Source organism: Chitinophaga pollutisoli, from assembly GCF_038396755.1.
Classification (GTDB): Bacteria; Bacteroidota; Bacteroidia; order Chitinophagales; family Chitinophagaceae; genus Chitinophaga; species Chitinophaga pollutisoli.
In genome coordinates this window covers 4,060,001-4,175,343 of sequence record NZ_CP149822.1, presented here as the reverse complement: position 1 = coordinate 4,175,343, position 115,343 = coordinate 4,060,001, and the positions used below count along the sequence as shown (strand labels likewise).

General features: G+C 54.7%; 100 protein-coding genes, 2 rRNA genes and 3 pseudogenes (2 of these 105 running past the window's edge). 38 read left to right on the top strand and 67 right to left on the bottom strand.

Going from position 1 to position 115,343, the window contains the following annotated elements; translation table 11 throughout:
• The 16 genes from WJU16_RS17535 to WJU16_RS17460 form a co-directional block, all read right to left on the bottom strand.
• Positions 1-1,688 carry the 5' portion of a baseplate J/gp47 family protein gene (locus WJU16_RS17535; protein ID WP_341834751.1) on the bottom strand. 1,582 nt of this gene lie to the left of the window's left edge, so 1,688 of the gene's 3,270 nt are visible here — the first part of the coding sequence; it begins with the start codon at positions 1,686-1,688; the stop codon falls past the left edge of the window.
• Between the two features lies 1 nt (position 1,689).
• Positions 1,690-2,013, bottom strand: coding sequence for a GPW/gp25 family protein (locus WJU16_RS17530; RefSeq protein ID WP_341838672.1), 324 nt, complete (start codon positions 2,011-2,013; stop codon positions 1,690-1,692).
• Positions 2,014-2,108: 95 nt separating this feature from the next.
• Complete coding sequence (locus WJU16_RS17525) at positions 2,109-2,399, bottom strand: PAAR domain-containing protein (protein WP_298715247.1); 291 nt, start codon at positions 2,397-2,399, stop codon at positions 2,109-2,111.
• A gap of 5 nt (positions 2,400-2,404) precedes the next feature.
• Positions 2,405-4,141 (bottom strand): type VI secretion system tip protein VgrG, encoded by a 1,737-nt coding sequence (gene vgrG / locus WJU16_RS17520; RefSeq protein ID WP_341834750.1) that lies wholly within the window; start codon positions 4,139-4,141, stop codon positions 2,405-2,407.
• Complete coding sequence (locus WJU16_RS17515; RefSeq protein ID WP_341834749.1) at positions 4,138-4,914, bottom strand: hypothetical protein; 777 nt, start codon at positions 4,912-4,914, stop codon at positions 4,138-4,140. Before WJU16_RS17515 ends, vgrG begins: the two co-directional genes overlap by 4 nt.
• Position 4,915: 1 nt before the next feature.
• Positions 4,916-5,101 carry a DUF5908 family protein gene (locus WJU16_RS17510; RefSeq protein ID WP_341834748.1) on the bottom strand — a complete coding sequence of 62 codons (186 nt, stop codon included), beginning with the start codon at positions 5,099-5,101 and terminating at the stop codon, positions 4,916-4,918.
• 14 nt (positions 5,102-5,115) lie between these two features.
• A complete protein-coding gene (locus WJU16_RS17505) occupies positions 5,116-5,628 on the bottom strand; it encodes a phage tail protein (RefSeq protein WP_341834747.1) in 513 nt (170 codons plus the stop codon).
• Positions 5,629-5,631: 3 nt separating this feature from the next.
• Positions 5,632-6,063 carry a phage tail protein gene (locus WJU16_RS17500; protein WP_126247623.1) on the bottom strand — a complete coding sequence of 144 codons (432 nt, stop codon included), beginning with the start codon at positions 6,061-6,063 and terminating at the stop codon, positions 5,632-5,634.
• A gap of 31 nt (positions 6,064-6,094) precedes the next feature.
• Positions 6,095-8,116, bottom strand: a complete 2,022-nt coding sequence (locus WJU16_RS17495; RefSeq protein WP_341834746.1) for a phage tail sheath C-terminal domain-containing protein — start codon at positions 8,114-8,116, stop codon at positions 6,095-6,097.
• A gap of 28 nt (positions 8,117-8,144) precedes the next feature.
• Complete coding sequence (locus WJU16_RS17490; RefSeq protein WP_341834745.1) at positions 8,145-9,593, bottom strand: phage tail sheath C-terminal domain-containing protein; 1,449 nt, start codon at positions 9,591-9,593, stop codon at positions 8,145-8,147.
• A 15-nt stretch (positions 9,594-9,608) separates the two neighbouring features.
• Entirely contained in the window at positions 9,609-10,385 is a 777-nt protein-coding gene (locus tag WJU16_RS17485) for a hypothetical protein (protein WP_341834744.1), read from the bottom strand.
• 24 nt (positions 10,386-10,409) lie between these two features.
• Positions 10,410-11,000 (bottom strand): DUF4255 domain-containing protein, encoded by a 591-nt coding sequence (locus WJU16_RS17480; RefSeq protein ID WP_298712206.1) that lies wholly within the window; start codon positions 10,998-11,000, stop codon positions 10,410-10,412.
• Positions 11,001-11,198: 198 nt separating this feature from the next.
• Positions 11,199-11,873 carry a 16S rRNA (cytidine(1402)-2'-O)-methyltransferase gene (gene rsmI, locus WJU16_RS17475; protein ID WP_341834743.1) on the bottom strand — a complete coding sequence of 225 codons (675 nt, stop codon included), beginning with the start codon at positions 11,871-11,873 and terminating at the stop codon, positions 11,199-11,201.
• A 3-nt stretch (positions 11,874-11,876) separates the two neighbouring features.
• Complete coding sequence (gene purS / locus WJU16_RS17470) at positions 11,877-12,122, bottom strand: phosphoribosylformylglycinamidine synthase subunit PurS (RefSeq protein WP_298712211.1); 246 nt, start codon at positions 12,120-12,122, stop codon at positions 11,877-11,879.
• Positions 12,123-12,188: 66 nt separating this feature from the next.
• A complete protein-coding gene (locus WJU16_RS17465; protein ID WP_341834742.1) occupies positions 12,189-13,004 on the bottom strand; it encodes a CDP-alcohol phosphatidyltransferase family protein in 816 nt (271 codons plus the stop codon).
• Positions 13,005-13,335: 331 nt separating this feature from the next.
• Complete coding sequence (locus WJU16_RS17460) at positions 13,336-14,628, bottom strand: aminopeptidase P N-terminal domain-containing protein (protein WP_341834741.1); 1,293 nt, start codon at positions 14,626-14,628, stop codon at positions 13,336-13,338.
• Between the two features lie 300 nt (positions 14,629-14,928).
• On the opposite strand from WJU16_RS17460, the gene pckA reads away from it, so the two are divergent.
• The 5 genes from pckA to WJU16_RS17435 all read left to right on the top strand — a co-directional run bounded on the left by pckA (position 14,929) and on the right by WJU16_RS17435 (position 21,203).
• Positions 14,929-16,530: a phosphoenolpyruvate carboxykinase (ATP) gene (gene pckA / locus WJU16_RS17455; protein ID WP_341834740.1), complete on the top strand. Its 1,602-nt coding sequence runs from the start codon at positions 14,929-14,931 to the stop codon at positions 16,528-16,530.
• A 115-nt stretch (positions 16,531-16,645) separates the two neighbouring features.
• Entirely contained in the window at positions 16,646-17,533 is an 888-nt protein-coding gene (locus tag WJU16_RS17450) for a tetrahydrofolate dehydrogenase/cyclohydrolase catalytic domain-containing protein (RefSeq protein ID WP_341834739.1), read from the top strand.
• A gap of 173 nt (positions 17,534-17,706) precedes the next feature.
• Complete coding sequence (locus WJU16_RS17445; protein ID WP_341834738.1) at positions 17,707-18,330, top strand: 7-carboxy-7-deazaguanine synthase QueE; 624 nt, start codon at positions 17,707-17,709, stop codon at positions 18,328-18,330.
• Positions 18,331-18,860: 530 nt separating this feature from the next.
• Complete coding sequence (locus tag WJU16_RS17440; protein ID WP_341834737.1) at positions 18,861-20,735, top strand: OmpA family protein; 1,875 nt, start codon at positions 18,861-18,863, stop codon at positions 20,733-20,735.
• 6 nt (positions 20,736-20,741) lie between these two features.
• A complete protein-coding gene (locus tag WJU16_RS17435; protein WP_341834736.1) occupies positions 20,742-21,203 on the top strand; it encodes a DUF1569 domain-containing protein in 462 nt (153 codons plus the stop codon).
• Positions 21,204-21,315: 112 nt separating this feature from the next.
• Here the strand turns inward: WJU16_RS17435 and WJU16_RS17430 are convergent, their stop codons facing one another.
• Positions 21,316-22,104: a 5'-nucleotidase, lipoprotein e(P4) family gene (locus WJU16_RS17430; RefSeq protein ID WP_341834735.1), complete on the bottom strand. Its 789-nt coding sequence runs from the start codon at positions 22,102-22,104 to the stop codon at positions 21,316-21,318.
• On the opposite strand from WJU16_RS17430, the pseudogene WJU16_RS17425 reads away from it, so the two are divergent.
• The 7 genes and pseudogenes from WJU16_RS17425 to WJU16_RS17390 all read left to right on the top strand — a co-directional run.
• Positions 22,000-22,389, top strand: a pseudogene (locus WJU16_RS17425) (hypothetical protein); the annotation flags it as partial. The gene WJU16_RS17430 and the pseudogene WJU16_RS17425 overlap by 105 nt on opposite strands.
• Entirely contained in the window at positions 22,287-23,375 is a 1,089-nt protein-coding gene (dprA, locus tag WJU16_RS17420) for a DNA-processing protein DprA (RefSeq protein WP_341834734.1), read from the top strand. The pseudogene WJU16_RS17425 and the gene dprA, both read left to right, overlap by 103 nt.
• Positions 23,376-23,537: 162 nt before the next feature.
• Complete coding sequence (gene guaB, locus WJU16_RS17415) at positions 23,538-25,016, top strand: IMP dehydrogenase (RefSeq protein WP_341834733.1); 1,479 nt, start codon at positions 23,538-23,540, stop codon at positions 25,014-25,016.
• Positions 25,017-25,098: 82 nt separating this feature from the next.
• The gene (gene lnt / locus WJU16_RS17410; protein WP_341834732.1) at positions 25,099-26,703 is read left to right on the top strand and encodes an apolipoprotein N-acyltransferase; all 1,605 of its coding nucleotides are present in this window, start codon (positions 25,099-25,101) and stop codon (positions 26,701-26,703) included.
• Positions 26,684-27,486 (top strand): annotated as a pseudogene (locus WJU16_RS17400) (alpha/beta fold hydrolase). Before lnt ends, WJU16_RS17400 begins: the two are co-directional and overlap by 20 nt.
• Positions 27,487-27,716: 230 nt before the next feature.
• Entirely contained in the window at positions 27,717-29,651 is a 1,935-nt protein-coding gene (locus WJU16_RS17395; RefSeq protein WP_341834730.1) for a gliding motility-associated C-terminal domain-containing protein, read from the top strand.
• An 11-nt stretch (positions 29,652-29,662) separates the two neighbouring features.
• Complete coding sequence (locus WJU16_RS17390) at positions 29,663-30,424, top strand: SDR family NAD(P)-dependent oxidoreductase (protein WP_341834729.1); 762 nt, start codon at positions 29,663-29,665, stop codon at positions 30,422-30,424.
• A 678-nt stretch (positions 30,425-31,102) separates the two neighbouring features.
• On the opposite strand, the gene WJU16_RS17385 is transcribed toward WJU16_RS17390, so the two are convergent.
• The 5 genes from WJU16_RS17385 to ruvA form a co-directional block, all read right to left on the bottom strand.
• A complete protein-coding gene (locus WJU16_RS17385) occupies positions 31,103-32,323 on the bottom strand; it encodes a sialidase family protein (protein WP_341834728.1) in 1,221 nt (406 codons plus the stop codon).
• A gap of 2 nt (positions 32,324-32,325) precedes the next feature.
• Positions 32,326-34,608, bottom strand: a complete 2,283-nt coding sequence (locus tag WJU16_RS17380) for a TonB-dependent receptor (protein WP_341834727.1) — start codon at positions 34,606-34,608, stop codon at positions 32,326-32,328.
• A 175-nt stretch (positions 34,609-34,783) separates the two neighbouring features.
• On the bottom strand, positions 34,784-35,143 hold the full coding sequence (locus WJU16_RS17375; protein WP_341834726.1) for a hypothetical protein: 360 nt from the start codon (positions 35,141-35,143) through the stop codon (positions 34,784-34,786).
• Positions 35,144-35,268: 125 nt separating this feature from the next.
• Positions 35,269-42,348: a cell surface protein SprA gene (gene sprA / locus WJU16_RS17370; protein ID WP_341834725.1), complete on the bottom strand. Its 7,080-nt coding sequence runs from the start codon at positions 42,346-42,348 to the stop codon at positions 35,269-35,271.
• A 199-nt stretch (positions 42,349-42,547) separates the two neighbouring features.
• Positions 42,548-43,135 (bottom strand): Holliday junction branch migration protein RuvA, encoded by a 588-nt coding sequence (ruvA, locus tag WJU16_RS17365; protein ID WP_341834724.1) that lies wholly within the window; start codon positions 43,133-43,135, stop codon positions 42,548-42,550.
• Between the two features lie 92 nt (positions 43,136-43,227).
• Between ruvA and WJU16_RS17360 the strand changes: the two genes are divergently transcribed.
• A complete protein-coding gene (locus tag WJU16_RS17360) occupies positions 43,228-44,232 on the top strand; it encodes a beta-ketoacyl-ACP synthase III (RefSeq protein ID WP_341834723.1) in 1,005 nt (334 codons plus the stop codon).
• Positions 44,233-44,729: 497 nt separating this feature from the next.
• On the opposite strand, the gene WJU16_RS17355 is transcribed toward WJU16_RS17360, so the two are convergent.
• Together WJU16_RS17355 and WJU16_RS17350 are read right to left on the bottom strand one after the other, a co-directional pair.
• Positions 44,730-45,425: an NrtR DNA-binding winged helix domain-containing protein gene (locus WJU16_RS17355; protein ID WP_341834722.1), complete on the bottom strand. Its 696-nt coding sequence runs from the start codon at positions 45,423-45,425 to the stop codon at positions 44,730-44,732.
• A 31-nt stretch (positions 45,426-45,456) separates the two neighbouring features.
• Entirely contained in the window at positions 45,457-45,951 is a 495-nt protein-coding gene (locus tag WJU16_RS17350; protein ID WP_341834721.1) for a DinB family protein, read from the bottom strand.
• Positions 45,952-46,028: 77 nt separating this feature from the next.
• Here WJU16_RS17350 and WJU16_RS17345 point away from each other — a divergent pair, with 77 nt between their 5' ends.
• Both WJU16_RS17345 and WJU16_RS17340 read left to right on the top strand, forming a co-directional pair.
• Positions 46,029-47,249 (top strand): aminotransferase class I/II-fold pyridoxal phosphate-dependent enzyme, encoded by a 1,221-nt coding sequence (locus tag WJU16_RS17345; protein WP_341834720.1) that lies wholly within the window; start codon positions 46,029-46,031, stop codon positions 47,247-47,249.
• Positions 47,250-47,263: 14 nt separating this feature from the next.
• A complete protein-coding gene (locus WJU16_RS17340; RefSeq protein WP_341834719.1) occupies positions 47,264-47,713 on the top strand; it encodes a GNAT family N-acetyltransferase in 450 nt (149 codons plus the stop codon).
• A 70-nt stretch (positions 47,714-47,783) separates the two neighbouring features.
• Here WJU16_RS17340 and WJU16_RS17335 read toward each other — a convergent pair whose 3' ends face one another.
• From WJU16_RS17335 to WJU16_RS17320, 4 genes are all read right to left on the bottom strand, one after another.
• Complete coding sequence (locus WJU16_RS17335) at positions 47,784-48,152, bottom strand: hypothetical protein (protein WP_341834718.1); 369 nt, start codon at positions 48,150-48,152, stop codon at positions 47,784-47,786.
• 77 nt (positions 48,153-48,229) lie between these two features.
• Positions 48,230-49,135: an ACP S-malonyltransferase gene (gene fabD, locus WJU16_RS17330; protein WP_341834717.1), complete on the bottom strand. Its 906-nt coding sequence runs from the start codon at positions 49,133-49,135 to the stop codon at positions 48,230-48,232.
• Positions 49,136-49,248: 113 nt separating this feature from the next.
• Positions 49,249-49,854 (bottom strand): GTP cyclohydrolase I FolE, encoded by a 606-nt coding sequence (gene folE / locus WJU16_RS17325; RefSeq protein ID WP_341834716.1) that lies wholly within the window; start codon positions 49,852-49,854, stop codon positions 49,249-49,251.
• Between the two features lie 20 nt (positions 49,855-49,874).
• Positions 49,875-50,288 carry a 6-carboxytetrahydropterin synthase gene (locus WJU16_RS17320; protein WP_341834715.1) on the bottom strand — a complete coding sequence of 138 codons (414 nt, stop codon included), beginning with the start codon at positions 50,286-50,288 and terminating at the stop codon, positions 49,875-49,877.
• Positions 50,289-50,347: 59 nt separating this feature from the next.
• On the opposite strand from WJU16_RS17320, the gene mqnB reads away from it, so the two are divergent.
• Complete coding sequence (gene mqnB, locus WJU16_RS17315) at positions 50,348-51,004, top strand: futalosine hydrolase (protein WP_341834714.1); 657 nt, start codon at positions 50,348-50,350, stop codon at positions 51,002-51,004.
• 13 nt (positions 51,005-51,017) lie between these two features.
• On the top strand, positions 51,018-51,806 hold the full coding sequence (locus WJU16_RS17310) for a 1,4-dihydroxy-6-naphthoate synthase (protein ID WP_341834713.1): 789 nt from the start codon (positions 51,018-51,020) through the stop codon (positions 51,804-51,806).
• Positions 51,807-51,940: 134 nt separating this feature from the next.
• On the opposite strand, the gene WJU16_RS17305 is transcribed toward WJU16_RS17310, so the two are convergent.
• The 11 genes from WJU16_RS17305 to WJU16_RS17255 form a co-directional block, all read right to left on the bottom strand.
• Positions 51,941-52,687, bottom strand: coding sequence for a deoxyribodipyrimidine photo-lyase (locus WJU16_RS17305; protein ID WP_341834712.1), 747 nt, complete (start codon positions 52,685-52,687; stop codon positions 51,941-51,943).
• The gene (locus tag WJU16_RS17300; RefSeq protein ID WP_341834711.1) at positions 52,612-53,238 is read right to left on the bottom strand and encodes a deoxyribodipyrimidine photo-lyase; all 627 of its coding nucleotides are present in this window, start codon (positions 53,236-53,238) and stop codon (positions 52,612-52,614) included. Before WJU16_RS17300 ends, WJU16_RS17305 begins: the two co-directional genes overlap by 76 nt.
• A 96-nt stretch (positions 53,239-53,334) precedes the next feature.
• On the bottom strand, positions 53,335-54,312 hold the full coding sequence (locus WJU16_RS17295; RefSeq protein ID WP_341834710.1) for a glycosyltransferase family 10 domain-containing protein: 978 nt from the start codon (positions 54,310-54,312) through the stop codon (positions 53,335-53,337).
• A 98-nt stretch (positions 54,313-54,410) separates the two neighbouring features.
• Positions 54,411-55,241: an aminotransferase class IV gene (locus WJU16_RS17290; protein WP_341834709.1), complete on the bottom strand. Its 831-nt coding sequence runs from the start codon at positions 55,239-55,241 to the stop codon at positions 54,411-54,413.
• A gap of 14 nt (positions 55,242-55,255) precedes the next feature.
• Positions 55,256-55,912, bottom strand: a complete 657-nt coding sequence (locus tag WJU16_RS17285) for a 3-oxoacid CoA-transferase subunit B (protein WP_341834708.1) — start codon at positions 55,910-55,912, stop codon at positions 55,256-55,258.
• 7 nt (positions 55,913-55,919) lie between these two features.
• On the bottom strand, positions 55,920-56,612 hold the full coding sequence (locus WJU16_RS17280) for a CoA transferase subunit A (protein ID WP_341834707.1): 693 nt from the start codon (positions 56,610-56,612) through the stop codon (positions 55,920-55,922).
• Positions 56,613-56,637: 25 nt separating this feature from the next.
• The gene (locus tag WJU16_RS17275) at positions 56,638-57,114 is read right to left on the bottom strand and encodes a DUF4296 domain-containing protein (RefSeq protein WP_341834706.1); all 477 of its coding nucleotides are present in this window, start codon (positions 57,112-57,114) and stop codon (positions 56,638-56,640) included.
• Between the two features lie 8 nt (positions 57,115-57,122).
• Positions 57,123-58,040, bottom strand: coding sequence for a DUF4835 family protein (locus tag WJU16_RS17270; RefSeq protein WP_341834704.1), 918 nt, complete (start codon positions 58,038-58,040; stop codon positions 57,123-57,125).
• Positions 58,033-59,238 (bottom strand): bifunctional phosphopantothenoylcysteine decarboxylase/phosphopantothenate--cysteine ligase CoaBC, encoded by a 1,206-nt coding sequence (gene coaBC / locus WJU16_RS17265; protein ID WP_341834703.1) that lies wholly within the window; start codon positions 59,236-59,238, stop codon positions 58,033-58,035. The genes WJU16_RS17270 and coaBC overlap by 8 nt, the downstream gene beginning before the upstream one ends.
• A 75-nt stretch (positions 59,239-59,313) precedes the next feature.
• A complete protein-coding gene (locus WJU16_RS17260) occupies positions 59,314-59,655 on the bottom strand; it encodes a DNA-directed RNA polymerase subunit omega (RefSeq protein WP_126247713.1) in 342 nt (113 codons plus the stop codon).
• Complete coding sequence (locus tag WJU16_RS17255) at positions 59,624-60,457, bottom strand: outer membrane protein assembly factor BamD (protein ID WP_341834702.1); 834 nt, start codon at positions 60,455-60,457, stop codon at positions 59,624-59,626. The genes WJU16_RS17260 and WJU16_RS17255 overlap by 32 nt, the downstream gene beginning before the upstream one ends.
• Positions 60,458-60,765: 308 nt before the next feature.
• On the opposite strand from WJU16_RS17255, the gene mraZ reads away from it, so the two are divergent.
• The 14 genes from mraZ to WJU16_RS17185 all read left to right on the top strand — a co-directional run bounded on the left by mraZ (position 60,766) and on the right by WJU16_RS17185 (position 76,812).
• Positions 60,766-61,236, top strand: coding sequence for a division/cell wall cluster transcriptional repressor MraZ (gene mraZ, locus WJU16_RS17250; RefSeq protein WP_341834701.1), 471 nt, complete (start codon positions 60,766-60,768; stop codon positions 61,234-61,236).
• An 11-nt stretch (positions 61,237-61,247) separates the two neighbouring features.
• Positions 61,248-62,156 carry a 16S rRNA (cytosine(1402)-N(4))-methyltransferase RsmH gene (rsmH, locus tag WJU16_RS17245; protein WP_341834700.1) on the top strand — a complete coding sequence of 303 codons (909 nt, stop codon included), beginning with the start codon at positions 61,248-61,250 and terminating at the stop codon, positions 62,154-62,156.
• Positions 62,157-62,229: 73 nt separating this feature from the next.
• Entirely contained in the window at positions 62,230-62,604 is a 375-nt protein-coding gene (locus WJU16_RS17240) for an FtsL-like putative cell division protein (RefSeq protein ID WP_341834699.1), read from the top strand.
• 33 nt (positions 62,605-62,637) lie between these two features.
• A complete protein-coding gene (locus tag WJU16_RS17235) occupies positions 62,638-64,743 on the top strand; it encodes a penicillin-binding protein (protein WP_341834698.1) in 2,106 nt (701 codons plus the stop codon).
• A 7-nt stretch (positions 64,744-64,750) separates the two neighbouring features.
• Complete coding sequence (locus WJU16_RS17230; protein ID WP_341834697.1) at positions 64,751-66,217, top strand: UDP-N-acetylmuramoyl-L-alanyl-D-glutamate--2,6-diaminopimelate ligase; 1,467 nt, start codon at positions 64,751-64,753, stop codon at positions 66,215-66,217.
• 18 nt (positions 66,218-66,235) lie between these two features.
• The gene (gene mraY / locus WJU16_RS17225) at positions 66,236-67,483 is read left to right on the top strand and encodes a phospho-N-acetylmuramoyl-pentapeptide-transferase (RefSeq protein WP_341834696.1); all 1,248 of its coding nucleotides are present in this window, start codon (positions 66,236-66,238) and stop codon (positions 67,481-67,483) included.
• Between the two features lie 9 nt (positions 67,484-67,492).
• The gene (gene murD / locus WJU16_RS17220; RefSeq protein ID WP_341834695.1) at positions 67,493-68,836 is read left to right on the top strand and encodes a UDP-N-acetylmuramoyl-L-alanine--D-glutamate ligase; all 1,344 of its coding nucleotides are present in this window, start codon (positions 67,493-67,495) and stop codon (positions 68,834-68,836) included.
• 19 nt (positions 68,837-68,855) lie between these two features.
• Positions 68,856-70,022 (top strand): FtsW/RodA/SpoVE family cell cycle protein, encoded by a 1,167-nt coding sequence (locus tag WJU16_RS17215; protein WP_341834694.1) that lies wholly within the window; start codon positions 68,856-68,858, stop codon positions 70,020-70,022.
• A 20-nt stretch (positions 70,023-70,042) separates the two neighbouring features.
• Positions 70,043-71,137 (top strand): undecaprenyldiphospho-muramoylpentapeptide beta-N-acetylglucosaminyltransferase, encoded by a 1,095-nt coding sequence (murG, locus tag WJU16_RS17210; protein ID WP_341834693.1) that lies wholly within the window; start codon positions 70,043-70,045, stop codon positions 71,135-71,137.
• A 4-nt stretch (positions 71,138-71,141) separates the two neighbouring features.
• Positions 71,142-72,500 (top strand): UDP-N-acetylmuramate--L-alanine ligase, encoded by a 1,359-nt coding sequence (murC, locus tag WJU16_RS17205; protein WP_341834692.1) that lies wholly within the window; start codon positions 71,142-71,144, stop codon positions 72,498-72,500.
• A gap of 16 nt (positions 72,501-72,516) precedes the next feature.
• Positions 72,517-73,554 (top strand): hypothetical protein, encoded by a 1,038-nt coding sequence (locus WJU16_RS17200; protein ID WP_341834691.1) that lies wholly within the window; start codon positions 72,517-72,519, stop codon positions 73,552-73,554.
• A gap of 15 nt (positions 73,555-73,569) precedes the next feature.
• Entirely contained in the window at positions 73,570-74,979 is a 1,410-nt protein-coding gene (gene ftsA, locus WJU16_RS17195) for a cell division protein FtsA (protein ID WP_298710267.1), read from the top strand.
• A 109-nt stretch (positions 74,980-75,088) separates the two neighbouring features.
• A complete protein-coding gene (ftsZ, locus tag WJU16_RS17190) occupies positions 75,089-76,327 on the top strand; it encodes a cell division protein FtsZ (protein ID WP_341834690.1) in 1,239 nt (412 codons plus the stop codon).
• 125 nt (positions 76,328-76,452) lie between these two features.
• Positions 76,453-76,812, top strand: a complete 360-nt coding sequence (locus tag WJU16_RS17185) for a hypothetical protein (RefSeq protein WP_341834689.1) — start codon at positions 76,453-76,455, stop codon at positions 76,810-76,812.
• Between the two features lie 98 nt (positions 76,813-76,910).
• On the opposite strand, the gene WJU16_RS17180 is transcribed toward WJU16_RS17185, so the two are convergent.
• From WJU16_RS17180 to WJU16_RS17170, 3 genes are all read right to left on the bottom strand, one after another.
• The gene (locus WJU16_RS17180; protein WP_341834688.1) at positions 76,911-78,650 is read right to left on the bottom strand and encodes a glycoside hydrolase domain-containing protein; all 1,740 of its coding nucleotides are present in this window, start codon (positions 78,648-78,650) and stop codon (positions 76,911-76,913) included.
• 67 nt (positions 78,651-78,717) lie between these two features.
• Complete coding sequence (locus WJU16_RS17175) at positions 78,718-80,685, bottom strand: KUP/HAK/KT family potassium transporter (RefSeq protein WP_341834687.1); 1,968 nt, start codon at positions 80,683-80,685, stop codon at positions 78,718-78,720.
• A gap of 202 nt (positions 80,686-80,887) precedes the next feature.
• Positions 80,888-82,255, bottom strand: a complete 1,368-nt coding sequence (locus WJU16_RS17170; RefSeq protein WP_341834686.1) for an OmpA family protein — start codon at positions 82,253-82,255, stop codon at positions 80,888-80,890.
• A 419-nt stretch (positions 82,256-82,674) separates the two neighbouring features.
• Between WJU16_RS17170 and WJU16_RS17165 the strand changes: the two genes are divergently transcribed.
• Both WJU16_RS17165 and recJ read left to right on the top strand, forming a co-directional pair.
• Positions 82,675-83,640 (top strand): polyprenyl synthetase family protein, encoded by a 966-nt coding sequence (locus WJU16_RS17165; protein ID WP_341834685.1) that lies wholly within the window; start codon positions 82,675-82,677, stop codon positions 83,638-83,640.
• A gap of 117 nt (positions 83,641-83,757) precedes the next feature.
• The gene (gene recJ / locus WJU16_RS17160; RefSeq protein ID WP_341834684.1) at positions 83,758-85,467 is read left to right on the top strand and encodes a single-stranded-DNA-specific exonuclease RecJ; all 1,710 of its coding nucleotides are present in this window, start codon (positions 83,758-83,760) and stop codon (positions 85,465-85,467) included.
• Positions 85,468-85,528: 61 nt separating this feature from the next.
• Here recJ and WJU16_RS17155 read toward each other — a convergent pair whose 3' ends face one another.
• From WJU16_RS17155 to htpG, 4 genes are all read right to left on the bottom strand, one after another.
• Positions 85,529-86,320, bottom strand: coding sequence for an alpha/beta hydrolase-fold protein (locus tag WJU16_RS17155; protein ID WP_341834683.1), 792 nt, complete (start codon positions 86,318-86,320; stop codon positions 85,529-85,531).
• Positions 86,321-86,597: 277 nt separating this feature from the next.
• The gene (locus tag WJU16_RS17150) at positions 86,598-86,996 is read right to left on the bottom strand and encodes a prolyl oligopeptidase family serine peptidase (RefSeq protein WP_341834682.1); all 399 of its coding nucleotides are present in this window, start codon (positions 86,994-86,996) and stop codon (positions 86,598-86,600) included.
• The gene (locus WJU16_RS17145; protein ID WP_341834681.1) at positions 86,954-87,397 is read right to left on the bottom strand and encodes a hypothetical protein; all 444 of its coding nucleotides are present in this window, start codon (positions 87,395-87,397) and stop codon (positions 86,954-86,956) included. The genes WJU16_RS17150 and WJU16_RS17145 overlap by 43 nt, the downstream gene beginning before the upstream one ends.
• Before the next feature lie 249 nt (positions 87,398-87,646).
• Positions 87,647-89,467, bottom strand: a complete 1,821-nt coding sequence (gene htpG, locus WJU16_RS17140) for a molecular chaperone HtpG (RefSeq protein WP_341834680.1) — start codon at positions 89,465-89,467, stop codon at positions 87,647-87,649.
• Between the two features lie 256 nt (positions 89,468-89,723).
• Here htpG and rpsF point away from each other — a divergent pair, with 256 nt between their 5' ends.
• The 3 genes from rpsF to rplI are packed head-to-tail and all read left to right on the top strand — an operon-like array spanning position 89,724 to position 90,801.
• Positions 89,724-90,077, top strand: a complete 354-nt coding sequence (rpsF, locus tag WJU16_RS17135) for a 30S ribosomal protein S6 (protein WP_109699931.1) — start codon at positions 89,724-89,726, stop codon at positions 90,075-90,077.
• 4 nt (positions 90,078-90,081) lie between these two features.
• Positions 90,082-90,348, top strand: a complete 267-nt coding sequence (gene rpsR / locus WJU16_RS17130) for a 30S ribosomal protein S18 (RefSeq protein WP_074240327.1) — start codon at positions 90,082-90,084, stop codon at positions 90,346-90,348.
• A gap of 6 nt (positions 90,349-90,354) precedes the next feature.
• A complete protein-coding gene (rplI, locus tag WJU16_RS17125; RefSeq protein WP_341834679.1) occupies positions 90,355-90,801 on the top strand; it encodes a 50S ribosomal protein L9 in 447 nt (148 codons plus the stop codon).
• Positions 90,802-90,878: 77 nt separating this feature from the next.
• Here the strand turns inward: rplI and WJU16_RS17120 are convergent, their stop codons facing one another.
• The 18 genes from WJU16_RS17120 to WJU16_RS17035 form a co-directional block, all read right to left on the bottom strand.
• Positions 90,879-92,159: an ABC transporter permease gene (locus tag WJU16_RS17120; protein ID WP_341834678.1), complete on the bottom strand. Its 1,281-nt coding sequence runs from the start codon at positions 92,157-92,159 to the stop codon at positions 90,879-90,881.
• A 121-nt stretch (positions 92,160-92,280) separates the two neighbouring features.
• On the bottom strand, positions 92,281-93,645 hold the full coding sequence (locus WJU16_RS17115; RefSeq protein ID WP_341834677.1) for an NADH-quinone oxidoreductase subunit N: 1,365 nt from the start codon (positions 93,643-93,645) through the stop codon (positions 92,281-92,283).
• Between the two features lie 29 nt (positions 93,646-93,674).
• Positions 93,675-95,120 carry an NADH-quinone oxidoreductase subunit M gene (locus tag WJU16_RS17110; RefSeq protein ID WP_341834676.1) on the bottom strand — a complete coding sequence of 482 codons (1,446 nt, stop codon included), beginning with the start codon at positions 95,118-95,120 and terminating at the stop codon, positions 93,675-93,677.
• Positions 95,121-95,145: 25 nt separating this feature from the next.
• Entirely contained in the window at positions 95,146-97,044 is a 1,899-nt protein-coding gene (gene nuoL / locus WJU16_RS17105) for an NADH-quinone oxidoreductase subunit L (RefSeq protein WP_341834675.1), read from the bottom strand.
• Between the two features lie 22 nt (positions 97,045-97,066).
• Positions 97,067-97,384, bottom strand: a complete 318-nt coding sequence (nuoK, locus tag WJU16_RS17100) for an NADH-quinone oxidoreductase subunit NuoK (RefSeq protein ID WP_126249360.1) — start codon at positions 97,382-97,384, stop codon at positions 97,067-97,069.
• Between the two features lie 11 nt (positions 97,385-97,395).
• The gene (locus tag WJU16_RS17095) at positions 97,396-97,878 is read right to left on the bottom strand and encodes an NADH-quinone oxidoreductase subunit J (RefSeq protein WP_341834674.1); all 483 of its coding nucleotides are present in this window, start codon (positions 97,876-97,878) and stop codon (positions 97,396-97,398) included.
• 16 nt (positions 97,879-97,894) lie between these two features.
• Entirely contained in the window at positions 97,895-98,413 is a 519-nt protein-coding gene (gene nuoI, locus WJU16_RS17090; protein WP_341834673.1) for an NADH-quinone oxidoreductase subunit NuoI, read from the bottom strand.
• Positions 98,414-98,431: 18 nt separating this feature from the next.
• On the bottom strand, positions 98,432-99,484 hold the full coding sequence (nuoH, locus tag WJU16_RS17085; RefSeq protein WP_341834672.1) for an NADH-quinone oxidoreductase subunit NuoH: 1,053 nt from the start codon (positions 99,482-99,484) through the stop codon (positions 98,432-98,434).
• A gap of 6 nt (positions 99,485-99,490) precedes the next feature.
• Positions 99,491-100,597 carry a 2Fe-2S iron-sulfur cluster-binding protein gene (locus WJU16_RS17080; RefSeq protein ID WP_341834671.1) on the bottom strand — a complete coding sequence of 369 codons (1,107 nt, stop codon included), beginning with the start codon at positions 100,595-100,597 and terminating at the stop codon, positions 99,491-99,493.
• Positions 100,598-100,636: 39 nt separating this feature from the next.
• The gene (gene nuoF, locus WJU16_RS17075; RefSeq protein WP_341834670.1) at positions 100,637-101,995 is read right to left on the bottom strand and encodes an NADH-quinone oxidoreductase subunit NuoF; all 1,359 of its coding nucleotides are present in this window, start codon (positions 101,993-101,995) and stop codon (positions 100,637-100,639) included.
• A gap of 120 nt (positions 101,996-102,115) precedes the next feature.
• Positions 102,116-102,613: an NAD(P)H-dependent oxidoreductase subunit E gene (locus tag WJU16_RS17070; RefSeq protein ID WP_341834669.1), complete on the bottom strand. Its 498-nt coding sequence runs from the start codon at positions 102,611-102,613 to the stop codon at positions 102,116-102,118.
• Positions 102,614-102,721: 108 nt separating this feature from the next.
• On the bottom strand, positions 102,722-103,936 hold the full coding sequence (locus WJU16_RS17065) for an NADH-quinone oxidoreductase subunit D (RefSeq protein WP_341834668.1): 1,215 nt from the start codon (positions 103,934-103,936) through the stop codon (positions 102,722-102,724).
• A 24-nt stretch (positions 103,937-103,960) separates the two neighbouring features.
• Positions 103,961-104,482: an NADH-quinone oxidoreductase subunit C gene (locus WJU16_RS17060; RefSeq protein WP_341834667.1), complete on the bottom strand. Its 522-nt coding sequence runs from the start codon at positions 104,480-104,482 to the stop codon at positions 103,961-103,963.
• Positions 104,483-104,501: 19 nt separating this feature from the next.
• The gene (locus WJU16_RS17055; RefSeq protein WP_341834666.1) at positions 104,502-105,065 is read right to left on the bottom strand and encodes an NADH-quinone oxidoreductase subunit B; all 564 of its coding nucleotides are present in this window, start codon (positions 105,063-105,065) and stop codon (positions 104,502-104,504) included.
• A gap of 63 nt (positions 105,066-105,128) precedes the next feature.
• On the bottom strand, positions 105,129-105,422 hold the full coding sequence (locus WJU16_RS17050; RefSeq protein ID WP_341834665.1) for an NADH-quinone oxidoreductase subunit A: 294 nt from the start codon (positions 105,420-105,422) through the stop codon (positions 105,129-105,131).
• A 348-nt stretch (positions 105,423-105,770) separates the two neighbouring features.
• Positions 105,771-107,483 (bottom strand): tetratricopeptide repeat protein, encoded by a 1,713-nt coding sequence (locus WJU16_RS17045; protein ID WP_341834664.1) that lies wholly within the window; start codon positions 107,481-107,483, stop codon positions 105,771-105,773.
• 240 nt (positions 107,484-107,723) lie between these two features.
• Complete coding sequence (locus WJU16_RS17040; RefSeq protein WP_341834663.1) at positions 107,724-109,442, bottom strand: tetratricopeptide repeat protein; 1,719 nt, start codon at positions 109,440-109,442, stop codon at positions 107,724-107,726.
• Positions 109,443-109,500: 58 nt separating this feature from the next.
• Entirely contained in the window at positions 109,501-110,397 is an 897-nt protein-coding gene (locus WJU16_RS17035) for a substrate-binding domain-containing protein (RefSeq protein WP_341834662.1), read from the bottom strand.
• A gap of 574 nt (positions 110,398-110,971) precedes the next feature.
• Here WJU16_RS17035 and WJU16_RS17025 point away from each other — a divergent pair.
• Together WJU16_RS17025 and hisS are read left to right on the top strand one after the other, a co-directional pair.
• Positions 110,972-111,405, top strand: a pseudogene (locus tag WJU16_RS17025) (low molecular weight protein-tyrosine-phosphatase).
• 30 nt (positions 111,406-111,435) lie between these two features.
• Positions 111,436-112,779 (top strand): histidine--tRNA ligase, encoded by a 1,344-nt coding sequence (hisS, locus tag WJU16_RS17020; RefSeq protein ID WP_341834660.1) that lies wholly within the window; start codon positions 111,436-111,438, stop codon positions 112,777-112,779.
• A gap of 295 nt (positions 112,780-113,074) precedes the next feature.
• On the opposite strand, the gene WJU16_RS17015 is transcribed toward hisS, so the two are convergent.
• The 3 genes from WJU16_RS17015 to WJU16_RS17005 form a co-directional block, all read right to left on the bottom strand.
• Complete coding sequence (locus tag WJU16_RS17015; RefSeq protein ID WP_404980349.1) at positions 113,075-113,920, bottom strand: hypothetical protein; 846 nt, start codon at positions 113,918-113,920, stop codon at positions 113,075-113,077.
• A gap of 802 nt (positions 113,921-114,722) precedes the next feature.
• A 5S ribosomal RNA gene (gene rrf, locus WJU16_RS17010) occupies positions 114,723-114,834 on the bottom strand.
• Positions 114,835-114,962: 128 nt separating this feature from the next.
• A 23S ribosomal RNA gene (locus WJU16_RS17005) occupies positions 114,963-115,343 on the bottom strand (it continues 2,500 nt past the right edge of the window).

The window sequence follows — 115,343 nt, the reverse complement described above, 5'->3', positions numbered from 1 at the left end:
TAGGCTACGGGGTAAGTTTTGTGCCCGAATGCTTCGAAAGGCTCTTCCACGGGCATAAATCCCAGCTCCGCCGCTGTAGGCGTGCTGAGCGATAACTTCACAAAGCCCTGGTTCACGTCGTGCGTGAAACCGTCGCCCAATACCAGCGAGGGATTGCGGCGGTAAGGCTGCGCGGCGGTCTGATTATTGAAATTGCTTTCGATGACATTGACGGGCGCGGGCGCCTGGGTGTTATTACCCACGAACAACAGCGCATTCGGCAGCAGTTTGGTATTCCAGTTGCGGTTGTTCAGCATAAAAAGATCCGCCCTGAACACGCCGTTTTGTATGTTGGGATTACCGTAGCCGTCGTAATATTCATTGAAATCCACCGGCGGATCCTGCCATTCCAGCATGAACTTCATCGACTTCAGCGTTTTGCTGAACGCTTCCTGATGGCCGATGTAAAAAGACGAACCGATCCGGGGCTGACTGGTAAACGGCGAAACGGGCTTGTCTGCCGCCTGCAGCGCCTGGTCGTTCTGCAACACGAGTTTCTTCATGCCCTGCGCTCCTACTTCCAGCGTAATATCTATCACCTCAAAAGCGCTCAGCTGCTCGATGAGATAACTTTGCGGCTCCAGGCTGACTTTCATCACCGGCCACTGCGTCAGGAAAGCGCCTTTATGCGCTTTTTCGTTGTACGCGGTGATGGCAGGCAGCACTTCCGGAATGGCGACATTCACTTCCAGCGTCACTTCATTGCTTGCATCGGGCAGTTGCGGCAATTTAGGATTAAGGGCCGCGTTGAAGGTAAACTCCGTTTCCTGCCAACCCTTTTCCGTGGTCAGCGCCACTTTGAGGTGCGGCGTGATCGTCAGCGCAGTCGTGATGACGGGCGCCTTCATGCGGATAAACAGTCTAACGGAACGCAAACCTTCCGACAGGAACAGGTTAGGAGAAGCCACGGCCCAGCCGAGCGTAGCGGTTTCCATAAGTCCGCTGTCTTCCGGGATGGGCAATTGCTTGGTGCCCAGCGGGCGCCAGGCGGTACGGGTGCCGATGCGCACCTGGGCCGCATCCATCGCACGGAACAGTATACTTTTTCCACCGGTGTTGACATCCCGGAAACTGCTGCGGAGACCGCCGATCTTCGCCTGCGTCACCACCAGCTCGCTGTCGAGCGCATAGTGCAAAACTTTCCCGTTGGCTGCCTTGCCCGCGTCCAGTTCCGTGCCGGCTTTCAGGACCAGGGGTTTCGCGAATTTAGACGGTTCGAACAGCACATGCACTTTATCGGGCTGCGCGGTGGTCCGGCGGAGGCGCAACACTTCTTCGTAATAATAATCCAGCCGTTTCTTGGTGAGTTGGTTCACATCGTTACGCACGATGGTGAAGGCTTTGAAGTATGCCATCAGCAAAGCGAGGTGGGGAGAAAGATTCCCCGGCCCGGCAAGCATCGCCTGCAATTGCGCTTCGCCCGCCCCCGCGATCTGATCGAAGAAAGCCTGCCAGTCGCCGGCCGGGTTGCGCTGCTCGTCGTAATACCGCACCTGCGCCGCCAGCTTGTGGATGAAGGAAGCGAGGTCTGACAGGGTGCGCCCGTCGAGCGGGAGCGCCGCCGGGTCCAGCGCGGGCTGGGAACGGCTGCCCTGGTTCAGCCCGTCGGCCGACAGCAGGTATTGCAAAATATGTGCAGAAGCGCTCATGTTACTTTTCGGTTAGATAGAAGGGGTAAACAAGGTTGTGGCGCGCATTGGTACTGCGGATCACATAATCCACCAGTATCGTCACCTTTCCCGCTTCCGCGGGGTCTTGCCGCAGCTTTACGCTGTTCAGTTTGATGCGGGGCTCGTAAACGACCAGGGCGGTTTCTATTTCCGACTGGATGGCCGTGGCGGTGGTAGTGCCGAGGGATTCGAAGATCCAGCGGTCCCGTTTCCAGCCGAAAGATGGCTGCATCACGCGTTCTCCCAGTTCCGTGGAAAGAATAATGGCGATGCAACTTTCGATGTCGGCTTCCGCGTCGAACATCTTCACCTCCTTTTCGAGTTTCGAAAAGCTGGGCGGAAGCTCCAGCCTCTTCCGAGAAATGCGTTTTCCTGGGGCATAACAAATCTTTTTAAACGTTAACCGCCGATCATGACGGTGGGGCATCCGATAATGATGGAACCGCCGTGCGCCGTACTGTCTCCCATCCTTGCCGCGGGCATCCCGCCGATCATCACCGTCGCGGAGCCCTTCACCACGGCATCCGGCGGACCAGTACACGTGCACATATCGCCCACCCGCAGCGCGGGCATCCCGCCGATCATGACGGTAGCCCCTCCGGGCGGCAGGGCCGGACCGCCGACATGCGGCACCGTTCCGGTTACCATCGGGCAAACATGCATGTCGCCCACTCTTGCGGCCATTGACATAATTATCAGTTTATCTGTACAATCGCTCCCTTGATTACGGTATTGGCGCTGGAACTGATCTCCATCCCCGCCGAGCCTTCCGCCTTGAACTGCGTTCCGGCTTTGGCTTCCAGCCCCGTGGAGCTTTCCATCTTGATACTTCCGGAAGCCTTCATCACCAGGTCTTTCGCGCTTTCGATCGTGATACCGTCGGAGGACATAACGATTTTGTTATTGTTCTGATCCTGTATCGTGATTTCGCCCGCATCTTCGTCGAGCGACACTTTATTGCCGCCGGGCGTATCGATGACGAGGGTCTTTTTATCGTCGTTGAAAAGGACGCGCATACCGCTGCGGGTAAAGAATCCTTTTTCGTGGTTGTCGTCTTTGAGTTCGAGGGGTGCGGCCTTTGCGCTGCTATGCAGCCCGCCGAGCACCACGGGGTAACGGGGGTCGTCGTCCAGGAAACCCACCAGCACTTCGTCTTCCACTTCGGGGAGGAAGAAGCTGCCGCGGCCGTCGCCCGCATCGAGTGTGCAAACACGTGCCCAAACGCCGTCGTCGCCTGTGTCGATGGAAGGTATTTGCAGCAGGACGCGCCCCTCGCTGTCGGGGTCGCCTTCCAGGGCTTTGACGATGCCGGTGTGCAGACCGTTGATCCCAGGCACCAGGGCGCCCGCGGGCTTCGCCGAAACGGGAAACTTATCTGCGTGTTGTTTTGCCGACAAACCCAGTTGCAGATCCACCGTCCAGTTGCCGGCGCTGATCTCGTGCCGCACGCCGCTCACCCACGACATTCCATTCATCCGCGCGCCCATCCCTTCGATGGCGACGGTGATGCCCGGCACTGCCTGGTGAAACCCCTGTACCTGCGCCCTTCCGCAGAGGAAAGACATCCGGCTGCGCAGCACCGTCGCATCCGCCCATTGCTGCACTTCTTCTTCTTTCAGTCCTGCTGGCTGGCGTAACGTCACCAACGGCAATCCCATTTCGGATGCGGTAAGGTCGCCGGGTGTGGTCCATTCCGGTTCGGCGGATTCGGCTTCCAGGAGCGCCTGCGAAGCAGGGTCCCAGCTTTGCGCTTTAACACTGCCGTATTGCAGGCTACCGTCGATCTCGCCGTCGAATTCCAGGAGATTGGTTCCGAAACGAAGCGTGGCCGCTCCTTCGGATTCCACGACGGGTTTGATGATATCGATCTTGTCTGCGTTCGTCACGGCCACGAAACCGATCGCATCGAGCCGGGTGATGAGGAAATCCCAGTCGGAGGCGTTGTACTGCACCATCTCGGCATGCGTAACCGGCGTGTCTTCGACCTGCCCTGTCAGTTCTTCCGCATCGAGGATGGTGGCGGCGATCTCGCTGTCTTTCTGATCCTTGAATAATGCGCTCTTCCGGCCGATGGCCAGGAGCGAACTTTTATGCCGGCATTCCACCTGCAGCTCCGAAGTATGCTGGCGCAATTTCAGTGCGTGCGAAGTAACGATACCAGTAAAAATCGATTCTTCCATACTATGATACCCCACCAAAATCTCGATCTCATTGCCGGGCAGGAAAAGCTCCCCGGCGCTCACGGGCCAGTCTGCCATTGCCGCATCCCCGTCAGACACGATCAGGTGCGCGCCCGCGATGCGGTTCGCTTCGTTCCAGACCGTGACGGAAAGGACGGGCGTTTCGCCGGTAACGGGCTCACCGTTCACTTTCACCGTGAACGTCACCAGGCTCGTTTCCTGTTCTATCGGCAGTAATTCCTCGTCGCTCATTTGGGTTGGGGTTTGACAGGCGGGAAGAAAACTTCGGAGCCTTCTTTCAACCTGCGGAAATTGTACATTTTATTCGCCCGCGCCACTTCAATGTAATGATCCGGCGCGCCGTAAATGTCGTTGCACATCAGCTGGATATTGTCTCCCGCGATCACCTGGCGAACGTGTGTGAGGTCCGGCGAACTTTTATCTTCCACCTTCTCCCGCAACATATCTTCGATTGATCCTTCGAACCCTGCCCGCGCTTCGGCGCGCAGTGGCGTACCGTCGGGCTTGAAGAGTTTGTAGGTGATCGACAGCGTACTTAACACGCCCGTGAACACCAGTTTACCCCAGTTGAGCTGTACGCGCCGGGGCCGGTGTTCCTTTCCTTCGAAGAGGTACACCACTTTGGCGAATTTCTGCAGTTCGGTCATCACGTCGTATTCGTCGCCGCCGCTGATGAGGTCGGCGATGGCGCCCGCGATGGGTACATTGTCGAGCGGACCGGCGGGTTTCGGCACCACGCCCGTGCCGTCGAAGAGGAACGTGAATTCCAGTCCCGGCGGTGAAGAGTGGGTGTAACGCGCCACAGACCCGGAGTTGCCCGGTGCGGGCCGGCGATTGTAATTGACGCGGTAATTGATCGCGTAATTATCCGGGTTCACCTGCACCATGTATTTATCCCCTTCCGCGTCGCTGAGCACGGGCTTTTCCTTCTTTTTGGAAACGGGTTTGAAGGCGCGGATGATCATCTTTTCGAGCTTTCCGCCGCCAAATACGGATTCGAGCATGTTAACGATCGTTTTGTTTCTTCAATAATTTCATGACCTCTTCGGTGCAGATGGCTACGATCTGCTGGATGTCTTGCTGAGGCGGGGCGTTCCCTGCACCGGCGGCGGATCCGGCGGGGCCGGACTGCTGTGCCGCGGGTTCTTCCACCCTGGCGCGGATCACGAGTTCCCTGATTTCTATGGGCATATGCGGAAGTTTTATTAAATCCCGATGTTGATGTCCAGCGAAGCGGTGAGACCAGCTGCGGCATCCAGCCCTACGCTGATGGGATCGTAATACTTGAAGTACTGGTAAGAGAGCACCAGCGTTTCCACCACGATCTCGTTGTTGCCGGCGTTGAAGCTGCTCACTTCGAGTTTCTTGGGAATGGCGTTGATGAGGTACCAGTTGTACAAGGGTACATGATCAGCGTTCATCAGTGAAATGAGGACGTTGCTGGGCTTGAACCGGAATTCGTCGAGCGCCTGCCGCGCCCAGTGGAGCACGCCGGAACCGAGCATCTTGCCGCGCTTCAGCGTGACGTCGCCATATTTCGAGCGAACGGGCAGGTTATGTACGAAGCGGTGCTCGCCGCCTTCGGCTACGGTTTCCATTTCCAGGTCCACCGTGAGCCCCGACACTTCCTGGAAACGGACGTCTTGCGGGAACTGCGGGAGAATCTCGAAGAGAACGAGAAAATGAAAACCGACCTGCGGGGTGTCAAAGGCAGACATATGCTATTCGTTTTGGATCACCAGACCTTCATGCGCCAGTTCGATCGACTCGATGGCGACTTCGTTGCCGTCCGATTTGAGGTCGGAGCTTTGCACCTTGATGGGCCAGGCATTTTTGACCTTCCACACCACCACGGGCTCATGGTTTTCGTTCAGCAGGCTGATGGTCACGTTACGGCGCTCGATCGTATTGAGCGCTACGGTGTTCCACCAGTCGTAGAACTGGTTGTCGCCCTTGAATGTGCCGCGTTTCATGGTGATGTTGCTGTATTTGACCATGCCCGGCATTTTGGTCTTCACATATTCCGGGCTTGCACCATCGCGGTATTCGATCGGGTCGATCTGTACATCAAGGCCGGACACTTCGGTGAACCCGATGTTTGCACCACCCCATTCAACCTGGAAGTGGAATTTGGGAAGCGGATAATTCGCCATAACTCATTTTTTTATTGAATGGATGATTGAATCAGGATTCCTGCATTTTGTGGCTGAATCTCAGCACGATGAATTCAGCAGGACGAACGGCGGCCATACCGATCTCCACGATCAGGCGGCCTTCCAGTATGTCTTGCGCGGTCATCGTTTCGCCAAGGCCCACTTTCACGTAAAACGCCTGTTTGGTAGTTGCTCCTGCCAGCGCGCCCTGCCGCCATTGCAGCGTCAGGAAGTTTTCGAGCATGGCGCGGACGCGCACCCAGGTATTGGCGTCGTTATTTTCGAACACGAACGGTTCGGAGGCTTTTTTCGTCGACTCTTCCACGAAAGTGAAGAAACGGCGAACGTTCACATAACGCCATTCGTTGTCGTTGCCCGACAACGTGCGCGCGCCCCAGACGAGGATGCCTTTGCCGGTAAACGCCCTGATGGCATTGATGCTCTTTCCGTTTTCGTCGACGTTGAGGCCGCTTTGCTCCTGGTCGTTCAGTTTAACGGCGGGCGCCACCACGCTGCGGAGGCTCATATTAGCGGGTGCTTTCCACACGCCGCGGGTACGGTCGGTGGTGGCGTAAACGCCGGCCACGGCGCCCGATGGCGGGAGGAGGCTCATTTCAAATTTCACCCGGTCCACCACGCCTTTAAAGAAAGGATGTTTAGCGAACAGCAGCGTTTCCGCATTGTCGGTGCGGTTGATCGCATCCTGCAAAATGGTCATAAACGCATCGGCCACTTTCCCGAACGCTTTGTGCAGCGTTACGGCATTGGCCACGTTTTGCACGGTAGCGAGCGGTGTAGGGCCCGTGTAAGGATTCATTTCCGGCTGGATGGTGGTGACGTTCGCACCGGCGATCCAATCGGTAGTGTTGATATCGGCATAATCCGCATGCACCATCGCTTCGGTACGTGGAGGAGCCGGGAAAGCCCCGAGCACTGCGGCATTCTTTTCGAAGGCTACCAGGCTGATGAGTTGCTGGCGCAGATCGATGTTGGCCTTGAGTTTATTCAGCGCCTGGATCATGTCGGGTGTATTGCCGGCATCCATTTCCACCCGGCGGGCGGCCAGGGCTACGCTGCGCACGAAATTGATCAGGGGAACAAAAGCCGTGCGGGCGTTGGCCACGTTGGCAGCTGTGTTCACTGCCAGCCGGAGCGTTTCCAGGTGTGCGCTGATGGGGTTGTAATTGCTGCGATTGAGCACCGGCGCAGGTACCTTCGAGAACACCCGGGCTTCTTCCGCCAGCCGGTCGCGCAGGCTGGTGACCATGGCGCTCAGATCGGGAATGATGTTATTGATGGTAGCCGGCGGAATGGCGGCGTTGGCATTGTCGATGAAAGCCAGCTGCGAAAAATGCAGTGTTTTCGGATACGACGATTGCAACCAGGGATAATACGCAGCGGCATACTTCAGCTCCTGGTTACCCACGCCGTTGCGAAAATTCAGGATGGGATTCTCCGCGTGGTTCAACGCGAGATGCCCACCGGGGACGTCGAGTACCGCGAAGCGGTCCTGCAGTTTGGCGCATTGCTGGATGGCGGCCTGGTTGAAATTGCCGGCGTTGACGAAATCGGGCGTTCCGTCGCCTTCCTTCAGCGCCCCGGTATCAGGAGCGCAGATGATAGTGGGCTCATCTTCCCGGGAAACAGCCGCCAGTCCGCCCAGGAGCCCTGTGGTGGCGTTGCCGAGCGTCACATCGGTGGTGAAGTTACCCACGGAAACGATGTAGCAGGGGCCGCCGCCGTTATCGAAGAAATGTTGCAAAGCATCGAACAGGAAAAACTTCCGGCCGTTCACCGGCGTCACTTCCGTGATGTTGTTCTGCGCGTCGAGCTTCACGGTAACGGTTGCCGGCGTGTAGGCGCCGCCGTACAGAGACGTGAACTCCAGCATGGACGTGATGCGGACAGGCCGGTTGATGAGTGTTTTCCCTTCGGGGTCCGCAACGCGGGCGGTATGTCCGATAAACGCCGGGATGGCGGTGGCTACCGGCGCTACGGAAGGCGGTATCAGTGAAAGCTCTTCGACGAATACGCCTGGGGTTTTATAATCCATATCCGTTCAAGATTAACAGATGAAAAGTTTATGATTCCTGCATTTTGTGGCTATAGCGGAGCACGATGAATTCGGCGGGCCTTACCACTGCCATCCCGATTTCCACGATCATGCGGCCTTCGAGGATGTCTTGCGCGGTCATCGTTTGCCCCAGTCCTACTTTCACATAAAAAGCATGTTCGGGCTTGGCGCCTGCCAGCGCGCCGGCTCTCCACTGTAGGATGAGGAAGTTTTCGATCATGGCGCGCACCTTCACCCAGGTGTTGGCGTCGTTTGGTTCGAACACGAAAGGCTCGGAAGCTTTCTTGGTCGATTCTTCCACCATGTTGAAAAACCTGCGCACGCTCACATAGCGCCATTCGTTGTCGTTGCCGGCCAGCGTTCTGGCGCCCCATACGAGGATGCCTTTGCCGCTGAAGGAACGGATGGCGTTGACGCTCTTGCCGGAAGTGTGGACGTTGAGATTTTCCTGTGAATCGTCGCTTACGGCTACGAGCGGCCTGCGGACGAAGCGGAGGCTTGTATTGGCGGGGGCTTTCCATACGCCGCGCGTGGCGTCTACCGTACAATACACACCGGCGATGGTGCTGCTGGGCGGCATCACGATGGGCATGGCGGCAATGGAAGCTTTGATCTGGTGATACAGTTTATTTGCCACGTGATAGAGGGAATTGGCTTCCTGCGCCGGTGTGGGATTCTGCAGCCGGAGCACCATCGCGGCGGGCACCGGGTTGCCGTTGAGCGTTCCGGTGATGGAAAGCGTCTCTTCGTTGTAATTCAGTGTGAGCGACGTTTCCAGGTGCGGATAATAAGCGGCGCCGTATTGGAGGTTGGCGTTGCCGATGAGAAACCGGAAGCCGTTGGCGCCATCGTCGATCACGTTGGTATTGGCGGGATTGGTGTAATCGAGATGACCGTTAAACACGTCCATGATCACGAAGCGGTCTTTCAGATCGGCGGCCTGGGCGAGGGCGAGGCCGTAGAGGTTGTAGCAATCGCCCTGCGGCAGGATCTGGGCATCGGGGAACACGAGCAGGGTGGGCTCATCTTCTTTGGCGATGGCGGCGAGGCCCGCGGTGTAATTGGCGATGGTGGCCGCGGGTGGCGTGGCGCTGTCGGGCCCGATGGACACGATGTAGCAGGGGCCGCCGCCGTTGGAGAAGTACATCTGCATGGCATAGTACATCCGGAAAAGTGCGGCGGGCGCGGTGGGGCCCGCGCTCACCGTGTGCACGCCGTTGACGGTAGCCACGGCCGCGGTAAAGGTTTCGAGCCTGGCGCCGAAGATCGCTTCATATTCCACGAGCGAAGTGATGCGCACCGGTTTGTTCAGCAGCGAGTTGCCGTTGAGCGTCGTAAGCCGGGTGTAGCCGATGAAGGCCGGGATGGCCGTTTCCACCTGCGCCACAGACGGCGGGAACTTGGGTACCTCGTCGATGTAAACGCCGGGTGTTTTAAGATTTGCTAAGTTTAACATGATCGGTCAGTTTAATCAGGTTCTTTGAAAATTAATGCTGTATTCCCGTGGCTGTGGGGCCAGGTGCCAGGCTTCTTTGAATATGTCGATCACGCCGCAAACGTCGGCCGTGGCGGCGGATTGGTCGAATACGACTTTTTCCTGCAGGGGTGTTCCGCCTTCGAGCCGCACGACGTACGCGCCCCTGGGGTGCGGGCGGAGATCCAGGCCGGTGCGGTCTTGCAGGGGCGTGACGGTTTCGCTGAGGGAGAAGCTGACGGGCGCTCCCGCCGCTATTTTCCCCGCGCGGATCTGGTTGTAGGCGCCGGGAGTTACGGCATGCGACAGGAGATATCCGCTGAGGGCGCCGTTTTCGGTGTTTCCGGCGTTTGCAGCGGCGGTAAGTGCCACCACATTGCCTGCGAGGTTAGCATCGATGATGCCGGCGGGCGTGAGATTGGCAGCATAAAAGATGCGGCGCCCCAGCTGTTGGGTGCCTTGTTCGAAAAAGTCGGGCAAGGCGGCGCGGGCTTTATCGATCATCAACCAGAAAGAAAACTGCACCGGCTGCGTTAGGGCAGTGGCAGGCGCCCAGGCTATACCGTTGAAATGCTGCTTGCAAAAAGCGGTGAGGCCTCCCGGAGAAGAACGGACGAGCAGCCCGAAACTGGCCGCCGTAGCGGAGCTGAGCGGAGACAGTACAAGGCGGACGCCCTCGCCGGGGTCGGCATTGTTGATACGGATACGTATCCTGAATTCCGGGATATAACGCCAAACCAGTTTTTCCATGGTGGTATCGATGGGGTTGTTCAATAACAGGGTTTATGTTGGGCGTAATTACTGCTGCGTGCCCAGGACCTGCGTCTGCAGGTTGATTTCAGTAATGATGCCGGAACCTGATTGCGGTGCATCCTGGATCACGGCCATGCGCATTTTATAAATGACGGACGGGATGTACTTCCCTCCCATCACGCTCCACAACTGGTTCAGTTCTTCGAAGCGCGTCGAATACAAATCGAAAATAACACGGTTGAGTTGGAGCGTACCGAGCACCGGCGTATCTGCCGGCGTAAAAACGAACTGCCGCTGAAAGAATGCGATCACCTGCGAAATACGTTGCAGGGCAGTGCTGTAGGTGTTCTTATTCGCGCTGATAAGCAGGAACACATTGAGATGGATCTCCGGCTGGCGCTCCACCACTTCCGGGATACCGTTGGTATACACGGTACGCCGGTACGGCAGGTTGCGCAACGTTTCCTCCTGCTGAATATTCACGACAGAGATCACTACTTTGTCGCCAAGATTCTGCATGACTGTTTCCTGATTAGTATCGGCGAATGAAATATTGCCAAGAATAACTTCAGGATCCAGGGAGCCAATGTATGTGTTCAACTTACTTACGATCGCGCTCAAAACCTGATCGATCATCGATGAAGGATTTGGGGTTTGCGCTATACAATTACTGGAAACCGGGGTTTAACTTCTCTTCACTAAGTGCTGCAATGAATTTGGGGATTGAGCTACTATTCCAAGGTTTTTCTACTGATGTAATATTAGGTAATAATCCTCCATTCGGCAAAAAAATAAGATAACCGGCGGGAATAGGATGATATCTGGCGGGATGTGTTATTCCGCCGCGCCCTCCACGATAATCACGATCTCACCTTTCACGCCTTTGGCCTGGAAGTGGTCGCGGACCTCCACGAGGGAGCCGCGTTTGTTCTCTTCGAACATTTTCGTAAGCTCGCGGGAAACGCAACATTGGCGGGTTTCACCAAAGTACTGCATAAAATCTTCCAGCGTTTTGACGAGGCGGTGGGGAGATTCATAAAAAACCATCGTGCGCGGCTCGGTGGAAAGCTGCGTCAGCAGGGTGTGACGGCCTTTTTTAGGAGGGAGGAAGCCTTCGAAAGCGAAGCGGTTCATAGGAATGCCGCTGTTGACGAGGGCGGGAACGAACGCCGTGGCGCCGGGGAGGCATTCCACTTCAATTCCTTCGCGGACGCATTCGCGCACCAGCAAGAACCCCGGATCACTGACGCCGGGCGTGCCGGCATCGGTTAGCAGCGCCATGGAACGGCCTTCGCGCAGCTGTTGTACCAGGTGCTGTAACACCTTATGCTCATTGTGTTGATGATAAGGTGTTACAGGCTTGCTGATACCATAATGTTTGAGAAGCACCCCGGAAGTCCGGGTATCTTCCGCCAGCACCAGTTCTACCGTTTCCAGCACCTTAACGGCCCGGTACGTAATGTCGCCCAGGTTGCCGATCGGTGAAGGAATGAGGTAGAGTCTGGACAATGCTTATTGGATGTTTACTTCGTAAAATTCCATTACCTGGTTGGCCAGCAGTTTCTGGCAGGCGTTTTCGGCAATCTGTTGCGCCTCTTCTTTGGAAGCCGCTTCGATTTGGAGCGTAATGTGCTTACCTACCCGTACGTCGTGTACATTTCCCAGGCCCAGGTTCTTCAATCCGCCCAGCACAGCCTTGCCTTGGGGGTCCAGCAGTTCTTTCAACGGCATCACGTTGATATGCGCAGTAAATGTCATTTGTTCGAAAAATTTAGACGCAAAACTAGCAATTAGTTATGAATTTCCCCCGAAGGAATTCTACAATCAGCCATGCTGGCTTTTCGGCGGTACGAGCAGCGATAATACCACGTATACCGCAAACACAAACGGGACCGCCGCGTAACCCAATACGGGAATGCTCACCAGCGTCAGCACCACCAGCAGAAAACGGGGCCAGTTGTCTTTCACCGTCAGGTTTTTAAATTTCAGGCTGATCATCGGGTGCGAGCTCACCATCAGGTAACACAGCGCCGCGATGATACCGTACAATACCCAGATATTTTCCAGCCAGGCCGCCAACCCGAACGGGTTATACAGCATGATCATCGGGAACGACGCCACGAGGAACCCAACCGCCGGCGTAGGCACGCCGATAAAATGTTCGCTCTGCCGCGTGTCGAGGTTGAACACCGCCAGGCGGTACGCCGCGAAACAGGGCACCAGCAAGGCGGGCGCCAGGTTGAACACGGCAACGTCGTATACATCGGGCATTTGCATGTAAGCGCTTTGCAGCAGGCGGAACAGCATCATCCCCGGCACCACGCCAAAAGATACGACGTCGGCCAGCGAATCCAGCTCCTTCCCCAGCGGGCCTGATACCTTGAGCAACCGCGCGGCAAACCCGTCGAAGAAATCGATGATGCCCGCCAGCACTACCAGTCCGCTCGCCCAATACACCGGTGCGGGGTTGATGATGGTGTACTCCGCGCCGTTGAACTCGGCGATGTATTCCGGCGCATGGAGGATAAAAATGAGCGCCAGCGCGCCGCAGAACAGGTTAGATAGCGTCAGGATGTTGGGAATGTGTTTCATGATACCGTTGTGGGCGCAGGCGCCGTGATCGGGAAGGTTTTCGGACAAGTGCCCGGTTTCCCGGCGGAAAAATATTAAAAATCGAAGAATATAACGGAAATGAGTGGTTTCCATTTTGCACAGTCCCCTTTATACGACTGCTCCACCTGACCATGGCATGACATTGTCAACAAAAATACTTACATGCATCCCATTGATTATCAGTGTACTTACGCTCATCCTTCGCTCATCCTTCGAAGGTCTTCGCTCGTGGTACGGGTTTGAAGGTGTTTGGACGAAGGATCGACGAAGGATGAACGAAGGATGGACGGAGAATGCGGACTGGAATACATAAAAAAGCCCGGTCCTGGCGGACCGGGCTCCCAGGCGTCGGGCGCCGCTATTTTTTCATCAGGGCCTCGATTTCGTCGGCCGTGATGGGGATATTTTTCATGAGGTCCACGTTACCGGAGGACTTCACCCAGATGTTATTCTCGATGCGGATACCCATTTTCTCTTCCTCGATGTAGATGCCGGGTTCCACGGTCAGCACCGACCCGTCGGGGATCGGCTGGTGGAACGAAGGACCGAGGTCGTGCACGTCTACCCCCAGGTGGTGTGAGATGCCGTGGTAGAGATATTTGCGGTATGCGGGGGATTCCGGGTCTTCGTTTTTGATATCGGCCTCGGTGAGCAGGCCCAGTTTCACGAACTGTTTGCCGGCTTCCACGCCTACCTGCGCATGGTAGTCGGCGATGGTGATGCCCGGCTTCAGCAGGCCTTTCGCGAAATTATGCAGGTGGAGGCATGCGTCGTACACTTCCCGCTGGCGCGGGGTGAACTTGCCGTTCACGGGCACGGTGCGGGTGAGGTCGGCGTTGTATCCGCCGTAGGCAGCGCCGAAGTCCATGAGGATCAGCTCACCATCTTTACATTCCTGGTTGTTGGCTACGTAGTGGAGGGTGCGGGCCCGGTCGCCGGAGGCGATGATGGAGCCGTAACCTTCTCCGGTGGCGCGGTTGCGGAGGAACTCGTGCCAGATTTCCGCGTGGATTTCGTATTCGAACACGCCGGGCCGGATGAAGCCCAGCAGGCGGCGGAATGTTTTTTCGGTGATATCCATCGCTACCTGCATCACGGCGATTTCCTCTTCGGTCTTTACGGAACGGAGTTCTTTCAGGATCGGCGCGGAGCGCAGGAACTGATGCAGGGGGTAGCGGGCGCGGAGCTCTTGCGCGTAGCGGTAGTCGCGCACGGGCACGTAATTGCTCTTACGGTTGTTTTCGTTGGTATTGAGGTAGATATTGGTGGCATCGTGGATCCAGGGCTGCAGGAGACCTTCCAGGGAATCGAGCCAGACGATGGTTTTAATGCCGGAGATGGCGGTGGCTTCTTCGCGGCGGAGGCGATGGCCGTCCCATTTTTCTTTCAGTTCGTTCGGGCGGACGAGCACCAGTACTTCGCGGTATTTGGGATCCGGGTTGTCGGGAAAGAGCACGAGCATGGTGTCTTCCTGGTCGATGCCGGTGAGCCAGTACAGGTCGGCGTTCTGCTTGAACGGATGAAGGGCGTCCCCGTTGGTGGGAAGCTCGTCATTCGAGTTGAAAATGGCAATGGAGCCGGGCTGCATTTTTGCCGTAAATCGGTTGCGGTTCTTGATGAAGATCTGTTGATCCAGTGGCAAATATTTCATTTGATGTCTTTTACTGCTTTCTTGCTTTGGATGTCAAACTTACCGGAAAAACGGAAACCCGCCAAAATCGCGCCTTCCGACCGGTTGGATATTCCCCCGGACTGGTAGATTATTCGCCATAAATATATTATGCGGGTTCATTGCTTTTCGGACAAATTGAAATCGGTGGAATTGAATATTTTCTAATCAAAACCCCTCAAAAGTAGATTTCCAAACAATTTTAAGCGTCATAACACCCATCAAATTAAACGTTATCAAAAAATCCCTAGTTTTGCCATTACACCAAAACAATCTTTCTTTATGCAAATCAGCAGTGTAAGGGATACACTCAAGGAATTGCGGGAATTGGGCATAGAGAACGTCGCCGATGTACATTACCAACTTTCCCCGGAGGAGCTGATCACACAGACGTTGCAGCGCAACGAAGGCTGTCTGAACAGCACCGGGGCGTTAGTCGTTAGCACGGGCGAGTTCACAGGCCGTTCCCCGAAGGACAAGTTCATCGTGAAAGACGAGCTGACCGCCGACACCGTCAACTGGAACGACTTTAACCAGCCATTTTCTGCTGACAACTTTGAGAAACTGTACCGCAAGATCACCCGCTATTTCGCTGGCAAGCCCGTATGGGTGCGCGATTGCATGGCCTGCGCCGACCCGGCGTACCGTCTGAATATCCGCGTCATCACGGAATCGCCGTGGAGCAATCTTTTTGCATATAACATGTTCCTGCGCCCTTCGGAAGAAGAGCTGGAGCAGCTGGAACCCGACTGGACGGTGATCCAGGCGCCGGGCCTCCACGCCGATCCGGCTACCGACGGAACGCGGCAGCATAACTTCTCGGTGGTTAGCTTCAGCCGTAAAATGATCCTCATCGGCGGCTCCGCCTATACCGGGGAGATCAAAAAAGGCGTGTTCACCATCCTGAACTATCTATTGCCCCATGCCCGCAAGGTGTTGAGCATGCACTGCTCAGCCAACCAGGGCACGTCGGGGGATACGGCTGTTTTCTTCGGACTGAGCGGCACGGGTAAAACCACGCTCAGCGCTGATCCGGAGCGCAAGCTCATCGGCGACGACGAGCATGGCTGGACGGAAGACGGCGTTTTCAACTTCGAAGGCGGCTGTTATGCCAAAACCATCGACCTGAGCGCGGAAAAGGAACCCGCTATTTTCAACGCCATCCGCGAAGGCGCCCTGCTGGAGAACGTTTCGTTCTTCCCCGGCACCAGCGAGGTGAATTATGCAGACGGACATATCACGGAAAACACCCGCGTGAGCTATCCGCTGACTTACATTGCAAACGCCAAGGAACCCGCTATGGGCGGAATTCCCAGGAATATTTTCTTCCTTACCTGCGACGCTTACGGCGTATTGCCTCCCATTTCGAGGCTGACGCCCGGTCAGGCCATGTACCAGTTCATTTCCGGTTACACGGCGAAAGTGGCAGGCACGGAAACCGGCATTACGGAACCGAAATCCACTTTCAGCGCATGTTTCGGCGCGCCCTTCCTCCCCTTGCACCCTGCCCGTTACGCGCAGATGCTGGGTGAAAAAATGCGCAAGCACGACGTGAATGTATGGATGATCAACACCGGCTGGACCGGCGGGCCTTTCGGCACCGGCAACCGGATCAAACTGTCCTACACCCGCGCCATGATCTCCGCCGCCCTGAACGGGGTGCTGGATAAGGCGGCCTACAAATCCTACGGGCAGTTCAGGCTCGCCATTCCCGAATCCGTTCCCGGCGTGCCCGACGAGATCCTGGAGCCGCGCAACACCTGGGCCGACAAGGATGCGTATGACGCCAAATCCGCCGATCTCGCCGCTCAATTTGTGAAAAACTTTGAAAAATACGCAGCAAAGGCGGATCCTGAGATCCTCGACGCCGCGCCCTCCCTCTGACCCACCGTTTTGCCTTTATAATTATAGATTCCTACGTTCATTTATCAATTTGGTTACGGGGCTGCCTTACCAGGCGGCCCCTTTCGTTTATCCACCATTTTCAGTACCTTTGCGCATGCAAATTTTAGACGGCAAACTTACTTCACAGGCCATCAAGGACCAGCTGGCCGAGCAAACGACCGCTTTGAAAGCCCTGGGCAAAAAAGCGCCCCACCTGGCTGCCATCCTCGTCGGGAACGACGGCGCCAGCGAAACGTATGTGGCTTCCAAGGTGAAATCCTGCGCGGAGATCGGGTTTAACTCCACTCTGCTGCGCTTCGAAGACACCATCTCCGAGAAACATCTCCTCGATCATATCATTATGCTGAACGAGAACCCCGATATCGACGGTATCCTGGTTCAGCTGCCCCTGCCCAAACATATCAACGAGGAATTGGTGATCAACACCATCGACCCCAGCAAGGATGTGGACGGCTTTCATCCCATGAACGTGGGTAAAATGGTGAGCGGTCTTCCTGCTTTCCTTCCAGCTACGCCATACGGCATCATGCTCATGCTGGAGCATTACAAGATCGACACCAAAGGCAAGCATGCCGTGGTGATAGGCCGCAGCCATATCGTAGGTACGCCGGTGAGCATCCTGCTCAGCCGCAACAGCAATCCCGGCAACTGCACCGTTACGTTGTGCCATTCCCATACCCGGAACCTCCGTGAGATCTGCCTGCTGGCCGATATCGTGGTGGCGGCTGTTGGCCGTCCGCATTTCGTAACAGGCGACATGGTGAAGGAAGGCGCCGTAGTGGTGGACGTAGGTATCCACCGCATCCCGGACGAAACCAAGAAAAGCGGTTTCCGCCTGGTGGGCGACGTGAATTATGCGGAAGTGGCGCCCAAGGCGAGCTTCATAACCCCGGTTCCCGGCGGTGTAGGGCCCATGACCATCGCGGCCCTGCTGAAAAATACCTATCAGGCCGCCATCGGGCAGAAGGGGAACCAGAATTAATCCGTTCCCCGGCAATCCGGATCATACAGCCGTACTTGTAATTGATAATCATATTTATAACTCCGGCCGCATATGCTTGCGGCCGGAGTTATAAATAATAGACGGTAAGCCTTTTAAACCGGGCTTTACCACCGCGACTGCCGCGACAATGCAGATTGACGTACCTTTGCAACATGACAACAGCGACGCTCCATAGCACCACCGTATTACCCGTTATGGAATCTTTCTATACGATTCAGGGAGAAGGATTTCACCAGGGAAAGGCGGCGTATTTCATCCGTTTGGGCGGGTGCGATGTGGGATGCGTGTGGTGCGACGTGAAGGAGAGCTGGGATGCGGATAAGCATCCCCAGCGGCCGGTGAGTGCGTTGGTCGCGGAAGCCGCGATGCATCCGGGAAGGATAGCCGTCATCACTGGTGGCGAGCCCCTGATGCATGATCTCCGGGCGTTGACGGAAGCGCTGCGGGCCGAGGGGTTCCGTACACATATGGAGACTTCCGGTTCCTCGCCCCTGAGCGGCAAATGGGACTGGATCACGTTATCTCCCAAGAAATTCAAAGCACCCCTGCCCGAAAGCTGCGCGGCGGCCCATGAACTGAAAATCGTCATTTACAATAAATCCGACTTCGCCTGGGCTGAGCAATATGCGGCGAAAGTGGAGCCTTCCTGCAAGCTGTACCTCCAACCGGAATGGAGCCGCGCCAATGAAATGACGCCGCTCATTATCGAGTATGTGAAAGCGAATCCGAAGTGGCAGATCTCCCTGCAAATCCACAAGTACCTGAATGTGCCTTGATGGGGCAACAAATCATTACCGCGTTAATCGAGCAGTTTTTATAAATTGCCCCCTTCTACCCGGATTTTCCCGGATGAAAACACGCATCTCCACTAACGCCATCCATCCACTGCATGATACAGCCAGACCTGATGCACTTCGCACCCCGGATAACGCAGGGTTAAGTATGCATCATTGGCTAAAGTTAGGTTCCTGAATTGCAACAGCAGACTTCCGTGTAACCGGATTTTCCCGGATGAAATCACGCATCTCCACAAACGCCATCCAACCACTGCACGATACAGCCAGACCTGATGCATTTCGTACCCCGGATAACGCAGGGTTAAGTATGTGTCATTGACTAAAATCAGGTACCTGTATAGCAACAGCAGGACTTCCCTCTACCTGGATTTTCCCGGATGAAACTGCAATACCTTCACCGCAACCGGATTTCTCCGGATGACTCCCGCCTCCCCAACGCGCCCGATATATCATATATAAATTTTCAATCCATCATAAACATTCGATTTTTTCGTTATTTAGTGGCGACTATGAAGAAAATCCTGTTATGCTGCTGCCTCATCAGCACGCAAGCCATCGCCCAGCAATCGGATAAGGCCACGCGCAAAGCCATGGAATTACTCGAATCTTCCATGACGGCCATGCGGTCTTACCAATACCCGGAAGCCATCCGCTACCTGCAGGAAGCCGTGCGCGTGAAACCCGGATTCCCCGATGCTTACGGACAAATGGGCCTCACCTACCTCGCCATGAAGCAATACACTGACGCGGAACAAGCCTTCCGGAAACTGGGAGAACTTGATTCCACCGGCTTGAAATCTGTTTCACCTTCCTATGCACGCGCCATGGCCGGTAACGGGAAATTCACCGAAGCCCTGCGCCTCCTCAACCAATATGTACGCACCGCCAAAAACATTTCCCCCCGCACCAGCCAGCTGAAAAAGGACATGGAATTCGCAGTCACCACCAAACCCGTCCCTTTTCAACCGAAAAACCTCGGCGAATCCATCAACACCCCCGATCCGGAATACTTCCCCTCTCCTACGATCGACGGCAAAACCCTCGTTTTCACCCGGCGCGTAGGCGGCAGGAACGAAGATTTCTTCATCGCAGGCCGCGACAGCCTCCAATGGACCGCCGCACAAGACATGGGCGAACCCGTGAACACCGCCTTCAACGAAGGCGCACAAAACATCTCGCAGGACGGCGAAATGCTCGTGTACACCGGTTGCGACTTCCCTACCGGCCGCGGCTCCTGCGATATCTATTTCTCTACCCGATCAGCCGGCGGCGGATGGACGCAACCAAAAAACATCGGTCCCGCCATTAATACCGAAGCCTGGGAATCCCAACCCTGCCTTTCTCCCGATAAACAAACGCTCTACTTCGTCCGCGCCACACCCGATGCCGGTTCCGATATCTTCTACAGCACCCGCAACGCGCAGGGCCAATGGACCCTGGCCGAACGCCTCGGCACCCATATCAACACCAAAGGCAGGGAAACCACACCCTACCTCCACGCCGACGGCCAAACGCTCTTTTTCGCCTCCGACGGGCATCCGGGATTCGGCGGGCTCGACCTTTTCTATTGCCGCAAACAGGCAGACGGATCCTGGGGCGCACCTATCAACCTGGGGTATCCCATCAATACAATCGAAGAAGATGGCAGCCTTACCGTTGCCGCCAACGGCATTACCGCCTATTTTGCCTCCGACCGGACCGACTCCCGCGGCGCGCTAGATATCTACAGCTTCGAACTGTACCCGGAAGCACGCCCGTTGCCGACGCTCTATATCCGCGGTTACGTTTTCGATGCCAAAACCCAGGAACGATTGCCTGCGGCGCTTGACCTGATCGATCTTTCCAACCGGCAAACCGTGGCTACCATTCGCAGCAACAGTAACGGCGACTACCTCGTGCCCCTGCCCACCGGCAAAGATTACGCGTTCAACGTAAACCGGAAAGGTTACCTGTTTTATTCAGACAATTTCTCGCTTACTTCCAGCCAGGACGGCCAGCCGTTCGAGAAAAACATCCCCCTGACGCCGATCGAAGCCAATGCTACGCTCGTGCTCCGGAATATTTTCTTCCCTTCCAACCAGTTCGTGCTGGAGCCTGCTTCCGCCACGGAGCTGGATAAACTCGTCGACTTCCTTAAGGAAAACGCGTCCCTGCAAGTTGAAATCAGTGGGCACACCGACAATGTGGGCAGTGATGCGGCAAACCTGCAGCTTTCCCAGAACCGCGCGGCATCCGTCGTGAGCTATCTCACGCAACACGGTATTGCCGCCAACAGGGTGAAAGCAAAAGGGTATGGAGAAACCAGGCCGCTGGACAGCAACGACACCGAATCCGGCCGCGCGCAAAACAGGAGAACGGAATTAAAAATCATCAGCTTACAGTAACCAAATATGGAAACACTCTTCCCGCTGGCACAGGCCGATATACTTGTTCCCATGCTGAAACGCCTGGCCCCCGACGCCCAACCGCGCTGGGGCGCCATGACCGCGCAGCAAATGATCGAACACCTCGATACCATCCTGCAGTACTCCATCAGCGACAAACCAATCCCCATCCTCACACCAGAGGAACAGCTGCCGCAAATCGTACAATGGCTGCGGACCAGCAAACCGCTTCCCCGCGGATTCAACAACCCGCTGATCCCCGTAGGGCCGCCGCTGCATCCAGACCTCCAAACGGCAAATCAACACCTCATGGCGTCGCTGGAAAGATTCTTCCAACATTACAACGAATTCCCCTCACACACGGCGATCCATATCGTCTTCGGATCACTGGGATATGAAGACTGGCAACGGTTTCACCAGAAACACTTCCAGCATCATTTCACCCAATTCGGATTATTGGAGGAATAACTTTCAGTAACGGCAACCAACCTGGATTACCGTTTTTCTTACAGCATATATGCTATTGGGCTAACGAAGATCAACAAACCAATTATTTCACAGGGAGCATCCGAACCAAACATCACTGTACCCGTATGGCGCGGCGCAATACGCTGTCGGGCCGGGCGCCTTTAGGGACCAGCGCGCTCAGCCAGTCGCCGTACATCGCATTGGGGATCAGGATATATCGCCGCCCGAGTTCCTGCTGCACTTCGTCTACTTTCGCATTCCGCACATCGGCGGGTTGTTTGTAAAAAATATCGGAGAAATCATTGAGGTTATCCCCTACCAGCATGGCGATTTCGTATTTCTTCGCCACCTCCTGCCGGCGGGGCGCTTTGTCGGAATTACCGGAAGACAGGAGCAGGTGCTCGTTATCCGCTCCGGGGAAGCCCGCACGCTGCAGATTCTGTAACGTAGCCGCTCGCTCGCTTTCCAGCCGGTTAGTGATGTAATAAATCGTAAACCCGCTCTGTGCGGCGAACCGGAAGAATTCCAAAGCCCCCGGCACAGGGTCCGCCACAGCCTTCTTGGTCCAAGCCTCCCACGACGCCTGCGACCAGCCCTTGCCCGCCAGCGCCACGGACGCGGAATACGGGCTGTTATCCAGGATCGTTTCGTCAATGTCCGTCACAATTGCCCTCGGGCGCAACGTCTGCTGATGGCGCATCTCTTCCACCCTTTCGCCAGCTGCGCGATACGCCTGCAGGCACAAGGCCCTGTACTCGCCCGCACGTTGCTGCCAGAGCGCTGCCCAGGCAGGACCATAAGTCCAGGGATCAGCGGCGGCAGGCGAAACACCCGAAGCCACGGGACCGGCCGACTTGCAGCCAAGCATCATTACCAATACAATGAAACAAACGTAACGCATATACGGTATTTTTTTAGGTGTGTTCAGGAGACAACAAAACAAAAATCGGGAAAATTCCAATCGGAGCCTGAAAAAAACGGTGAGAATATCTCCGTTTTCCGGAGATATTCTCAGGTTTCTTTTTGCGCAAATTCCCCTAGCTTCGAATCCCTCAAATTTTCATCCATGCCAACCGAAACCCAATGCCGTATTGCGCTTACGCTCATCCCACAAATCGGGGACGTAGTAGCGCGCCACCTCGCCGAACATTTCGGCGACGCCGTTTCCATCTTCTCCGCCCCCCGCCGCGAGCTGGAGCGCATCCCTACCGTGGGGCCATTCCGCGCGGACGCCATCCGGCAGTTCCGCGACTTCCATCGTACCGACGAAGAAATCCGGTTCCTGGAGCGCCATCATATCACCCCCTCTTCTGGACGGCCGCCGATTACCCCTCCCGCCTCCGCCATTGCTGGGATGCGCCCGTTCTCCTGTACGCCCGCGGCAACATGGACCTCCGCGCTCCCCGCATGCTGGCCGTTGTGGGCACCCGGCGGCCCAGCGCATACGGAACGGATTGCTGCCGGGCCCTCGTGGCCGGCCTCACACCGCTCAACGTCACCATCGTGAGCGGGATGGCCTATGGAATCGATATCGCCGCCCACCAGGCCGCCCTGGACGCCGGCCTGCCCACCATCGGCGTGCTCGCCCACGGGCACGACAAACTCTATCCCGCCGCCCACGCCCGCGTCGCCAGGCAGATGCTGGAACAGGGCGGGTTGCTGACCGACTTCCCCAGCGGTACGCCCCTGAACCGCATGCACTTCCCCCGGCGCAACCGCATCGTGTCCGGCATTTGCGATGGTATCCTGGTAATCGAAAGCGGCATTACCGGCGGCTCGCTCATCACCGCCGACCTGGCCCACGGGTATAACCGGGACGTGCTGGCCGTTCCCGGCCGGATCGGCGACGACCGGTCGGCCGGTTGCCTCACGCTCATCCGGCAGCACAAGGCCGCCCTGGTGACCTCCGCCACGGACATCGCCGAGGCGATGAACTGGGATGGGCAGTCCACCCAGCCGCCATCCCCCGTACAAACGGCGTTGTTCAACGAGCTCAGTCCCGACCAGCGGCAGATCCTCGACACCCTGGGCACCGGGCGCTTCAGCATGGATGAGATCCAATACCGCAGCGGCATTCCGCGGAGCCAGGTGGCGGAAGTGATGTTGGGGCTGGAAATGATGGGGATCGTAAAGGCCATGCCGGGTCATACGTTCCAGCGCCTGGGGAATTAAAAATGAATGGATTGCCCGGAGCGGGCTTTACCATTTCCGGCTGGCGCCGGCCTGCACACACATGATATTAATACCGTACATGAAAATCGGTTTGCGTTGAATCCATAAATAGTCGTACATTTGCGTGCAATTATTTAGCAACCTTACCAAAATAATTGCAATATGCCTGCGGGAAAATCCAAAGAGAAATTTGTAGCTGACGGTCTCACCTTTGATGATGTTTTACTGGTGCCTGCCTACTCCGAAGTACTGCCCAGAGAAGTCAATATCTCCACACAACTTACCAAGAACCTGCGTATCAACATCCCCATGGTGTCTGCCGCCATGGATACCGTTACGGAAGCCACCCTCGCCATTGCTTTGGCGCGTGAAGGCGGCCTGGGTATCCTGCACAAGAACATGAGCATCGAGAAGCAGGCGGAACTGGTAAGGAAGGTGAAACGCAGCGAGAGCGGCCTGATCCTCGACCCGGTTACCCTCAGCGCAGACTCCACCATCGGCCAGGCATTGCGCCTCATGCGCGATAACGGCATCAGCGGCATACCCATCGTCGACGGCGACAAAAAGCTCATCGGCATCCTCACCAACCGCGACCTCCGCTTCGAAAAACATAATACCAAACGCCTTATCAGTGAAGTGATGACGAAGGAAAACCTCGTGACCGCTCCCGAAGGCACGGACATGAAAAAGGCGGAAAAGATCCTTCAGCAGCACCGCATCGAAAAACTGCCCGTAGTCAACAAACAGGGTAAACTGGTAGGGCTCATCACATACCGCGACATTCTCCAGCTGCAAAGCTCCCCCATCGCCGCCAAAGACCAATTCGGCCGCCTGCTCGTAGGCGCAGCGCTTGGTATCACGGCTGATCTGCAGGATCGCGCCGCCGCATTGCTGAACGTAGGCGTGGACGTGGTTACGCTCGACAGCGCCCACGGCCATTCCATCTATGTGCTTGAAGCCCTGAAGAAACTGAAAAAGAGTTTCCCGAAACTGCAGGTGATCGGTGGCAACGTGGCAACTGCCGAAGGCGCCCTCGCCCTGGCAGCCGCCGGTGCAGACGCTGTGAAAGTAGGTGTAGGACCCGGTTCCATCTGCACCACCCGCGTGGTGACCGGCGCCGGTTTCCCGCAGCTGTCGGCCGTGATGAACGCCGCGCAGGCCCTGAAAAAAGCAGGCGTCCCCGTTATCGCGGACGGCGGTATCCGTTACACCGGCGACATGGTGAAAGCCCTCGCAGCAGGCGCTTCCACCATCATGGCCGGCTCCATCTTCGCCGGCGTGGAAGAATCGCCCGGAGAAACCATCATCTATGAAGGCCGTAAGTTCAAATCCTACCGCGGCATGGGCTCCATCGAGGCTATGGCGGAAGGTTCGAAAGACCGTTACTTCCAGGATGTGGAAGCCGACATCAAGAAACTCGTTCCGGAAGGTATCGTAGGCCGTGTTCCCTACAAAGGCACCCTCGCCGAAGTAGTGCAGCAGTTCGTTGGCGGCCTCCGCGCAGGTATGGGTTATGTAGGCGCCAAAGACATCAAGGCCCTGCAAGACGCGCAGTTCGTGAAGATCACTTCCGCTACCGTGAAGGAAAACCACCCGCACGACGTAGTGATCACCAAAGAAGCGCCGAACTACAGCCGCTAATCTGATAACATTTTCCCGTGATATTTCGGAGGGCCTGCCACAGCGGGCCCTTTTTCTTGCGTTTCCCTGTTATATTTGAAAAATGAAAGCCATCCTGCGCAAGCGCAGCGCCCTGCTGCTCAGTCTTCTGTCCGGCCTCCTGCTATGGGCGGCCTGGCCAACTTCTTCCCTTACCTTCCTGATCTTTTTCGGCTTCGTTCCCCTCCTCGCCATGAGCGATAAAATGACCGAACGACCCGGCGCCTATTTCGGGCTCCTCTTTCTTGCCTTCTGGATATGGAATACCGCCACCACCTGGTGGGTCGGCAACACCACCGTTCCCGCCAGCGGCATCTTCGCCAACGCCTTCAACGCCCTGCTCATGACCATCCCCTGGATGGCTTACCGCACCACGCGACTGCGCGCGGGAAGGGCCACCGGGTATTTCGCCCTCGCCGTTTACTGGATGACTTTCGAATACATTCACCAGCACTGGGAGCTTAGCTGGCCCTGGCTCACCCTTGGCAACGCGTTTGCCATGCGGCCCGAATGGGTGCAGTGGTATGAATATTTCGGTACGGAAGGCGGATCGTGGTGGGTGCTGATCGTCAACATCCTCATTTACCGCGCCATTCTCCAATACCGGGAAACGCCCCATTTCAGGGCGGCACTGGCGCCCGCGCTCGCCATTCTCCTGCCCACCATCGGTTCCTTCCTCGCTTCCGGCTATACGCAAAATGCCGGCAGGGAGAAGATCGTAGTGGTACAACCGAACATCGACCCCTACGACGAGAAATTCGCGCGGGGCGCCGCGGAGCTGCAACTCCGCAAACTGCTGGACCTCTCCGCGCAAAAAACCGACACATCTACCCGCTTCATCATCTGGCCCGAAACCGCGCTATTCCCCACCGGCTCCTGGGAACACGAACTGAACGCACAGCCCGAAGTGCTGGCCATCCGGGAATTCCTCCGCCAATACCCCAAAGCACGGCTCATTTCCGGCGCCGCCACGTATAAACAATACACCGTGATGGACGATATCCCCGCCACCGCGCGCCACGCTTCAGAAGGCAATTACTGGTACGACGCGTTCAATGCTTCCGTCCAGATCGATACCTCCGACAACGTGCAGGTTTATCATAAATCCCGGCTCGTGCCTGGCGTGGAACTGACACCCTACATGCGTTATCTCCCTTTCATGAAAAAACTCGCCCTGGATATGGGCGGCATTTCCGGCAGTTATGGATTGACGCCCGGGGTATCTTTCTTCACCAACAATACCTGCAACATCTACACCGCCATCTGCTATGAATCGGTGTATGGCAGCTTCGTGGCCGAAAAAGTCCGGGAAGGCGCCCAATTGCTGGTGGTTTGCACCAACGACGGATGGTGGGGCAATACCGAGGGGCACCGCCAGCACCTGCAATACGCCCGCCTCCGCGCCATCGAAACGCGCAGATGGGTGGCAAGGAGCGCCAACACCGGCATTTCCGCGCTGATCTCGCCACTGGGCCACATCGAAGCATCGTTGCCATACTGGGAACCGGGTGTGCTGTCGGGGGAAGTGCAATGCGATTCCTACCAGACGTTTTACGTCAAATATTGCAGCTACATCGCCATCGCACCGGTGATCTTTTGTATCTTGCTGCTGGCATACACCATTGTTTTACGTGTAATACGCAGGAAACATGTGGAAAACATTCGATAACGCAGGACAAGAGGGCGCTTACTGGGCCGAAGGCCAGGGCGACGCAGTGCTTTTGCTGCATGGTTTCGCGGAAGACCATTCCGTTTGGGAGCACCAGACCGCTTATCTCCGCGCACATTACCGGGTAATTGTCCCGGATCTCCCCGGCACCGGCCGTTCCGGCCTCACTTCCCCCTCAGCATGGAATCCATGGCAGCTTTTGCCTGGAAGGCCCTACAGGCCGAAGGTATCGCCAGCGCCGTTGTGATCGGCCACTCGATGGGCGGATACGTAGCCCTCGCTTTTGCTGAAGCCTATCCCGATGCCGTGGAAGGCCTCGGGCTCTTCAGCTCCACCGCCCGGCCGGATACCGAAGAGAAACGGGAAAACCGCCGCAAATCCATCCGCATCATGCAGCAATACGGCGTGGAATCTTTCGTGACCCAATTGCTCCCCAATATGTTCGCGGCGGAATTCAGGGGCAAACAGGTAGCCCGGATCGATAACTACATGCAACAGGCCATCAAAATACCCATGGCCAGCATGATCGCTTATTACGAAGCGATGATCGCCCGGCCCGACAGGACCACCGTCTTATCCGGCATTTCCAAACCGGTATTTTTCTTTGTCGGGAAAGAAGACCAGGCCGTTCCGCTGGAAAACAGCATGAGCCAGGTGGTGCTGCCATCCATCGCCAGCATCCATATCTTCGACCGCGTCGGGCATATGGGAATGCTCGAGGTTTTTGAAGAAAGCAGCCTGCTCCTGCATCAGTTCATCACTTTCTGCCAGCACCGGCAATAATCGATATTTCAGTTCCCCCTGCCGCGCGACCGTGCCGCAGGGGGGCTTGTTTCCTGTTTCTCCCCGCCGCCGGGTAAACTTCGCGGTTAAACGAAAAGTCTCCCTTTTCCATACGGCTATCCGACAACCCCTTACACTTTATCGCTAAAATTATTTAGCCCGCCCGGCACTTAAATTTCAGCAAGCGCCCGTTTTTCCGTAAATTATGGTTACACAAAACGCCTAACCCCATGGGCAAATTTGTAACGCTCCTGATCTTACTGGTCTGTTTCCTGATCGGCGATGTGAACGCGTACCATATAATCGGTGGGGAAATATTTTATCGCCATCTTGGCATCAACCCCGCTAGCGGTTTACACCGGTACCGGATCATCATGAAGTTATACCGGGACGGCAATTTTGTGTGCGGCACCCGCCAGGGATGCCTGGATTATTTCGAAAACCCCGTTCCTTTCCACATTTTCACCGCTTCCGGCAGCCGTGTAGGCGCACCGAGGCTCATGACCATCGCCCACACCGCTTCCATCCGCGATACCCTCAAAAACCCCTGTCTTGCCCCGCAAACCGTTTACCTCGAAGTGGCGTTTTATGAAAGCGACGTCATCGAACTGGCGGCTATCCCCGGCGGGTATTATGTTTCCTACCAAAGATGCTGCCGCGGCGAAGCCCTTACCAACATCTACAACTCCGAGCGCGAAGGTTCCAACTTCGTGACCTGGATCCCCGGCACCGAGCTGCGCCCGCATAATAACAGCGCCGTTTTCGACATCGAAGAAGCCCCTGTGATCTGCGCCGGCCTCCCGCTACGCTACAATTACCGGGCGACAGACCCCGACGGCGACAGCCTCACCTACGCCCTCTGCAGTGCCCTTACCGGCGGCAACAGCCGCAACAACGAAAACGTCGCCAATCCCCCGCCATATAATAACACCGTCAGCTACATCCCGCCATACAGCGGTGCCAACCCCATGGGCGGCAGCCCGCCACTCAGCATCGATAACAACGGCCTCATCACCGGTACGCCCGACAGGGCCGGGCAATTCGTGGTATCGGTTTGCGTGACGGAATGGGACAGAGCCACCCGGCGGATGCTCGGCACGCACCACAAAGACATCCTCATCACCGTATACAATTGCGCCACCCGCATCACCGCTTCCACTCCCTCAACGCTGTACCATTGCAACGACTCGCTCGGCATGCGCGTCCCTATCACCAACAACAGCGTAGCCGGGTTTACATCGCAGTTCCTCTGGACTTTCAGCGACGGAACAGATACCATTACCGATTCGCGCAATGTCTTTTACAAAACTTTCGCGGATACCGGCGTTTTCAACCTGAAGCTGGTAGTGAACCCCGGGCTGCCCTGTACCGACAGCACCACCGGCCGGATATTCAATTATCCCGGTCTGCGGTCGGGATTCACGGTGCAGGGACTCTGCCGGGAAAACCCTGTCTATTTTACCGACACGTCCACTTACCGAAACGGGGTTATCACTTACAGGCAATGGGATTTTGGCGACCCGGCGACAGATGCGGACACATCGAACATCACATCCCCGCTATACCGGTATGCCAACGGTGACATCTATACAATCAAACTAACACTCAAAACCAACCGTGGCTGCGACGCCACTGTGACGCAGAACTTCCGGCTGTACGACGTCAGGCCGTTTGCGGGGAACGACACCATTCTGGCAAGGGGGCAGACGTTGCGGCTCAATGGCCAGGGAGGGGAAATGTACCAGTGGTCGCCCGCGCATATGCTTAGCGACGGCAATGCGCGCGATCCGTTGCTGACCTGGAACGAGGAGATTACGCTGCGCCTGCGGGTCAGTAACCAGCAGGGATGCGTGGGGTACGACGATATCAATGTCAAATATTACACCGGTCCCGAATTCTATATCCCCAATGCCTTCTCGCCGAATGGCGACGGCGTGAACGACTACTTCCGGTTCATCCCCGTAGGCATCAGGGAGTACCAGTACTTCCGGATATTCAACCGCTGGGGGGAATTGGTATACAACTCGCTCGATTTCCGGAAGGGCTGGGATGGGTATTACAAAGGCCGCCCGGCCGCGGTGGATACGTATCTCTGGATTTTGGAAGGGATCGACCTGCACGGCGTCAAGATATCCAAAAAAGGGACCGTAACTTTGCTTCGCTAAACGGTAATAACATGAAGACTGGAAAAATCGCCCTCATCACCGGCGCCACTGCCGGATTCGGGGAAGCCTGCGCCGAACGTTTCGCGCGGGAAGGATATCGCCTGATCGTCACCGGCAGGAGAACGGAGCGACTGACGGCTTTGCAGGAAAAGCTCAGAACGGCGTATGGAACGGAAACACTGGCGCTGACGTTCGACGTGCGTTCGAAAGCGGAAGTCGTTGCCGCGCTGGAGCAGATGCCGGATGCCTGGAAACAGATCGACGTGCTGGTGAACAACGCCGGCCTCGCGCTGGACCTGTCTACGATCGACGAAGGGGATACCGATGATTGGGATACGATGATCGACACCAATGTAAAAGGCCTCCTGTACGTAAGCCGCACGGTGATTCCGTGGATGAAGGCGAGGAATAGCGGGCATATCGTGAATATCGGCTCTACCGCCGCCAAAACGGTGTATGCGAAGGGGAACGTGTATTGCGCCACCAAATCCGCCGTAGACGCGATCTCCCAGGGCATGCGGATCGATTTGCTGCCATATGGGATCAAGGTGACGGCGGTGCACCCCGGGGCCGCGGAAACGGAATTTTCGCTTGTGCGCTTCAAAGGGGATGAGGACAGGGCCAAAGACGTGTACACCGGCTTCCAGCCCCTGAAGGCAGAAGATGTGGCGGATGTGGTGTGGTATTGCGCTTCCCTGCCCCCGCATGTCTGCATCAACGACCTGGTGGTGACGGCAACGGCGCAGGCGAATGCTTATTATACCTTCAAATGAAAAATTACACATTAGTGTTATTTGACACTTTATGATATAATATTATATTTGAAATCCCTATCAGACTGGGTGTGCCGTAAGGGGAAATGCGGCCCCGGATCACGGGTTGCCTTATAAAGACCACTTACAGACGAGCACGATCTTAAAGTACCATTACGTCAAAAGGGCGTGATGCCTCAGATGAGCCTATTGTAAATCCTATAACCATATCCCTATGCTAACATTTGTTACTATGTACATCATCAGACTGTACTATCCGAGATGTAAGGAGTTTCTGGGCGCTTATTTCGACAGTTCCCGCAGAAACAATTACGGTCGCTGGGCCATGCGTCAAAGCTGGAAAGCTGAGAAAACATGGTCATGGGGCTACAACTGACGCTCATTCCAAATGCATTAAAAAGAGGACGCCGCAAAGCGCCCTCTTTTTTTATCTATTCATTCCCGTAAATAGACGAAGGTTAAATAGCATCATAATTATAGATAGATGCCTGCTTTATACTTACTGAGTAGATCAAGGAGAGTATATGAAGTGTATATAAATCCTTTCTACCTCCTTACTGTATTGACTATATATACCTTTAGTACACTGTTGATATACTGTAACCCCTGCTTTAATCAGCCTTTACCCTGGAATAAGTATAGCTTTACGTTCAATCGGGTTATAGTATTTTAACCGTTTCAATCCCAATCCACCCTTCTCACACAAATCACTTCTTTCCCGCCGGCCCTTTTCCGGTAAGCTACCGCCACTGTTTTTTCAGCCACCGGCCGCATTACCGGGAACACGGATTGTTCGCCTTCGCCGGTCAGGAAGCCGGAAGCGAGGGTTACGCCTTCGGGGGATTTACGGAGAAAACCGATCCTGTGCGTGACGGTATCTGCCGGTTCGTCCCAGGCGAGGAGTAAATCCCCACCCACCGTCGCCGCGATCTGCGGATGTTTGGCCGTGGGTTTAGCGCTGATGCTCTCCCGGCCGGAAAAGCTGATGCCGTTGTTGATGGATTTACCATAGAAAACGCCTTGTCCGCCGCCCATCGTAAACCACGCGAAGTGCAGTCCACCCCGGTTGCTGGTCATCGTTGGCCCGGTGTGCGGACAACCATTCACGGCCCAGTTATCCGCGCTGATCCGGATGGGCTGGGTGAAGGTTTCGCCGCCGTCTTTGGAATAGATATGCACCATGTCGCGGATCGTATCGTGGATGATATCGCGGAACGCCACATGGAGGCCGCCCTGCGGATCGGTATAGAGCGAAGTCCGGCAGCACTGGCAGACCGTTTGCACGAGCGGGCGCTGCCGTTCGAAACCTCCGGCCCCGGAAGTCGAGATATACAGCGTGGAGCCCTCCAGCGCATGATCTTTCCGGTTATCCAGCCACACGGCCGCCACATCGCCCGAAGGCAGGGGCGACAAATCGAAATACCGTTGGTCGTAACCGGCCGTGTCGGTCACCAGCGGAACCGCCTGCTGCCAGGTTTGCCCGCCGTCGGCAGAGCGGGTGTACCACACCTTTCCGGCGTATTTGTTACGGGGATCGGGGTTGCGGGTACCATACATGGCGATCGCTTCCCCGTTTGCTTTGAAGATAATTTTGGGCATGTTTTCCGGTTGGGGCGAGATGCCTGTAGCGGAGGTAACGGCCACCGCTTTCCCGAAGGTAGCGCCGCCATCTACCGATACCGCGTACCAGAGCGCGCCCTCATCGGAACCGGGTTCCTGCTCCACCCAGCTCACGATGAGCCGGCCGGCCGCATCGTGCGCAATATGCGTACACGACGCGATCTTGCCGGTATCGGAAAGCATCAGTTCCTCTCCCGCCCGGAAGCCCTGCTTCCGGGTGCAGGCCGCTAATATAACGGTAAGGATAAGTATGCTGGCAAAACGTTGCGTCTTTTGCATGGTTACTGTTTGGCGGTGAAAGTGTAGGCTACGCCGAAATTGAATGTGCGCACCGGTCCGGGGCGGTAGCTCGCGCCGAAAGCGCTTTTCTCCGCGGTGGTGGCATACGTTACATCAAACAAGTTGCGGCAGTTGACCCAGCACTCGAACGATCCCAACCGGTAACCCGCGCGGGCGTTGAACAGGTCGTACCCGCCGTAACGCGCGGTATTGCCGGGGTCCATGAAATAGCTGCCCACATGCTGCCACTCCATCCCCAGGCGTAGACCGTTGACGAACGCCGGTTTCCAGTTTACCTCCGAATTCGTGATCCATTCCGGCGCGGTGTTCATACGGTTACCGTTGTAAGAAGTACCCTTGTCCTCAAACTCCACGAAATCATGCCGCGCATACGTGCCACCGGTGCGGATTTGAAGTGACGGCAAAATGTCGTACCGCACGCTCCACTCCACACCGCTGTGTTTCGTTTCGCCGGCGTTGCGGTTTTCGGTGGAATTATCGGCCAGGCGAACACTGATGATTTCATTCTTTCCGTCCATCCGGTACAGGCTTGCTTCCGCATGCCCTTTCCGGCCTGCAAAAGTCATCCAGCCGCCGATTTCATAGTTGCGGTAAGTTGCCGGCTTGAGGGTCGGCACCTTCACGCCGCGGTACAGCTCGGAAATATTCGGCGGCGCAAAGCCCACGCTGTAATTAGCGTAAAGCCCGCGGCCATGGCCGAAGTCGTAGGTAAGCCCCAGCTTGGGCGTCCATGCCTGGTAGTGGTTTCGCTCGTCGGGCGCGCCGGTGAAGGCGGATGGCGGCAGGTAGTTGTCGAAACGATAATCCATCCGGTCGTACCGCAGCGCGGCGATCAGTTTCATGTTTTTGAAAGGATTCATTTCGCCTTGTACATACAGCGCTGAATTCACCAGGTCCACTTTGTAATCGGTGAGCACAGAGTCCGTACGCGTGTATCCAACGAAGTTACCCTTTGCATCACGGTCTACATCAATGTAATCCGCGTGATAGGTAGCGGGACTGTAATCCGCGCTGAGGCCCGCCGTAACGGAAGCGCCCTTCCACCCGAAACGTTTCCGGTGCTGCATGAGCAGCCCCCCGCTCTGAAACGCATCGCTGTTGATTTCGCCTCTCGCTTTCAGGGGATTGCTGGTGGTTTTGATGGCGTAAAAGGGGTTCTGCCCGATTTCATTATGCCGGTAAAAAACGGAAAAACTCGTCTGGTCGCGGTCGCTCCATTGTTGCTCCAGCGTGCTCCTGAACCGGAAAGCTTTCACTAACCGGTACGAAAAGGTGTGCATGCTTTTGTAGTTGCGGGCGTAGAAATTGCTGCTGTCAACGCCGCCCGTCTGATCTGTTTTGTAATCCACGAAAGTGGCGGTGTTGGTCCAGGTGGCGCGCTCATTGAATTTGTATTGCGTTTTCAGCGTGAGCGCCAGTTTATGGAAATCGCTGTGGTCGATCTTACCATTGCGCTGATCGGCGTAATAACCGCCAAACCACACGCCAAGCTTGCCTTTGGTGCCCGACAGGTTGAAGTCGGTGCGTTTGTAGCCGCCATCGCTCATTTCCGCCTGTATTTTCCCGGTGGTAACGGGTGTTGGCTGCGCGGTGAGGAAATTGACGGCGCCGCCCACGGCTTCGCTGCCATATAAAGATGACGCCGGTCCCCGGATCACCTCGATCCTTTGCAGGGCCGCCATATTGATTTCGATGAGGGCGTTATGGTTGAAATCGCCGACCGTGCGGATGGGGAGCCCGTCTTCCAGGTACAGGAACAGGCTTTTATACCCGATCGGCTGGCGGATGGCCAAGGTGTGCTGCTCATTACCCAGATCCACCATATACACGCCGCTTACTTTATTCAGTACTTGTTCGAGGGAAGTGGCTTTGGTTTCCTTCAGCGTCTGCGCGTTGAGGGTGCTGATGGCGATGGGCGCGTCGGTACGGTACTGGCGCTGCCGCCCGGCGGATACGATGATCTCGCCCAGCTTGCCGGCGAGTGGCTCCATTATAAAGGTATATTCATCATCCCCCGAAACCCTTACGCAACAGGCGGCATAGCCGATGCAGCTGGCTTTGAGGGAATCGGTGCCGGGAGGACAATGCACCGCAAACCTTCCGGAAGCGTCGGTCAGCGAACCGGTGCCGCCGGCCTGGATGGTAACGTTGGGAAGGGCCTGCCGGGTAAGGGCGTCGATCACCCTGCCTTTGACCCGCTCCTGAGAATGGGCCGCCAGGCTGCAATAAAGGAGGCAAAGAGATATGTATAGAATGCGTTGCATGCTCGTGTGTTAGATGTATACGTACAGTCGCGCAAACGTGTTGCCGCAGGCATGCGCGCAAATGCGCGGGCAGGCCGGAACGACTGTCGCAAACGGATGGAAATAACCGGTTACATGGGCTTTTAGCCCTGCACCAGGAGATGTTGAAAGGAAAAATCAGTAAGGAAGAAAGGGGTTACGCACGTGGAGGGTGGAACACGGCATGGAGGGGTCTGGAGGGCACATCCGACAAATATGCCGGGCGGATGCGCACCGCCTTTTCGGGACGCAGCAGGAGCTGCGAGGCGGTTTGTGCAATGAGGATTTCGAACTTCTCGGTCACCGAATTGCCGCTATGGTCTTTTTTCTGCTGCTGCTCCATTTTCTTCATGAGCACGCAGTGACCATCGCAATGCATTTTCGGCCTGGACTTGTTGATGCAAAGCACCCGTGAGATATACTCCTTGTTCAGCGAAAATTCCGCCAGCACGAGACCTTTGCTGAACGTCTGCAGCAAGAGCCCACCGAGAATGACTATGACGAAAATCTGTTTCATGAACATGGCAAAAATACGTTTCCATTCGCATACGCACATATGATTTACATCAATGTTCCAACAAAAACGGGGGAACCTTCATCATGGTTCCCCCGTTTGGGTATTGTTTTTTAGTTGTCTGTCCGTTACTGCGCGAGCATAAACCGCAGTGTCACGCCGCCGCGTGTATTTGTAATCGGGTAGGCGGTTGAAATGACGGGAATGGTTTGCCTGCGGTCATAGAAGAACTTGATGTTCAACCGGTTATTGACCACATAATCGATCGACGGTGCGATGCTGATCACTTTCTGCCCGCTGGTGGGGATCACGATATCTGCGTCCAGCCTGTTGTTGACGGTTTTATCGTCGCGCCAGCTGAGGTCCATCCTAAAGTTAAGGTCGTTCTCCAGGCGTTTGCCGCCGTCTTTCCCGATACGGATGGGCAATGGCAGGCCTCTGACGCGGTATCCCCCGCCGATGGTGATCTCGCTCGACCGCATTTCGCTCAGCTGGTAATCGATGAGGCTGAGGCTGAGGGTACGGCTTCTCCGGAAACCTACGCGGAGGTTCAGGGAGTTGGTGAAGGTCATATCAGCTTCGAGCAACGGCACGAACTGCTCGGTGATGGTGAGGTTCGGCACGAGGAAGTACGGCACGTAGTTGCCCGACACCGTATCGCGGAACGCGGGGTAACCCAGGATCAGCGGATCGTAATACATGAGCGCCGTGTTGTAGGAGTTCATGCTCAGCAGGCCGGTGTAAGCGTGGGTGAGGGTGAAGTTCGTGAGGAAATCGGCGAACGGTTTCACGCGGCTCAGGCCGTTGTACGTGATACGCCAGTTGGGCCGCGGCAGGATGTTCTTGAACGGATTGGAGCGCACGTTGGCATTGGTATGCTTCAACAGCGGCGCGTTTTCCGGTGTGGTACCGGTGTAGGCGGCCAGGAAGGCCGGCACCAGTACGTCCTGCGCATAACGGCCGTAGCCGTAGCGGTATTGCGGATCTTTCGGGTCGTATTTCGGAACGGAACCGTTATTATTATACGGGTTCAGCTGGCCGAGGCGTTCCGAAATCGCCGAACGGTAATTTTCGAAATCCCGGAAAGTGGACGATACGCCGTCTTCCGTATTGATCTTGCCGAACATCGTTTTAATGGCGATGAAGGTGATTTCGAAGCCGCCGGCGTCGTAGGGGTTCAGGTGGTTGAACACGCCGTTGCCGATGGTATCTTTAAAGAGTTCGGTGTGCGTTTTGGAGAAGGAACGGGTCAGGTTCAGATCGATGCGCAGGTCGCGCACCGGCTCCAGTTGCGCCTGGATATCGAGGCGCTGGGTGAATTGCTGCTGGAACTGGATGTTGAAGAGGGTATCCGGGCTGAGGAGGCCTTTCTTTGCGAAGTTGTCCATCCAGGCCTTGTCGGGCTGCTTGCCCAGCACAAAACCGATACCCGGGGCCATCGACTGCCAGTTCATCCCGAGCAGCTTGGTGCTGTCGAGATAACCCGGCATACGGGTGCCCGAATTCTCGCTATAGTTTACATTGATGCGTTTCAGCATCATCGCGATCCGCATGAGCGCTTTGGCGGCACCGGAAGGCTGTCCTTCGTCGGCCTTCTTATCGTCTTTTCCTCCCGCCTGCGGCGCATTGCCCATCAGCGGCGGAACATATTCGGAGCCGCCGGAGCTGCTGATGTTCATCTTCCGCAGCCATTTGCTCTTATTGTACAGTTCATTGAACTTGAACTCCGCCGCCACCGTTTTCTGGTTCGAATTCTCGATGGCGTTGCCCAGGTACATCGCCAGCCGCGACGCGCCGATCCAACGGTACTCGGTTCCATAGCTGATGGCCACGCTCGTCCAGCTGAGCGCCGGGAACTTGGCCGTCGGCAGCGTGTAGGTAATATTGGCGTTGTGGAAATAATTGGTGCTGCGGCCGCCCTTGAAGAAGTTTCCGCGAACGGAATCCTTCTTGGCGCCGGTATTGATCCGCCCATCCGGCTCATCGATGCGCGCATTGTTCACGGCATTGAAGTCGAGGGAAAGATTGCGGGAGAAGTCCCACTTCAATGAATAATACCGGTCGAAGCGGAAGAACTTGTCATAAGTTTCCTGCAACTGGAACGGACCGCCGCCGATATTGCGCATACGGGTGGCGCCGAACTGGCGGGATACGTCGGCCCGGAAGCTCATGAGCGTAGGCACGTAGTTGATGTTGAACTCGCGGATCAAAGCCAGCCAGGGCGTTTTGTTCTTGATGAACTTGAACGGCTCGATGAATTTCTGCGTTCCGTTGAAGGTATACCCCAAACCACCGCGGTGGCGGGTCAGCACATCTTCCTGGATCACCGGGTTATGACGGCTGATCTGGCTGTAGGAATAGCTGATGTCGAAGTTTTCGATATCCCACAGCCTGTTTTTGGTGCGGCCAATGGCAAGCTTACGCACGTTGGTCAGGTTCAGGCTCTTGATGGAGGTGAAGTCCTGCGCGTTGCGGCGGATGGAGTCGCGGTGCTCCTTGTTCCGGGCCATCGACAATTTATCTTTCAACTTGATATCCAGGTCGTAGGGGTCATATTCCGGGTTGCTGGTAGTTTGGGAATAACCGGCGTAGATGGGGATCGTCAGCCCGAGGTTTTTCGGCAACAGCTTTCCGGGATCGAAGTTGCCGGCAATATCGTATTGCAGGAAGTTATCCCGGAAACGGTCGTTCACCCGCTGGTCGATACCACCGAAGCCCGCCGTGTGCATGTTTCCGCTCACGGTGATGGAACCCAGGTCCGCCAGGTCGATATCCATCCTGGCCAGCGCGGCGTACCCGCCTTTTTCGTCGAGGCCGGTCAGGCGCATCTCGTTAAACCATACTTCGGTACATTTCGGCAATCCATCGTCTTTCGGGTTGGTCACCCCGATCATCACGTTCCGCACATCACCCAAACTCGGGTTACCGACTACGGCTACCACGGCGTTGCCATCCTGTTCTTCATACGGCACCAATGGCGATGCGCCACTATTATTACGTGCCATCTTCAGTTTGGCGAACCGGTCGAGATCGAGGTCGAGGTTGTTTTCCTCCGGCCATATCTCCGTATCGCGCGCCGCGCCCCAGGGCGTCACCTTCATGGGAATGCGGTATTCATAATAGTTCTCGGTAAAGTCGCTACCCACCCGCACGATGGCCTGCAGCTGCCCGTCCTTCAAAGAACTGGGGTCGCTCACCGCTTCGGAGTGGATGAACATCTGCAGGCGGTTATACTGCCGCAGGTCGAGCTGGATATTTTTATACATCGCCCGCGTTTCACCATCCTGCAGGTTGCAGATCTGCGCGGAGATGGCCTGCTCGTTCAGGAGGATATTGGTATTGTTGGTGCTCAGCGTGTTCTGGCGCAGGATGCCGGGAGGCAGTACATACGGAACGGGACGGCGCTTGGCGTTCTCCTCAATGTTCACGGCCGACACGTTGAAGGTCGTTTGCTGGTCCACCGGGATCGGGTCGCCGGGCTTCAGTTCATATAAATAACGGCGCCATTGGTTGCGCACCAGGTCGAGCTTGGCGAAACGCAATACCACGGAATCCTCGAAACCGGTCAGGAACATCCGCATGAAACGGATCGATTTGAAGTCGGGGATGTTGCCCACCTTCCGGTCGTACTGGTTCACCGGCACCTTGAACTGGTACCAGATCTGGTCGGCCATCTGCCCGTTGGGCAACTGCACGCGCGTCTCGAAACGGTCTACCACGTAGTTGGAGCCCACCTGCATGTTGGGCGTCAGGTCTACCCGGTACTGGAAATATTCCTCCGTTTCGTTCATGGTATTGTCGCGGTTGAGGTCTTCCGACTCGGGATAGTTGGTGGCCGCGTTGGAGAACTGCGAATTGTCGTTGGACACGGGGGAGTTGCCATCCGGACCGTTAATCTTTTTATACCTGCCGAGGATATCGGTGCGGGCCGCGTCGTAAGCGGCGTCGCGGTACCATTTATAATCGTCGTTCGAAGGGTCGTTGGCCACGTTCTGATATGCGCCGGAACCGGTGCCGAAGTTAGTGGCCAGGTCGAGGAGGTAAGGCGCGTGGAAGTTTCGCTCGTCGCCGTTTTCCAAACCGTCGAAACCTACGTCCTGGTAGCGGCGGATATTGGGATCGTTGTCGAATGCCTGTGTGATCTGCTGCTGGAACTTGGGAATGCGGCCCCATTTGGTGGAGTCGAGTTTATTGCGGTCGGCGTTGGGATCCGGCAGGCCGTTTTCGAAAAACTTGCGGGAATCCTTCAGCACGTCTTCCGATACGTTGCCGAGGTTGAAGTACAGCGAACCACCGCTGGAGTTGGGATTATTGAAGAAGGGATCCGGCACCCAGAACTCAATGAATTCGATATTCGCCGTCTCGAAGTCGGAGTTGTCGATGGCGCGCATGATACCGCCCCAGCGTTGCTTCGGGTTGCGGAGGCGGCCGCTGGCTTCGAGCTGGAGGGGTGAGCTCTCCATATTATATGGACCTTTCTCTTCGGGATAGTATGCCAGGTCGAGGGTGCTCAGCTGGCTCTGGCCGAAGTCGGTAGAGCGGTTGGGGAACACGTCTTTCTGGTAAATGAGGCGGGTGCGCGGGTCGGACTGCGACGCTTCCGTAACACCGGGCGGGAGGTTGCTGGACCGGGGGATCTGCAAGGTTGGCTCGATGATGTACCAGGCCAGCAGCGCCCTGTTCTTGCCATAGGCCAGCGTATCGTTCAATTCCGCTTCGGGGAAGAGGATGGAACCGGCGGCATTGGTGGCGTCGCGGGGCGTGGAGGCGAGGCTCCAGGCGGTAGACGGGAACTTCAGGTCGTAGCCGCTGCGGGTACCCTCGAAATCGTCGATCATTACCTGCCCCTGTTTGGAACCCGGTGCGTTCACCAGTTTGGAGTGCCCGGGGAACAACCTGGCCACCTCACCCGTAAAGTTGATCGCCGCCGGGCGCGATGTCTGGAAGTTGGGCAGGCGGTCGAGCAGGCGGGTAAGGCCGCGCCACTCGGAAATATAGTTACCGTCGAGCCCCACCACGGTATTCTTGATGGGATCGTCGCCGTAATTCACTTTTTGGTAATAAGGCCGCTCGCTCATCCGCACCACGGTACCACCGAGGTTCAGCTTGTCGTTCACGAAGTAATCGAGACGGGTCCCCATGTAGTTGCGGACCTGCTGCCCGAACAGCCCGTTGTTTTCGAACTGCACATTGATGGGCACACCGGCGCTGAGGACCCCGCCGTTGATGATTTTGATGCGCCCCATGTTGTAATCGATAAGGTAATCGATGTCTTCGCGGAGCATTTGTCCGCCGGCGGTTACGGTTACGGAGCCACGGGGGATGTTATAGGCGTTGAGGGAGATTTCGGAAGCGTTGGCGGACTTGTACGATCCCCGCATGATGTACCTGTTGAGGTTGGGGAACTGCTGCGCGATGACCTTGATGGAGTCGTACAGCATGGTGTACATGTATTGTTTTTCCAGGGCGGCGTCTCCACCGAAGGCTTTGCGGACGCCTTCGCCGAAAGGTTCCAGCACGGGGAACATGATTTTCCCGTTCTGCGGGAATATGGTGAAACCTTCCACGTAGTCGAATACGCCGTCGGGCTGGGGGTCGTTCTGGTTATTGAGGCGGTCGAGGTTGAGGATGGTGATGATGGGAGCGCCCTGGTATTGGCCCGCGGCGTCCGGCAGGTAGCGTTTTTCGCTGGGGGCGCGGGTTTCGGTGCCGGGGTCTTTATAGAGGACGTCGAGTTTGAAGTCGGCGCGGTTTACCTGGTAAGCTCCGGTGGAGTAGATGTTTTTCATCATGAGGTCCCAGATGGGGAGGGCGGGCCTGGCGGAGGTGGCTTTCAGCATCTTGAGGAAGAGGATCTGCTGGTTGGCCGAGTTTTTCGGGTCCGGGGGCACGTCCTGCGAGAACTCACCCACCTGGTATACGCGGCCGTTGTAGGTGTATTGGTAGGCCACGGCCAGCACTTCGTCGGGCTGCAGCTGTTGCTGCAGGGAGATGAAACCGATCTGGCGGTTGAGGGTATATTCGGTGGAGTCGAGCTTCCGGGCGAAGGTTTTCTCAAAATCCTGCACGGGCTCCAGGTTCAGGGCCAGCAGGCGGCTCACCACCGTTCCGGTGAACCGGGCCGCCGGGTCGCTGATAAGATTGCGGTACAGGTCGTTCGTGTTCCGGTCGGGCAGGCGGTTGGACGTCAGCGCCTGGATCGCGGGGTTGTGGGGGCGCTGCTCGGCCAGGTCCATCAGGGCCACGATGTCCCGTGTTTCGGTGGTGGCGCCCGATTTGTTGGTTACCCACACTTCCGCGCGGTTGATATACACCTGCGAGCGGATCACCGGCAGGTTGCTCATCGCGTAATTAAACGTATCCCGGAAAAACTGGGCCATGAGGAAGTGCCGGTTGTCTTCATACTCATCTGCCCGGCTGATGAAGTCGTTCACGCTGTTACCTCCGCGAAGCACCATGTTCTGCTTCATGGACTTCTGGTTGGAGAGCACACTGGTAACGGTGAGGCGCCCGAACTGAAGTTGCGTTTTAACCCCGAAGAGGCTTTGCACCCCGGGGATGAGGGAGCTGCTGAGCGGGAAGCTGACGTTACCGGCTTCAATTTTCTTGATGATCTCGTCCTGGTAGCCGGTATATTCGAGTTTGACCTGGTTTTCGAAGTCGAAGTTGCTTTGGGTGTTGTAGTTGGTGATGAGTTTCAGCTTCTCCCCGATCTTGCCGGTCACGTTCATGTTGATGTCGATATCGAAGTCGAAGCCCCCGTTTTTGCGGGCTCTTTCCACGAGCACGGGGTTTTTCACGTTCTGGCCCTGGTAACCGAAAGTAAGCCCCAGGCTTCCCTGCGGCTTGATGTCGACCTTCGTGCCGCCGAATACGCGGTCGAAGAGCTTATCGCCATAATAAAGCTGTGGAGCGGTGCCGCGCTGGTTAAGGTTGCCGATGGTGCCGGCCCTCTTCTGCCAATACTCGCGTTCGCTCTGCGCCGCCTGCATACGATAGAATTCGTTGAAGGACATGACGGTAGGCTGCCGGTAATTCCGGCTCCCGATTTTTTCAGTAACGATGTATTCCTTGGATGCGGGGTCGTATTCTACAGTCTTTTCAATGTTGGCGGGGTCTTTCAGATCTATTGCGTTACGGACGGGGTCTGTGACGGCTGTTCCCCTCCTGTCTCGGATGGGATATTTCAGCGTATCGGGCTTTCCCACCGTGTCAGGACGTGTCAGAGCTGATTCCCAAATCCCCGCGTACGTTTTATTTTTCTTGTAAGTATATCCCGAACTTTTCGTGTTTCTGGCGGCTGATTCAACAATGACTAAAGATACAACACCGATTACTGCAAGTATTCCAAGGTAATTCTTTCTTGCCAAGCGATCTTAGGTTTTATAGAGGTCAAGGACTACTAAGTTATAAATTTTTGAGGGATTTCTTGATAAGTACCTCCAACTCATGCAATTGTGGCTCCGCTTTCAGCACCTTCCGTACCGCCTGTTCGGCCATGTTTCTGGCAATACCCAAGGTTACCAGAGCATTTAACGCATCTTCCTCAATACTATTGTGGGTTTGGGGAGATAAATATACGGTTTCCTCGCGGTGTTTTTTCACTTTATCCTTCAGTTCCAGGATAATACGCTTGGCCGTTTTGTTCCCGATCCCTTTCACGCCTTCCAGCATCTTCTCGTTTTCCATGACGATGGCCCGCTGTACGTCTTCCGGCGTGAGCGAGCTCAGCATCATCCGGGCCGTACCGGCCCCTACCCCGGAAACACTGATCAGTTGGAGGAACATGCTCCTTTCCGCGTCGGAAAAAAAGCCGTACATCGTGTGGGCATCCTCCTTGATATGTACGTAAGTCAGGAGCTTGCAGGTTTCAAGACCGCCGATCTGCGTCCAGGTATGGAGGCTGATCTGGACTTCGTAACCTACGCCGTTTACGTCCAGATGTACCATGGCGGGGGATTTGAAGGCAAGTTTGCCATTCAGGTATGCTATCATATAGGATTTTATCTCCGGCGAAATTAAATCATAAATAGAATTATTCGTTTAAGTCGTATTTTTACGCCCATTTTATAACTTATCCTAACAATATGAGTAAAATAACAGCCGCCATAACGGCGGTGGGTGGGTATGTTCCCGACTATGTACTGACTAACCAGGAGTTGGAAAAACTCGTTGAAACGACAGACGAATGGATCATGACCCGGACCGGCATCAAGGAACGGAGGATACTGAAGGGAGAAGGAAAAGGTACTTCCGAGCTGTGTGTACCGGTAGCGCTCGAGATCTGCAAAAAAAGAGGCATCTCCCCGTTAGAGATCGACCTGCTCATCGTGGCTACGGTGACGCCAGACATGGTGTTCCCCGCCACCGCGAACGTTGTTACGGATAAGATCGGCGCCAAAAACGCCTTCGGTTTCGACATCGGCGCCGCCTGCTCGGGCTTCCTCTACGCCCTGGACACCGGCTCCAAATTCATCGAAAGCGGCAAATACAAGAAAGTAATGGTGATCGGAGCCGATAAAATGAGCTCCATCATCGATTATACCGACCGCACCACCTGCATCATCTTCGGCGACGGCGCCGGTGGCGTGCTCCTCGAACCCAACACCGAAGGGTTCGGCCTCATCGACTCCGTCCTGAAATCCGATGGCCATGGCCGTGAATTCCTCAATATGAAGGCCGGCGGCTCCAACTACCCCGCTTCCGCCGAAACCGTTGCCAACCGCCAGCACTACGTATTCCAGGAAGGAAAAACCGTATTCAAATACGCTGTTGCCAATATGGCCGATGCAGCCCGCACCATCATGGACCGCAACCAGCTCACGGCCGATGACGTGGCCTGGCTCGTGCCCCACCAGGCCAACCTCCGCATCATCTCCGCCACGGCCGACCATATGGGCGTTCCCAAGGAAAAAACGATGATCAACATCCACCGCTACGGCAACACCACCGCCGGCACCATCCCCCTCTGCCTTTGGGAGTGGGAATCCCAACTGAACAAAGGCGATAACCTCATTCTCGCAGCCTTCGGCGGCGGGTTCACCTGGGGCGCCAGCTACATCAAATGGGCATACGACGGCAAAAAAGCATAATTATCAATAGCTTATAAAGGAAAAGGCATCCACCCGGATGCCTTTTCCCGTTAAAAGATATCCGGTTCTTCATTCACAAACTGATCGGAGCGATAAAACGCATGTAAATCCGTTCCGCAAAAAGGGCAATACCGGATATTCAACCGTTTCACGTCCTGCCCGATCCGGTAACCGGGCGTAACATAAAACTGATAGCTGTGCCGGCCATCCGGTTGATCCTCCAGATGCCGTTTTACCACGCGCAGGTTCATTCCATCCTCGCGCGATACCTCATGTCTGATGCCGAATCTGGCACAACAATAATGCTGATACATAGGGCGCAGTTTTCATAGTCAGGTGTAAAAATGGTCAGATGGAGCGTAGAATCAGGGGTTACGGGGCATGTAGCATCTCGTCATGTCCACGATAACAGGGCGCCTGGGCGCACATGCATTTTCGGATAAACAAACACATTTGCTTGGGTTTTGGAATAAGGATGATGTAATCGCTTCGTCTTGCTAAATCTCAAAAACAAATCCATGCTGGGTCAACGCATCGTACTTTTTCCTGTCGAACCGGTAGAGATGGGCGCCTTTCTTGGAGGTGCTTTTGTCTTTCTCATCCAGTTTCTCCAGGATGTCCATCGCGAGGATTTTCTTCCTAAAGTTACGTTTATCTAACGGCCGTTGATAAATTTCTTCGTATAAATTTCTCAATTGGGGCAGGGAGAACTTTTCGGGGAGCAGCTCGAAGCCGATGGGGTGGAATTTGGCTTTGTCGCGCAGGCGTTCCAGCGCTTCGTTTAGCATGGTGTTGTGGTCGAATATCAGCCCGGGGATCTGGTGGAGGTTGAGCCAGTGGGCGCCATGTTCCTGCGCCAGCATGCGGTCGTGCTCGCTGATCCGGATGAGGGCGTAATAAGCCAGGGATATCACGCGGGCGCCGGTATCCCGGTTGGCATCGCCATACGTGCGCAGCTGCTCCATGTAAATATCCCGGATACCGGTAGTTTGCCGCAACACGCGGATCGCGGCATGGTCGGTGCTCTCATCTTCCTGCACAAATCCGCCCACGAGCGACCATGCACCTTCCAGCGGGTCTACTTTCCGCTGGATGATCAATAGTTTCAGCTTCCCGTCTTCGAACCCGAAAATAATGCAGTCCACTGCCACCAGGTGCCGCGGTGCATTGGCGTAAAACGATCCATGGCTCATAATTCCGATTGTGGTTGTAAAATACGGGGAATTATTTTTTCTTGCTGGTATATTCGATGAAATCCGTGGAAGGTATTTTAGTGGCGCCCTGCTGCCGCAGCATCGTCACCAGCTGCCCGCGGTGGTAGGCGGAATGGGTGAACGACTGCAGGAGTATCTGTTCCACCGGCGTTTTGCAAACGCCCAGCGCCACGCTGTTATACTCCACTGTATGCGCCAGCCGCGCGGGGGACGCCGTAGCTACGAACGCCGCCAGGTCATCGCTCTGCTTTACGAACAACCGCGCCAGCTCTTCCGTTTCGCCCCGGAAGACCGTTGCCGCCGGTACCACCGGGCTTGCCAGGTGCAACCGCTGATACCAGATACTTTCCGCATTCCAGATATGCAATACCGTTGCCCGCAGGGAGGGGTGGCTGCTTCCCATGTCGCGGTCCAGCCGCTCGCCGGGCAGGCCCGCCAGCGCTTTCATCAAACGCTGGTTCGCCCAGGCGTTGTGCCGCGCCAATTGCAACAGAAGTTCCTTCATTAAAATCTTAATTTTACAGCTTACTGAATTACTTTACCAAGATAATCATAACCAAAAAATAATTCAAACTACCGCATATGCAACCTTCACCGCTCACAGGTTTCAGTTCGGTTTGCGTGCATGCAGGCCATGAGCAGGACCCGAGATACGCGCACCTCACCCCCATTTACGCCTCTTCCACCTACGTATATGATTCCGCCGAACAAGGCATGCGCCGGTTCAGCGGGCAGGAAGACGGGTTTATTTACTCCCGCTGGGACTCGCCCAACTTCCGGGAAGCGGAAGCCAAAATTGCCGCCCTGGAAGCTTTCGGGCTTACCGGCCCCGACGGCTCGCCGCTTCAACTAAAAGCGAAGCTGCATGCCTCCGGGATGGGCGCGCTTTCCACGCTCTTCCTCGCCCACCTCAAAGCGGGCGACAAGGTGCTGTCGCATTACTCCCTTTACGGCGGCACCGAAGAGCTTTTCATGAAGATCCTCCCGCCGCTGGGGATCGAGGCCATCATCACCGACATGCGCGACCTGAACAAAACGGAAGACATCCTCCGCAACGATCCCTCCATCCGCATGATGTACCTCGAAACACCCGCCAATCCCACCCTGCGGTGCGTGGACCTCGAGGCCCTCATCGCCATGGCGCAGCAGCATAACCTCATCTCCGCGGTCGACAATACCTTTGCCACGCCCTACCTCCAGCAGCCGTTTGCTTTCGGGGCGGATTACGTCTTCCATTCCACCACCAAATTCCTCAACGGCCATGGCACCGCGATCGGCGGCGTGCTTATCGGGCGCGACGTGGAGCGGATGAGCGGACCGGTGGAAAAAGTGCACCGCCTCCTCGGCGCCAACTCCAACCCTTTCGACGCATTCATGCTCACGCAAGGCATCAAAACCCTGGAAGTGCGCATGGAAAGGCATTGCCATAACGCCATGGAAGTTGCCGGATTCCTCGACGGGCACCCGGCCATCGCTAGCGTCAATTACCTCGGCCTGGCAGACCACCCGGATTTCATGATCGCCTCCCGGCAGATGAAACATCCTGGCGCCATGCTGAGCTTTGAACTGAAAGGCGGGCTGGAAGCCGGCAAAAAGTTCATCGACAAACTGCAGATGTGCCTCCGGGCCGTGAGCCTCGGCACCACCGACACACTCATCTGCCACCCCGCTTCGATGACCCATTACAGCGTTCCGAAAGAACTGCGCGAAAAATACGACATCACCGACGGCCTCATCCGCATGAGCACCGGCCTCGAATCGGTGACCGACATCCTGAACGATCTTGACCAGGCCCTGGCATAAACCGCTAAAATTCAATGATGATTACGATCCGAAAAGCAGAAAGAAAAGATTGCGCCCGCATGATGGACCTGGTGCGCGAACTGGCTTTATACGAAAAAGCACCCGAACAAGTCACCGTTGACCTCAGCCATTTTGAAGAATCGGGGTTCGGGCCTAATCCGGTATGGTGGGCGTTTGTAGCAGAAGAAGACGGCGTTATCGCCGGCATGGCGCTCTATTACATCCGCTACTCCACCTGGAAAGGCCAGCGCATGTACCTGGAAGATATTGTGGTGACCGACAGCCACCGCGGTAAAGGCATCGGCAAGTTGCTGTTCGACCAGCTGCTGGTGGAAGCGCGCGAGAAGAAATTCTCGGGGATGATGTGGCAAGTGCTGGACTGGAACGAGCCCGCCATTAACTTTTACAAGAAATACGACGCCAAATTCGATCCGGAATGGCTGAACGTCAGCATCGACCTCTGAGTGGGTGAAGGCATAAAAAAACGTCCCGGTACGATGGTGCCGGGACGTTTTTTTTGTCAGCTGAGCATGTTCACTGTTTCTCGAACACTAATTTCTCTGGCAGCCGGGTTCCGTTGGCAGGGAAAAATCTTCCGATGGTGAAGGATTTTCCGTCTGCCGCCATTTTAAAATAGAATTTCTGGTCGTTGTTGCGGAAAAGGATGCTGTCGCCCTCTATCCGGTAGAAATACAAACCAGATAATACGGGGTAGCCTGCATCTGAGGGCATTTGCCGGAATTGGAAATAGAAGCTGTTATCGGCAGGGAGATCGGCGCCGCCGGGAGGATGATCTTTGAAGATGATAGTCTCTTTTTTCTCCGTGTTTTCCAACCAGCGCGGCCCTTCGTCCGAATTGCTTTTTTGCACGCCGCGATAACCGCAAGGGCTACGATGCTGCATAATACGACGTATTTCCGCATAGGGAGTGTTTTATACCCGTAAAACGACCGCAATATGTTTTTAGTTACAGTTTCCGCTTATTTAACCGCCAGTTCCAGGGTGTCAGACACGCCGTCGGTGGCTGCCGTTTTATCGATTTTAGCGATAAGGCCCTGGAGCACTTTACCGGGGCCAACTTCCGTGAACCGGGTTGCGCCGTCGGCCACCATGGCTTGCACGCACTGGGTCCATTTCACGGCGCCGGTGAGCTGGGTGATGAGGTTTTGTTTGATTTCCGCGGGATCGGTCACGGCTTTGGCCACCACGTTCTGGTAAACGGGGCAGTTGGGCGTGTTGAAGGCGATGGATTCGATGGCCGCCTGCAGTTCGGATTGGGCGGGAGCCATGAGGGGCGAGTGGAAGGCGCCGCCTACGGCGAGTTCCATCACGCGTTTGGCGCCTGCGGCTTTGAGCAGCTCCATGGCACGGGCGATGCCGGTTTTGGTACCGGAAATCACCAGCTGGCCGGGACAGTTATAGTTGGCGGGCACCACGGTATCGTCGGTAATGGTGGCGCAGATTTCTTCCACTTTGGCATCGTCGAGCCCGAGCACTACGGCCATGGTAGACGGCGTGATTTCACAGGCTTTCTGCATAGCGTTGGCGCGGATGGAAACGAGCTTCAGCGCATCGGTGAATCCGAGGGCCCCGTTGGCCACCAGGGCGGAGAATTCGCCGAGGGAGTGGCCGGCCGTCATATCAGGACGGGCGTTTTCCAGGCAGAGGAACCCGATGACGCTGTGCAGGAACACGGCGGGCTGGGTTACTTTGGTTTGTTTGAGGTCGGCTTCGGAGCCTTCAAACATCACGTCGGAGATCCGGAATCCAAGCAGTTCATTGGCTTGCCCGAAGAGATCGCGGGCTTTGGGGCTTTGTTCATAAAAAGCCTTGCCCATACCGGTAAATTGTGCTCCCTGACCGGGAAAAACGAATGCGTGCTTCATTGATATGATTAATTATCAGATGGCAAATATATATAAAAAATTATGGTTTAACCCAGCTTGCATATAGCCGGGTTAAACCATAGGGAAATTGAAATCAATATGGTAGCGGTCTTTTAGCGGCGCCCCATCAGGTCGGACCCGATGAGTTTCATGAATTCGGCACGGGTGGTACCGTCTTCGAACTGGCCGCTGAAAGCGGAAGTGGTGGTCACGGAATTTTGCTTCTGCACGCCCCGCATCATCATGCAAAGGTGTTGCGCCTCAATGACAACGGCCACGCCCTGCGGCTGCAGCGTGTCCTGGATGGCGTCCAGGATCTGGTGGGTGAGGCGCTCCTGTACCTGGAGGCGGCGGCTGAAGATGTCCACCACCCGGGCGATTTTGCTCAGGCCGGTGATGAAGCCGTTGGGAATATACGCTACATGCGCTTTCCCGAAGAAAGGCAACATATGGTGCTCGCACATGGAATACAGTTCGATATCTTTCACGATCACCATTTCGCTGTATGCTTCGGTGAATTTCGCGCCGTTCAAGACTTCTTTCGCATCGAGCTGGTAGCCCTGCGTGAGGAACTGCATGGCTTTGGCCACGCGCTCCGGCGTTTTCAGCAGTCCTTCCCGGTCCGGATCTTCGCCCAGCAGGGAAATGCTTTCGCGGTAATGCTCCACCAATCCTTCCGTCACCTTTTCGTCGTACAGTTCTTCCTTCTTGTAAGCCATGGCTTGCAGTATTTTATTGGTTATTTCCCGCCGTAATATTCCACGTAGATCTTGGAAGTTTCGTGCAGCTTGATGCAGTGCAGCTGAACGGTTCCGGGGAGATGTTTTTCGAGTTGTTCCCAGATGGCGATGGCCACGTTCTCGGCGGAGGTGAATTTATCTTTCATGAAATCCACATCCATGTTGAGGTTTTTGTGGTCCATCTTCTCCACCACCACATCGTTGATCAGGACGCCTAACGTTTTGGCGTTGAATACAAAACCGGTTTCCGGATCAGGTTCGCCCTTCACGGTTACATGCAGTTCATAATTGTGCCCATGCCAGTTGTTGTTGGCGCATTTGCCGAAAACTTCCTGGTTCTGCTCCTTGCTCCACTGCGGATTGTACAACTTGTGCGCCGCATTAAAATGCTCGACGCGCGTCAGATAAATCATTTGTGCTTGGTAAATTTCTGCAAAGTTAAAGCAATTCGACGAAAACGTACCTTTATGGGATGAAACTGATCGTAGCCGCCGCCACGGAGGCGGAAATCCAGCCCACAACAGCCTGGCTGCAGGAATCGGGAAGAAAGGACGTGGAAATACTTATTACCGGCATCGGCGGCTTCAGCACCGCTTACGCCCTGGGAAAGCGGCTTTCGGCCAACAAACCCGCCCTGGTGGTACAAGCCGGCATCGCGGGCGCCTTCAGCCGGGACTTGCCCCTGGGCCAGGCCGCCCTGGTGGAAAAAGAATACTTCGCCGACCTCGGCGCGGAAGACAACGGCCAGTTCCGCGACCTCTTCCACATTGGCCTCTGGAAACATGATCAGCACCCGTTTACGCATGACTATTTATTGAATCCGTTTGAAAGGGTTCCTGACAGTCTCGCGCACCTCCCCCGCCTCACGGCCGTTTCCGTCAACACCGTCAGCGGTGAGGCCGCCACCATCGAAAGACTGGAACGGCAATACCAGCCGGGGCTCGAAAGCATGGAAGGCGCCGCCCTGCATTACGCCTGTCTCCTGGAAAACGTCCCTTTCTTGCAGCTGCGCACCGTTTCCAATTATGTGGAACAGCGCGACAAAAGCAAGTGGGACATACCTTTAGCCGTGCGCAACCTCAACGGCCTGCTGCGGCAAACGATCCTGGAATGGAATAATGAACGATAAAAAAGAAAGATATATGCAACTGAGCTTAGGATTTTCGCCCTGCCCGAACGATACGTTTATCTTCGACGCGCTGGTGAATGGAAAGATCGACACGGAGGGATGGCAGTTCGACACCCGGCTGGAAGACGTGGAAACCCTCAACCAATGGGCCCTCCAGGGCAAACTGGATATCACCAAACTGAGTTTCGCCGCCGGCCTCCGCGTGGCCGACAAATACCGCCTGCTCAACAGCGGCAGCGCGCTCGGCCGGGGCTGCGGCCCACTCCTCATCGCCCGGGAGCCCCTTTCGCCCGAACAAATCAATTCGCTGAAAATCGCCATCCCCGGCGAAAATACCACCGCCAACCTCCTCTTTTCCATCGCTTATCCCGATGCAAAAAACAAGGAAATCATGGTGTTCTCAGATATCGAACAGGCGGTAATCTCCGGCAAGGCCGACGCCGGCGTCATCATCCACGAAAACCGGTTCACCTACCAGCAGAAAGGCCTTGTGAAAATCACCGACCTCGGCGCGTTCTGGGAAGAAAAAACCGGCCATCCCATCCCCCTCGGCGGCATCTTTATCCGCAAAGACATCCCCGAAGCCACGGCCCAAAAAATCGACGCGCTGATCGCCAACAGCCTGCAATTCGCGTTCGGCAACTACCCCGCCCTGGCGCCATATGTCAAGGAACATGCCCAGGAAATGGACGAACAAGTGATGCGGCAGCATATCGAACTGTATGTCAACGACTTCAGCATGGATTTAGGCGAACAAGGCCACAAAGCGATTGAAGTGCTGAAGCAAATGGCTTCCCTGTAAAAGCGGGACATGACTAGTACGGTTACAGTACGGTATCCCTACTAAGTCTCTACTGCACCCATGCGGATGCCCTGCCGGCAACAAAAAAGGCGCATGCTTCAACAGTATGCGCCTTTTTTGTGGCTGCCGGAAGCTCAGGGCTTCAGTGCTTTCCCATAAACCTCCAGCGCCCGCCTGCGGGCCATCTCATGATTTACAATGGGTTGCACGTATTGGAGCCCATCGATTTCGGGCACCCAACGCCGGATGTATTTTCCTTCCTTGTCGAATTTCTGCGCCTGTAGCGTAGGATTGAACACCCGGAAGTAAGGCGCTGCATCGCAACCCGAGCCAGCCGCCCATTGCCAGCCGCCGTTGTTGGCGGCCAGATCGTAATCCAGGAGCTGCTTCGCGAAATACGCCTCGCCCCAGCGCCAGTCGATCAGCAGGTGCTTTGTGAGAAAGCTCGCCACCACCATCCGCACGCGGTTGTGCATGAATCCGGTTGCATTCAGCTCGCGCATGCCGGCGTCCACGATGGGGTAACCTGTTAGCCCCTCGCACCAGGCATGGAATTCACTTTCGTTGTTCCGCCACTGTATTTTGTCGTATTCTTTCTTGAAAGATGCATGCACCACTTCCGGAAAATGCCAGAGGATCATCTGGTAAAACTCCCGCCAGATCAGCTCATTGAGGAACGTCTCATTTAATCGCATGGCTTTGCGCGCCAGCTCCCGGATACTCACCGTGCCGAACCGCAGGTGCACGCTCAACCGGCTGGTGCCCTGCATGGCAGGATAGTCGCGGGTTTTATCGTAATGCTGTATCAATGCGTCTTCCGGATCGGGAGGCGGGAAATCGTGACGGGTAGTTTCGAAGCCGATATCAGGAAGCGTGGGCACAGGGCGCTCCTCCTGCAGGTGGAAATATTCAAAATACTTTTCCGCAGGATAGGATTTGAGAAAAAAGGCTCCAGCGCCGCCTTCCACTTGCGGCTGTACGGCGTGAACACCGTATAGGGTGCACCGTTATCTTTCAACACTTCCCCTTTTTCAAAAATCACCTGGTCTTTGTACGTCTTAAAACCGATCCCCTGACCGCCCAATTGCGCCGCCATGGCCTCGTCGCGCTGCCGGGCGTAGGGCTCGTAGTCGTGATTGGCATACACGCCCGCTACCTCGTACACTTCCGTAAAATGGCGGAACGCCGCGGCGGGCGTGCCATGATACACATGCAGCGTGCTTCCCATCTTCAGCAACCGCGACTGCATCACCGACAGCGCATCGTGAATGAACTGCAGCCTGCGGTCAGCACGGCTATCCAGGTCGTCGAGGATATCGGTGTCGAAAATGAATGCGGGCACAACGGGGAACCCGCTGCGGAGCGCGTGGTATAATGCCGCATTGTCGTGCAGGCGAAGGTCCCGGCGGAACCAGCAGATAACTACTTTCATATACTCGGTTTAAATCCCGGCTGCGGGAACCCCGGCGGTAAGTATCAATACCAGATGGAAACACGAATATACGGCGATAATCACCATGCAGATTTGTTACGGAACGATGACGCCGCCTTTCTTCGTCAGCACTTTCTTCATTTTCCGGTGCAGGCTGTCGAAAAGATGAATGATGTATTCATCGGCATGCGGCTGGAATTTCGGCTGGGCGAGGAATTCGCTGAATAACTTCGGGTTGCGGTGCAGCTCTTCGATCTGTTTGAGCAAGCCGGGCATGCTATCAGGACCGTTGTAGAAAAGGATGGCGTCTTTATTCAGCACCTCCGGCTCGGGATTGTTCAGCCCGCCCCAGTACACGGGAATGGTATTGCTGCGGATGGCCTGGAACACCTTTTCGGTGACATACCCTTCCCGGTCGGTATTCTCCGGACAGATATTGAATTTATACTGCCCGATGAAGCGCGCCTTGTCGTCTTGGAATTCATCCTGCAGGGCGTTGGTGTTGTTGAGGTACCTGCCCCCGCTGTCGACCCGGTCGATCGTGCTCATGGCGTGGAAGAGGATGGTCCGAAGTTTTCCTTTATCGTGGCTGCACACGAGCGAGGCGAATTTCCTTTCGTTGTCGGGGCAGTAATTGGTGACGAATTCCGCCAGTTCTTTCCGGATGGAAGCTGGTGTGGAATCGGGTTCGAAGAAATATTCCAGCCAGATGGGGAAACGCTGGTACTGATCGGTGTCGGCATAATCGAAAGCGATGGCGATATCCGCGAACTTTTTGCATTGATCGAGGAAATCGGGGAAACGCTTCACGTTTTCGCCGGTATAGAACATTTTGATATGGCTCTTGCTGAGCTTGAGTTTGCGCTTTGGCCCGAACACAGATCCGATCAGCAGGGTGTTGTCCGGCGTTACCAGGTCGCGGAAATGGTGCATAACATAGCGGTAATGCCACAGTTCCTGCAGGTTGGTGGGATAGAAGTTCAGTACTTCGATGTTATTCTCGTCGGGGAGAAACTTGTAGTTGACATAGGGCCTGTACAGTCCGGTATAAATCAAGAGATCTCTGATGGTCATGTATATCGAAGTTGGGAAGTCTGGCTTAAAGAAATATTATCCTGCGTTATCGCGTCTGCAAAGATAGTTCAAAAGTGGCGTATGTCTCCTGCAATCCCCTACAGCATGGATTCGAACAGCAGTTCATGGAGGATGGCGGAGGTGGCGTTGCCGTAGGAAGTATCTCCAAACTCCCCTACCCACTTGATGCCATAGATAGCGTTGGTCAGGAAGATCTCATCGGCGGTTTGCAAATCGCCCACTGTGAGCGGCCGCTCGGAGATCGGGAACTGGAAGCCGGCGGTAAGCAGGTGTTTGCGCATAACGCCGCAAACACAGCCTTCGGTGAGCGGCGGCGTGAAAATCTCACCGTCTTTCACCACGAAAACATTCGCTACGGTTGTATCGGCAACCCGGCCGTACTGATTCAGGAGGACTGCCTCCGAAACCTGGTGCTGCCGGGCATACATGGCGGCCAGTACATAGGGCAGGCAGTTATTGGATTTAACGTTACCGAGCTTGTCGGCGGATTTGATGGCGTCGGGGAAAACGGTCATCGACAGCCCGGCGCTGTTAAGTTCGAAGATGTGCTCCGGCAGTTCCCAGGACTGGATGAGGAAATGCGGGGTATGATCTACCGGGTCGTACAATCCCGTGCCGGCGCGCCAGACGGTGAGGCGCACACGGGCCAGCTCCGCCACGCTATTGGCGCGACAGAGCTGGACGATGAGCTCGGTAAAATATTCTTTCGTGAAATGCGGCGGTATGTGGAAGTGCAGGATATGCAGGCTGGCAATCAGGCGCTCGAAATGGAGGTCGGCCAGCAGGAGCTGCCCCCGGTATACTTTCATGGTTTCAAAACAGCCGTCGCCATACCTGAAACTACGGTTATCGACGGTGAGCAACGGTTTGCCGGCCGCCATGAATCTTCCGTTGTAACACAATTGCATGCCCTAATTTACGATTATAATACCATTTCCGGAATATCCCCTTCCACGACCAGCCGGCCGGCTGTTTTGGCTTTAATTTCCTCGACGCTCACGCCCGGCGCGCGTTCCAGCAGGCGGAAGCCATCGGGGGTTACATCGAGGACGGCTATTTCGGTAACGATTTTCCGGACGCAGCGCACGCCGGTCAATGGCAGGGAGCATTGCGGCAGGAGTTTGCTTTCGCCCTTGGGATTGGTGTGCATCATGGCCACAATGATGTTTTTGGCCGAAGCCACGAGGTCCATAGCGCCACCCATGCCTTTCACCATTTTCCCGGGTATTTTCCAATTGGCGATATCGCCGGAGTCGGATACTTCCATGGCGCCCAGCACGGTGAGGTCTACCTTCCCGGCGCGGATCATGCCGAAGCTTTCAGCGGAGTCGAAGAAGGCGCCCCCCGGGAGGATGGTTACCGTTTCCTTCCCGGCGTTGATCAGATCGGGATCAATGCCTTCTTCTGTAGGATAAGGCCCCATACCCAGCATCCCGTTTTCGGATTGCAGCATGATGGAAATCCCCTGCGGAACGAAGTTGGATACCAGCGTGGGAATGCCGATCCCCAGGTTTACATACATCCCGTCGCGCAATTCCTGCGCGATGCGTTTGGCAATGCCATATTTATCGAGAGCCATAGGAAAATCAGATTTTGACAGTTTTTCTTTCGATGCGTTTTTCGTAATCGCGTCCCTTGAAGATGCGGTGGACGTAAATCCCGGGAACATGTATGGCGTCCGGGTCCAGCTGGCCGGGTTCCACCAGTTCTTCCACTTCCGCGATGGTGATGTTGCCCGCCCTTGCCATGGAGGTGCTGAAGTTGCGGGTGGTTTTGCGGAAAACGAGGTTCCCCATCAGGTCGCCCTTCCAGGCTTTCACGATGGAGAAATCGGCATGAAGCGCCATTTCCATGAGATAATCCTTATCCCCGAAGCGCCGGGTTTCTTTCCCTTCCGCAATCTCGGTGCCGAAGCCCGCGGGGGTGAAAAATGCCGGGATGCCCATGCCGGCCATGGCGATCCTTGTGGCGAGGGTGCCCTGTGGAATGAGGTCCACTTCCAGTTCGCCCGACAATAATTGCCGTTCGAACTCGGCGTTCTCGCCCACGTAGCTCGCCATCATCTTTTTAATCTGTCTGGTTTTCAGCAGTAATCCCAATCCAAACTCGTCTACCCCCGCGTTGTTGGAGATACACGTCAGGTTGCCGGTGCCCTTGCGCACAAGGGCCGCGATACAGTTTTCCGGGATGCCGCACAGGCCGAATCCGCCGAGCATGAGGGTAGCGCCATGGGGGATATCGGCTATCGCCTCGTCGGCGTTTGCAACGATCTTGTTCATCTTGGCTGTTTTGGTGTCTATAACGTCAGAATATATTCAGCTTCAGGCTGTCGGGCACGGGCCAGAACAGAGAATCCATCCGGGTGCGGCCGGTCTTTCTCAGCTCACGCTCCATCCGGGCCTTATCCGTGGAATCGATTACTTCGCGCTTGCGCTTCACGATTTCGCCCATTTCTTTATAAATCGCCTCGAGCCGGTCGGGGTGCGATTCATAAAACTGCCAGCTTTTCATGAAGGTTTCGCGGTTCGTATTATGTAACATCAGAATCTGGGCGTAGAAGGTTTTAACGGCGGAATCGCGCGTGGCTTCGTTCATGTCGGCGGGGCTCCGGCCTTCCGGCACCTGCTCGCGGGCATAAACGTCCGCATAGTTCATATCCAACAGAATATCGCGCATTTCATCCTTCCCCAATACACCGCTGGGTGTACGGTCCGCTTCTCCGCATGCTGCCAGGCAAAGGGCGATAAAAAGGACGCCTGCCGTCTTACTCCATTTCTTCATAGTCGTATTTACTTCATTTGCTGGTACTTGTTGGCATTGGGCACATCGAGGACAGACAACATCTGGATGGCCCGCATCTTCTCCTGCGGCGGCGCCTTGGCGAACAGTTTCATCAGCTCGTCGTTCTTGGCGTTGAAAAAGCTCTGCATCACCATGGAATTGGGTTGGTCTTCGTGGATGCCCATGAGCATGTTCAGGCAATTCATCACCGCGGCGCGGCCTTTGTTCATATCGTCGTACATCTGGTCGAGCCCCAGGCGGTGATAGGTATACATCACGTCGTGGAAGCGCGCGAATTTGACGTTCAGGAGGTTGTCCTGCAGCCAGTAGCGGTTCCTGTTGCCTTCGAACGCCTTCCACCCCGAAACGTCCTTGCCGTCGGGGGCGTTATTCACAATATTAAGGGCTTTTTTAAAATAATTGTCGCCGCCCCTGGGGGAAAAGCTATCGTAATCCAGGCCGAGGATGATGTAGCAATAGTACGCCACAACGGCCGTGAGATTGGATGCCAGGGGATCGTTCCCCGAGATCCGTTGCTCGTTGAACTCCATGGGCTGGAACTCCACGTAGCGGAAAACGAGGTTATTGTCCTGTATGTTGAGGATGCTGGAATTGTAGTTGGTGTTGTAGACGGGGCGGGCAGCCTGTACGGTGAGGCTGGCGCGGTAGGTGTTGTTCCCCAGGTCTTGTGTGACGTTGAGGAGGAAATTACATTCGATACGCTCGCCCTGGGTGAATGCATCGTCGGTCCACCGCCGGCCGTTGATGAACTCGTTGAGGGCGGTCTGGAGGGTGTTGAAGATGCGTTTTTCCACGTTGGTGCCGAGTTGCGCGGCCTGCACGGAAACGTTGGCGCGGAATTCCTGGGCGCGGGCGGCAAGGGATGCCACCAAACAGAGGCAGAAAGCGAGAAGGTGTTTACCCATGTTGCATGTCGATTATAGCCGAAACGATTTCCCTGGCAGCTTCCTGCTTGGATTGCAGGGGGAGCTGGTTCTCCTGCCCGTTGGCCCGGAGGAGGGTGATTTTGTTGGTATCGTAGTTGAACCCGGCACCGGGGTCGTTCAGGGAGTTGAGGACGACCATGTCCAGGTTTTTATCGTTCAGTTTTTTGAGGGCGTATTCGCGTTCGTTGTTGGTTTCGAGGGAGAAGCCGACGAGGAGCTGGTGGCTTTGCTTGGAAGCGCCGAGGGCGCGGGCGATGTCGGCCGTTTTTTCCAGTTCGAGATTCATTTCGTCATCTTTCTTCTTGATTTTCTTATCGGCGACAGAGCGCGGGCGGTAGTCGGCAACGGCGGCGGCCATGACCATGATATCGGCCTGGGGGGCGAAAGCGGTGCAGGCATCGAACATTTCGGCGGCGGTCACTACTTTTTGGGTGGTAACGCCGGCGTGGCGGGTTTCTTTGGGCGTGGGACCGAGCACGAGGTGGACGGTGGCGCCGGCTTCGGCGAGGGCTTCGGCGATGGCGATGCCCATTTTACCGCTGGAGTGGTTGGAGATGAAGCGCACCGGGTCGATGGGTTCCTGGGTGGGCCCGGCGGACACGAGGGCGGTTTTGCCTTTGAGGGGCTGGCCTTCGGGGCGGCCGGTAAAGAAGGTGTAGAGGTAAGAAACGATGGCTTCGGGTTCGGCCATCCTGCCTTCGCCGAAGAGGCCGCTGGCCAGTTCGCCCCGGTGAACGGGCAGCTGGCGGTGGCCGTAGCTGAGCAGTTTGGCGACGTTGGCTTTGGTGGCGGGATGGAGCCACATATCTTCGTCCATCGCGGGTGCGAAGAGGACGGGGCAGGTAGCGGAAAGGTACACGGCGAGGAGGAGGTTATCGCAGATGCCGTTGGCCATTTTGGCGATGGTGTTGGCGGATGCGGGGGCGATGAGCATGACGTCGGCCCACCGGCCGAGCATGACGTGGTTGCTCCAGCTGCCATGTTCTGAGATATGGACGCCGACTTCCTGTTTGGAGAGGGTGGCGAGGGTGAGGGGCGTGATGAACTCGCAGGCGGCGGGGGTCATGAGCACCTTCACCTGGGCACCTTCTTTGACGAGGAGGCGTACGAGGAGGGCGGCTTTATAGGCGGCGATGCTGCCGGATACGCCCAGTAGGATCTTCTTTCCTTGTAACATCTGGCAAAATAAAAGCGGCAGAACAACGATATTCTGCCGCTATGAAATTAGTATTTTTCACAAATACGCAACGGATCAGGAGTACAGATCGTCGTCGTTTTTGCGGAAATAGATCTTATTGTCCAGGAATTCCTGGGTTGCCTGAATAGCGGAGTTAGCCATTCTTTCGTAGAAACGGGAGATTTCGATCTGCTCTTTGTTCTCGTGCACTTCTTCCAGGTTATCCGTGTGGGAGGCGAATTCTTCCAGTTTGGAGTGGAGTTCTTCCTTCACGGTAATGTTGATCTGGTTTGCCCTTTTGGCAATAATGGCAATGGACTCGTACAGATTACCGGTTCTGTTCTTGATGTCAGTCGTGTTTTTAGTCTCAACCCAGGGGTTCAGGCTACTGGACAGACTCCGTTTTATTTTGCTCATTTTCCAGCGTTTTAATGTTATTTTTTGCTAAGGTATAATATTTTTCGGCATCCCCGCGCAATTTACTGGACGGGTAACGGTCGTTGAATTCCATGTATTCGTTTACGACGGTTTCGTAACGTTCTTTCTGGCGGTAGGGTACGCTGTTTCTGGCGTACTGGAAATAGGCCTTGATGGCCATGTATTTGTAGCTATCGCTTTTATCGGAGTCGGGATAGGCGCGCATGAGGCTTTTGAAAGCAACGCCGGAGGCTTTATAGTGACCTAGGTTGTAATAAAGTTCGGCTGCGTTATAGTCTTTCTGTTCCAGTTTCCGGCGGAGATTGTCGATCACCACGGAAGCTTCGGTCACTTTTTCCGACTGGGGGTATGTATTAATGAAGGTTTGCATGTCGGCAATGGCCTTCATGGTATTGGTTTGGTCGAGGGGGACTTTGGGGGAAAGTTTATAATGGCTGTAGGCTTTCATGTAGTCGACTTCCTCGGCGCGGGGGCTGCTAGGCAGTGCGTCAAGGTAGTTTTTGAAGTGGAAGCCGGCCTGGGTATAATCTTTCAGGTAGTAAGAGCAGTAGGCGTACTTGTAGTACAGGGGCTCGAACTTGTCTGTGCCTTTGAATACGGGGATCATTTCCTCATATAAGGTCTGAGCCATCTGGTACTTCTTCTTCTCGTACATTTTGTCGGCGTAGGCCAGCTTCTTGTCCAGGTCATTGCTTTTTTCAATGCGCCGGAGTTCCCTGTTGCAGGAAGCGGAAGCGAGCGTAAGGGCCACGAGGCCAGTAAATAAGAAAATTTTCCTCATAAAAAAGAATCGCAAAGGTACGAATTAAAAGCAAAATCCTGTAAGGGCATAATTCGCGGCCGTTAAAATTTTGTAAAAATGGCTTTTCCAGCGCCGTAGCGGGTTTTCAACACCGAAAGCAGGGTTATGAACATTTTTTCCACATCACCCTCCCATTATCCACAACCCACATCCTCCCATCAGGCTTAAATCCGCCACCACGGGCAAATGCCTCGTGTGGAAAAAATATAGAATACATTTTTTCGGTTAAAAGTGGGAAAAAGTGTTATTTTGTGTTAGAAAATGGTAATCAGGTATTAAACCGAAGCATGACGGGCTTTTTAGGTGAATATGAATCAACGCTGGACGCAAAAGGGCGCTTCCTGCTCCCTGCCGGGTTTAAACGGCAGCTGCAAGAAGATGCCGGGACCCAGTTTGTGCTGAACCGCGGCTTCGAAAAGTGCCTGACCCTGTATCCGATGAGCGAATGGAATCCTATCCAGGAAAAAATTGCCAAGTTGAACGATTTTGATCCGAAAGTTAGGGAATTCCGCCGCTATTTTCTGAACGGGGCCACCATTGTGGAACTGGACAGTGCCGGCCGTCTCAACATCCCGAAAAACCTGGCGGCGCACGCGGGGCTCGATAAAGACATCGTGCTTGCTGCGGCCAACAACAAGATCGAGATCTGGGACAAGGCCAAATACCAGGAGTTCTTTGATAATTTTTCACCGGAAGCCTTCAGCAATCTGGCCCAACAGGTCATGTCGCCCGACGGGGGCCAAATCCCCGGACTGTAAAAACGGCAAGCATGGAAGCAGGTTTCTATCATCAGCCGGTCCTTCTCCAGGAAGTGATCGAACACATGCAGATCAAGCCCGACGGCCTGTATATCGACGCCACATTCGGCGGCGGCGGCCATTCCCGGGCGATCCTGCAGCAGCTGGGCCCACAGGGCAGGCTGATTGTGTTCGACCAGGACGAAGACGCCTACCGCAACCGGATCCCGGACGAACGGGTGACGTTTGTCCGCGAGAATTTCCGGCACCTGGAACGCTTTTGCAGGCTGCATAAAGCGACGGGGGCCGACGGGCTGCTCGCCGACCTCGGGGTGTCCAGCTATCAGTTTGACACGGCCGAACGCGGGTTTTCCACCCGGTTCGACGGCGCGCTGGATATGCGGATGGACAACCGGGCAAAGCTCACCGCGGCGGATGTGCTCACCACCTATTCCGAATCGCGGCTGCTGACCATCTTTCAGGACTATGGCGAGGTCACCAATTCCCGCACGCTGGCCAAAACCATCGTGCAGCTGCGTAAGGCCCATCCCCTCCGGACCATCGCGGAGTTCAAATCGCTGATCCAGCCCATCGTCAAAGGCAATCCCGCCAAATACCTCGCGCAGGTCTTCCAGGCGCTGCGGATCGAGGTGAACGACGAGCTGGGGGCGCTGAAAGACCTGCTGCAGCAATCCACTGCGGTTCTGAAACCGGGAGGCCGGTTGTCGATCATTACCTTCCATTCGCTGGAAGACAGGCTGGTGAAGAACTTTATGAAGAACGGCAGTTTTGAGACGGTGGATGAAAATCCGTATTCCTTCGAAACCCCGCCGAAAGTATTCCGCCTGGTCACGAAGAAGCCGGTAACGGCCGCCGACGCGGAACTGAAGACCAACCCCAGGAGCCGGAGCGCCAAACTGCGGGTCGCAGAAAAGATATAATAAGTTACTTCCATCCTATCCCCTTTTACCGAAAACATCGACAGCATCATTGAATCGCTAAACACGTAAAGGTTTGCAGGAAGAAGTAAAAGACATATCAGCGGAAATACCGCAGGAGAGCACCCCGGAAACGCCCCGGAGGGAATGGCGGTTGCGGATCAACTATCGCATGATCACCGACAACCTTCCTTTCATCCTCTTCCTCGCCGTGGTGGCATTGGTATATATCGCCAATAATCACCTCGCCGAGAAGAAGATCATCCGGATCAACCGGCTGAGCCGAGAGATCAAGGAACTGAAATGGGAATACCTGAGCGTGAAAAGCGAATTGATGTTCAGAAGTAAACTCAGTGAAGTGAGCAAAGCCGTGGAACCCCTCGGCCTCAAGGAACTCAGCACCCCGCCCCAACGGATCGCACCGAAGGAGCAAAACAATAACGAGCAATAGGATTTCACACCGATACTGATTCTAACCCGGCAAATGGAGATTAAAAAAGACATATTATGGCGGTCGTATCTATGCCTCATCGGCATGGGCATATTCGCGGTCGCCATCGTCGGAAGAGTGGTTTTCCTCCAGCAGGTGGAAGGCAACTACTGGCGCAATATGTCCGACAGCCTCCACACCGCCTACATGGACCTCGACGCCGACCGCGGCACCATCTATTCTGAAGAGGGCCGCATGTTATCCACCTCCATTCCCTATTTCGACATCCGGATCGACTTCAAAGCCGACGGCCTTCGCGATAAAAAGAAGAACTACTTCAAGGAAAACGTCGATTCCCTTTCCCGCGCCCTCGCCAACCTGTTCATGGACCGCTCCGCCGCCGAGTATAAAAAGATATTACAGGAAGGATATAAGGACAAAGACCGCTATTTCCTCCTCAAGCGCGACATCCGCTTCGACCAGTACCAGCAACTCCGGGCCTTCCCCCTCTTCCGTCTCGGGCGCAACAAGGGCGGCCTGATCGTGGAAACGAAGAACAAGCGGATCAACCCCTTCAAACTGCTCGCCAACCGCACCATCGGCCTGGCCCGTACGAATTCCCAGAACGTAGGGCTGGAAAACACCTACGACGAATGGCTCAGCGGCGTCACCGGCAAGCGCCTCATGCGCAGGATCGCCGGGGGTACGTACATGCCTGTGGAAGGATACGACATCGAGCCGGAAAACGGGAAAGACGTGATCACCACCCTCGACGTGAACATGCAGGATATCGTGGAAACCGCCCTGATGCGTATGATGGTCCAGAACGAATGCGTGCACGGCACCGCCATCCTCATGGAAGTGAAAACCGGCAAGCTCAAAGCCATCGCCAACCTGGGCCGCCAGCCCGACGGCAGTTACTGGGAAGACATGAACCATGCCATCCAGAAAGGCGAGCCCGGCTCCACTTTCAAACTGGCCACCATGATCGCCCTGCTGGAAGACGGATACATCACGCCCAACACCATGGTGGACCTGAACTACGGCCGCTGGCCCATCAACCGCCGGGTGGTATATGATTCCGAACCGCACCACCTCACCAACGTAACCGTCAAACATGCGTTCGAGCGCAGCTCCAACGTAGCGATGGCCAAGCTGGTTTATCAATATTACCAGAAGAAGCCGAACGAATTCTCGGCCCATCTCCGCAAACTCGGTCTTGACGCCCCCACCGGCGTAGACCTCGTTGGCGAAGGCAAACCGATGATCAAGACCACGGCCAACAAAAGCTGGAGCGCCACCACCCTGCCATGGATGGCATTCGGGTATGAAGTGACGCAAACGCCCCTGCACACCGCCATGCTGTACAACGCCGTGGCCAACGGGGGCAAAATGATGAAGCCCTACCTGGTGAACAGCATCCAGGAATACGGACAACCAGTGAAAAACTTCGAGCCCACAGTAGTGATGGACAGCATCTGCTCTTCCCGCACCCTGGCCGCGTTGAAAGACATGCTCGAAGGCGTAGTGCTGAAAGGCACCGCCACCAAGCTGCAGACACCTTACTACCGCTTCGCCGGCAAAACCGGCACCGCGCTGATCGCGGATGGCAAGAGAGGATATGCCGACAAGATCTACCAGTCGTCGTTCGCGGGCTATTTCCCGGCCGACGATCCGCAATACACCTGCGTGGTGGTGATCCGGAACAAGCCCCACGCCGCCAAATTCTATGGCGGATCGGTAGCGGGGCCCGTGTTCCGCGAAGTGGCGGACAAACTGTACGCCCTCGCGGTGAAAAAGCCCCGCAACCTGGCGGGCGCCGTTGGCGGACTGGATTCGTCGATGGCCATGAAAGGCGGAAAAGGAAGTGAATGGAGAAGCGTAGCCGCCACGCTGGGCCTGCCTTACAACGGTCCGCTCACCAGCAGCAACTGGGTAAGCGCCGATGTGAAAGGGAATAAACTGGCTTTCGAACCGGTGAAACAACAAAGCGGCACCGTTCCCGATGTGAAAGGAATGGGGCTGAAAGATGCGCTTTACCTGCTGGAAAACGCAGGGTTGCGGGTCGTCATCCGCGGAGCGGGTAAAGTTACGACGCAGTCGTTGCCCGGCGGTACCAACATAGGAAAAGAACAAACGATCATAATAGAACTGAGTTGATGCAGATATGAAGACGTTGCGGGACATATTATACCAGGTTCAGATCCTGGACGTACATGGCAATAACGACATTGCCATTCATGCGTTACATATAGACTCGCGCCAGGTGAAAACCGGCGACGTGTTCATCGCCATCCGCGGAGTGGCGGCCGACGGCCATGCCTATATCTCCAAAGCGGTGGCGCAGGGCGCTGCCGCCGTGATCTGCGAAACGCTGCCGGAGGTAACAGCTCCGGATGTGTGTTACGTACTGGTAGGCAGCAGCCACCAGGCCGCTGGCATCATGGCCGGCAACTTCTACGACAATCCTTCGCGGAAGCTGAAACTCGTGGGCGTTACGGGTACCAACGGCAAAACCACAGTGGCCACGCTCCTCTTCCGTTTGTATACCGCGATGGGGCATCATTGCGGATTGCTGTCCACCGTGCAGAACCAGATCGGCGAGCGCATCGTGCCTGCCACGCATACCACGCCCGACCCCATCCACCTGAACGCCCTGCTGGCGGATATGGTGAACGACGGCTGTGGCTATGCCTTTATGGAAGTCAGCTCCCACGCCATCCACCAGCAACGCATCGCAGGATTGCAGTTCGCCGGCGGCATCTTTACGAATATTACCCACGATCATCTTGATTACCACAAGACGTTCGACGAATACATCCGGGTGAAGAAATCGTTCTTCGACAACCTTCCCGCCACCGCATTCGCCCTCACGAACCTCGACGACAAGCGGGGCAACGTGATGCTGCAGAACACTAAGGCCCGCAAAGCCACGTACAGCCTGCGCACCATGGCCGAATTCAAAGGGAAGATCCTGGAGAACAACCTCACCGGGCTGGTGATGCAGATCGATGCGAAAGACGTGCACTTCCGCCTTATCGGCGAATTCAACGCCTACAACCTGCTGGCCGTGTATGGCGCGGCGGTGTTGTTGGGGGATGATAAAGACAGCGTACTGGCGGCGCTCAGCAACATTCAGGGAGCGGAAGGGCGGTTCGATTACATCGTTTCGAAAAACGAGCGCATCATCGGGATCGTAGACTACGCCCATACGCCCGACGCGCTCCTCAACGTACTCACCACCATCAAAAACCTCCGCCAGGGACATGAGCAGATCATTACCGTGGTAGGTTGCGGCGGCGACCGCGATACCACCAAACGCCCGGTTATGGGGGAAGTGGCGGCCGAGCATTCGGACAAAGCCATTTTTACGAGCGACAATCCGCGTTCGGAAGACGCCGCGGCCATCATCCGCGAAATGGAAGCCGGCGTGAACGTGACCCAGCGCAAGAAAACGCTGTCGATCACCGACCGCCACGAAGCCATCAAAACGGCCGTAAGCCTTGCCAAGCCGGAGGATATCATCCTCATTGCGGGCAAAGGGCATGAAAAATACCAGGAGATCCACGGCGTAAAGCATCCGTTCGACGACAAACAGGTGCTCCGGGAATTGCTGGAAATGTTTGACAAATAGAAGATCACGACCAATTATATGTTATACTATCTGTTCACTTATCTTAAAAACGAGTTCAACTACACCGGCACCGGGATGTGGCAGTTCATCACGTTCCGCGTAACCATGGCGCTGTTGCTCTCGCTCGTGATCTCGCTATTGCTGGGTAAGCGCATCGTGAGATACCTGCAGCGCAAACAGATCGGCGAAACCATCCGCGACCTCGGGCTGGCAGGCGAACAGACCAAGAAAGGTACCCCCACCATGGGCGGCCTCATCATCCTTTCCGCCATTGTGATCCCCACCCTGCTCTTTGCCAGGGTGATGAACGTATACATCCTGCTGATCCTGCTTTGCACCATCTGGCTGGGGCTCATCGGGTTTATCGATGATTACATCAAAGTTTTCAAAAAGAATAAAGAAGGGCTGGCGGGAAGATTCAAGATCCTCGGCCAGGTAGGCCTCGGGCTGATCGTAGGCACCACCCTGTACTTTAATAACAACGTGGTGATGAGCCGCGAGATCATGGACGGAAAAAAGCTGGCGCCCAATGAGAAAGTGGTGAGCAATGAGCGCGTAACGCCCGACGGCCATCGTTTCGTGGACGTAAAAACGCCCATCACCACCATCCCCTTCGTCAAAAACCACGAGTTCAATTATAGCAAGCTCATCTCCTGGATACCCGGCGGCGAGAAGTTCACGTTCGTGATCTACATCCTCATCGTGATCATCATCATCACCGCAGTGTCCAATGGGGCGAACATTACCGACGGGCTCGACGGGCTGGCGACGGGCGTATCGGCCGTGATCGGTGTTTGCCTGGGGATCTTCGCTTACATCAGCGGCAACATCCAGTTCGCGGAGTACCTGAATATCATGTACATCCCGAACCTGGGCGAGCTGTCGATCTTTATTGCCGCATTCGTGGGGGCCTGCGTCGGGTTTCTGTGGTACAACGCTTACCCTGCCCAGATTTTCATGGGTGATACGGGGAGCCTCGCGCTGGGAGGCATCATCGCTTCGCTGGCTATTATCGTACGGAAAGAACTGCTCATCCCGATCTTCTGCGGCGTATTCCTGGTGGAGAACCTCAGCGTGATGATCCAGGTAGCATACTTTAAATATACCAAGCGCAAATACGGTGAAGGCCGCCGCGTGTTCCTCATGAGCCCGCTGCACCACCACTACCAGAAGCTCGGCTACCACGAAAGCAAGATCGCTGTGCGCTTCTGGATCGTAACGATCATGTGCGTGGTATTCGCCATCGCTACTTTGAAAATGAGATAATAAAAACGGATGCATAAACTCGTCATACTCGGAGCCGGAGAAAGCGGCATTGGTGCGGCCCTGCTGGGAAAAAAGCAGGGATACGAGGTTTTCGTGTCCGACGGCAGCGCCATCAAAGACCTGTACAAACAGGAACTGGCCGTGAACCACATTCCTTTCGAAGAAGGGCACCACTCCTGGGATGTGATCCTCGGGGCCGACGAGATTGTGAAATCGCCCGGTATCCCGGAGAAGACGGAACTGATGAAAAAAGTGCGCGAGCGTGGCGTAAAAGTGATTTCAGAGATTGAGCTGGCATGGCGCTGCAGCAAAGACGCGAGCAAGGTGATCGCCATCACCGGCAGCAACGGAAAAAGCACCACCACGGCGATGACGCATCATATTTTCAAAACCGCCGGACTCAACGCCGCGCTGGTGGGGAATATCGGTGTGAGCTACGCCAAACAGGTGGCCACCGACCCCGCAGATTATTATATCGTGGAAGTGAGCAGCTTCCAGCTCGACGATATCGTGGACTTCAAGCCCAACGTAGCCATCCTCCTGAACATCACCCCCGATCATCTCGACCGGTACGATTACAAGATGCAGAACTACGTGGAAAGCAAATTCCGCATCGCGATGAACCAAACGAAAGAAGACTATTTTATATACTGTATAGACGACCCGGTAATCCGGGAACATTTGGCCAAGAAACCCATTTATTCTACAACAATACCTTTTAGCATTATGGAACAATTGAAAGAAGGTGGATTCATAGCGAACGACCAGCTGAACATTCAGGTGAATGAAGAAGAACCAGTAATCATGTCGATGTACGATCTGGCATTAAAAGGTAAGCATAATCTGTATAATTCGATGGCAGCAGGGATTGCAGGCCGCACGATGGATATCCGGAAAGAAAAGATCCGGGAAAGCCTCAGCACGTTCTCCAGCCTGGAACACAGGATGGAATACGTAGCCACCGTGCGCGGAGTGGACTTTATCAACGATAGCAAAGCCACCAACGTGAACAGCGTATGGTTCGCCCTGGAAAGCATGGAGCGGCCCGTTATCCTGATCATGGGCGGCGTGGACAAAGGAAACGATTACGATGCCATTCGCGAACTGGTTCGTGAGAAAGTGAAAGCGATCGTTTGCCTGGGCGTAGACAACCGCCCCATTCATGAAGCACTGTCCAAAGACATGGAAGTGATGGTGAATACCGACAACATGCACGACGCTGTTAGCCAGGCGTTTAACCTGGCCAGCAAAGGTGACGTGGTATTACTCTCCCCCGCCTGCGCGAGCTTCGACCTCTTCAAAAATTATGAAGAAAGAGGCCGCAGCTTTAAGGACGAAGTGAGGGCACTCTAACAATAAAAAACGGAACATCGTGAACAACCTGCTTCAAAAGACGAAAGGCGACAAGGTGATATGGACGATCGTGTTCTTCCTGTCTGCGGTAAGCTTACTGGCTGTTTACAGTTCTACAGGCTCTTTGGCATACCGCGTTTACAGCGGGCATACGGAATACTACCTGTTCAAGCAGCTGTCGGTATTGATCCTCGGGATTCTCATCATTTATTTCGCCCACCGGGTGAATTACACGATTTATTCCCGGGTGGCGCAGATCGGATTTTTGTTATCCATCCCGCTGCTGGTGTATACGCTGGCTTTCGGCTCGAATTTCAACGATGCGAGCCGCTGGATCAGGCTGCCGGTGATCAACCTCACGTTTCAGACGTCGGACATTGCGAAGCTCGCCTTGTTCATGTACGTGGCGCGGCAGTTGTCGAAGAAACAGGGAGTGATAGAGGATTTCAGGAAAGGATTCCTACCGATCATTCTGCCGGTGGCGATTATTTGCGGGCTGATCATGCCCGCGAACATGTCGACCGCCCTGTTGCTGGGCGCCAGCTGCATGCTGTTGTGTTTCATCGGCCGGGTGCCGTTGAAATTCCTTGCGGGCATGGTGGCGGCGGGCACGGTGCTGGTGGTGCTGATGTTCGGGATCGCGAAGCTCACAGGCATGGAAGGGCGTACCAAAACATGGCTCAACCGTATTGAGAGTTTTACGTCAACCGAATCGCATGAAGAGCCCTACCAGGTGCAGCAGGCGAAGATCGGGATCGTGAACGGAGGATTGCTGGGAAAAGGGCCCGGAAACAGTACGGCAAGAAATTTTCTTCCGCACCCGTATTCCGATTTTATTTTTGCGATAATTCTTGAAGAGTATGGTATCTTTGGCGCCTTTTTGGTGATGGCCGCTTACCTCATTTTACTCCTCAGAAGTATCCGGATTTTTAAGAATTGTCCGTATGCCTTCGGCGCGTTCCTGGCACTGGGCCTGAGCGTAACATTGGTGATACAGGCGTTGATGCACATGGCAGTGAACGTGAACCTATTACCCGTAACGGGATTGACGTTGCCGCTGGTAAGTATGGGCGGGTCTTCGGTGATCTTCACCAGTTTATCCATCGGCATCATCCTCAGCGTATCGCGGCATGTGGAAGAAGCGGAACAAAAACAAGCGGTAGCTGCGCAGGCAGCGGCTGCATAATCATATAAATCATTTTGAATTTGGCACACAGGATTATCATAGCAGGGGGCGGAACCGGGGGGCACATCTTCCCCGCGATCGCCATCGCCAACGCCATCCGCAAGATCGAAGCGGATGCGGACATCCTGTTTGTAGGCGCCATCGGAAAAATGGAAATGGAGAAAGTGCCCCAGGCAGGGTATCCCATCGAAGGCCTTGAGATCGCCGGCTTCAACCGCAGCAATATCTTCAAAAATATACTGCTGCCCTTCAAGCTGCTCAAAAGCCTCCGCCAGGCGCGCAACATCCTCCGCCGCTTCCAACCGGACGCGGTCGTGGGCGTGGGCGGCTATGCCTCCTTCCCCATCCTGCGGAAAGCGCAGAAAATGGGCATTCCCAGCCTCATCCAGGAACAAAATTCCTATGCGGGCAAAAGCAATAAAATCCTCGGCAGGAAAGCCAACGTCATCTGCGTTGGCTACGAAGGCATGGATGCCTTCTTCCCCGCCGATAAAATATTATACACCGGCAACCCCGTGCGCGGGTCCATCACACAGAGCGCCGTCACCAAAGAAGAGGCCATGCGCCACTTCGGCCTCATGATGGGCAAGCCTACCGTATTCGCCGTGGGCGGAAGCCTGGGAGCAAAATCTATTAACGAAGCCCTCCTGCCCCATCTGGCGGATTTCGTGAATAAAGATGTGCAGCTGATCTGGCAGACTGGAAAGTTGTTTTACGAAACCGCCAAAGCCGCCGCAGCGCCTTACGCCACGCATGTCAAAGTCTTCGACTTCATCAACGTCATGGACTTTGCCTATAAAGCGGCCGACGCCGTCATCTCCCGCGCAGGCGCCCTCGCCATCGCGGAGCTGTGTGTGGCGCAGAAACCCGTGATCTTCGTGCCCTACCCGTTTGCGGCCGAAGACCACCAAACTAAAAACGCGGAGAGCCTCGTGCACAAAAACGCCGCCCTGCTCATCCCGGACGCCGAAGCCGGCGCAAGGCTGGCCAACGAAGCCCTGAGCCTGGTGCAGAACAAAGCGCTCATGCAACAACTCGAAACCAATATCGCCCCCCTGGGCAACAAAAACGCAGATATGACCATCGCCCGCGCTGTGCTCGGGCTGATAAAATAACAGGATGGATTTGAACAAATTACATAGGATCTATTTTGTAGGCATCGGAGGCATCGGCATGTCCGCCATCGCTCGCTACTTCAACGAAAAAGGAGTAACCGTGAGCGGGTACGACAGAACCTCCACCCAACTTACGCAACAACTCGAAGCGGAAGGCATCCGCATTCATTATACCGACGACATTTCGCTCATCGACCGGGAAGCGCAGCTGGTGGTGTACACCCCGGCCATTCCGGCCTCCATGACCGAACTCGCGTACTACCGTGAAAATGGTTACGAAGTGGTGAAACGCAGCGACGTGCTCCAGGAAATCACCCGCTCGCTCTTCGCCATCACCGTGGCCGGCACCCATGGCAAAACCACCGTGTCCACCATGATTGCCCACCTGCTCCGCGACTCCGGTTACGGCTGCAACGCCTTCCTCGGCGGCGTGAGCGCCAATTACGGGAAAAATTTCTGGTCGAGTGAAAAGCAAGTCGCCGTCATCGAAGCCGATGAATACGACCGCTCGTTCCTGAAGCTGAGCCCGGACATCGCAGTGCTTACCGCCATGGACCCCGACCACCTCGATATCTACGGCACCGCCGAAGAAGTGGAAAAAGCATTCATTCAATATACCACCAACATTAAGCCGAACGGTACACTGCTGGTGAAACACGGCCTGCACCGCGGCTCGGAGCTGAAAGGCGACAACCGCCTGGATTACAGCCTGCAGAACGATGCTGCCGACATCTACGCCACCAACATCCGGCTGGATGATGGCGGATATGAGTTCGACGTGGTGCAGCAGGATTGGATGATCGACAACGTGCAGCTGCGTATCGGCGGCATGCACAACGTGGAAAACGCCGTGGCCGCCATTTCCGTGGCGCATATCCTCGGCATATCGAATGATAAAATCCGCAGCGCGGTGGCTTCCTTCAAAGGTATCCGCCGGCGTTTCGAATACCTGGTAAAGCGCGACCGGCATGTGTATATCGACGATTACGCGCATCACCCCGAGGAGCTCCGCGCCCTCATCACGAGCGCCAAGACGTTGTTCAGGGGCAAAAAATGCACGGTGATCTTCCAGCCGCACCTCTTCTCCCGCACCCGCGATTTCGCGGACGGATTCGGGGAAACGCTGTCGCTGGCCGACGAAGTGATCCTCCTCCCGATCTACCCCGCGCGCGAGCTCCCCATCGAAGGAGTGACCACGCAGATGATCGCCGACAGGATTAAAGGACCGGATGTAAGGATTATGGACAGGGACGCAGTGCCGGCATGGATCGAATCGCATCCCGCGGAACTGCTGATCACCGCAGGGGCCGGAGACATCGATCTGCTGCGGGAACCATTGAAAGACATTATAAACAAACAATAATAAACATCCATTCATCATGCAACTGAAAACAAAAACGGCAATGAAGCGCATCGTGACCGTCCTCCTCTGGAGCGGCGTGCTGGCGGGCTTTGCCGTGCTGGTGGCGGCGGCGGTGAATGACAAGGACAGCGCCAAATGCAAAGGCATCCGCGTAACGCTGAAAGGCGACGACCGCAATGCCTTCGTGGATTCGAAAGATGTAAAAGCGCTGATCACGGCCGATAAAACCCTCAATCCCACGGGCAGGCCGATCAGCGAGGTAAACCTCGCGCAATTGGAAAAGATCGTGGAAAGGGATCCCTGGATCCGGTCGGCGCAGCTGTTCATCGATAACAACGATCTGTTGCAGGTGGAAGTGGAGCAACGCGATCCCCTGGCCCGTGTGTTCACCTTCTCCGGCAACAGCTTCTACCTCGACGGCGACGGCGAGCGCATCCCGGTTTCGGATAGGTACTCCGCGCGGGTGCCCGTTTTCACCAACTTCCCGGCCGACGCGCAAAAGCTCCGGAAGGAAGACAGTGCGCTCTACGCCCAGATGCGCGACATGGCCGCCTTCATCGCGGCAGACACGTTCTGGAATGCGCAGGTAGAACAAGTAGTAATTACAGAAGACCGGAAGTTCGAGTTTATTCCAAAACTCGGCGACCATGTGGTATATTTTGGAGATGGGACGGATGTAGCCAACAAATTCGACCGCCTGCTTGTCTTTTACAAAGACGGCCTCAGCAAAGCGGGCTGGAACACCTACACCCGTCTCAACGTAGCGTTCAAAGAACAGGTGATCGGAACGAGAAGAGATGGCAAGAGCGCGCCTCCTCCGCCCATGTACAAGGATTCGACGGCGGCCGATATCGAGGCTAACGACGATGACCATGCCGCTACGGCGGCGCCAGTGGCGGCGGCACCTTCCAAATCTGCGGATAAGAAGCCGGCAAAGCAACCGGCGAAACCCGCTGCAAAACCTGCCCCGAAAAAAACGCCAAAGCCCGCAAGCGGCGACCGGCAACAACCCCGGGCAGTATATCAGAAACCTAATCAACGTAATCGCAACTAAAAACAATAAAGAACCATGAATCAGGAAGCTCCCATCATTGTAGGTCTCGACATTGGAACCACGAAGATAGCAGCCATCGCAGGAAGGAAGAATGAATACGGGAAATTGGAAATCCTCGGATTCGGGAAAGCCCCATCTTTCGGTGTACAGCACGGTATGGTACTGAACATCGATCAGACAATCAAAGCCATCAGACAGGCGCTGGAAAACTGCTATGCATCCAATCCTAACCTCGAGATCAACGAGGTGTATGTAGGCATCGCAGGCCATCATATCAAAAGTTTGCAGACCCGGGGAGACATCGTGCGGAACGATACCGACGCGGAGATCTCCCAGAAAGACATTGACCAGCTGATCAACGATCAGTATAAAACGGTTATTCCTGCCAGCGATCAGATCATTGACGTGATCCCGCAGCAGTATATCGTGGATGCCCTGCAGAACATCACCTATCCCATCGGGATGAGCGGTGTGAAAGTGGGTGCGAATTTCCACATCATTACCGGCGACAAAAACGCCATCCGCAATATCAACCGCAGCGTGGAGAAATCCGGTCTTCGTATTAAAGACCTGGTACTCCAGCCCCTTGCATCCGCCGCGGCCGTTATGTGCGACATGGATTTCGAAGCCGGAGTTGCGATTGTAGACATCGGTGGCGGTACCACCGACCTGGCTGTTTTCTATGAAGGCGTCCTGAAACATACCGCTGTAATCCCGTACGGCGGCGAAAATATTACCAACGATATCAAAAACGGCCTTGGCGTGCTGAAGACCCAGGCGGAGCAGATGAAGGTGCAGTTCGGTTACGCCCTCGCGGACGAAGCCAAGAACAACGCCTACATCACCATCCCCGGCCTGCGCGGCCAGAGCCCGAAAGAGATCTCCGTGAAGAACCTGGCCCACATCATCCAGGCGCGCATGAGCGAGATCCTCGATTTCGTGGTGTACCACCTGAAACAGATCGGCATGGACAACAAGATGCTCAACGGCGGCATCATCCTGACCGGCGGCGGTTCCCAGCTGAAGCACCTCATCCAGCTGACGGAATACACCACCGGCGTGAGCGCCCGCATCGGTTACCCGAACGAGCACCTCGCCAGCGGCCATACCGACGAGCTGACGAAGCCCATGTACGCCACTTGTGTGGGGCTCATTCTCAAAGGTTACAACGACTACGAGAACGATCGCCGCGCACTCGAGGAGAATTACGTGAAAATCAACACCAGCTACTTCGCGAAGGAAAGAGTGGCCCGCCAGGCCGAATCCGGAGACGAGTGGATGGAAGAAGAAGCGGAAGAAGAAACGGCGGACGCGCGCCAGGACCGCAAGTCCCGCGAGCGCAACGCTTCCCTCAAAGGGTTCCTGGACAGGATGAAGACAAAAATCATCGACATGTTCACCGAAGAAGAAGACGCCAAACTGTAATGGTTTCGGCTTGATTGTTGCAATTCATTAAGATTCACATAAAATCGATCAAAGCGTAACGTAGGATACGGTACACCACTAATACTAACCCATATAAAGAGCTAGAGTCATGATACATTTTGATCTTCCAAAGGAAAAATCTTCCATCATCAAGGTGATAGGCATTGGTGGCGGAGGAAGCAATGCGGTCAACCACATGTTCAGTCAGAACATCGAGGGGGTGAACTTCATTATTTGCAATACCGACGCACAGGCGATTGCAAACAGCCCCGTACCCAACAAGGTACAGCTGGGACCGCATCTGACGCAGGGGCTCGGAGCCGGCGCCAATCCCCGGATCGGCGAGCAGGCAACGGAAGAATCATTTGAAGAAATCAAAAAAATACTGGAGGTGAACACCAAAATGGCGTTCATCACTGCAGGCATGGGCGGCGGCACCGGCACCGGAGGCGCTCCCATCATCGCCAAAATATGCAAGGAACTGGGTATCCTCACCGTGGGCATCGTTACCACGCCTTTCTCTTACGAAGGGAAAAAGAGAATGCTGCAGGCAGAAGAAGGCATCAACCGCCTGAAAGATTACGTCGATACCCTGCTGATCATTTCCAACGACAAACTCCGCCAGAAATTCGGCGACCTTAAATTCAAGGCCGCATTCGAAAAAGCGGACAACGTACTGGCAACGGCAGCCAAATGTATCACCGACGTGATCAACTCCACCGGCCAGATCAACGTCGATTTCGCCGATGTGTGCACCGTGATGCGCAACGGCGGCGTAGCCATCCTCGGATCGGCGGTGGCTGACGGCGAAAACCGCGCGCAGCGAGCGATCGAAGACGCGCTGACTTCCCCGCTGCTGAACGACAACGATATCAAAGGCGCCAAATGGATCCTCATCAATATTTCCTCCGCCGAAGGCGAATTCGAGCACACGCTCGATGAAATGGATATCATCCAGGCCTATGTGCAAAGCATGGCCGGCGAAGATTGCGACGTGATCCTCGGTGTGGGTTACGACCAGTCGCTGGAGCAAAACCTGGGCGTTACGATCATCGCCACCGGCTTTGAACAAAACCCCATCCGCCAGGCGAAGCAACAACAGGCAACGCCTTCGGCAGAACCGAAAGAAGAGCCTAAAATCGTGATGACCCTCGGCGGCGACGGCGAAGAAAAGAAAATGCACAACCAGGCCACGCTCTTCACCGACGACGAGCCTGAAATCCTCGACGTGATGGCGCCCCGCCTCGTGGAGCCTACCGTTACCCACCCGGCCAGCGCCGCTTCTTTCCTCCCCCGGCTCCCCAGCAACCGGAACGCGAGACCTATACGCTCAACATCGAGCCTGTAGAACCCGCCGCACCCCAAGCCCAGGCAGCTCCCCAGCCGCAAGCACAACCCGCGCAGCAAAAACCCGCTACCAGCGCAGGTTCCGGAGGGTACCTCAACCGTCCCTCCAATATCTACGTGGAACCGGTGAATACCAATAACCAGCAGGACGAAATGAAGATGGTCTACAAAGAGGAAGAACCGGCCCCAACGCCCGCTCCTCCCCCGCAGCCCCAGCAACTGCACGACGACCAGGCCGAAGAACAGAAGAGGAAACAGCTCGAGCGCGTGGCCAAGCTCCGCAGCATCAGCTTCAACGTGAAGAACATGGATAACAACCAGGAGATCGAAAACATCCCCGCTTACCTGCGCCGGAACATCGACCTGGATAATGGCGCCGGCTCCGCCGAGCACTTCTACTCCAGCTACACCATTGGCCAGAACGGCGAAAGCCAGGCCGAAATCAATACGATTAACACTTTTCTCGACGGGAAAAAGCCCGATTGATGAATTTTAAGATGATATTAGTTTGATTGTTTTTTAGTTGTGTTAAAAAAATCCTCCGATTCTTCGGAGGATTTTTTTATGCGGGTATGTCTTCTTTCCTACAAGCTATTCAACACGGCAGCGGCGGTATTCACCATATCAGCTGCAGATTTCTGTTTCAGCCGGCTCCATTCGAACGTCTTCAATACTTTTTCCAGCTGCGGGCCTTTGCCTTCTTTTTTCAGTATCTGGATTTTCTCATACGTCTGGATCCCTTCCGCCAGCCGCTCGAAACGGATGGAAGTACGCGGACCGGGGTATACCAGGTACGTATCGCCGGCAGCCCAGGTGCGGAAGCGGGAATCACGGAGCGGATCTTTCACCCAGCAGTTGTATGCCCAGCGGAGGTAACCTTTGTAATCTTTAGCCGCCGCATACCAGCCCAGCCATGCGGATTCCGCCGGCGGGGAAAAGGTGAAGGTATTCGGGAAACCTTCGGTACAGCAGGTATAATATGTAGTGGGCCAGCCTTTGCTGAAGCGCATGGCGCGCTCTTCTGCCGTAAAGTCTTGCCCGATGGCCACACAGTAATCATAAATATCGTTCACCAGCTCTTTATGGTAGTTACCCGCCAGCGACACTTTGAAATCCTTATCCACACTGCGGATCAGCTTAATGGCGGCCTGCATGGCGTCCATTGGGCGCTCATCCATAGCAATGCAGGTGATATCGAACCAGCCCTTTTGTTTCAGGTGTTTCGCGAAATCCGCCAGCATGGGGCGCCAGTGCGCGTCATATTCGGCGGATCCGGGTTTGGCCACGATGTGGGTCATTTTGCCGGTGGCTTCGTCGTAATAGAAGAATTTCAGGTTCCACGGGATCATGCTGTAGCAGGCGATCTGTTTGGTAACGCCGCAATCCATCATGAACTCCACCCATTTGTCGAATTCGGTGTAGTCGTAAGTCCAGGAGCCGTCGCGCTTTTTGGTCCATTTCACCATATCGCCGTAAATGTCTTCGGTCTGGCTGTTCCAGGGGTCGTAGATGATGCTGGCGGTGATCACCTTCTGCCCGATGCCCGCCAATTGGGTCATATAAGGCCGCATGGCGTCGAAATGCGCTTTACTGAAGGGTTTTACATTGTGGTAGCGCGAGATCGCGTATGGGCTCTGCCAGAGGTCCAGGTGGTAGCTCCAATCTTTCGCGTCGGGGAGGGTGCGGGAATTGACGGTAACGTTGTAAGCGAGGGTTTTGATGGAGACACCCTTGTTGTTTTTAACGGTCACCGTGCCTTTGTAAGTACCCGCCGCGGCCTGCGCCGGCACCTTGATGCTGAGCCAAACGGGCTGGGTGTTATTGGCGGCGATGTGGATGGAAGATTTGAAATCGATCGCGTCGGCCACCAGGGAAGAGTCGAAGTCCGCCGGATTGCGGTGGCCGCATCCGCCGCCTTCGCTGTTCAGCTCGTCGGTCATCACATACCGCAGGAATCCGGTGGAAACTGCGCCGGCGGGGATGGTATTCCCTTTGCCGTCGGTCAGGGCGGATGCGCTGACAGTTACACCGGGTTGCGCTTGGGTGGTGTAGATTACGAACTGGGTGTGGATTTTTTCGTTTTTCCAGGCGTGGCCGCTCCAGGAGGAGCTAAGGCTGGAAGCTTCGGGGGCGAATAGTTTGTCGTAACGCAGATCGGCGCTGCCGAATTGAACATGTGTACCGGGGCGGATGGCGCTCCAGGCCGCAGGATCTACCTGCCGCCAGTCTTTAATCTCCGTAAAATCGGATGAAATACCGTTCTGCCCGAACGTGGTAATGGAAGAGGCTACCAGGAACCCGGCAGCGAGTAGTTGTCTTATCATAACATTGACGAATTGCAGATTGAAGCAAGCTCACAATATAAGACTCGCTTCTCATCGATGCAAACCGTCAGTCCTCAAATCTATACCGGTCAGCCACTCTTTTCAGCTGTAGATTGGTGACAGGCGCCACCACCAACGGGAATTTCTCGATGGTCACATAACTGGAATCCAGGCCAAACCCCCGCTCTTCCGACAAACCGATCTTTTTGAGCATGAAATACAACCGCATGATAATTCGCTCGTGCAGGGGCAGATCGTTGTCGTGCGACAGGAACTTCTCCATCACTATAAACTGGAAATCACCTACCACATTGTTTTTGCTGAGCGATTCATATCGGCTGGTGATGTTCACTTCCTTGTTGCGCACCATGTCTTCCACAACCATTCTGAACATGAGGTTGATGCGCTGTTCCACCCTAAAGCCCAGCCGGAATTCCACGCGGATCACTTCGTTGGGGATGATGGTTTGCACGGTGTATTCGCTCATATAGGGCTCATCTACCACATCCACATGCACGAACCAGTAAATATCGGCCCGTTTGGGCTTTTTGTTGAGGATGGAATAGATGATTTTATGCTCGATTTCCTTGGGATTGTCGGCACTGCTCATGTATACGAGGTGTGTGGCGTATTTCGGGATGGAAGAGTCGTTGCTGAGCTCCTGTAATATCGGCAGGTAATCTTCGAGCCGCACGAATTCCACATACCGGTTTTTGATCTTGCGGGAACGGAACCAGGCGTACATGACGAGGAACAGCGCACCGCCCACGATCACTGTAACGTAGCCTCCATGCGTAAATTTCTGAAGGTTGGCAAACAGGAATGAAAATTCGATGGTCAGATATACGGCGAGGTAAATGCCTATCCACCACAGTTTCACACGCCTGGTATATAAATAAAACGCAAACAGGCAGGAAGTCATCAGCATGCAGAGCGTTATGGACAGGCCATAAGCGGCTTCCATTTTCGATGACTCTTTGAAAATCAGCACAATAGATATACAACCAACAAAGAGCATCAGATTAATGCCGGGTATATAAAGCTGCCCCCGCTGTTCGGTAGGATAATTGATTTTGAGTTTGGGCCATAGGTTAAGGCGCATGGCTTCCGAGATCAGGGTGAAAGAGCCTGAAATGAGGGCCTGCGATGCAATAATGGATGCGATGGTGGCGATGAGCACCCCGTAAATCACGAATCCTTCGGGCATAATGAGGAAGAACGGGTTTTCGCCGTTGAGGGTTTTGCCTTCCTGAGTAAGGAGCCATGCACCTTGCCCGAGGTAGTTGAGGATGAGGGATGCTTTCACCCAGATCCAGGAAACGCGGATATTGCCGCGGCCCACGTGCCCAAGGTCGGAATAGAGGGCCTCGGCCCCGGTGGTACATAGGAATACCGCCCCCAGCAGCAGGAACCCGTGCGGATATTGCAACAGGAGCTTAACCGCGTAATAGGGGTTGAAGGCTTTCAGTACGGAGAGGTCGTCAGCAATGTGCATAATCCCCAGGATGGCAAGCATACCGAACCAGATGACCATGATCGGGCCGAAGAGTTTGCCAATGGATTTTGTGCCGAACTGTTGCATGAAAAACAGCCCGGAAATAATCAGCACAACGATTTCTACAATTGTATTGGTGCCGAGGTCCTTGAAAACAGGCAGTGTGCGCAGACCTTCCACGGCCGAGGTAACGGTGATGGGTGGTGTGATAATACCGTCGGCAAGCAGCGCCGCCCCTCCGATCATGCCGAAGATGACGGTCCATTTGCCATGCCGCCGTACGAGGGCGTAGAGGGAGAATATCCCACCTTCTCCTTTGTTGTCCGCCTTGAGGGTGAGGATAACATATTTGACAGTGGTTTGGAGGGTGAGGGTCCAGATGATGCAGGAGATACCACCGATGACGAGTAGTTCATCGATTTGGTTGGTTCCGACAATGGCTTTGAATACGTAGAGCGGAGAAGTACCGATATCGCCGTAGATGATACCCAGCGCAACGATGATGCCGGCTAGGGTAGCTTTATTGAAATCTTTTACCACGCTAAATACGATATGAAGTTTAGGCTGGCCAAATTTAGTGATAAATAATCAGGATTTGCAAGAAGTAAAAAAACGCGTTGTAAATAAAACGGGGATGGGGTCCCGGGGGTTCACGGCGGCGAAAAAATAATGGGGAAACGGCCATAAAAAAAGAGGCTGCCCGAGCAGGCAGCCTCTTTTCGTTATTTACCTTGGCGAGGTATTAGTTAGCGGGATTCAGATCCACGGTACCAGCGTCGCCAGGAGTGTTTTGTTTGATGAAGCGACCGCGGTCGATACCTTGTTTTTCAGCGAGGTAGTCGATCACTGCGTCAACGCGGCGGCTGCTCAGGTCAACACCACCTTTCTTGCCTTTGGCACCAGCGTGGCCGGTAACCAGGATGTTGCAGGAGGGGTTGGAACGGAGGGTGTTAGCCACGCTGCTCAGGATAGCTTCGTTTTCAGAAGAAACCTTGGTAGTAGAACCTTTGAAGGAAACGCTGGGGAATACCAGGGTTGCGCAGGTTACTTCAACGCGGTTTTTGCAGCACTCAGGATCCGGGCATTTGCCTACACCGTCAGCGTCAACAGGGAAGCAGTAGGTCGGAGTGATGAGTTGTTTGTCTTTGTAGTCAGGAACGCCGTCGCCGTCAGTGTCTTTTGCTACACCATGCGTGTCAACAGGAGCACCAGCGGGAGTGTTGGGTTCGCGGTCGAACTGGTCGGTAACACCGTCGCCATCAGCGTCAGGCAGTACGGGAGCCGGCAGTTTCATACGACGGGGGCTGTTGAGCTCGTTGTAGGCGAAATCCAGGGGATTAACCCACCAGAGGGGTTCAACGCGTTTGTTGGGATTACCCAGGTTGAAGTTCAGGCGAACGCTGGTGTAAGACAGGAAATCATTGCTCTTGTCGTACGCACCGGCGGTGTAACCGTCCAGATAGTCGTCGAAGGGCAGGGTGATTTTTTCTTCGATACCGATGTTAAAGCGTTTGGACACTTTGAAGGCGATACCAGTACCTACGTTCAGAGCGTGACGGAGGAGTTGGTTCTCGTCTTTACGGCCGATCTGAACGCGGTTACCCTGGTTCGGAGCGTTTTGCTCGTATTTACGATCGTAGAAATCCTTCAGGTCTTTACGGATGTCTTTTTTCTTACGACTAAAGTCGATCGAAGAATAGTTGTAAGCTGCACCGCTTTCGTTCAAAGCGTCAACGTCAACGTCTGCCAGCATCAGGCCATAACCACCCAGTACATACCAGTTAACTTTAGGCTGCGCCTTGTAGAACAGGATGTTGCTGAGGGAAGCGATGAAGTCCAGAGATACCTGGTGCGTTGCGGTTTTGTAGTTGGGAACGATTCTGCCACCGTTAGCTGCTGCAGTTGCGCCCCAGGGGTTGATGCCACCAGCAGCGATCGTCGGTTTCAGCTGATAATCCAGACCGTAATCGAAAGAACCGGTATATTCAGCTCTCACGGAGAACGTGTGGCCGAGGGCTTTTCTCAGAGAGATACCGCCACCGAAACCAGGCAGAGCGGATACGTCGCCTTGAATGAAGTGGTAGCCACCATGGAAACCGAGTTCCCACATGCTACGGGGTTTTGCGGGGTAGTCAGACTGGTTGTTTCTGAAGCTGTTGAATTGCGCCATATTCTTAGCCGAAACTTTTGAGGAGTCCAGGGCATCATATGTGGGCTTAACCTGCGCAAAACCAGGAGATGCAGCCAGAGCGGACATTGCACCTGCCAGTAGTAAGTACTTTTTGCTTGCCATAATTGTTTTTTATTTAAAAACTGTTAAAGATTTTACAATTAACGCGTTTTTTACCAAGCAAAGGTAAAAATCCTAAATGAATATACAAATTTTTCTTGCGATTTTATTTGCATTGATAAGTGCTTCAAAATTAAACGCTAATTTAAGGAACATCCAGCTAATGTATACAAATTCGGGGCCAAATTTGCAAAATGTCCGATTTTAGGCCTAGCTTAGCGTACCTTTTTATTAATAGCATGGAGGAAATTAAACAACTGATTGGGAAGGAATTACACGATTTCGAAGGAAAGTTTGCAGAGGCCGTAAAAAGTCATGTTCCCCTGCTGGACCGGATCATGCACTACATCGTAAAACGAAAGGGCAAACAGATTCGGCCGATGTTCGTGCTCCTCTCCGCAAGGCTGTTCGCCGAAAGCATCAATGAAAACACCTACCGCGCAGCTGCACTGGTAGAATTGCTCCATACCGCCACCCTCGTGCACGACGATGTGGTGGACGACTCCCTTGAACGCCGCGGCTTCTTCTCCATCAACGCACTGTGGAAGAACAAGATAGCTGTCCTGGTCGGGGATTACCTCCTCTCCAAAGGCCTCCTCCTTTCCGTTTCCAATAAAGAATTCCGCAGCCTCGAAATCCTCTCCCAGGCCGTGAAGGAAATGTCGGAAGGAGAACTTCTCCAGATCGAAAAAACCCGCAAACTCGATATCAAGGAAGATATCTATTTCGAAATCATCCGCCGCAAAACCGCCTCCCTCCTCGCCTCCGCCTGCGCAGCCGGCGCCTGGAGCACCACGGCTGATGAACACACCACCGAACAAATGCGCCTCTTCGGCGAAAAAGTCGGCGTCGCCTTCCAAATCAAAGACGACCTCTTCGATTACGGCACCGCTAATATTGGCAAACCCACCGGCATCGATATCCGGGAAAAGAAAATGACCCTCCCCCTCATCTACACCCTCCAGCACGCTTCCCCCGAAAAAAGGAGGAAAATCATCAACATTGTAAAAAATCATAATAAAGATAAGGAGCGCGTCAACGAAGTCATCGCCATGGTCAACGAAAGCGGCGGCATCGAATACACCCGCGAAAAAATGTTCCAGTACCGCGACGAAGCCCTCGCCATTCTCCACACTTTCCCCGATAACGACATAAGGAAAGGACTGGAATCCCTCGTACGCTTCACCACAGATCGCAAATTCTAGTTCCACTTTCTCCTTTTTTCGGAGAATTTCCCGCATTTGGCAGAAATACGGCAATCATCATTATATTACAACCGGATCTGCCAGATCCACGGGATGCTTCCCCTATAATACAATTGCATGCAGAAACGCTGGACAGTAAAGAAATATCAACCATCACAGGAGCAACAGCTCCAGGCAGCTTTAAAAATCCATCCCATACTATGCCGCTTACTGGTACAAAGAGGGATCCTGAAATTTGAAGAAGCCCGCCATTTCTTCAGGCCGTCGCTGGACGATCTCCACGATCCCTGGCTGATGAAGGACATGGACAAAGCAGTTTCCCGCATCGAAGAAGCATTCTTCCGCCGCGAAAAAATCCTCGTGTACGGCGATTACGATGTGGACGGCACCACCGCCGTCGCCACCGTGTACGGCTTCCTCCAACAACTGTACGACAATATCGAATTTTATATCCCACACCGCTACAGGGAAGGTTACGGCATCTCCATGCAAGGCATCGAATACGCGCGCGACAATGAATTCGGCCTGGTCATCGCGCTCGACTGCGGCATCAAATCCATCGATTATATCGCACACGCCGCGGAAATCGGTATCGATTTCATCATCTGCGACCACCACCTTCCCGATGCCATCCTGCCGCCGGCCGTTGCTATACTCAATCCCAAGCAGGAGGGCTGTCCCTACCCTTACAAGGAGCTCTCCGGCTGCGGGATCGGATTTAAACTCATCAGCGCCCTCGCCCAGAAAAAAGGCATTCCCATGGCCGATGTATACCAGTACCTCGACCTGGTTGCCACCAGCATAGCGGCCGATATCGTACCTATGACCGGCGAAAACCGCGTGCTCGCATTCCACGGCCTCAAACAGGTCAACGAAGTGCCTTCGCCCGGTATCAAAGCCCTTCTCACCCTCAGCAACCTGAAGGAAAAACTCACCACGTCCAACCTCGTATTCGTGATCGCCCCGCGCGTGAACGCTGCCGGAAGGATGGACGACGCCCGCAAAGCCGTTAACCTCTTCATGGAAAAAGATGATGAGAAAGCCCTCGCCATCGCTGAAATGCTCCATGGCGACAACCAGGAACGCAAAGGGATCGACATGAGCATCACCCAGGAGGCCGTGAGCATCATCCAAAACGACGCCGGCATGATCGCGCGGAAGTCCACCGTCCTCTTCCAGCCGCACTGGCACAAAGGCGTAGTGGGTATCGTAGCATCGCGGCTCATCGATAAATATTATTACCGGCCCACCATCATCCTCACCCAGAGCAACGACAAAGTGGCTGGCTCCGCGCGCTCCGTATCAGGGTTCAACGTGTACGAAGCCATCCACCAGTGCAAAGACCTGCTGGAAAATTACGGCGGGCACTTCTACGCCGCGGGCATGACCCTCAAACCCGAGAACGTCCCGGCCTTCCAGGAGCGCTTCGAGGCCGTGGTATCCGCTACCATCAGCCCCGACCTCCTCATTCCCGAAATCGTCATCGACTCCGAAGTGTGGCTTTCCGACCTCACACCCGCTTTCTATAATATCCTCCGCCAGTTCGAACCGCTGGGCCCCGAAAACCTGCGCCCCGTATTCCTGGCCCGTAACCTCACCGATACCGGGTTTTCCCGCATCGTGAAAGACGAGCACATCAAGCTCTCCGTCCGCCAGCGCAACGGCACCCCGTTTTCAGGCATTGGCTTCTACATGGCCGACAAATTCGACTTCATCGCCGGTAAAAAACCTTTTGACATGGTGTTTACGGTGGAAGAAAACGAATGGAACGGCAACACCACCCTACAGCTAAAAGCCATCGACATACGGCCCGCCGCCTACGCCTGATGGCACGAAAAACCCCGCGGGCCAAAGGCCGCGGGGTCCGTTACATTCATTTGCCGTACACCTATTTTTTCGACTGCTGGTTCAGCCACGTAAACAAGGCCGGATCGCTGTAGGCTTTTGTCCACGCGTCGTGTCCGCCGGATTCATTTTCCGTGTACTTCACCAGGGTGCTGCCGCAATCCCTGAGCGCCTTGACCATATCCTGCGATCCTTTCACGGGAACGGTAGGGTCGTCTGCGTTATGGAAAACCCACAACGGCTTGTCTTTCAAGACGCAGGCACTTGCAGGCGTACCTTCTCCGCAGATGGGCACCACGGCAGCGAAACGCTCCGGCTTTGTCTGCGCCCAGGTCCAGGCACCAAAGCCGCCCATGCTCAATCCCGTGAGGTATATACGGGAAGGGTCCACCTTGTAATCGCTCATCACCTGGGCGTGGAGTACTTCCAGGCTCGGAATATTCCACCAGCTGGGAGTTTTGCATTGCGGCGAAATAAGGATGTAGGGGAAATTCGCGTCTTTGGCCGCGATCGCCGCCAGTGAGGCGCGCTTGATGATGTTGATGTCGTCACCCCGTTCTCCCATGCCATGAAGGAAGAATATCACCGGCCACTTTTTGTTTGGATCGTCATTGTAAGTAGCGGGCAACTGAACAAGGAAATCAGTAATCTCTTTCGGATTCTTAACCTTCTGCGCAGTTACGCCGGTAGGCAAGGGAACGGAAGGCTTGGGGGTTTCCGGTGGTGTACCCGTTCCAGGGCCTTCTTCCTGACCGCTTCCGGGAGCGGGGGCAGGGGTTACGTCGGTGTCTTTTTCGCTGCTACAACTTAAAATAAACGTCGTCCAGGCTAACATTAAAACTAATCTTAAATTCATTTTACTTTTCATAAGTTTAGGAACCGCTAAAATACTGCATTATTTCCTCCGGGAAATACTACTTATATGCCATAAAACCCGCCATGGCAAAAGGTTTCGTTATAAATTTAACATATTTCTAATTCATTTTAATAAATAATATACAACCCTTTCAGCACTACTCGCCAATTCTGATTTAAACGGAGTGGACATCTCTGCAATGCCAAAAAAATCCCGCGGCCGGGAGGCGCGCGGGATTAAAAACGGGTTTTTTCCGCTATTTCTTCTGTTGATTTAACCACGTATACAGTGCGGGATCACTATATGCTTTCGTCCAGGCGTTATGTCCGCCGGTCGCATTTTCCGTGTATTTAACCAGGGTTCCGCCGCAATTCCGGATGGCATTCACCATATCCCGGGAGCCTTTGACAGGAACGGTAGGGTCGTCTGCATTGTGGAAAACCCACACCGGTTTGCTCTTTAACACACAAGCTTTTGAAGGAGTACCCTCCCCGCAGATGGGTACCACCGCGGCAAAGCGCTCCGGTTTGTTCAACACCCAGCTCCAGGTGCCATACCCGCCCATGCTCAGGCCCGTCAAATAGATCCGCGAAGAATCCACGTTATAATCCTTCAGCACCTGGCTGTAGAGGACTTCAAACTGGGCACGTCCCACCAACTGGCGGTTTTGCACTGGGGAGAAATTACAATAAATGGAAAGTTGGCGTCTTTGGCCGCATGGGCCGCCAGCCCGGCACGTTTTACCATGTTGATATCGTTACCGCGCTCACCAACGCCATGGAGGAAAATAATGACCGGCCATTTCTTGTTCGGATTGTCATTATACGTAGCCGGCAGCTGACGAAGGAAATCAGTGATTTGCTTAGGGCTTCTCACTTTTTGCGCGGTTACGCCTGTGGTCAGGCGGGTGCTGCTGGCGGGTGGTGGCGCCGTTTCCGCGCCAGGTTTTTCTACCGGTGCGGCAGGAATGATCGCCTCATTTTCGCGGCTGCAACTCATCGCAAGGGCCACGCACGCCAGCGCGCAAAACTTTCGGAATGTCGTGAAGTTAGTCATGTCGGATATGGTTAAATTATGGTTTCTCTGTTTCCGGTAAAACAACTTCCATACCACAAAACCCGCTATGGCAGCATTTTTCGGCCAACAAATAATACATAATCATAACTTACGAAAGATGCTAATATTCAAAAGTATCTGCATCATTCCCAACACGTTCATTCCCCGCAAACCTGCGCTTCACCAGATGGCATAAAAAAAGCAAAGCACCGGAGCGCTTTGCTTTTCAGTTATATATAGCATGATGTTTTATTTCTCCATCAGCTCCACACTCCGGTTCACGAAAGCCGTGAGATCCGCGCCGGTCAGGAGGCCCTGGGAGAGCAGTGCAAGATCGGCCAGGTTGCGCACCTGTTTCTCCTGCAATGATCCGTCGCCTTCGCCGAGGATGCGCTGATAGATGGGATGATTGGCGTTGACGGTCATGGTGATTTCGTCGGGCATGCCGGCATACCAGCTCGCGGCCGATCCGCCCATTGCGGCCATGTCTTTCATCCGGCGCATCAGTTCGCCGCGGGTCACGATCACGGGCTGGTCCTGCTCGCCGAGGCCTTTCAGCTCCACTTTCACGCCGGCAAGGGGCACCTGTTTACCGAAAAGGTCTTTCAGCTTGCCTTCCTGCTCTTCGCTCAACACGCTTTGGGCGGCGGAACCGGGGTTGATGAGGTTATCGGTGATGTCGGCATCCACGCGGGTGAACACAACGTTTTCCCATTTGAGTTCCATCTGGTTGATGAAACCTGCGTCTACCATCGTTTCCATCTTCACAACTTTATATCCCCTCGCCTTGGCGGCGGAAATATAACTATCCTGCTGAACGGGATTGGTGGCGTAGAGGATCACCAGTTTGCCTTCCTTGTTGGTTTGCAGACCGGCAGCCGCGGTGCGGTATTCTTCGAGGGTATAGAAAACGCCGTCGATATCTTCCAGGAGATGGAACTTGCTGGCTTTGTCGAGGAACTTATCTTCGGTCATCATCCCGTATTTCACGAACAGGGCGATGTGTTCCCATTTTTCCTCGAAAGACTTCCGGTCGGTCCGGAACATTTCGTCCAGCTTGTCGGCAACTTTTTTGGTGATATGCGCGTTGATTTTCTTTACGTTAGGATCGCCCTGGAGGTAGCTGCGGCTTACATTCAGGGGAATATCCGGGGAGTCGATCACGCCATGGAGCAGCATGAGGAACTCGGGCACGATGTTTTTCACCTCATCGGTCACGAACACCTGGTTGGAATACAGGCTGATCTTATCTTTCTGGATCTCGTAAGTCTTCGTGATCTTGGGGAAATACAGGATGCCGGTGAGGTTGAAGGGATAATCCACGTTGAGGTGAATCCAGAACAGGGGCGGCTCCGCGAAGGGGTACAGCTCTTTGTAGAAGGCCTGGTAATTGTCGGAGGTCAGCTCCGAAGGCTTTTTCACCCATGCCGGTGTGGTATTGTTGATTTGTTCTCCCTGGAACTGGATGGGAACGGGGAGGAAGCGGCAGAATTTTTCGAGGATGGTACGGATGCGGTGCTCGTCGAGGAATTCTTCGCTTTCTTCGTTGATATGCAATACGATATCGGTTCCGCGGGTTTCTTTTTCGGTTTCTTCGAGCTGGTATTCCGGGCTGCCGTCGCATTCCCATCGAACGGCCTTGGCGTCGGGGCGCCAGGATTTGGTAAAAATTTCCACCTGGGAAGATACCATGAAGGAGGAGTAGAAGCCGAGGCCGAAGTGGCCGATGATGTTGGCGCCTTCGCCCTGGCCTTTATATTTTTTCACGAACTCTTCCGCGCCGGAAAAAGCGACCTGATTGATGTATTTGTCGACTTCTTCGGCGGTCATGCCTACGCCGCGGTCGGAGATCGTGATGTTTTTTTTGTCTTTGTCGAGGGAAACGGTAATGGCGATGTCGCCGGTTTCTCCTTTGAATTCGCCTACGCTGGCCAGGGTTTTGAGCTTCTGGGTGGCGTCCACCGCGTTGCTGACCAGTTCGCGCAGGAAAATGTCGTGATCGGAATAGAGGAATTTTTTGATGATGGGGAAAATGTTCTCCGTTTGTACACGTATAGCACCTTTCTGCATATGTTTATCAGTTTTTTAGACGGATGAAGGTATTCAAAGGGTGTGCCATGGGCGGGTGGACTGACAAGTTGACCGTCAAACTTAAAAACAGGCATTGATTTTCAGTGTGTTGCGGAAGCTCTGGCGCAAACCTGCGACAGTTGGGGCTGTGGGGAGGAAAAATCGCGGAAAATCGCACCAGCAGCGCGCTGGAATCCAAAAAAACCCTTTATCTTTGCAATCCATTTTAATTTTAAATCACTAACAAGGGAAAATTATGTCAAACTACGAATTGATGGTGATCTTTACCCCTGTGCTTTCTGAGGAAGACTACAAAGCTGCCCAGAAAAAATTCGCTGACCTGGTGAAAGACAACGGCGGCGCAATTGTGCACGAAAATCCCTGGGGCCTGAGATCACTGGCGTACCCGATCCAGAAGAAAACCACGGGCATGTACCTGGTGCTGGAGTACACTGCGCCATCCGACTTCAATGAGAAGCTGAAGATCCAGCTGAACCGCGATGAAAATGTATTGCGTTACATGTTTACCAAACTGGACAAGCACGCGGTAGCGTACAACACCCGGAAGAAAGGTAACTATGATGCTGAACCTAAACCCGCAGAAGCTTAAAGTTATGGCAGTTAAACAAGAGATCAAGTACTTAACCGCGGTTAAGCAAGAGAAGCGCCAGAAAAAATACTGCCGCTTCAAGAAATTGGGTATCAAGTATGTAGATTACAAAGATGCCGAGTTTCTGAAAAAGTTCCTGAACGACCAGGGCAAGATGCTCCCCCGTCGTATCAGCGGCAACTCGCTGAAATTCCAGCGCAAGGTGGCCGAGGCTATCAAGAAAGCACGTCAAATGGCGCTGTTGCCTTATGTTACTGACCTTTTAAAGTAAGAAACAATGCAAGTAATCTTAATACAAGACGTAGACAATCTGGGCCAGAAGAATGAACTGGTAGCCGTTAAGAACGGTTACGCCAGGAATTTCCTGATCCCTCAAAAGTTCGCCGTAGAGGCCAGCGAGTCTAACCTGAAGCAACTGAACGAGCGCCTGAAAGTGCAGAAAGTGAAAGAAGAGAAAATGCTCGCTGAAATCGCTAAAGTGGTAGAAGTGCTGAAAGCCGCTCCCGTTAAAATCGGCGCGAAAACCGGCACCTCCGGTAAAATCTTCGGTTCTGTTACCGGCGTTCAGATCGCCCGCGCGATTAAAGAACAAAAAGGTTATGAGATCGACCGTCGTCGTATCCATATCCTCGGTGATGTGAAAGAACTGGGTCTTTACAAAGCCCGCCTCGATTTCGGTAAAGGAAGCGAAACCGAACTGGAATTCGAAGTGGTATCCGAGTAATCGCCTGATCACCATATTAAAAAAGCTGCATCCATCGGGTGCAGCTTTTTTTATGCTTCTATTATTCAATAATTACGTTATTCGTACCGCAACGCCACGATCGGATCGAGCCGCGACGCCTTCACTGCCGGATAAATGCCGGAAATCAGGCCCACCACCGCGCAGGCCGCAATGCCGCCCATCGTCCAGCCCCAGGGGATAAAGAAAGTGGAGCCCATCAAGCTGGCCACACCGTTTCCTACCAAAATGCCCAGGATCACGCCGAGCAAACCGCCCAACAAGCTAATAATCACCGATTCGAAAACGAACTGCAGCCGGATGGTGGGAGCCGTGGCGCCGAGGGCTTTATTCACCCCGATCTCCCGCGTCCGCTCCGCGACCGATACCAACATGATATTCATCAAACCGATCGCAGACCCCACCAACGTGATAATCCCGATCACCGTAGCCGCTGCCGTCACCATTCCCAACTGCCGGAAAAGCATCTCCGCGATACTGTCGCTACGGCTGATATAAAAGTTATTCTCTTCGTTGGCATCCATCTTCCGGATGACGCGGAAAACGCCTGTGGCCTCTCCTATCGCTTCATCCATCAACTTGATATCGTCGACATTCACGTTGATCTGGTACGAGGCCCATGGCCGGTTGAATACGCGCCGGGTGCTGGTTACAGTCGTTATCACCACATTGTCGGCGCTAAACATATTACTGCTGCCCTTGCTCTCCAATATCCCTATCACCCGGTACCGCACATTTCCCAACCGCACGTTGGTGTTCAGGGCCCGCTCAGGAAATTCCCCGAACAGCGTTTTGGCCACATCCCATCCCAAAATCGCCACATTCCGCCCGGATTCAATATCCGATTTGGTAAAGTTGCGCCCGTATTGCAGTGTATAATTGTTGAGTTGCAGGTAACTTTCGTCCCCCCCGATCACCTGGATATTGGGATTGGTCTTGAAATTCTCCCGGTAAACGGTCATACCTCCGCCGGCGCGGAACAGCAATCCTACCGAAGACGGAAAGTCGTACTTCTGCTTGAATGCCATCGCCTCGCCAAAAGTGATGACTTTATTTTGGTTGGACGTGCGTACCCGGCGCTTCTGCCCCCTGGAATTACCGCTGACGGCGCCACCGCCGCCTCCCATACGGATACGCATTTCACGGTTCCGGATAGAGAAACCGTTGGCACCCATGCTGGCGAAGCTATCGTAAATCTTGTATTGCAACGCGTCGATCACCGTGAGGATACTCACAAGCGCCATGATCCCGAATGCGATCACCGTCACGGTAAGGCCCGCCCGGAGGCGGTTGGCGCTCACGGAGCGCAGGGCGAGGGAGAAAATATCTTTTGTACGCATAACGACCGTTGACTAAAGTTAACGGTTTTCTCTCATCTGTAGGACTATACTCCTACAGATTTGCTATAAAAAAACGGCAAGGCCACCTGGCCTTGCCGTTTCCAACAAATATTGTTTCCCTTTACAGGTACTGGAGAAGCAGGTTGGGGAAGATGCCCAGCACGATCACGATGGCCGCGGCAATTACCAGCAGGGCCTTGAAGCCCGGGGTAACACCCTCCGCGTCCGCCTCCCCCGGTTTGAAGTACATGGCGATGATCACGCGGAAATAGTAGTAGGCGCTCACCGCGGCGCAAAGCACGCCGATAATCACCAGCCAGAGCAGATCTCCCTGCTGAATGGCCGCGCTCAGCACGAAATATTTCGCGAAGAAACCGGCGGTCAGGGGAATACCCGCCAGCGAGAAGAGGAATATGGCGCACACCACGGCTACGAGCGGCTGCCTGCGGGCAAGACCGTTGAAACCGTCGAATGTATAGTCGTTCAGTTTGAGCAGGATCGCGAATACCCCGATGGTGGCCACGCTGTAGGCAGCGGAGTACAGGATGAGGCCCTGGTTGGCCATTTCGTTGTGCGAAACGATGGCAAACAACATGAAGCCCGCCTGCGCAATACTGGAGTACGCTAGCATGCGTTTCACGCTTTGCTGGAACACGGCCGTCAGGTTACCGAGGATGAGGGTGGCGGCGGTGATGATGGCGAGGATCAGCTGCCAGTGGCCGCTTACGTTGCCTCCGGAGAAGCTGACGTGGAACAGGCGCATAAAAGCGATGAAGCTGGCGGCTTTCACGATGGTGGCCATGAACGCGGTGAACACGGTGGGAGAACCATCGTACACGTCAGGGGTCCAGAAGTGGAAAGGAGCGGCGGACACTTTGAATGCCAGGGAGAAGCCCAGCAGCGTGATACCGCACAGTGCCAGGGGGCTCAATTCCCCGGTGCCCAGGCCCATCTCGCGGATGTCGAAAGTACCGGTGGCGCCATATACCAGGGCGATCCCCATGAGGAGGATACCCGTGGTGAAAGAGCCCATCAGGAAGTATTTCAGCGAAGCTTCGTTGCTTTTCAGGTTCTTTTTATCCGCGCCCGCCAGGATATACTGGGGAATGGAAATGATCTCGATCGCGAGGAACAGCATCAGCAGGTTGCTGTATGCACCCGTGAGCATGATCCCGGCCAGGATGAAAAAGATCAGCGCGAAGTAATCGGCCACATCTTCGCCCACCTTTTCGAATGCGCTGCCGCACAGCAGAAAATACAGCGCAGTGGCGGCAATCGCTACGGCGTTGAACAGCACGGAAAAGGAACTAACTTCCACCATGCCGTGCAGCACACCGTATCCGCTCTGCGCGTCGAGCAGGTTGGCGATGAAGGCGAGCACCGTGCCGGCGATCGCAACATATTTGATATACTGCCTCTGTTTGACAACCAGTCCCACGAACATCAGAATAATACCAAATACAGCAGTCGTAATTAATGCGTTCATATCTTAACGTTACAGAATCATTTATTAAATCAACGTCCGGTTAGTGCGGCTACGGTGTTTTGAATACCGGAACCGGAAACGAGTTCCAGCAGCGGTTTCGGATAGAAGCCCAGCACAAAGATCATGGCGGTGATACACACCAGCGCCAGCATCTCCCCGCCTTTCAGGTCGGAAGTGGTGGATGTGAGCGCATTGGCTTCGCCGAACAGCACTTTCTGCAGCATCCGCAGCATGTACACGGCCGCCAGGATGATGGCGATCGCGGAAACGGCGGCGAACCAGACGTTGTGCTGGAACAGCCCGCTGAACATCAGGAATTCGCCGATGAACCCGTTGGTCAGCGGCAGGGCGATGTTGGCGAGACTGATGATCACGAGCAGGATCGACAGTTTCGGCGCCACGGCGGCGATGCCTCCGAGCTGTTGCATGTTTTTAGTACCGAGGCGCTGCTCGATCACTTCGATGATGATCCAGAGACCGATGATATTGATGCCGTGGTTGAACATCTGCACCTGTACGCCGGCAAGGCTTTGCTCGTTATTGGCGAAGATCGCGGCGCTCATCAGCCCGATGTGGGCGATGGAGGAATACGCGATCAGTTTCTTCAGGTCGGATTGCATAATGGCAATGCAGCTGGCGTAGATGATGCCAATCACGCTGAGGAGGATGGCGGCTTCCTGCCACATGTACGCACCTTGCGGGAGCACAGGCATCAGCCAGCGCATCACGCCGAACAGGCCCATCTTCACCATGATACCGCTCAGCACCATGGTAACGGCGGTGGGCGATTGCTCGTAGGTGTCGGGCTGCCAGGTGTGGAAGGGGAAAACCGGCATCTTGATGGCGAACGCCACAAAGAAGAGCCAGAACAGCCAGCTTTGCTCGCTGTTGCTGAGGCTGAGGCTGGTGAATGCCTGCCAGCTGAAAGATCCTTCGGTCTGGAAATAAATATAAATAATGCCGACCAGCATGAGCAGGGATCCGGCGAAGGTGTAGACGAAGAATTTGAACGTCACCGGGATGGCTTTCTCACCACCCCACATGGAGCAGAGGAAATACACCGGGATGAGGGCCAGCTCCCAGAACACGTAAAACAGCAACGCGTCATAAGTGAGGAACACGCCGAGCATGCCCGCCTGCGAAAGCAGCATCAGGCCGTAAAATGCGCCTGCTTTTTCATAGTTGCGGCTGAATACGGTGATAAAGATGAGCGGGAAGGAAATCGTGGTGAGCAGCACGAGCATCAGGCTCAGGCCGTCGAGCCCGAAATTAAGCTGGCTGTTCAGTTGCGGGATCCATTCGGCGGTGAAGCTGAGGGCTTCGGGAGCCGTCCGGAATTGGGACCATGCAGCCAGGGCAACGGCCAGCGTGGCCAGCGAGGATACCAGGCTGAGTACTTTGGCGCCGCGGCCGCTGAGTCCGAATGTAATCAGGCCCGTCACCAAAGGAATCAATATGAGTAATACTGTCAACATATCTTTTTCTTAATCCGCTATCGATTTATAAAAACAAACTGATCACAAACAATACGATCATACCAATAACCATGGCGAAGATGTAGAATCCTACCTGGCCGTTCTGCAACAGCCTGGCGCGGCCTCCACCCCATTTCACCGCCGAGCCTACACCGTTCACGAGCGCGTCGATGCCGGAGCGCTCTACTACGTCCTGGAAAAATTTGCTCAGGACCATGAGGGGCTTCACAATGATGGCGTCGTACAGTTCATCTACATACCATTTATTTTCCAGCACTTTGGCAAAGCCTGTCGTAGGCTCGCCATTGTCGGTATAGTTGGCGAATTTGCTGCGCGCCCACAGGATCATCACGATCACCAGGCCGGTGCTGAGGCCCATCAGTCCCCATTCGAGGCTGTGGCTCAGGTGATGTTCGTGCAGGAAAGGCATGGAAGGCGCGAAGATCGGGCTGAGGTATTCCGCCAGCAGGTTCGGTACGCCGAACACGGCGGGCATCCCCACATATCCACCGATCACCGACAGGATGGCCAGGATGATCAGCGGGAAGGTAATGGCGGCGGGGCTTTCGTGCAGGTGGTGCTCCTGCTCGTGCGTACCGCGGAATTTACCCGTGAATGTGATATAATACAAACGGAACATGTAGAAGGCCGTCATCAGCGCGCCGATCAGGGCCAGACCGTAAATCACCGGGCTGTAGCCGAAGGCGTGGGCGAGGATTTCGTCTTTGGAGAAGAAACCGCTCAGCCCCGGGATCCCCGCTATCGCCAGGCATCCGATCAGGAAGGTGATGTGGGTGATGGGCATCCATTTCTTCAGGCCGCCCATCTTGCGGATGTCCTGCTCCCCGCCCATGGCGTGGATCACGGAACCCGAACCGAGGAACAGCAGCGCTTTGAAGAAGGCATGCGTCATCACGTGGAATACGGCGGCGGTGTAAGCGCCAACGCCCAGCGCGATGAACATGTATCCAAGCTGGCTCACGGTAGAGTAAGCCAGTACTTTTTTTATGTCGTTTTGTTTCAGTGCGATAGAAGCTGCGAGCAATGCGGTCGCCAGGCCCACGAGCGTCACGATCGTCTGGATGTGCGGGGCCAGGGTATAAATCACGTTGCTGCGGGCCACCATGTAGATACCGGCGGTCACCATCGTGGCCGCGTGGATGAGGGCGGAAACGGGGGTAGGCCCGGCCATTGCATCGGGGAGCCAGGTGTACAGGGGAATCTGAGCCGATTTACCCATGGCGCCGATGAAGAGCAGCATGGCGATGGCGAAGAGCACACCGCTGTTGGTGCCCATGGCAGCGGCCTGGGGCAATACTTCCGAGAAAGTCACGGAACCAAACTGCTGGATGAGCAGGAAGATGCCGAGCAGGAAACCGAAGTCGCCGATGCGGTTCATGATGAAAGCCTTGTTCGCGGCTTTGTTGTATTCGATATTTCTGAACCAGAACCCGATGAGCAGGTAAGAACAGAGGCCTACGCCTTCCCATCCGATGAACATCATCACATAGTTGGCGCCGAGCACGAGGATGAGCATGGAGAACACGAAGAGGTTGAGGTACGCGAAGTAGCGCGCAAAACCTTCGTTGGACTCGTCATGCATATAAGAGGTGGAGTAGATGTGGATCAGGGAACCCACACCGGTAATGATCAGGAGGAACAAAGCGCTCAGCTGGTCTACCTGGAAGGCAAAAGGAATGTGCAGGCTGCCTACGCTGATGAAATCGAACAGCGTCACTACCTGCGGCGTAAAGCCGGGCGTGCGCACTTCGAAGAAGATGAGCAGGCTGATCACGAAAGCAGCTACTACGCTGCCGCTGCCCACGAAGCCGGTAAGCGGCTTGGATAAATACCTCCTGCCCAATCCATTGATCAGGAAACCTAACAACGGTAAAAACGGTACCAGCCAAACAAGATGTATCATCGATCTATACTATTTTTTAATCCTAGTTTTTCAGTCTGCTGAGAATGTTGATATCTACGGAGTGCGTATTCCGGTACATCATCACGATGATGGCGAGGCCAACGGACACTTCCGCGGCGGCCACTACCATGACGAAGAACACAAAGAGCTGCGCGGAGGCGGCGTCGATGCGGCCGGCGTCGACCCACATTTTGGAGAAAGCCACCAGCAGCAGGTTCACGGCGTTGAGCATGAGCTCGATGCACATGAAGATGATGATGGCGTTCCTGCGCATCAGTACGCCCATGATGCCGATGCAAAAAAGGGCGATGCTGAGAAAGATGTAGTATTGAACAGGCATTTGAAAACGTTTTATTTCTTACCGATCACTACGGCGCCTACCATCGCGCTGAGGAACAGCACGCTGCTCAGTTCGAAAGGCACCACGTAAGAGGTGAACAATGTTTTACCAAGATTTTCTACCAGACCGATTTCCGTGTTGCCGCCGCCCTGGATGGCAGGCAGGCTCGCGTCGCGGAGGGCGGCTACCAGTACCAGCAGCAGTGCGCCGCCGGAAATGGCGCCCGCGTATTTCAGCCAGTTGCGTTTCTGCGGCTCGATGTCGGCGTTGAGATTCATCATCATCAGTACGAAAAGGAATAGTACCATGATGGCGCCGGTGTAAACGATCAGGTGAACAACGAACAGGAACTGTGCGTTCAGCATGATGTAGTGGCCCGCGATGGCGACGAAGCAGGTGATCATGCATAGCACGCTGTTCACGGGGTTCTTGCTCAGGATCACGCCCAATGCCGATGCGATGGCGATCGCAGACAGCACTGTAAAGATTATCATATCGATTCCCATTGCCTTATTGGTTGTTTTCTTTGATTTGTTTTTGAGGATGGGGGATCAGCATGTCATCCTTCCCATAAATGAACCCTTTACGCTGGTAGTTGGCCGGCGCGAAAGTTTCAGACATGTACACCGCCTGTTTGGGGCAAGCCTCTTCGCAGAATCCGCAGAAAATGCACCGCAGCATGTTGATCTCGTAACGCGCGGCATATTTCTCCTCGCGGTACAGATGCTCCTCGCCCGGCAGACGCTCCGCCGCTTCCATGGTAATGGCTTCGGCAGGACAGGCAACCGCGCACAATCCGCACGCCGTGCAGCGCTCGCGGCCTTCTTCGTCGCGGTTCAGGATGTGCAGGCCGCGGAACACGGGGCTGAAAGGGCGGGTTTCTTCGGGATAGTTCACCGTCGCTTTCTTTTTGAAAAGGTGCTTCAGTGTAATGCCCATACCTTTCGCAATCGCGGGCAGGTAGAGTTTCTCCGCAAAAGTCATGGGCCTCCTGTCTACCGGCGTCGCCCTGTTGGTTAAAGATTGCATATGATGAGTTTCTTCAGTTTAAAAATTAAAACCGTTCTGACGGAAAAGTACCACGGCGCCAGTGATGAGCATATTCAGCAATGCCAGCGGGATCAATACTTTCCATCCGAGTTTCATGAGCTGGTCATAACGGAAGCGCGGAATCGTCCAGCGCACCCACATGAACAGGAATATGAAGAAGAACGTTTTCAGGAACAGCGCCACAATCCCCAGGATCGTCAGCATATTGCCGTCGAGCCCCAGCGAATCCATGTACGGGAAGGCGTAACCGCCGAAGTACAGGGTGGCCATCAGCACCGAGCTGATGAACATGTTGATGTACTCCGCGAACAGGTAAAAGCCCAGTTTCATGGAGGAATACTCCAGGTGGTAACCGCCATTCAGCTCATTTTCCGCTTCCGGAAGGTCGAAGGGCGTACGGTTACATTCCGCAAAGGCGCAGATAAGGAAGATGAGGAAACCGATGGGCTGCAGGACTACAAACCAGAGGCCGTCGCGCTGCTGCTCCACGATGTCTTTCAGGCTGAGGGAGCCGCTGAGCATGAACAGGGCGATCAGCGCCAGGCCCATGGGCAGCTCGTAGGAGATCACCTGCGAAGCGCCGCGGCAGGCGGCCAAGAGGGAGAATTTGTTGTTGGATGCCCAACCGCCGATCATGATACCGTATACGCCCATACCTACAACCGCCATGATCCAGAGTACGCCGATGTTGATATCGGCGATCTGCAGGCTCACTTCACGGCCGGCGATGGTGAGGCTGTCGCCCCAGGGAATCACGGCGCTGGTGAGACAGGCGGTGAACATGGCCAGCGAAGGGCCCAGTACGAACAGGAAACGGTTGGCCTGCGCGGGGATGATCTCTTCTTTAAAGAACAACTTGCCACCGTCGGCCAGCGGCTGCAGCAAACCAAAGGGACCCGCGCGGTTCGGCCCGCGGCGGTCCTGGATCCAGGCAGCCACTTTACGCTCACCCCAGGTGCTGTACATCGCCACCACCAGGGAAATACCCAGCACTGCCGAAATCAGCAGCAGTTTCTCTATGAGGAAATACCAGTCGATTGTAAATTCCATATCTCGTTATTGTACGCCTTTATTCTTGGGAAAATCGGTTGAGTGCGCCGGACCGTCGATCTGGCTCAGGTCCACCTGCGGCATGTTCACCTCGCTCACCGAGTGGATGTCCATCAGCAGTTTTGGCTGACGGCCGTCCATAACTTTGGCGACGGTTTCCTGCGGCTTGTGAACACCTACGTAGTGGCCGGCGGTGATTACGCTGTGGCGCGAAATCTTGCGGGGGCCTTCCACGATCCAGTCTTTCACCTCTTTCTTCTCGAAACGGCAGGTATCGCAGATGAATCCTTCCACTTCGCCGTATTTATCTTTCCGGGCCGTAACGCGGAAAATCTCGTCGCCGCGCATCCAGAGCACCGTTTTGCCGCAGCATTTCGGATCGCTGCATTCGCGGTGCGCGTCTACCGGTTTGAGGAACCACACACGGTTTTTGAAGCGCGCGGTACGGTCGGTGAGGGCTCCAACGGGACAAACGTCGATCACGTTACCGATGAAGTTGGTGTGATCGAGGGATGCGCGCATGTAGGTGCTGATCTCGGAGGCGTCGCCACGCTTCAGGATGCCGTGCTGGCGTTTCTCCGTGAGCTGGTCTGCCGTGAACACGCAGCGGTAGCAAAGGATGCAGCGCGTCATGTGCAGTTTGATATTTTCGCCGATATCTTCCTTCTCAAAAGTGCGGCGTTTGAATTCGTAGCGGGTGCCGGATACGCCGTGCTCGTAGCTAAGATCCTGCAGGTCGCACTCACCGGCCTGGTCGCACACGGGGCAATCGAGCGGGTGGTTGATGAGGAGGAACTCCACAACGCCCTTGCGGGCTTCGAGCACTTCTGGGGAGGTGATGTTGGCCACTTCCATCCCGTCCATCACGGTTGTGCGGCAGCTGGCCACCAGCTTGGGCATGGGGCGCGGGTCTGCTTCGGAGCCTTTTGTCACTTTCACGAGGCAGGTGCGGCATTTGCCGCCGGAGCCCTGCAGCTTGGAATAATAGCACATGGCCGGGGGCACCACTTCGCCGCCGATGTTACGGGCAGCGTTGAGGATAGTGGTTCCCGGCTCCACCTCTACCGTGATATTATCAATCTTGACCTTGAATAATTTCTTTTCTTCCGCCATTATTAAAAAGTAAAAAAGAAGAATAATGTTGTTTCCTTATCAGACAGCGGCAGCTACCGGCAGCGGGTCTGCGTAATGCGCCAGGCCGAAGTTGCGGCGCTGCGCCTCGTCGGGATGCAGCACGTGCCATTCGAACTCGTCTCGGAAGTGACGGATCGCGGCAGCCACCGGCCATGCAGCGGCGTCGCCGAGGGGGCAGATGGTGTTGCCTTCGATCTTGCGCTGGATGTCCCACAGCAGGTCGATGTCGCTCATTTTTCCTTTGCCGTGCTCGATGTTTTTGAGCACTTTCTCCATCCATCCGGTGCCTTCGCGGCAGGGGCTGCACTGTCCGCAGCTTTCGTGGTGGTAGAACCGGGCCAGGCTGAGGGTGTGGCGTACCACGCACTGGTCTTCGTCCAGCACGATGAACCCGCCCGATCCCATCATGGTGCCGGTGGCGAACCCGCCGTCGTTGAGGCTTTCGTAGGTCATCATCCTTTTTTCGCCTTTGGCTGTGGTGAGCAGCAGGTTGGCTGGAACGATGGGTACGGAGGAGCCGCCGGGGATGCAGGCTTTGAGGCGTTTCCCGTTGGGGATGCCGCCGCAGTATTCGTCGGAGTAAATGAATTCTTCCACGGAAATGTTCATCTCTATCTCGTAAACGCCGGGCTTGTTGAGGTTGCCGCAGGCGGAGATGAGCTTGGTGCCGGCGGATTTGCCGATACCGATTTTGGCGTATTCGTCGCCGCCGATGTTGATGATGGGAACAATGGCCGCAAGGGTTTCCACGTTGTTCACCACGGTCGGGCATTGGTACAGGCCTTTCACAGCGGGGAATGGCGGCTTGATCCTGGGGGTGCCGCGCTTGCCTTCCAGCGATTCGATCAGGGCGGTTTCCTCGCCGCATATGTAGGCGCCGGCGCCGCGCTGCACGTAAATGTTCAGGTCGAACCCGGAACCCTGGATATTCTTGCCGAGCCAGCCATTTTTGTGCGCTTCCGCGATGGCTTCTTCGAGGATATCGGGAATCCAGGCGTATTCGCCGCGGATGTAGATGTAAGTGGTATTGGCGCCGAGGGCGAAGCTGGAGATCAGCAGGCCTTCGATCAGCAGGTGCGGGAGAAACTCCATGAGGTAACGGTCCTTAAAAGTACCCGGTTCGGATTCGTCCGCGTTGCACACGAGGTAACGGGGCACTCCTTCCGGTTTGGCCAGGAAGCTCCATTTCAATCCTGTGGGGAAGCCCGCGCCGCCGCGGCCTCTCATGCCGCTTTTCTTCACTTCTTCCGTAACCTGATCCGGGCTCATGCTCTTCAGGGCTTTTTCAGCAGCGGCATAACCGCCGTTTTTCCGGTATACGTCGTAGTACCGGATGCCTTCTATATGCGCCTTGTCTAACAATAATTTACGTCCCATTGTCTCGCTTTATATAAGTTGTTGCCTTGGCAACGTGATGTTTTTCGTTTGGTCAGCTTCCGTTCTTCCCTCCTCCCCCGTTGCGTCGCACACTTCGGCGGCAGGAAGCCGGTTCAGCTTTTAGTTGTTCGCCTGTGCGCGGCATTCCGCGATGATCTGGTCCACCTTCTCTTTGGTGAGGTGCTCTTTATAGAACTTGCCCAGCTGCATCATCGGCGCGTAACCGCAGGCGCCGAGGCATTCCACGGTTTTGAGGGTAAACAGCCCGTCGGCCGTGGTTTCCCCGATTTTAATGCCCAGCTTTTCCTTGATATAATGAATAATGTCGTCTGACCCGCGAAGCATGCAGGGCCCCGTCTGGCATACCTCGAACAGGTATTTGCCCACGGGTTGCAAATTGAACATCGAATAAAAGGTAGCCACTTCATACACCTCGATCGGCTCGATGCTGAGCAGGGTGGCCACATAATCCATCGTGTCTGCACTGAGCCATCCGCCGAAAGATTCCTGTGCCAGGTGCAGCACCGGGATCAGGGCGCTCTTCTGCTTCCCTTCCGGATAGCGGGCGATGATCTCTTTTACTTTATTCAGCTTCTCTTCAGAAAATTGAACGGCCATTTCTGTCTGTCTTTATATGTTAAATTTCAAATTTCCCCCGCCGTTTCTCTTTGCGGATCATAGGAGGGAATATATAGCCGCAGGGCCCGCGGGGGCCCTGCCAAAGTTTTACGCGTCGAGTTCGCCTGCGATCAGGTTGAGGGATGACATGCAAATGATGGCATCGCTCAGCATGGCGCCCTTCACCATTTCCGGGTACGCCTGGTAATAGATGAAGCAGGGCCTGCGGAAATGCAAACGGTAGGGCGACCGGCCGCCGTCGGAAATGAGATAGAATCCCAGTTCGCCGTTGGCGCCTTCGACCGCGTTGTACACTTCGCCCGGCAGGATGTCGGTTTCACCCATCACGATCTTGAAGTGATAAATGAGCGCTTCCATTTTGGTATAAACGTCTTCTTTATCGGGCAGGTAGTACGCCGGCACGTCGGCATGGAACACGTCAGACGGAAGGTCTTTCAGTTTGTCCATCGCCTGTTGGATGATGCTGAGGCTCTGCCACATTTCCGCGTTGCGCACCAGGAAGCGGTCGTAAGTATCGCCGGTGGTGCCTACGGGAATGTTGAATTCGAAGTCTTCGTAAGAGCTGTACGGTGAAGCCACGCGAACGTCGTAGTCTACGCCTGCGGCGCGAAGGTTTGGCCCGGTGAATCCGTAGTTGAGGGCGCGTTCGGCCGTGATGGGGCCTACTCCCTGGGTGCGTTCCATGAAGATGCGGTTGCGGGTGAAGAGGTTTTCGAACTCTTTCAGTACAGCCGGGTATTCGTCGAGGAACTTCTGGATTTTAGTAAAAGCCGTTTCAGTGAAGTTTCTTTCGAAACCGCCGACGCGGCCGATATTGGTGGTGAGGCGGGAGCCACAGATTTCTTCGTAGATTTCATACACCAGCTCGCGGTACTGCATTACGTAGAGGAAGCCGGTGAATGCGCCGGAGTCTACCCCGATTACGGAGTTGCAGATCAGGTGGTCGGTGATGCGGGCCAGCTCCATGATGATCACGCGGAGGTAATCCACGCGCTTGGGGGTTTTGATCCCCAGGAGTTTTTCCACGGTAAGGTGCCAGCCGATATTGTTGATGGGCGCCGAGCAATAGTTGAGGCGGTCCGTCAGCGGGGTGATCTGGTAATACGGTTTGCGTTCCGCGATTTTTTCGAATGCGCGGTGAATATAACCAACGGTAGGGGTCGCGGAAACGATGCGCTCGCCGTCCATTTCCAGGATGTTCTGGAAAACGCCGTGGGTGGCGGGGTGGGTAGGACCCAGGTTGAGCGTGTTGGTCTGCTTCTCTATCGAGCCTTCCGGTAATTGTATATGGTGATCAGACATATCCTGAATTGCTAAAAGTTAAACTTAAATGCCGACGCTTCCGCCGCGGCCAAACATCTCATCGTCTTTGTCTACGCGGGTCTGGTCTTCCAGCGGGAATTCCTTGCGCATGGGGAAATAGTCCATTTCGTCCACGTTCAGGATACGGCGCAGGTTCGGATGCCCTACAAAGTCGATCCCGTAGAAATCGTATGTTTCCCTCTCCTGCCAGTTGGCGGTGGCAAACAGCTGCGTGGCGGTGAACACCTGCGGCGTGGCCACGGAGGCAAACACCTTGAAGCGGAGGCGGACGTTCTGCACGAGGTTGTGCAGGTGGTACACCACGCCCAGTTCGGCGCCTGCGTTATCCGGGTAATGTACGCCGCAGAGGTCGGTCATAAAACGGAATTGCAGGTCCTCTTCATCGTAGAGAAACTGCATGACTTTCAGATTGATCTCTTTGGGCGCGTGAAACGACATGATGCCGTACGACTCCTCAAAATTGGTCAACGCCTCGCCGAACTTCTCGACCAGCCTGTTCTTGATATGCTCATTCGTCAAAGACATGTAATCGCTATTATCGTGACTATTGTATTCCGTAGGAATTCATCAGATCCTTATACCGGTCGCTGTGGCGGCGGCGCAGGCTTTCCTGGCCCACCAGGTCCTGGATGCGCATTACGCCGTCCAGTATGGCTTCCGGGCGCGGGGGGCATCCGGGAACGTACACATCCACCGGTATCACCTGATCGATCCCCTGCAACACGGAGTAGGTATCAAAGATACCACCGCTGCTGGCGCAGGCGCCAACGGCGATCACCCAGCGGGGCTCGGCCATCTGCAGGTACACCTGGCGCAGTACGGGGCCCATCTTCTTGGCAATGGTACCCATCACCATCAGCAGGTCGCACTGGCGGGGCGTAAAACCGATACGCTCGGAACCGAAACGCGCCAGGTCATAGTGAGCGGCCATGGTCGCCATGAACTCGATGCCACAGCAGGATGTGGCGAAAGGCAGCGGCCAGATGGAATTTTTCCGGGCCATGCCGATTACCTTATCGAACGAGGTGGCAAAGAATCCTTCTCCGCTATAGCCTTCCGGCATTTCGACCACCTTCACATTGGTATTAAACTGAACAGGACGAGACATAATCTTTACCCTCCTTCCCCACCGCATTCACACGGCAGGAATTTATTAATAGTTAACTAAGTACTAATCTTCCCACTTCAGGGCTCCTTTCTTGATGATGTAGTAGAAACCACTCATGAAGAAGCAGACAAATGCGAGCATAGCCATAAACCCTTCCCAGCCCAGCTCTTTAAAATTAACAGCGTACGGGTAGAAAAAGATGACTTCCACGTCAAACAACACGAAGAGAATCGCGGTGAGGAAATACTTGATGGCCACCGGCTGACGCGCGTTGCCCATCTGTTCGATACCGCTTTCGAAATTCTCCAGCTTGTCACTGGTCTTACGCTTCGGGCCCAGAAAGTGCGTGGCAACCATGGTAACGCCTACAAAACCCAAAGCAGCAACAACTTGTAAAAGGATAGGAAAATAACTGACCGGCGTGTTGCTTGCTGTCAATAATTCAGAGACAAAAAACATAAGCTTCCCAATATATTGTCTGAAAGCGCAAAAATACTGCAACTAAACTATAATTCAAATCGACAATCCCGAAAATCTAATCTTTTTTTGTATATGTAATATAATAAAATATGTGATGTTGGTTTCCGCAGTTTCCCAAATCCCTCACCCGTTTGTGTAATCGATTGAGACTAAGCGCATAGCACAAAAACGGCCCGGGGACGTTCCCGGGCCGTGTATTTCAAATCCTTGAAATTTAAATATTTATTACCTGCCGCCGCCTCTTTGCTGGGGCTTGCTCATGATATCCTTGATCTGTTTCACGGGCTCGCTCTCAGGGTCCAGCGGGGTGAGTTTATCCATGAACTTCTGCATGTTGGCCTTGTCGTCCTTGTTGTAGTAATATACCATCAGGTATGTGTACGCTTTGATGAGGCCGGCTTTGTTTTTGGCGGGATCGGTTTCAGCCAGCGCGAGATATTTATCGAAGAACGGCTGTGCAACGCCGGTTTTGGCTTCCACGTCGCGGGCCGCGGCCGCCATCCCCTGCCAGAAGTGACCGGTGGTCAGATCCGGGTAAGCGGCGGTCAGTTGCCCGAAAGCAGCGGAAGATTTGCCCAACATTACGGTATCGGTACCGCCGTTGGAGGCGTAATAGTATTGCTGGCCAATGTTAAAGAGGTCGAGAGCGGAGGGTTTTTCCCCTTTTTCCACCTTCAGGTCTGCGAATTTCTGGTACCACTCCCCCGCTTTATCGAATACCCGCGCTTGCTGGAAGGCTTTGGCCACGCTTTCGTAGCGGTCCAGGTCCTTCGCGGTGTCAGAAGTAGCGTATTTCTCCAGGAAATTGAGCGATTGCTGGTCGATGGCCGCCTGCTGAGTGGAATCGCCCAGTTTGATACGGCTGTAGATTTCGCTGCCGAGCTTGTAGTCGATGGGCTCCAGCTTGCTTTCGCCCAGGCGCGCGGAATATTCGTCGAATTGCTTGCGGGCGCCGAGGGAATCGCCTTTTTGGAGGTACGCATCGGCGATCAGGCGTTCCAGCTTGATTTTGTAAGCGTCGTTAGCCTGGGGGATGATGGCCTGGGCTTTGGAAATGGCGCCTGCATAATCGCGGTCGAGGAACATGATGGAGGCGAGATAATACTCGTTCCGGGTTTTATCGGCCTGGTCGGAGAGTGCCAGGTACTTCTGCAGATTCTCCTTTGCTTTGGGCAGCGAGAACTGCCGGGGCTTCGGAGTGTAGTAGAACTGGTACAGTTCGTAGAAAGCCGGGGCATAATTCGGGTCCAGCGTGGTGGCTTGCGCCCAGTCGGCCACGGCCTGCTCCAGGAGTTTAGCATTATAATTCACCTGGCCGCGTTTCAGGATGGCTTCAGCATTCTTATCCTCCAGCTCCAGGGCCTTTTCATAGGCTTCGATGGCTTTACCGCCGTTTTCGCCGCCGAGGTAGCGGTATACGTCGCCCAGCTCGATATAATCGGCGGCGACGGGTTTATATCCCTTCCGGCCGTCGTTGCCGGCCAGGAGCGTTTCCATGACGGTGAGGGCAAAGGCTTTGTCGCCCCCTTTAACTTCCGTATTGGCGTCCGCGATGGCGCGGGATACGTCTCCATTCTTATTTTTAGCCGTAGCGGCGAGGGCGGCATCGAACTTCTGGCGGGCTGCGGCGGCGTTGCCATTAAGGAGGTCGATACGGCCGAGGCCGGCGGTGAGGAGGGGCGAGTTGGGCACGGCCTGCAGGCCTTTCTGGAAGGCAGCGGCGGCACCATCTTTATTCTCCGTTCCAAGTTCCGCGATGCCGAGGTAATAATACGCCCGATCATCCGTGGGTTTGGCAGCCACCACCTTCTCGAAATCGGATTTGGCGGTAGCGTATTTTCCGTAATAAAGGTTTTTGAGCCCGTCATCTATCGTTTGCGCCATTGCCCCGCCTGCGAGGAGGAAGAGGGCAACCACGGTACTGATATGCTTCTTCATGTTAAAATTGTTTTAAACCGTTAACTAAACATTACCGGGGCCAATTGGTTCGACTGCGGTATGGGTTCTAGTAATAAAAAAACATGCCAGAATGGTGGCTGCGGCCACGATACAGGCAGGCTCCGCCTCTGAATTTACTTAAATATTCCGGTAAAAACAATGGAGGAAACGTTAAAAAGGGGCATAAAAAAAGCAGCGCCCGTGTGGGCGCTGCCGGTAATCCTGGATTAAAACCTGGAATTATTTAGAACCGTTGGCGGTGGCTGCTTTCGCGGAGCTGCCTGCGGCTTTGTTGGAGGATTCGAGGAATTCCTTCACCTGGCGCACGGTATCATTGTTCGGGTCGATCGCTACCAGCTTATCCATCCAGGGCTGCATGGCGGCCTGATCTTCCTTATTGTAGTGATACAGCATCAGGTAGGTGTAAGCGTTGAGGAGGAAGCGCTTGTTGCGGGCTTCGTCTTCGGGCTTCACCATTGAGATGTATTTCTCGAAGGCCTCTTTACCGCGGCCTTCCTTGGCCTGCTGGTCGAGGGCGAAGTTAGCCATGCCTTTCCAGTAGAACGCAGTGGGCTGGGTGGGATACTTCTCGGTGAAGCTGGTCCAGGAGGAGTCGGATGCACCGTATTGGGCAGCGTAGTACTCATAGAATGCTTTGTAGAAGTGGTCGGTCATAGCGCCGGGGTTGTCTTTTACTTCCAGTGCTTTGCCGTACCAGGTAGCGGCTTTACCGTAGTTACGCATTTCTTTGTATGCGTCGGCCACGTTGCGGAATTTCTCCGCGTCGGTGGTAGTATCGGTTTCAGCGAATTTCTCCAGGTACAAACCGGCGGTTTCCTGGTATCCGGCCTGCGTGGCGGAATCGGAATTTTTCAGTTTGGTGTAAATGGCGCTGAGCAGTTTGTAATCGTTCGCCTGCAGCTGATCTGCCGGAACGGATTTCACGCGCTCGTCCATGAGTGCTTTTGCGGAAAGGGAGTCGCCTTTCTGCAGGTGGGCATCGGCAGCCAGCAAGGTGAGTTTACCTTTGTAAACTTCGTTTGCCGTGGGCAGCAGGGCTTTCGCTTTCGCGATGGCACCGTCATAATCTTTTTGGTAGAAGTTGATGGCCGCCAGGTAGTATTCGTTCTTCGCCTTGTCGGAAGGATCACTTACTTCCACATACTTCTGCAGGTATTGCGCGGCATGGGGGAGGGAGAATTGTTCCTTGCGCTGGGTAATGTAGAACTGGTACAGTTCGAAATACGCAGGTGCGTAGTTCGCGTCCATGTTGGTGGCTTTGGCCCAATCTGCCACGGCTTGCTGGAGCAGGCGGGCGTTATAGTTTACCAGGCCTTGTTTCATCACGGCTTCGGCGTTGTTGGCGTCTACCTCGAGTGCTTTTTCGTAAGTAGTGATCGCTTTGCCGCCGTTTTCACCGCCCAGGAAACGGTAAGCGTCGCCCAGTTCGATGTAATCGGCTGCGGTCGCCGTATACATTTGTTTTTTCTTACGTCCTTCGTTGTTGAGGAGTTTCTCCATGATGGTGAGCGCGTAACCGCGGTCGCCACCTTTCACTTCGGTGTTGGCATCGGCGATGGCACGGGCTACGTCGCCGTCACGACCTTCGGTGGCGGTGCTGGCAGCTTCGAATTTTTGCTTGGCTTCGGCAGTTTTGCCGTTCAGGAGATCGATACGCCCCTGTCCTACCATGAGCAACGGGGAATTGGGAACGGCGGTGAGGCCTTTGGTGAAGGCGGCTGCGGCTGCGTCTTTATTCTCCAGGCCTAACTCGGCGATGCCGAGGTAGTAATAAGCGCGGTCATCCGTAGGTTTCGCGGTGATGGCTTTTTCGAGGTTTTGCTTGGCAGTTTGATACTTTCCGTAGTACAAATCCTTCAAACCATCTTCCACTGTTTGTGCCATAGCTCCGTTGGCTATGCAGAGCATGGCTACAAATAAACTTTTCCTTCTGTTCATGAGCAATCCGGTTTTAGTTGTGTTATCAGTATTTAGTTTTTAGCTTCTAATTGGATGGCTACTCCGATAAAGTGGCTTCCCGGAACACGATATTTAAACGGGCAGGGAATAATTTAAACTTACCTATCACAAGTTGGCCTGGCTGGGATGATAAAAATGTCACGAAACCGGAGCCCAGCCCCTGACGCGGTTCCTTCAAAATATAGAACATCCCCCGGGTGAGCGGGTAAGATTTGGTTCCGATATAGTATTGATACGGTTTCACGAAATCCGTATATCCGTCTCCGCGCAGCTTCACCGTAGTAACGCGGCTGCTGAATTCGATCGCGGTGGAATCATTGGTGTCGGAGATCCAGTTTACACCGATAACGCCGACAGCGTTCACATCCTTCTCCACATGCGACAGCACTTCCTCGTTGGACTTTGCCGCCATGGTATTGGGCGGTAGCGGTTGTCCCTTGTTGATGGAGTCGAGGATATAACGAACGGTGCTGGAGTTCTGGTCATCGAAAACGATGTTCCATTTCTTCTGCGCTTTGCCGTTCATGATTTCCCGCACCTGGTCCATCGTAAGGATGGAATCGGCGTTTTTATGGTTCACGATCAGGGCGATGGCGTCTGTAGCGAGCTTGGCGCTTTGCGGACGCATCTTTTCTTTCTTGAAATATTCCAGTTCGTTTTCCTTCAGGTCGCGGGTCACAATTATGAGCCGCGCACTATCGTTAAACAAATCCTTGAAGCATTCCGCTTCGGGTTTGTAATGGGCGATGATCTTCGCTTTCGGGTACTGCGACTCGAACACCCTGATTTCGGACTCCATCAGCGGCTGATAGGTTTTATCAACCGAGATATGGATTTCTCCTTTCGTGGGGGTGTCCAGTTCACCTTTCCCGGAATTGTCTGCGCCTCCGCAACCTACGGCCAGCATGGAAACGGAAGCCGTCGCCAATGCCATGCCCATCCAGTTTTTAGCTTTTAAAAACATACGCACTGTGGGTGATACTTGGTTAAAAGAATAATTGTTTGATACCCCTGTAGACACGAAATAATCCATAAACACCTAACGCGCCGGCCAATATGTACAGCCATGTCTCTGACAAGTTCAGTTTTCCCATTCCTAATTTCTCCGAGAACAGTGCATACAATCCGAAAAGAATAAATAATACTCCCCTGATCAGTTCGCCCACCGGGCGGTATTGCACGTTCATCCGTTGTTTTGTATTGTCGTTCTCCTGTCGCATTGGTGGCAAATTACAAGTATACAAAAAAATTGCTTTTTTCTACCGCATCAAACTTTTATTCGATTGTTAAAAATTTTTCGGGCTGTTTCAAAAGCTTTCAAAAGGATGATGCCGATCCTTTCAAATTCCATAATACACCAAAGTTTTAACATATGCAATCCCTTCAAAATGCGTTAGCGGTTTCCCTGAAAATTCGGTAGGTTTGCGGTCTGAAAAACCGGGTCGCCGCGAAGGGATGATTCCATAGAAATCATTGATTACCAAACGATACCGGTCAAGCTTATTTACATGAAAATACTGATGGTCTGCCTCGGCAACATTTGCCGGTCTCCCCTTGCCGAAGGCATCCTCCGCCACCTGTCGGGCCAAAACGGCCTGGATTGGGAAATCGATTCGGCTGGAACCGGCGACTGGCATGTGGGTCACCCGCCCGACCGGCGCTCGGTAGCGGTGGCGAAAAAAATGGGGTTGACATCTCCGGGCTCCGAGGCCGGCAGTTCACCACGGAAGATTTTGACCGGTTCGACCGGATCTTCGTCATGGACCTCGACAATTACCGTGACGTTCTCCGCAAAGCGCGCTCCGAGGCCGACCGGCAAAAGGTACAATTGTTGCTGGAAGACCAGCAGCCGGTACCTGATCCCTGGTACGACGACGCCCTTTTCGAGCCTGTGTACCGGCTTATCCACGACGCCTGCGAGCGGATCGTCCGCCTCGGTTAAACTTTTCTAACATTCTTGACGCGAAATAGCATGGCAAAACTCAGCATCCCCCAAGGGACACGCGACTTCGGGCCGGACGTGGTCCGCAAGCGCAACTACATCTTCGCCACCATCCGGCAGACATTTGAGCGGTTCGGCTTCCAGCCCCTGGAAACACCCGCTATGGAAAACACTTCCACCCTGCTCGGCAAATATGGCGAGGAAGGCGACAAACTGATCTTCAAGATCCTCAACAACGGCGATATCCTCGGACAGGCGCAAATGGCGAAAGACAGCCGTGAACTGGGAATTCTGCTGTGCGAAAAATCCCTCAAATACGACCTCACCATACCTTTCGCACGGTATGTAGTCATGAACCAGGGCAAGCTGCAGCTACCGTTCAAACGTTACCAGATGCAGCCGGTATGGCGCGGCGACAAGCCCCAGCGCGGGCGCTACCGCGAGTTCTACCAGTGCGATGCCGACGTGGTGGGCAGTAATTCCCTCCTGAACGAAATCGACCTGTTGTCGATTTACGATACCGTTTTTAGTTCCCTGGGCCTCGGCGGCTACCAAATGAAAGTCAACAACCGCAAGGTGCTCACCGGGCTCGCGGAGCTGGTGGGGCGACCCGACCTCATGCTCGATATCACCATCGCGATCGACAAGCTTGACAAAATCGGCGACTCCGGCGTCCGCGACGAACTAACCGGCCGCGGGCTTCTGGCGCACGAGGTGGAGCAAGTGATGGCCTTTATCGCGTTACGGGGCAGTAACGACGAAAAGCTTGATCGCCTGGCGGAGGTTTTCGCCGGTTCGCCTACGGGTTTGAAAGGTGTGGAAGAATTGCGTTTCATCCTGGGCAGCGGGCTTACGCAATTCAGTTCGCCGCCGGAAATTGACCTGACGCTGGCACGGGGTCTCAATTACTACACCGGGATGATCGTGGAGGTAAAAGCCCCGGATACGGTGAAAATGGGCAGCATCGGCGGCGGCGGCCGCTACGACGATCTGACAGGCCTCTTCGGGCTCCCAGGTATTTCCGGCGTTGGCATTTCCTTCGGCGTAGATCGCATTTACGACGTGCTAGAGGAACTTCAATTGTTCCCGGAAACCGCGCAACAGGGTACCCAAGTTATTTTCCTCCATCCCGGAGCGGAAAAGCTGGCGGAAGTGTATGGCTACGTAACGCGGTTGCGGCAGCGGGGCGTCAATGCAGAGATTTACCCTGACGATGTGAAACAGGACAAACAATATAAATACGCCGAAAAGCGCGGCGTGCCGTATATCGGATATGTGGAAGACAATGCCCCGGGCACGGTGTTCCTCAAAAATATGACGGGTAAACAGCGCCACCAGCTTAGCATTGAAGAGCTGGAAGCTTTTGTTTTTTAATAGTGGCAAGCCCGCAAGATCTTGTAAAAGGCGCCGAACTTCCGGCGCCTTTTTGATTTCTATTGTTTGATGGTTGAATGGTTGTGGATACACGACCGTTGTGGCGGCCCTCGCTTTGTTGGCTACGATCCGCGACGGGACTGTATTGTACACGGTACAAATATGCCATCGGTATCGCCGCTCTTTGATCTGTCAGTCGATGTACATTCTCCTCCGCGGCGATTCAAATTAGCTATGATAGCGGGCTACCGTGTAAGTCAACCCCATGCGTCCGCGCCGATCTTTTTGCCTGAAATCAATTTCCAGTAGCTATAGAATTCGTCATCGAGCGGTTTGTGCATATATTCCGGGATGGTTGTTTTGACGTAGTTGCCCCAATGCGGGCGGGCACCGTTTTGGTCGGTAAATCCATATTCATCGGAGAGGTTCCAGGAACTGAAGACTTTACCTCTTTTTTCGAAAACGTTAGGATCGGCGGCGAGGGCGGCAACGGCGCGGCCAACAAACCAGGGTGTTTCCGAGGCGATAAAGTTAGGATCGACGGCGGTGCCGTCTTTCCAGTTGTTCTCGGTGACACCGAAGTGCTCGAGCATGGCTTCTGAGCGGAGGAAACCGGGGGTGACGGCGAGGGCGCCGATGTTGTGGGGCTCCAGATCCTGCGCCATATTGTATGCCAGGCGAATGATTGTTGTTTTGACCAGATCGTAGAAGAGCTGTCCGCGGTAGAAATAGCCATCTCCGTCGGTGATTTCGACGATAAGTCCTTGTTTTTTGGAAGCATCAGGGGGACCGCATACTTCGCGGTGATAATGTGGGTATCGATGGCCTGGCGCATCATCTGGAATCCCTTTGATAGATCGTTTTCCCAGAAAGGCTGGCCCCATTGCATGAGGGCGTCGCCGCCCCATACGTCGTTCACGAGTACGTCGAGATGACCATGGTCTGCGCGGATCCGGTCCATCAGGGCGATTACGTCGGCTTCTTTGCTATGGTCTGTCTGCACGGGGATTCCTGCACCACCCAATTGCGTAACGATTTCGGCCGTTTCCTCGATGGTTTCCGGGCGCTGGGGGCCCGAGGCCAGTGCTCCTCTCACACTACGGCCGGTACAGTATACGGTGGCGCCGGCTTCGCCCAGCATAGCGGCAATGCCCCTTCCGGCTCCTCTTGTGGCGCCTGCCACAAGCATAACTTTATTTTTCAGCGGTTTCATACATATCCAGGTTTGTTGGGAAGATGAATTTCCGCATTCACTACGCATTGTATTTGCGTAGTAAAATATTTCCTGATGAAAGGATTATGGAATTTCTACGGAAGTAGGCGGAAGTAGGTTAAAGAGCCAATTAATGGCTTGGAAAAAGCAGATTGATTCCGGAACAAGTGTACAACTGCTATTTGCCTCAGGGATAATTCATGCAAATGTATTAACATGCCTTCCGCAAGATTTGGGGTTATGCAGTGCTAATTTACTCAACGATGTAGCTTGCTGTTAATGAGTGTATTGTGAATTAATAATACCATGAGGGGACTCAACTAATTGCCATTTAGCACAAATGAACAGTATTGCTGCGCTCGACCAAAATAGGGCCCGAATTCATTCCGAAGTAATTAAAAGTGGGGGGCGTTTTGTATTGTGGAAGGTTGCTGGTGGAAAGTGAAATTACTCGATGTCGGGGCAAAAAGAGGGCGCAATTTGCTAATATAAAATTGTAGAAGTAAAAAACCTTGCAGCGAAAGTTAGTGTCTATAAACAGATTCGGTTTCTACGATTTAGTTCGCGCATGAAGCAATTCGCTCAAATTAATAATTGAATCCATTGGGAAGTAATTCGCATCATACCCGCATATCGGTAAGGCACGGTAAATTTGATGTGTTTAAAATTGAAATGTAGCAGGTACAAATAAAAAAAGGTCCAGGATTTCTCCTGAACCTTTTTTCAATAAATATGGCAGCTACCTACTCTCCCGCATGATAGTGCAGTACCATCGGCCATGAGGGGCTTAACTTCTCTGTTCGGAATGGGAAGAGGTGAACACCCTCGGTAAAACCACCATAAGATCTTAGATGGATGCTGTTCGTTTTATCTTTCGATGATTCGAACGGTGATCCTAGTATCTTACTACTAATAAATTTACATATCGGGAAGTTGTAAAACACGCTCTTTTCAGAGAAAGAGCATAATAAAATTAAAGCTTACGGGCAATTAGTATTACTCGGCTTCGATGTTACCACCCTTACACCTGTAACCTATCAACGTCATAGTCTCTGACGGCCCTTAAAAGTAAACTCATCTTGAGGTAAGTTTCACGCTTAGATGCTTTCAGCGTTTATCTTGCCCGTACATAGCTACTCTGCACTGCACCTGGCGGCACAACAGATACACCAGCGGTACGTACGACCCGGTCCTCTCGTACTAAGGTCATGTCCTCTCAATTTACTAACGATCACAACAGATAGGGACCGAACTGTCTTGCGACGTTCTGAACCCAGTTCACGTGCCACTTTAATCGGCGAACAGCCGAACCCTTGGGACCTTCTCCAGCCCCAGGATGTGACGAACCGAC

Bases quoted from the DNA above. Each gene is read 5' to 3' on its own strand.
- WJU16_RS17530 (WP_341838672.1), bottom strand. From the start codon at position 2,013: ATGTTCGACGCGGAAGCCGACATCGAAAGTTGCATCGCCATTATTCTT.
- WJU16_RS17525 (WP_298715247.1), bottom strand. From the start codon at position 2,399: ATGTCAATGGCCGCAAGAGTGGGCGACATGCATGTTTGCCCGATGGTA.
- vgrG (WP_341834750.1), bottom strand. From the start codon at position 4,141: ATGAGCGACGAGGAATTACTGCCGATAGAACAGGAAACGAGCCTGGTG.
- WJU16_RS17515 (WP_341834749.1), bottom strand. From the start codon at position 4,914: ATGCTCGAATCCGTATTTGGCGGCGGAAAGCTCGAAAAGATGATCATC.
- WJU16_RS17510 (WP_341834748.1), bottom strand. From the start codon at position 5,101: ATGCCCATAGAAATCAGGGAACTCGTGATCCGCGCCAGGGTGGAAGAA.
- WJU16_RS17505 (WP_341834747.1), bottom strand. From the start codon at position 5,628: ATGTCTGCCTTTGACACCCCGCAGGTCGGTTTTCATTTTCTCGTTCTC.
- WJU16_RS17500 (WP_126247623.1), bottom strand. From the start codon at position 6,063: ATGGCGAATTATCCGCTTCCCAAATTCCACTTCCAGGTTGAATGGGGT.
- WJU16_RS17495 (WP_341834746.1), bottom strand. From the start codon at position 8,116: ATGGATTATAAAACCCCAGGCGTATTCGTCGAAGAGCTTTCACTGATA.
- WJU16_RS17490 (WP_341834745.1), bottom strand. From the start codon at position 9,593: ATGTTAAACTTAGCAAATCTTAAAACACCCGGCGTTTACATCGACGAG.
- WJU16_RS17480 (WP_298712206.1), bottom strand. From the start codon at position 11,000: ATGATCGATCAGGTTTTGAGCGCGATCGTAAGTAAGTTGAACACATAC.
- purS (WP_298712211.1), bottom strand. From the start codon at position 12,122: ATGACATTTACTGCGCATATCAACGTGATGCCGTTGAAAGAACTGCTG.
- WJU16_RS17460 (WP_341834741.1), bottom strand. From the start codon at position 14,628: ATGAAATATTTGCCACTGGATCAACAGATCTTCATCAAGAACCGCAAC.
- pckA (WP_341834740.1), top strand. From the start codon at position 14,929: ATGCAAATCAGCAGTGTAAGGGATACACTCAAGGAATTGCGGGAATTG.
- WJU16_RS17450 (WP_341834739.1), top strand. From the start codon at position 16,646: ATGCAAATTTTAGACGGCAAACTTACTTCACAGGCCATCAAGGACCAG.
- WJU16_RS17445 (WP_341834738.1), top strand. From the start codon at position 17,707: ATGACAACAGCGACGCTCCATAGCACCACCGTATTACCCGTTATGGAA.
- WJU16_RS17440 (WP_341834737.1), top strand. From the start codon at position 18,861: ATGAAGAAAATCCTGTTATGCTGCTGCCTCATCAGCACGCAAGCCATC.
- WJU16_RS17435 (WP_341834736.1), top strand. From the start codon at position 20,742: ATGGAAACACTCTTCCCGCTGGCACAGGCCGATATACTTGTTCCCATG.
- WJU16_RS17430 (WP_341834735.1), bottom strand. From the start codon at position 22,104: ATGCGTTACGTTTGTTTCATTGTATTGGTAATGATGCTTGGCTGCAAG.
- dprA (WP_341834734.1), top strand. From the start codon at position 22,287: ATGCCGTATTGCGCTTACGCTCATCCCACAAATCGGGGACGTAGTAGC.
- guaB (WP_341834733.1), top strand. From the start codon at position 23,538: ATGCCTGCGGGAAAATCCAAAGAGAAATTTGTAGCTGACGGTCTCACC.
- lnt (WP_341834732.1), top strand. From the start codon at position 25,099: ATGAAAGCCATCCTGCGCAAGCGCAGCGCCCTGCTGCTCAGTCTTCTG.
- WJU16_RS17395 (WP_341834730.1), top strand. From the start codon at position 27,717: ATGGGCAAATTTGTAACGCTCCTGATCTTACTGGTCTGTTTCCTGATC.
- WJU16_RS17390 (WP_341834729.1), top strand. From the start codon at position 29,663: ATGAAGACTGGAAAAATCGCCCTCATCACCGGCGCCACTGCCGGATTC.
- WJU16_RS17385 (WP_341834728.1), bottom strand. From the start codon at position 32,323: ATGCAAAAGACGCAACGTTTTGCCAGCATACTTATCCTTACCGTTATA.
- WJU16_RS17380 (WP_341834727.1), bottom strand. From the start codon at position 34,608: ATGCAACGCATTCTATACATATCTCTTTGCCTCCTTTATTGCAGCCTG.
- WJU16_RS17375 (WP_341834726.1), bottom strand. From the start codon at position 35,143: ATGAAACAGATTTTCGTCATAGTCATTCTCGGTGGGCTCTTGCTGCAG.
- ruvA (WP_341834724.1), bottom strand. From the start codon at position 43,135: ATGATAGCATACCTGAATGGCAAACTTGCCTTCAAATCCCCCGCCATG.
- WJU16_RS17360 (WP_341834723.1), top strand. From the start codon at position 43,228: ATGAGTAAAATAACAGCCGCCATAACGGCGGTGGGTGGGTATGTTCCC.
- WJU16_RS17355 (WP_341834722.1), bottom strand. From the start codon at position 45,425: ATGAGCCATGGATCGTTTTACGCCAATGCACCGCGGCACCTGGTGGCA.
- WJU16_RS17350 (WP_341834721.1), bottom strand. From the start codon at position 45,951: ATGAAGGAACTTCTGTTGCAATTGGCGCGGCACAACGCCTGGGCGAAC.
- WJU16_RS17345 (WP_341834720.1), top strand. From the start codon at position 46,029: ATGCAACCTTCACCGCTCACAGGTTTCAGTTCGGTTTGCGTGCATGCA.
- WJU16_RS17340 (WP_341834719.1), top strand. From the start codon at position 47,264: ATGATGATTACGATCCGAAAAGCAGAAAGAAAAGATTGCGCCCGCATG.
- WJU16_RS17335 (WP_341834718.1), bottom strand. From the start codon at position 48,152: ATGCAGCATCGTAGCCCTTGCGGTTATCGCGGCGTGCAAAAAAGCAAT.
- fabD (WP_341834717.1), bottom strand. From the start codon at position 49,135: ATGAAGCACGCATTCGTTTTTCCCGGTCAGGGAGCACAATTTACCGGT.
- folE (WP_341834716.1), bottom strand. From the start codon at position 49,854: ATGGCTTACAAGAAGGAAGAACTGTACGACGAAAAGGTGACGGAAGGA.
- WJU16_RS17320 (WP_341834715.1), bottom strand. From the start codon at position 50,288: ATGATTTATCTGACGCGCGTCGAGCATTTTAATGCGGCGCACAAGTTG.
- mqnB (WP_341834714.1), top strand. From the start codon at position 50,348: ATGAAACTGATCGTAGCCGCCGCCACGGAGGCGGAAATCCAGCCCACA.
- WJU16_RS17310 (WP_341834713.1), top strand. From the start codon at position 51,018: ATGCAACTGAGCTTAGGATTTTCGCCCTGCCCGAACGATACGTTTATC.
- WJU16_RS17300 (WP_341834711.1), bottom strand. From the start codon at position 53,238: ATGAAAGTAGTTATCTGCTGGTTCCGCCGGGACCTTCGCCTGCACGAC.
- WJU16_RS17295 (WP_341834710.1), bottom strand. From the start codon at position 54,312: ATGACCATCAGAGATCTCTTGATTTATACCGGACTGTACAGGCCCTAT.
- WJU16_RS17290 (WP_341834709.1), bottom strand. From the start codon at position 55,241: ATGCAATTGTGTTACAACGGAAGATTCATGGCGGCCGGCAAACCGTTG.
- WJU16_RS17285 (WP_341834708.1), bottom strand. From the start codon at position 55,912: ATGGCTCTCGATAAATATGGCATTGCCAAACGCATCGCGCAGGAATTG.
- WJU16_RS17280 (WP_341834707.1), bottom strand. From the start codon at position 56,612: ATGAACAAGATCGTTGCAAACGCCGACGAGGCGATAGCCGATATCCCC.
- WJU16_RS17275 (WP_341834706.1), bottom strand. From the start codon at position 57,114: ATGAAGAAATGGAGTAAGACGGCAGGCGTCCTTTTTATCGCCCTTTGC.
- WJU16_RS17270 (WP_341834704.1), bottom strand. From the start codon at position 58,040: ATGGGTAAACACCTTCTCGCTTTCTGCCTCTGTTTGGTGGCATCCCTT.
- coaBC (WP_341834703.1), bottom strand. From the start codon at position 59,238: ATGTTACAAGGAAAGAAGATCCTACTGGGCGTATCCGGCAGCATCGCC.
- WJU16_RS17260 (WP_126247713.1), bottom strand. From the start codon at position 59,655: ATGAGCAAAATAAAACGGAGTCTGTCCAGTAGCCTGAACCCCTGGGTT.
- WJU16_RS17255 (WP_341834702.1), bottom strand. From the start codon at position 60,457: ATGAGGAAAATTTTCTTATTTACTGGCCTCGTGGCCCTTACGCTCGCT.
- mraZ (WP_341834701.1), top strand. From the start codon at position 60,766: ATGACGGGCTTTTTAGGTGAATATGAATCAACGCTGGACGCAAAAGGG.
- rsmH (WP_341834700.1), top strand. From the start codon at position 61,248: ATGGAAGCAGGTTTCTATCATCAGCCGGTCCTTCTCCAGGAAGTGATC.
- WJU16_RS17235 (WP_341834698.1), top strand. From the start codon at position 62,638: ATGGAGATTAAAAAAGACATATTATGGCGGTCGTATCTATGCCTCATC.
- WJU16_RS17230 (WP_341834697.1), top strand. From the start codon at position 64,751: ATGAAGACGTTGCGGGACATATTATACCAGGTTCAGATCCTGGACGTA.
- mraY (WP_341834696.1), top strand. From the start codon at position 66,236: ATGTTATACTATCTGTTCACTTATCTTAAAAACGAGTTCAACTACACC.
- murD (WP_341834695.1), top strand. From the start codon at position 67,493: ATGCATAAACTCGTCATACTCGGAGCCGGAGAAAGCGGCATTGGTGCG.
- murC (WP_341834692.1), top strand. From the start codon at position 71,142: ATGGATTTGAACAAATTACATAGGATCTATTTTGTAGGCATCGGAGGC.
- WJU16_RS17200 (WP_341834691.1), top strand. From the start codon at position 72,517: ATGCAACTGAAAACAAAAACGGCAATGAAGCGCATCGTGACCGTCCTC.
- ftsA (WP_298710267.1), top strand. From the start codon at position 73,570: ATGAATCAGGAAGCTCCCATCATTGTAGGTCTCGACATTGGAACCACG.
- ftsZ (WP_341834690.1), top strand. From the start codon at position 75,089: ATGATACATTTTGATCTTCCAAAGGAAAAATCTTCCATCATCAAGGTG.
- WJU16_RS17180 (WP_341834688.1), bottom strand. From the start codon at position 78,650: ATGATAAGACAACTACTCGCTGCCGGGTTCCTGGTAGCCTCTTCCATT.
- WJU16_RS17170 (WP_341834686.1), bottom strand. From the start codon at position 82,255: ATGTGGGAACTCGGTTTCCATGGTGGCTACCACTTCATTCAAGGCGAC.
- WJU16_RS17165 (WP_341834685.1), top strand. From the start codon at position 82,675: ATGGAGGAAATTAAACAACTGATTGGGAAGGAATTACACGATTTCGAA.
- recJ (WP_341834684.1), top strand. From the start codon at position 83,758: ATGCAGAAACGCTGGACAGTAAAGAAATATCAACCATCACAGGAGCAA.
- WJU16_RS17155 (WP_341834683.1), bottom strand. From the start codon at position 86,320: ATGTTAGCCTGGACGACGTTTATTTTAAGTTGTAGCAGCGAAAAAGAC.
- WJU16_RS17145 (WP_341834681.1), bottom strand. From the start codon at position 87,397: ATGACTAACTTCACGACATTCCGAAAGTTTTGCGCGCTGGCGTGCGTG.
- htpG (WP_341834680.1), bottom strand. From the start codon at position 89,467: ATGCAGAAAGGTGCTATACGTGTACAAACGGAGAACATTTTCCCCATC.
- rpsF (WP_109699931.1), top strand. From the start codon at position 89,724: ATGTCAAACTACGAATTGATGGTGATCTTTACCCCTGTGCTTTCTGAG.
- rpsR (WP_074240327.1), top strand. From the start codon at position 90,082: ATGGCAGTTAAACAAGAGATCAAGTACTTAACCGCGGTTAAGCAAGAG.
- rplI (WP_341834679.1), top strand. From the start codon at position 90,355: ATGCAAGTAATCTTAATACAAGACGTAGACAATCTGGGCCAGAAGAAT.
- WJU16_RS17120 (WP_341834678.1), bottom strand. From the start codon at position 92,159: ATGCGTACAAAAGATATTTTCTCCCTCGCCCTGCGCTCCGTGAGCGCC.
- WJU16_RS17115 (WP_341834677.1), bottom strand. From the start codon at position 93,645: ATGAACGCATTAATTACGACTGCTGTATTTGGTATTATTCTGATGTTC.
- WJU16_RS17110 (WP_341834676.1), bottom strand. From the start codon at position 95,120: ATGTTGACAGTATTACTCATATTGATTCCTTTGGTGACGGGCCTGATT.
- nuoL (WP_341834675.1), bottom strand. From the start codon at position 97,044: ATGATACATCTTGTTTGGCTGGTACCGTTTTTACCGTTGTTAGGTTTC.
- nuoK (WP_126249360.1), bottom strand. From the start codon at position 97,384: ATGCCTGTTCAATACTACATCTTTCTCAGCATCGCCCTTTTTTGCATC.
- WJU16_RS17095 (WP_341834674.1), bottom strand. From the start codon at position 97,878: ATGATAATCTTTACAGTGCTGTCTGCGATCGCCATCGCATCGGCATTG.
- nuoI (WP_341834673.1), bottom strand. From the start codon at position 98,413: ATGCAATCTTTAACCAACAGGGCGACGCCGGTAGACAGGAGGCCCATG.
- nuoH (WP_341834672.1), bottom strand. From the start codon at position 99,484: ATGGAATTTACAATCGACTGGTATTTCCTCATAGAGAAACTGCTGCTG.
- WJU16_RS17080 (WP_341834671.1), bottom strand. From the start codon at position 100,597: ATGGCGGAAGAAAAGAAATTATTCAAGGTCAAGATTGATAATATCACG.
- nuoF (WP_341834670.1), bottom strand. From the start codon at position 101,995: ATGGGACGTAAATTATTGTTAGACAAGGCGCATATAGAAGGCATCCGG.
- WJU16_RS17070 (WP_341834669.1), bottom strand. From the start codon at position 102,613: ATGGCCGTTCAATTTTCTGAAGAGAAGCTGAATAAAGTAAAAGAGATC.
- WJU16_RS17065 (WP_341834668.1), bottom strand. From the start codon at position 103,936: ATGTCTGATCACCATATACAATTACCGGAAGGCTCGATAGAGAAGCAG.
- WJU16_RS17060 (WP_341834667.1), bottom strand. From the start codon at position 104,482: ATGTCTTTGACGAATGAGCATATCAAGAACAGGCTGGTCGAGAAGTTC.
- WJU16_RS17055 (WP_341834666.1), bottom strand. From the start codon at position 105,065: ATGTCTCGTCCTGTTCAGTTTAATACCAATGTGAAGGTGGTCGAAATG.
- WJU16_RS17050 (WP_341834665.1), bottom strand. From the start codon at position 105,422: ATGGTTGCCACGCACTTTCTGGGCCCGAAGCGTAAGACCAGTGACAAG.
- WJU16_RS17045 (WP_341834664.1), bottom strand. From the start codon at position 107,483: ATGAAGAAGCATATCAGTACCGTGGTTGCCCTCTTCCTCCTCGCAGGC.
- WJU16_RS17040 (WP_341834663.1), bottom strand. From the start codon at position 109,442: ATGAACAGAAGGAAAAGTTTATTTGTAGCCATGCTCTGCATAGCCAAC.
- WJU16_RS17035 (WP_341834662.1), bottom strand. From the start codon at position 110,397: ATGGCATTGGCGACGGCTTCCGTTTCCATGCTGGCCGTAGGTTGCGGA.
- hisS (WP_341834660.1), top strand. From the start codon at position 111,436: ATGGCAAAACTCAGCATCCCCCAAGGGACACGCGACTTCGGGCCGGAC.
- WJU16_RS17015 (WP_404980349.1), bottom strand. From the start codon at position 113,920: ATGCTGGGCGAAGCCGGCGCCACCGTATACTGTACCGGCCGTAGTGTG.